General features: G+C 37.4%; 89 protein-coding genes, 1 tRNA gene and 1 riboswitch. Of the genes, 40 read left to right on the forward strand and 50 right to left on the reverse strand.

Annotated elements, in window-relative coordinates:
* The coding region (locus tag I2F23_RS04455) for a transposase (RefSeq protein WP_195771363.1) at positions 1 to 178 on the forward strand (178 nt) is incomplete at its 5' end.
* Between the two features lie 114 nt (positions 179 to 292).
* Positions 293 to 775, forward strand: a complete 483-nt coding sequence (locus tag I2F23_RS04460) for a phosphate-starvation-inducible protein PsiE (RefSeq protein WP_195771364.1) — start codon at positions 293 to 295, stop codon at positions 773 to 775.
* Between the two features lie 41 nt (positions 776 to 816).
* Here I2F23_RS04460 and I2F23_RS04465 read toward each other — a convergent pair whose 3' ends face one another.
* Both I2F23_RS04465 and znuD read right to left on the reverse strand, forming a co-directional pair.
* The gene (locus I2F23_RS04465; protein ID WP_195771365.1) at positions 817 to 2,280 is read right to left on the reverse strand and encodes a phospholipase D-like domain-containing protein; all 1,464 of its coding nucleotides are present in this window, start codon (positions 2,278 to 2,280) and stop codon (positions 817 to 819) included.
* A gap of 73 nt (positions 2,281 to 2,353) precedes the next feature.
* On the reverse strand, positions 2,354 to 4,408 hold the full coding sequence (gene znuD, locus I2F23_RS04470) for a zinc piracy TonB-dependent receptor ZnuD (RefSeq protein ID WP_195771366.1): 2,055 nt from the start codon (positions 4,406 to 4,408) through the stop codon (positions 2,354 to 2,356).
* A gap of 429 nt (positions 4,409 to 4,837) precedes the next feature.
* Between znuD and I2F23_RS04475 the strand changes: the two genes are divergently transcribed.
* The 4 genes from I2F23_RS04475 (at position 4,838) to I2F23_RS04490 (ending at position 8,384) form a co-directional block, all read left to right on the forward strand.
* Positions 4,838 to 5,074: a hypothetical protein gene (locus tag I2F23_RS04475; protein WP_195771367.1), complete on the forward strand. Its 237-nt coding sequence runs from the start codon at positions 4,838 to 4,840 to the stop codon at positions 5,072 to 5,074.
* Positions 5,075 to 5,318: 244 nt separating this feature from the next.
* Positions 5,319 to 7,097, forward strand: a complete 1,779-nt coding sequence (gene aspS / locus I2F23_RS04480; RefSeq protein WP_195771368.1) for an aspartate--tRNA ligase — start codon at positions 5,319 to 5,321, stop codon at positions 7,095 to 7,097.
* A gap of 101 nt (positions 7,098 to 7,198) precedes the next feature.
* A complete protein-coding gene (locus I2F23_RS04485; RefSeq protein WP_195771369.1) occupies positions 7,199 to 7,423 on the forward strand; it encodes a hypothetical protein in 225 nt (74 codons plus the stop codon).
* Positions 7,424 to 7,517: 94 nt separating this feature from the next.
* On the forward strand, positions 7,518 to 8,384 hold the full coding sequence (locus I2F23_RS04490; protein WP_195771370.1) for a lysophospholipid acyltransferase family protein: 867 nt from the start codon (positions 7,518 to 7,520) through the stop codon (positions 8,382 to 8,384).
* Between the two features lie 52 nt (positions 8,385 to 8,436).
* Here I2F23_RS04490 and I2F23_RS04495 read toward each other — a convergent pair whose 3' ends face one another.
* From I2F23_RS04495 to I2F23_RS04540, 10 genes are all read right to left on the reverse strand, one after another.
* Positions 8,437 to 9,672, reverse strand: a complete 1,236-nt coding sequence (locus I2F23_RS04495) for a glycosyltransferase family 4 protein (protein WP_195771371.1) — start codon at positions 9,670 to 9,672, stop codon at positions 8,437 to 8,439.
* A gap of 52 nt (positions 9,673 to 9,724) precedes the next feature.
* Positions 9,725 to 10,552 (reverse strand): glycosyltransferase family 32 protein, encoded by an 828-nt coding sequence (locus I2F23_RS04500; RefSeq protein ID WP_195771372.1) that lies wholly within the window; start codon positions 10,550 to 10,552, stop codon positions 9,725 to 9,727.
* 304 nt (positions 10,553 to 10,856) lie between these two features.
* Positions 10,857 to 11,666 carry a glycosyltransferase family 25 protein gene (locus I2F23_RS04505; protein ID WP_195771373.1) on the reverse strand — a complete coding sequence of 270 codons (810 nt, stop codon included), beginning with the start codon at positions 11,664 to 11,666 and terminating at the stop codon, positions 10,857 to 10,859.
* A 6-nt stretch (positions 11,667 to 11,672) separates the two neighbouring features.
* The gene (locus I2F23_RS04510) at positions 11,673 to 13,301 is read right to left on the reverse strand and encodes a glycosyltransferase family 2 protein (RefSeq protein WP_228284753.1); all 1,629 of its coding nucleotides are present in this window, start codon (positions 13,299 to 13,301) and stop codon (positions 11,673 to 11,675) included.
* Complete coding sequence (locus tag I2F23_RS04515; protein WP_195771374.1) at positions 13,301 to 14,059, reverse strand: glycosyltransferase; 759 nt, start codon at positions 14,057 to 14,059, stop codon at positions 13,301 to 13,303. Before I2F23_RS04515 ends, I2F23_RS04510 begins: the two co-directional genes overlap by 1 nt.
* Positions 14,060 to 14,181: 122 nt before the next feature.
* Entirely contained in the window at positions 14,182 to 15,108 is a 927-nt protein-coding gene (locus tag I2F23_RS04520) for a branched-chain amino acid transaminase (RefSeq protein WP_195771375.1), read from the reverse strand.
* A 26-nt stretch (positions 15,109 to 15,134) separates the two neighbouring features.
* Positions 15,135 to 17,888, reverse strand: coding sequence for a bifunctional [glutamate--ammonia ligase]-adenylyl-L-tyrosine phosphorylase/[glutamate--ammonia-ligase] adenylyltransferase (gene glnE / locus I2F23_RS04525; RefSeq protein ID WP_195771376.1), 2,754 nt, complete (start codon positions 17,886 to 17,888; stop codon positions 15,135 to 15,137).
* Positions 17,889 to 17,968: 80 nt separating this feature from the next.
* Positions 17,969 to 19,231: a sensor histidine kinase gene (locus tag I2F23_RS04530; RefSeq protein ID WP_195771377.1), complete on the reverse strand. Its 1,263-nt coding sequence runs from the start codon at positions 19,229 to 19,231 to the stop codon at positions 17,969 to 17,971.
* Between the two features lie 444 nt (positions 19,232 to 19,675).
* Entirely contained in the window at positions 19,676 to 20,734 is a 1,059-nt protein-coding gene (locus tag I2F23_RS04535) for a phenylacetaldoxime dehydratase family protein (RefSeq protein ID WP_195771378.1), read from the reverse strand.
* 3 nt (positions 20,735 to 20,737) lie between these two features.
* On the reverse strand, positions 20,738 to 21,742 hold the full coding sequence (locus tag I2F23_RS04540; RefSeq protein WP_195771379.1) for a carbon-nitrogen hydrolase family protein: 1,005 nt from the start codon (positions 21,740 to 21,742) through the stop codon (positions 20,738 to 20,740).
* A 176-nt stretch (positions 21,743 to 21,918) separates the two neighbouring features.
* Here I2F23_RS04540 and I2F23_RS04545 point away from each other — a divergent pair, with 176 nt between their 5' ends.
* On the forward strand, positions 21,919 to 22,875 hold the full coding sequence (locus I2F23_RS04545; RefSeq protein WP_195771380.1) for an AraC family transcriptional regulator: 957 nt from the start codon (positions 21,919 to 21,921) through the stop codon (positions 22,873 to 22,875).
* Between the two features lie 11 nt (positions 22,876 to 22,886).
* Here I2F23_RS04545 and I2F23_RS04550 read toward each other — a convergent pair whose 3' ends face one another.
* Positions 22,887 to 23,399, reverse strand: a complete 513-nt coding sequence (locus I2F23_RS04550) for a GNAT family N-acetyltransferase (protein WP_195771381.1) — start codon at positions 23,397 to 23,399, stop codon at positions 22,887 to 22,889.
* A 127-nt stretch (positions 23,400 to 23,526) separates the two neighbouring features.
* Positions 23,527 to 23,613: transfer RNA gene (locus tag I2F23_RS04555), tRNA-Leu, on the reverse strand.
* A gap of 159 nt (positions 23,614 to 23,772) precedes the next feature.
* Between I2F23_RS04555 and queA the strand changes: the two genes are divergently transcribed.
* The 5 genes from queA to secF all read left to right on the forward strand — a co-directional run bounded on the left by queA (position 23,773) and on the right by secF (position 29,546).
* Positions 23,773 to 24,810 (forward strand): tRNA preQ1(34) S-adenosylmethionine ribosyltransferase-isomerase QueA, encoded by a 1,038-nt coding sequence (queA, locus tag I2F23_RS04560; protein WP_195771382.1) that lies wholly within the window; start codon positions 23,773 to 23,775, stop codon positions 24,808 to 24,810.
* Positions 24,811 to 25,060: 250 nt separating this feature from the next.
* On the forward strand, positions 25,061 to 26,188 hold the full coding sequence (gene tgt, locus I2F23_RS04565; RefSeq protein ID WP_195771383.1) for a tRNA guanosine(34) transglycosylase Tgt: 1,128 nt from the start codon (positions 25,061 to 25,063) through the stop codon (positions 26,186 to 26,188).
* Between the two features lie 89 nt (positions 26,189 to 26,277).
* On the forward strand, positions 26,278 to 26,607 hold the full coding sequence (gene yajC / locus I2F23_RS04570; RefSeq protein ID WP_195771384.1) for a preprotein translocase subunit YajC: 330 nt from the start codon (positions 26,278 to 26,280) through the stop codon (positions 26,605 to 26,607).
* 55 nt (positions 26,608 to 26,662) lie between these two features.
* The gene (gene secD / locus I2F23_RS04575; protein WP_195771385.1) at positions 26,663 to 28,564 is read left to right on the forward strand and encodes a protein translocase subunit SecD; all 1,902 of its coding nucleotides are present in this window, start codon (positions 26,663 to 26,665) and stop codon (positions 28,562 to 28,564) included.
* A 10-nt stretch (positions 28,565 to 28,574) separates the two neighbouring features.
* Positions 28,575 to 29,546 carry a protein translocase subunit SecF gene (gene secF / locus I2F23_RS04580; RefSeq protein ID WP_195771386.1) on the forward strand — a complete coding sequence of 324 codons (972 nt, stop codon included), beginning with the start codon at positions 28,575 to 28,577 and terminating at the stop codon, positions 29,544 to 29,546.
* Between the two features lie 39 nt (positions 29,547 to 29,585).
* Here the strand turns inward: secF and I2F23_RS04585 are convergent, their stop codons facing one another.
* From I2F23_RS04585 to I2F23_RS04655, 15 genes are all read right to left on the reverse strand, one after another.
* Positions 29,586 to 30,206, reverse strand: a complete 621-nt coding sequence (locus I2F23_RS04585; RefSeq protein WP_195771387.1) for a 4'-phosphopantetheinyl transferase family protein — start codon at positions 30,204 to 30,206, stop codon at positions 29,586 to 29,588.
* A 64-nt stretch (positions 30,207 to 30,270) separates the two neighbouring features.
* On the reverse strand, positions 30,271 to 31,680 hold the full coding sequence (der, locus tag I2F23_RS04590) for a ribosome biogenesis GTPase Der (protein WP_195771388.1): 1,410 nt from the start codon (positions 31,678 to 31,680) through the stop codon (positions 30,271 to 30,273).
* Between the two features lie 3 nt (positions 31,681 to 31,683).
* The gene (gene bamB, locus I2F23_RS04595; protein WP_195771389.1) at positions 31,684 to 32,838 is read right to left on the reverse strand and encodes an outer membrane protein assembly factor BamB; all 1,155 of its coding nucleotides are present in this window, start codon (positions 32,836 to 32,838) and stop codon (positions 31,684 to 31,686) included.
* The gene (locus I2F23_RS04600) at positions 32,839 to 33,546 is read right to left on the reverse strand and encodes a YfgM family protein (protein ID WP_195771390.1); all 708 of its coding nucleotides are present in this window, start codon (positions 33,544 to 33,546) and stop codon (positions 32,839 to 32,841) included.
* 34 nt (positions 33,547 to 33,580) lie between these two features.
* On the reverse strand, positions 33,581 to 34,870 hold the full coding sequence (gene hisS, locus I2F23_RS04605) for a histidine--tRNA ligase (RefSeq protein ID WP_195771391.1): 1,290 nt from the start codon (positions 34,868 to 34,870) through the stop codon (positions 33,581 to 33,583).
* On the reverse strand, positions 34,867 to 35,985 hold the full coding sequence (gene ispG, locus I2F23_RS04610) for a flavodoxin-dependent (E)-4-hydroxy-3-methylbut-2-enyl-diphosphate synthase (RefSeq protein ID WP_195771392.1): 1,119 nt from the start codon (positions 35,983 to 35,985) through the stop codon (positions 34,867 to 34,869). Before ispG ends, hisS begins: the two co-directional genes overlap by 4 nt.
* 22 nt (positions 35,986 to 36,007) lie before the next feature.
* Entirely contained in the window at positions 36,008 to 36,793 is a 786-nt protein-coding gene (locus I2F23_RS04615) for a helix-turn-helix domain-containing protein (protein ID WP_195771393.1), read from the reverse strand.
* Entirely contained in the window at positions 36,784 to 37,572 is a 789-nt protein-coding gene (pilW, locus tag I2F23_RS04620; protein WP_407647996.1) for a type IV pilus biogenesis/stability protein PilW, read from the reverse strand. Before pilW ends, I2F23_RS04615 begins: the two co-directional genes overlap by 10 nt.
* A gap of 29 nt (positions 37,573 to 37,601) precedes the next feature.
* Positions 37,602 to 38,831: a 23S rRNA (adenine(2503)-C(2))-methyltransferase RlmN gene (rlmN, locus tag I2F23_RS04625; RefSeq protein ID WP_195771395.1), complete on the reverse strand. Its 1,230-nt coding sequence runs from the start codon at positions 38,829 to 38,831 to the stop codon at positions 37,602 to 37,604.
* A gap of 119 nt (positions 38,832 to 38,950) precedes the next feature.
* Complete coding sequence (ndk, locus tag I2F23_RS04630) at positions 38,951 to 39,382, reverse strand: nucleoside-diphosphate kinase (RefSeq protein ID WP_195771396.1); 432 nt, start codon at positions 39,380 to 39,382, stop codon at positions 38,951 to 38,953.
* A 105-nt stretch (positions 39,383 to 39,487) separates the two neighbouring features.
* Positions 39,488 to 39,688: a Fe-S cluster assembly protein IscX gene (gene iscX, locus I2F23_RS04635; RefSeq protein WP_195771397.1), complete on the reverse strand. Its 201-nt coding sequence runs from the start codon at positions 39,686 to 39,688 to the stop codon at positions 39,488 to 39,490.
* A gap of 80 nt (positions 39,689 to 39,768) precedes the next feature.
* Positions 39,769 to 40,320 (reverse strand): phosphatase PAP2 family protein, encoded by a 552-nt coding sequence (locus tag I2F23_RS04640; protein ID WP_195771398.1) that lies wholly within the window; start codon positions 40,318 to 40,320, stop codon positions 39,769 to 39,771.
* A 149-nt stretch (positions 40,321 to 40,469) separates the two neighbouring features.
* A complete protein-coding gene (gene ilvC / locus I2F23_RS04645) occupies positions 40,470 to 41,486 on the reverse strand; it encodes a ketol-acid reductoisomerase (protein ID WP_195771399.1) in 1,017 nt (338 codons plus the stop codon).
* A gap of 34 nt (positions 41,487 to 41,520) precedes the next feature.
* Positions 41,521 to 42,012 carry an acetolactate synthase small subunit gene (ilvN, locus tag I2F23_RS04650; RefSeq protein WP_195771400.1) on the reverse strand — a complete coding sequence of 164 codons (492 nt, stop codon included), beginning with the start codon at positions 42,010 to 42,012 and terminating at the stop codon, positions 41,521 to 41,523.
* Positions 42,009 to 43,736 (reverse strand): acetolactate synthase 3 large subunit, encoded by a 1,728-nt coding sequence (locus I2F23_RS04655; RefSeq protein WP_195771401.1) that lies wholly within the window; start codon positions 43,734 to 43,736, stop codon positions 42,009 to 42,011. Before I2F23_RS04655 ends, ilvN begins: the two co-directional genes overlap by 4 nt.
* 489 nt (positions 43,737 to 44,225) lie before the next feature.
* On the opposite strand from I2F23_RS04655, the gene I2F23_RS04660 reads away from it, so the two are divergent.
* The 7 genes from I2F23_RS04660 (at position 44,226) to I2F23_RS04690 (ending at position 53,699) form a co-directional block, all read left to right on the forward strand.
* Complete coding sequence (locus I2F23_RS04660; RefSeq protein WP_195771402.1) at positions 44,226 to 44,558, forward strand: DUF4124 domain-containing protein; 333 nt, start codon at positions 44,226 to 44,228, stop codon at positions 44,556 to 44,558.
* Positions 44,559 to 44,691: 133 nt separating this feature from the next.
* Positions 44,692 to 47,319 carry a leucine--tRNA ligase gene (gene leuS / locus I2F23_RS04665; RefSeq protein ID WP_195771403.1) on the forward strand — a complete coding sequence of 876 codons (2,628 nt, stop codon included), beginning with the start codon at positions 44,692 to 44,694 and terminating at the stop codon, positions 47,317 to 47,319.
* 16 nt (positions 47,320 to 47,335) lie between these two features.
* Positions 47,336 to 47,860 (forward strand): LPS-assembly lipoprotein LptE, encoded by a 525-nt coding sequence (locus tag I2F23_RS04670; protein WP_195771404.1) that lies wholly within the window; start codon positions 47,336 to 47,338, stop codon positions 47,858 to 47,860.
* 13 nt (positions 47,861 to 47,873) lie between these two features.
* Positions 47,874 to 48,860, forward strand: a complete 987-nt coding sequence (gene holA / locus I2F23_RS04675) for a DNA polymerase III subunit delta (protein ID WP_195771405.1) — start codon at positions 47,874 to 47,876, stop codon at positions 48,858 to 48,860.
* A gap of 126 nt (positions 48,861 to 48,986) precedes the next feature.
* A complete protein-coding gene (locus I2F23_RS04680; RefSeq protein ID WP_195771406.1) occupies positions 48,987 to 50,285 on the forward strand; it encodes an efflux RND transporter periplasmic adaptor subunit in 1,299 nt (432 codons plus the stop codon).
* Positions 50,286 to 50,287: 2 nt separating this feature from the next.
* A complete protein-coding gene (locus I2F23_RS04685) occupies positions 50,288 to 52,291 on the forward strand; it encodes a MacB family efflux pump subunit (RefSeq protein ID WP_195771407.1) in 2,004 nt (667 codons plus the stop codon).
* Between the two features lie 10 nt (positions 52,292 to 52,301).
* Entirely contained in the window at positions 52,302 to 53,699 is a 1,398-nt protein-coding gene (locus tag I2F23_RS04690) for an efflux transporter outer membrane subunit (RefSeq protein ID WP_211140181.1), read from the forward strand.
* Positions 53,700 to 53,747: 48 nt separating this feature from the next.
* Here I2F23_RS04690 and I2F23_RS04695 read toward each other — a convergent pair whose 3' ends face one another.
* From I2F23_RS04695 to orn, 3 genes are all read right to left on the reverse strand, one after another.
* A complete protein-coding gene (locus tag I2F23_RS04695; protein WP_195771409.1) occupies positions 53,748 to 54,551 on the reverse strand; it encodes an enoyl-ACP reductase FabI in 804 nt (267 codons plus the stop codon).
* A 162-nt stretch (positions 54,552 to 54,713) separates the two neighbouring features.
* Positions 54,714 to 55,445 carry a Bax inhibitor-1/YccA family protein gene (locus tag I2F23_RS04700; RefSeq protein WP_195771410.1) on the reverse strand — a complete coding sequence of 244 codons (732 nt, stop codon included), beginning with the start codon at positions 55,443 to 55,445 and terminating at the stop codon, positions 54,714 to 54,716.
* A gap of 177 nt (positions 55,446 to 55,622) precedes the next feature.
* Entirely contained in the window at positions 55,623 to 56,183 is a 561-nt protein-coding gene (orn, locus tag I2F23_RS04705; protein WP_195771411.1) for an oligoribonuclease, read from the reverse strand.
* Between the two features lie 116 nt (positions 56,184 to 56,299).
* On the opposite strand from orn, the gene rsgA reads away from it, so the two are divergent.
* The 7 genes from rsgA to I2F23_RS04740 all read left to right on the forward strand — a co-directional run bounded on the left by rsgA (position 56,300) and on the right by I2F23_RS04740 (position 61,951).
* Positions 56,300 to 57,358: a ribosome small subunit-dependent GTPase A gene (gene rsgA / locus I2F23_RS04710; RefSeq protein WP_195771412.1), complete on the forward strand. Its 1,059-nt coding sequence runs from the start codon at positions 56,300 to 56,302 to the stop codon at positions 57,356 to 57,358.
* Positions 57,359 to 57,450: 92 nt separating this feature from the next.
* The gene (locus I2F23_RS04715) at positions 57,451 to 57,858 is read left to right on the forward strand and encodes a rhodanese-like domain-containing protein (RefSeq protein WP_195771413.1); all 408 of its coding nucleotides are present in this window, start codon (positions 57,451 to 57,453) and stop codon (positions 57,856 to 57,858) included.
* Positions 57,859 to 57,873: 15 nt separating this feature from the next.
* Positions 57,874 to 58,131 carry a glutaredoxin 3 gene (grxC, locus tag I2F23_RS04720; RefSeq protein WP_195771449.1) on the forward strand — a complete coding sequence of 86 codons (258 nt, stop codon included), beginning with the start codon at positions 57,874 to 57,876 and terminating at the stop codon, positions 58,129 to 58,131.
* Between the two features lie 29 nt (positions 58,132 to 58,160).
* Complete coding sequence (gene secB, locus I2F23_RS04725) at positions 58,161 to 58,619, forward strand: protein-export chaperone SecB (RefSeq protein ID WP_195771414.1); 459 nt, start codon at positions 58,161 to 58,163, stop codon at positions 58,617 to 58,619.
* A 182-nt stretch (positions 58,620 to 58,801) separates the two neighbouring features.
* The gene (locus tag I2F23_RS04730) at positions 58,802 to 60,163 is read left to right on the forward strand and encodes a sensor domain-containing diguanylate cyclase (RefSeq protein WP_195771415.1); all 1,362 of its coding nucleotides are present in this window, start codon (positions 58,802 to 58,804) and stop codon (positions 60,161 to 60,163) included.
* 87 nt (positions 60,164 to 60,250) lie between these two features.
* Positions 60,251 to 61,555 carry an ABC1 kinase family protein gene (locus tag I2F23_RS04735; RefSeq protein WP_195771416.1) on the forward strand — a complete coding sequence of 435 codons (1,305 nt, stop codon included), beginning with the start codon at positions 60,251 to 60,253 and terminating at the stop codon, positions 61,553 to 61,555.
* A gap of 60 nt (positions 61,556 to 61,615) precedes the next feature.
* Positions 61,616 to 61,951, forward strand: coding sequence for a HopJ type III effector protein (locus I2F23_RS04740; RefSeq protein ID WP_195771417.1), 336 nt, complete (start codon positions 61,616 to 61,618; stop codon positions 61,949 to 61,951).
* A gap of 48 nt (positions 61,952 to 61,999) precedes the next feature.
* Here I2F23_RS04740 and crcB read toward each other — a convergent pair whose 3' ends face one another.
* The 3 genes from crcB to I2F23_RS04755 all read right to left on the reverse strand — a co-directional run bounded on the left by crcB (position 62,000) and on the right by I2F23_RS04755 (position 64,371).
* Positions 62,000 to 62,380 carry a fluoride efflux transporter CrcB gene (gene crcB / locus I2F23_RS04745; RefSeq protein WP_195771418.1) on the reverse strand — a complete coding sequence of 127 codons (381 nt, stop codon included), beginning with the start codon at positions 62,378 to 62,380 and terminating at the stop codon, positions 62,000 to 62,002.
* A 72-nt stretch (positions 62,381 to 62,452) separates the two neighbouring features.
* Positions 62,453 to 62,519, reverse strand: a riboswitch (Fluoride riboswitch).
* A gap of 32 nt (positions 62,520 to 62,551) precedes the next feature.
* On the reverse strand, positions 62,552 to 63,745 hold the full coding sequence (locus I2F23_RS04750) for a TIGR03862 family flavoprotein (RefSeq protein ID WP_195771419.1): 1,194 nt from the start codon (positions 63,743 to 63,745) through the stop codon (positions 62,552 to 62,554).
* Positions 63,742 to 64,371, reverse strand: coding sequence for a class I SAM-dependent methyltransferase (locus I2F23_RS04755; protein WP_195771420.1), 630 nt, complete (start codon positions 64,369 to 64,371; stop codon positions 63,742 to 63,744). Before I2F23_RS04755 ends, I2F23_RS04750 begins: the two co-directional genes overlap by 4 nt.
* A gap of 87 nt (positions 64,372 to 64,458) precedes the next feature.
* Between I2F23_RS04755 and I2F23_RS04760 the strand changes: the two genes are divergently transcribed.
* Entirely contained in the window at positions 64,459 to 64,638 is a 180-nt protein-coding gene (locus I2F23_RS04760) for a DNA gyrase inhibitor YacG (RefSeq protein WP_195771421.1), read from the forward strand.
* A gap of 1 nt (position 64,639) precedes the next feature.
* On the opposite strand, the gene I2F23_RS04765 is transcribed toward I2F23_RS04760, so the two are convergent.
* From I2F23_RS04765 to I2F23_RS04785, 5 genes are all read right to left on the reverse strand, one after another.
* Positions 64,640 to 65,284 carry an MBL fold metallo-hydrolase gene (locus I2F23_RS04765; RefSeq protein WP_195771422.1) on the reverse strand — a complete coding sequence of 215 codons (645 nt, stop codon included), beginning with the start codon at positions 65,282 to 65,284 and terminating at the stop codon, positions 64,640 to 64,642.
* A gap of 16 nt (positions 65,285 to 65,300) precedes the next feature.
* A complete protein-coding gene (hemH, locus tag I2F23_RS04770) occupies positions 65,301 to 66,317 on the reverse strand; it encodes a ferrochelatase (protein ID WP_195771423.1) in 1,017 nt (338 codons plus the stop codon).
* A gap of 126 nt (positions 66,318 to 66,443) precedes the next feature.
* The gene (locus I2F23_RS04775; RefSeq protein ID WP_196337716.1) at positions 66,444 to 67,424 is read right to left on the reverse strand and encodes a DUF4062 domain-containing protein; all 981 of its coding nucleotides are present in this window, start codon (positions 67,422 to 67,424) and stop codon (positions 66,444 to 66,446) included.
* A gap of 46 nt (positions 67,425 to 67,470) precedes the next feature.
* Positions 67,471 to 68,337: a glutamate racemase gene (murI, locus tag I2F23_RS04780; protein WP_195771425.1), complete on the reverse strand. Its 867-nt coding sequence runs from the start codon at positions 68,335 to 68,337 to the stop codon at positions 67,471 to 67,473.
* Positions 68,338 to 68,382: 45 nt separating this feature from the next.
* Entirely contained in the window at positions 68,383 to 68,994 is a 612-nt protein-coding gene (locus I2F23_RS04785) for a DUF1285 domain-containing protein (protein ID WP_195771426.1), read from the reverse strand.
* Positions 68,995 to 69,180: 186 nt separating this feature from the next.
* Between I2F23_RS04785 and I2F23_RS04790 the strand changes: the two genes are divergently transcribed.
* Positions 69,181 to 70,890: an electron transfer flavoprotein-ubiquinone oxidoreductase gene (locus tag I2F23_RS04790; RefSeq protein ID WP_195771427.1), complete on the forward strand. Its 1,710-nt coding sequence runs from the start codon at positions 69,181 to 69,183 to the stop codon at positions 70,888 to 70,890.
* 37 nt (positions 70,891 to 70,927) lie between these two features.
* Here I2F23_RS04790 and tusA read toward each other — a convergent pair whose 3' ends face one another.
* A complete protein-coding gene (gene tusA, locus I2F23_RS04795; protein WP_195771428.1) occupies positions 70,928 to 71,185 on the reverse strand; it encodes a sulfurtransferase TusA in 258 nt (85 codons plus the stop codon).
* A 178-nt stretch (positions 71,186 to 71,363) separates the two neighbouring features.
* On the opposite strand from tusA, the gene I2F23_RS04800 reads away from it, so the two are divergent.
* The 5 genes from I2F23_RS04800 (at position 71,364) to hslO (ending at position 78,937) form a co-directional block, all read left to right on the forward strand.
* The gene (locus tag I2F23_RS04800; RefSeq protein WP_211140182.1) at positions 71,364 to 72,203 is read left to right on the forward strand and encodes a transporter associated domain-containing protein; all 840 of its coding nucleotides are present in this window, start codon (positions 71,364 to 71,366) and stop codon (positions 72,201 to 72,203) included.
* A complete protein-coding gene (gene lnt, locus I2F23_RS04805; protein WP_195771429.1) occupies positions 72,200 to 73,747 on the forward strand; it encodes an apolipoprotein N-acyltransferase in 1,548 nt (515 codons plus the stop codon). Before I2F23_RS04800 ends, lnt begins: the two co-directional genes overlap by 4 nt.
* A 98-nt stretch (positions 73,748 to 73,845) precedes the next feature.
* Positions 73,846 to 76,068: a primosomal protein N' gene (locus I2F23_RS04810; RefSeq protein ID WP_195771451.1), complete on the forward strand. Its 2,223-nt coding sequence runs from the start codon at positions 73,846 to 73,848 to the stop codon at positions 76,066 to 76,068.
* A 104-nt stretch (positions 76,069 to 76,172) separates the two neighbouring features.
* The gene (locus I2F23_RS04815; protein ID WP_195771430.1) at positions 76,173 to 78,014 is read left to right on the forward strand and encodes a monovalent cation:proton antiporter-2 (CPA2) family protein; all 1,842 of its coding nucleotides are present in this window, start codon (positions 76,173 to 76,175) and stop codon (positions 78,012 to 78,014) included.
* Between the two features lie 50 nt (positions 78,015 to 78,064).
* Entirely contained in the window at positions 78,065 to 78,937 is an 873-nt protein-coding gene (gene hslO, locus I2F23_RS04820) for an Hsp33 family molecular chaperone HslO (protein ID WP_195771431.1), read from the forward strand.
* Positions 78,938 to 78,981: 44 nt separating this feature from the next.
* Here the strand turns inward: hslO and I2F23_RS04825 are convergent, their stop codons facing one another.
* Positions 78,982 to 80,385, reverse strand: coding sequence for a DUF3472 domain-containing protein (locus tag I2F23_RS04825; RefSeq protein WP_195771432.1), 1,404 nt, complete (start codon positions 80,383 to 80,385; stop codon positions 78,982 to 78,984).
* Positions 80,386 to 80,930: 545 nt separating this feature from the next.
* Positions 80,931 to 81,278 (reverse strand): hypothetical protein, encoded by a 348-nt coding sequence (locus tag I2F23_RS04830; protein ID WP_195771433.1) that lies wholly within the window; start codon positions 81,276 to 81,278, stop codon positions 80,931 to 80,933.
* A 397-nt stretch (positions 81,279 to 81,675) separates the two neighbouring features.
* Here I2F23_RS04830 and I2F23_RS04835 point away from each other — a divergent pair, with 397 nt between their 5' ends.
* The 4 genes from I2F23_RS04835 to I2F23_RS04850 all read left to right on the forward strand — a co-directional run bounded on the left by I2F23_RS04835 (position 81,676) and on the right by I2F23_RS04850 (position 85,883).
* Positions 81,676 to 82,428, forward strand: coding sequence for a MipA/OmpV family protein (locus I2F23_RS04835; RefSeq protein ID WP_195771434.1), 753 nt, complete (start codon positions 81,676 to 81,678; stop codon positions 82,426 to 82,428).
* A gap of 105 nt (positions 82,429 to 82,533) precedes the next feature.
* Positions 82,534 to 83,913 carry an aspartate aminotransferase family protein gene (locus I2F23_RS04840; RefSeq protein ID WP_195771435.1) on the forward strand — a complete coding sequence of 460 codons (1,380 nt, stop codon included), beginning with the start codon at positions 82,534 to 82,536 and terminating at the stop codon, positions 83,911 to 83,913.
* Positions 83,914 to 83,922: 9 nt separating this feature from the next.
* Entirely contained in the window at positions 83,923 to 84,996 is a 1,074-nt protein-coding gene (locus tag I2F23_RS04845; RefSeq protein WP_195771436.1) for a GNAT family N-acetyltransferase, read from the forward strand.
* Positions 84,993 to 85,883: a hypothetical protein gene (locus I2F23_RS04850; protein WP_195771437.1), complete on the forward strand. Its 891-nt coding sequence runs from the start codon at positions 84,993 to 84,995 to the stop codon at positions 85,881 to 85,883. The genes I2F23_RS04845 and I2F23_RS04850 overlap by 4 nt, the downstream gene beginning before the upstream one ends.
* A 6-nt stretch (positions 85,884 to 85,889) precedes the next feature.
* Here I2F23_RS04850 and I2F23_RS04855 read toward each other — a convergent pair whose 3' ends face one another.
* The 4 genes from I2F23_RS04855 to I2F23_RS04870 are packed head-to-tail and all read right to left on the reverse strand — an operon-like array spanning position 85,890 to position 88,200.
* Positions 85,890 to 86,294, reverse strand: a complete 405-nt coding sequence (locus I2F23_RS04855) for a DMT family transporter (protein WP_195771438.1) — start codon at positions 86,292 to 86,294, stop codon at positions 85,890 to 85,892.
* Positions 86,291 to 86,650 carry an EamA family transporter gene (locus I2F23_RS04860; RefSeq protein WP_195771439.1) on the reverse strand — a complete coding sequence of 120 codons (360 nt, stop codon included), beginning with the start codon at positions 86,648 to 86,650 and terminating at the stop codon, positions 86,291 to 86,293. The genes I2F23_RS04855 and I2F23_RS04860 overlap by 4 nt, the downstream gene beginning before the upstream one ends.
* A gap of 9 nt (positions 86,651 to 86,659) precedes the next feature.
* The gene (locus I2F23_RS04865) at positions 86,660 to 87,496 is read right to left on the reverse strand and encodes an alpha/beta hydrolase (protein ID WP_195771440.1); all 837 of its coding nucleotides are present in this window, start codon (positions 87,494 to 87,496) and stop codon (positions 86,660 to 86,662) included.
* Positions 87,493 to 88,200 (reverse strand): MtnX-like HAD-IB family phosphatase, encoded by a 708-nt coding sequence (locus I2F23_RS04870; RefSeq protein ID WP_195771441.1) that lies wholly within the window; start codon positions 88,198 to 88,200, stop codon positions 87,493 to 87,495. Before I2F23_RS04870 ends, I2F23_RS04865 begins: the two co-directional genes overlap by 4 nt.
* A gap of 342 nt (positions 88,201 to 88,542) precedes the next feature.
* Between I2F23_RS04870 and I2F23_RS04875 the strand changes: the two genes are divergently transcribed.
* Both I2F23_RS04875 and I2F23_RS04880 read left to right on the forward strand, forming a co-directional pair.
* The gene (locus tag I2F23_RS04875; RefSeq protein ID WP_195771442.1) at positions 88,543 to 89,451 is read left to right on the forward strand and encodes a DnaJ C-terminal domain-containing protein; all 909 of its coding nucleotides are present in this window, start codon (positions 88,543 to 88,545) and stop codon (positions 89,449 to 89,451) included.
* Between the two features lie 11 nt (positions 89,452 to 89,462).
* Positions 89,463 to 89,786, forward strand: a complete 324-nt coding sequence (locus I2F23_RS04880; protein WP_195771443.1) for a chaperone modulator CbpM — start codon at positions 89,463 to 89,465, stop codon at positions 89,784 to 89,786.
* 10 nt (positions 89,787 to 89,796) lie between these two features.
* Here the strand turns inward: I2F23_RS04880 and I2F23_RS04885 are convergent, their stop codons facing one another.
* Positions 89,797 to 90,648, reverse strand: coding sequence for a Cof-type HAD-IIB family hydrolase (locus I2F23_RS04885; RefSeq protein WP_195771444.1), 852 nt, complete (start codon positions 90,646 to 90,648; stop codon positions 89,797 to 89,799).
* A gap of 237 nt (positions 90,649 to 90,885) precedes the next feature.
* Between I2F23_RS04885 and I2F23_RS04890 the strand changes: the two genes are divergently transcribed.
* A complete protein-coding gene (locus I2F23_RS04890) occupies positions 90,886 to 93,075 on the forward strand; it encodes a TonB-dependent siderophore receptor (protein ID WP_195771445.1) in 2,190 nt (729 codons plus the stop codon).
* A 51-nt stretch (positions 93,076 to 93,126) separates the two neighbouring features.
* On the opposite strand, the gene I2F23_RS04895 is transcribed toward I2F23_RS04890, so the two are convergent.
* The gene (locus I2F23_RS04895) at positions 93,127 to 94,350 is read right to left on the reverse strand and encodes a magnesium transporter CorA family protein (protein WP_195771446.1); all 1,224 of its coding nucleotides are present in this window, start codon (positions 94,348 to 94,350) and stop codon (positions 93,127 to 93,129) included.
* Between the two features lie 80 nt (positions 94,351 to 94,430).
* Positions 94,431 to 96,483: polyribonucleotide nucleotidyltransferase (gene pnp, locus I2F23_RS04900; RefSeq protein ID WP_195771447.1), on the reverse strand; the 2,053-nt coding region annotated here is incomplete at its 5' end.

Below are 96,483 nucleotides of genomic sequence, written 5' to 3' on the forward strand. Positions count from 1 at the left end.
CACACAGGAGTTACTAGAACATCATGGGCATCAGATTTTATGGTTACCGCCTTATAGCCCTGATTTGAATTCTATTGAAAAGACTTGGGCATGGATTAAGAAAAAGAGAAAAGAATGGCAAGAGGATTGTATTGATCGACTCTTTCAGATGTTTTTTCATTTTTGTATGAGTAATTAGATTGTTTGACTATATTTTATAAGAATAAATGAAATGAAGCTTTTAAATATTATGCAACTGATAAAAATTTACTTATGCTATAAAAAGTTATATTGATGATACGAGCTTTCATCCATGAATGAGCAAAAAACGAAACTTCATAAAATTAATGCCAAACTAGATAGAATAGGAAACTTTGCAGTTGAGGCATTTCATTACCTCGCATTATTTATTATTGGATGTTTAATTGCATGGTCAGCAGTACATACGACCATTAATATCTTTACAGAAAAGTCATTTGCATCTATTGATGATATTCTTCTCCTGTTCATTTACTTAGAACTTGGCGCGATGGTCGGTATTTACTTTAAAACCAACCATATGCCTGTACGATTTTTAATTTACATTGCAATTACTGCACTCACCAGATTACTTATTTCTGTAATTCAGCACGACCATAAAGCGGATGTTGGTTTGCTCATTGTTTCTGGCGCGATTCTTATTCTTGCACTTGCCATATTTATTGTACGTTATGCTTCTTGGCATTATCCATCTATTGTCAAAGATAAAAACTCTATACCTCGCCATCTAAAACCTGAAGATGACGAGCTTGCATAATGCAATATAGAAAAAGCGGTAAATACCGCTTTTTCTACCCATTAAAATGTAGAAATACCTGACCACTCCAAGAAGCGATATAACCAATATCTCATTTTCGATGAATCTTCATACTTTTCGTAATTTACACTCATTTGCTGACCATTCAAATTTGACCACGATGTATTAAAATAACTTTCAGCATCTTTAAATACTTTCAACTGGTTTGAACCAATTACTCGTAAGTCAGTTTCTAAATTATAATTTTTTAAATTACGTGCTGTTAAATTTGCAGAACCTAGCAACATTTCACTCTCTGCATTGCCACGCTTAATTACCAGTTTACTATGGCATTGTTCACCATGAGTATCACACCAACGTACAGGAACACCTGCCTGATGAAGTTCCATTGCCACCTGACGATTTGGCATTCCAACTTTCTGATGACCAAAAGCATCTTTATTCGGATCTAATAGAATATTTAAGTGAACACCACGTTCCTGTGCTGCTTTTAATGCTTCAATAATTTGACGCTCAGATAAATAAAACATTGCCATTTGAAGGGTTTCACCACGCTGAGTGCCTTGAATAAGTTTCAAAACAGCACGATAAATTGCCTCTTCGGTTAACACCTGTACCTGAGGTAATTGATGATTAGCTTCTTCACCCCCCATAAGTACTGCAGGTAAAGTACCACCAGACATTTGAGCGACTGGCTGTTCAGTATTTAATACATCTACAGCCGCTGCACCAGTAACGACCAAAGCAGCATTGTCATGTCTAGAACTACCCGCATGAATATTTTGCGATGTTACTAAAGCCTGCCATCCACGGGGCGTATCTACGACCAGAGTCTTGCGATGGTTCGCTTTAAAATTTAACAAGTTTAAATAACTGCGTATTGTAACTTTTTCGTCGCCAAAAGGATTTGCTAACCAACCTCTTTGATTATTATTGCCTAAATTCTGACAGCACAAGTACCACAAACCAGACCATGCTGGATTAGATGCTCTTAAAGGCGTTAAGTTTGTTTCAATGAGATCCACACCAACACGGCGTAATTTCACATATTGCTCAGGTGCAAAGCCACCATACATAGAGTTAATAGGATCAGTAAGTACAGTAATTGAAATATTCGGTTGCAAAGCACGCTTGCGAATTAAAGCTTCAGCAAGCTCTTTCGTTAAAGCACGTTGTTTCTGCTTAGACTCCCCAACCTCATCATTAAGTAAGAACATATCCAACACAATGGTCGTTTTGGCTTCATTAATCATTTTTAGCATTTCATCAAAGATTTGATGATGCTGTTCTTGTTGCCCTTGAGCATTTAAATAAGTCTGATCAGACAAAAATTGTGCATCTGTATAGTGCAACGGACCTGCATAGTCTAGCCCTACTGGTATAGGTTTTACTGTATGATAAATTGCAGATGAAGCATAGCCCACCAATAAAACGCCAGCAATCAAACACGTATACTGTTTTTTTGACCAATTTAATTTATGATGAATTCTTTGAAAAATACGCATATTAAAAAACCTAACCCTATGTTTTTAGGCTAGGTTTTCTAAACAACTTTTTCAAGCTTATTTTAGTGAAATTTTAGAAATTAAAATCCACACCTACTGTGAAGTTTCGCCCAATTTGTGGCACATTCGCAATGAATGACTCATGTTGATAAACTTTACTATCTAATAAATTATTCGCTTTGGTATATATACGATATCCCATATTTTTTGGGAGTACGCCACTGTAGGCAAAGCCTAAATTTAACATATTATAACTCTGTCCATCTGTTTCATAACTTGCAATATCATCTTGTTTAAATACATGATAATACTCTGCTGAACCTGTATATCCATTGCCAAAGTCTGCATTTACTCGTGCACCCAAGCGACCACCTGGTATACGTGGTGCATTACCTGCATCTTCTAATTTGCCACGTACATAGTCTCCAAATAAGCCAACCGTATAACGTGGTGAAAGCATATAAGAAATATCTCCATCTACACCATAAAGACGTGCCTCAGACTGTGTATATTGAATTAAACGGAAATCTTGATAGCGATCTAAAGTATTGGCATAAATAAAGTTATCAAACCAATTGTGGAATACACTCACATTATATTTCAAACGATCATTGTCAAAGTGAAAGCCCAATTCAAGATTATTTGATTTTTCTGTATCTAAATGGTCATCGCCTAGCTCATAAGTATTTGTTGCCATGTGCTTACCATTTGAGTATAACTCTTGTGCCATAGGCAAACGTTCTTGATGTGAAGCTGTTAAAGACAGCTTATAGTTTGGAACAAACTCCCAATCCGTAGAACCGGCAATAGAATAAGCAGTACCTTCAAAATTTTTCGCATCAGGATTAATATTTGCACGTTTTACATCAATCTTTTGGTGATCGATACGTGAAGACACTTGAAAATGAAGTTGATTCCACTGTTTTTGTTGTAAAGCAAATAAACTATATTTTTGGGTGGTTGTCGGATCCATTAACGCCTCATCGCCCCCAATGGTCAGCTTTTGTTGCGTATATTGTGTACCAAACTGACCTTTCCAGCCTGCCCATGCCTCATTATCTAATGTAATACGCGCATCGGTACCACGACTTTTAAAGGTCGTATCTGGTGTATCACCATCCATTTCTTGATGCTGATAGTCTGTATAGTTGACTTGTCCGGCTAGTTTTGAAAAACCTGTAAAAGGATCGTTCAACTCTGACTTTATCGCATAACGTTTTTCTTTTAAATTAATCCATGATAATGCGCCATCATCTTCCTCTTGAGCATGTCCACAAGAGTCTGCGGTAAATCCTGTTTTAGTATTATTAATTTCACATGCACCATAGGCTGCATTATCACCAGGAATACCATAGCGATCATGCCTTTCGCTATAGGATATGCCTGTAAAACCACGGTCATAAATCCAAGAAAGCCCCACGTTATAATCATGCGATTTTGCAAATGTACTGTCTTGACGACGATCCAATGTTTGCAAATCTTGAGGAAGAATATAATTGTTGGCATCACGATTTAGACCGCCTATACGCAATGCAACCTGATCACCTAACCCAATCGTTGCATTGCCCGAATATAGCATCTCATCACTTGCTGTGTTATAGCGTGCACCTATGCGCCCTTCATAACCTTTTTCAGGCATTTGTGTAGGAATCTTATTATCGACCACATTAATTAAACCACCTACAGACCCCGCACCATACAATAATGCCTCAGGGCCTTTCAAAATTTGAATCTCTTGTGCAGAGTTTGGATCTACAGTGACAGCATGATCTGGAGACACAGAAGAAACATCTAGCGCATCTCCACCATTTTCAGTGATTTTGACACGTGCCCCATCTAAACCACGAATAACAGGTCTACTTACACCTCCAGTATATTGAGCAGCATATACCCCTGACTGACCATTGAGCGCATTCCCAATGGTGGTTGCACCTTCGATCAACTGCTTTTGTTGTAAAACATGATCACCTGCTGTTGTATCCAACAGAGAACTTGGCGTTTTATCTGCTTTTAATTCGATTGGAGATAAACGATCTACCACTGATGAATCTGCCACTTGTTCAGCAAAAGCACTCTGCATGGCAACAGAAAGTAAAGACAATACAAATAAATGCTGTTTAATATACATAATTCAGGCCCAATTTTAATTATAGTTATGTTATAACATATTTATTAATTTACAAGATTTTTCTAAAGTTATTGTTTTTTATACGTTTTATAAAAAAATAATCTATTTTAAAGCCAATAACTTATGACCATTAAGTCGAAGATCCTCATTTGTATAAATTATTGTTCAAATTAAAATAGATGGCATATAATTTTTAAAAAAGAGAAACAAAAAAACGTAAATTAAGTTTCAATACCAATATAAAATGCTATATAAATCACATAAAAAATCTTTTTTATTTAAAAAATCAATGAAATTTTAAATTTCACCACAAAAAACGTTCAGTAACTTCTTGTGTTGAACTACTATTTAATTGTAAAAATATGAATATAAGAAACGCTAAGATGTCTAAAACAAACGATAGAAATAGATCAAGGACACGGTGATGATATGAAAACAACTGCAATTACCTTAAGTACAAACCCCACATTTGTGACTGAAGACGTCGCCTATATACAAGCTATTGGCGGAGAGTTTTTATTTGTATTTTCTGAAAAAAAACCCACCAATTTGAATCCGAAAGAAGCACATCTCGACACTAAAGTATATGTAGATGGTAAGTTAGGTAAACTATGGGCATGGAAAAAATACTCGTGGAAAACAAAACTTATTGTCTCTAGTTCATAATCTTATAACATCAAAAAATGAACGGAGAGCAAAAATTATAATATAGCATCTGTTTTCACACTCTAAATCGTTGTTTAAAGCCTGAAATATCTATACTCCACACAAGGTTTCATGAGGTTTTTTCCCTACCCCCTTGAGCCTAAGCCATGAAGTGGGCATAATTGAGTGTTTCTAAGTAGTAAGTAAACACTTACTTAAATAATTTTCACAAGTTTTAAATAATAGAAGTTGGACTAAGTACGCCATGATGCGAACTCATTACTGCGGCTCACTCACAGAAGCCCAAATTGATCAAACAGTTACATTATGCGGTTGGGTACACCGTCGCCGCGATCATGGCGGTGTCATCTTTCTTGATATGCGAGACCGCGATGGTCTTGTACAAGTGGTTATCGACCCTGACACGCCTGAAGCATTTGCTACTGCAGATAAAGCACGTTCAGAATTTGTATTAAAAATTACAGGTCGTGTCCGCCGTCGCTATGAAGGCACAGAAAATGCCAATATGGTAAGTGGCCAAATTGAAGTGCTCGGTAAAGACATTGAAGTATTATCTGCTTCTGAAACACCACCATTCCCACTTAATGACGAAAACATCACTGTTTCTGAAGATGTTCGCTTAAAATATCGTTTCTTAGATATTCGTCGTCCTGAGATGCTTGAGCGTTTACGTTTCCGTTCTAAAGTAACAAACCTTATTCGTAACTATTTAGACGGTCACGGTTTCTTAGATGTTGAAACTCCAATTTTAACCAAAGCAACACCTGAAGGTGCACGTGACTATCTTGTACCAAGTCGTGTATCTAACGGTAGCTTCTATGCTTTACCACAGTCACCGCAACTCTTTAAGCAATTACTTATGGTTGGTGGTATAGACCGCTACTATCAAATTGCTAAATGTTTCCGTGATGAAGACTTACGTGCAGACCGCCAACCAGAGTTTACTCAAATCGATGTTGAAACATCATTTTTAAATGATGATGAAATTATGGATTTGATGGAAGGCATGACTGTAAAAATGTTTAAAGATTTACTTAATGTCGAATTTGGTAAATTCCAACGTATGCCATACAGCGAAGCAATGCGCGACTATGCATCAGATAAACCAGACTTACGTATTCCATTAAAACTGGTTGATGTTGCAGACTTAATGCAAGAAGTCGAGTTCAAGGTATTTGCTGGACCTGCAAAAGATCCAAAAGGTCGTATTGCAGCTTTACGCGTACCAAATGCAAGCTCACTTACACGCAGCCAAATCGACGAATATACAAAATTCGTTGGAATTTATGGTGCTAAAGGCCTTGCGTACATTAAAGTCAATGAAATTGAAAAAGGCATTGAAGGGCTTCAATCACCAATTGTGAAGTTTATCGAACCTATTGTTATGCAACTTTTAGAACGCGTTGGCGCGGAAAATGGAGACATTGTCTTCTTTGGTGCAGACAAAGCGAAAGTTGTAAATGATGCAATGGGTGCTTTACGTGTTAAAATTGGTCATGATTTAAACCTTAAAACATGTGAATGGGCACCGCTTTGGGTTGTTGACTTCCCAATGTTTGAAGAAACAGATAATGGTAAATGGACATCTGTACACCACCCATTTACATTGCCAAAAAGTAGCGTAGAAGATGTGAAAAACAATCCAGGTGAAGCTCTATCTGTTGCTTACGATATGGTTTTAAATGGTACAGAGATTGGTGGTGGTTCTTTACGTATTCACACTCTCGAAATGCAAAAAGCAATTTTTGAAGCGCTTGGTATTTCGGATGAAGAAGCAGAAGATAAATTTAGCTTCTTACTGAATGCATTAAAGTTCGGTGCACCTCCGCATGGTGGTTTAGCATTTGGCTTAGACCGTCTTGTGATGTTAATGACAGATGCAAGTTCTATTCGTGATGTTATTGCATTCCCTAAAACGAAGACTGCAGAGTGTCCTCTGACAGAAGCACCGGCTCCTGTAGAAGCAACACAGCTTCGTGATTTAGGTATTCGCCTGCGTGAACAACCTAAAAAAGATGCTTAAATAATGAAATAAAAGACCCTGCTTCGCAGGGTTTTTTATTAATTGTGCTTCATGTTTCACAATGGCATAATATAGACATATATTAATAGGGAGTTCATTCTATGGCTATGCGCCCAGAAGTACGTCGTCGTGCATTGGTCATCATTGTGTTTTCTATAGTACAGTGGTGCATTATGAACTACATCATTCATAATGAACTATTTAATATGACTACTTATCAACGCATTTTATACTTCTGTGTTAGTAGTTTATCTGCTGCTTTGCTTATCTTTGTATCATTAATTTATATGGTACTAAAAGGAAATGCAGAGAATCATCAGAACTAATCGCTCTTCATATATTAAAAACAAATTTTTTAAAGCAACTATACAAATTATTTTAATTTGAATAGCTTGCTTTTTTGTTGATAGACTATTTTCGATGCAACCATTAAAAATTTTTCGCTACATCCCGCTAAAAGCACTTCAAAATATTGCTCAAGCATGTGCTTGGTGGCTAAATAGATCACCTGAAAAAGGTATGCTTCGCAAAGTCCTTATTAACTTAAAATTGGTATATCCACATTTACAAGAAAAAGAAAGAGAAAAAATTGCCAAGCAAAGTGTTATTAAACAATGTATGTCTTATGCAGAGTTTATGAAGTGTTGGGCAATGCCACCTCAGTGGAGTATAAATCAAGTGACTACGGTTCATCAGCTTGATGTACTGACTCAAGCACTTGCTGACCCAAGAGGCGCTCTCATTATTACACCTCACTTAGGCACATGGGAAATTATGAATGCATGGGTACATCAGTATGGAAAGCCCACCATTATGTATAAACCCATTAAAGAAAAAATCATGAATGACTTTGTACTTCATTCTAGAGAAGGACTACAGTCTAAACTCGTGCCAACAGATGCGACGGGCGTAAAGTTACTCTTTAAAAACTTAAAAGAAGGTGGCTTTAGTGTCATTTTACCCGATCATGTACCTCATCCTTCGGGAGGTGTCATTGTTCCTTTTTTTAGTATTCATACACTTACAAGTACATTGGCCAGTAAAATGGCTCAAAAAACGGGTTGTCGCCTTGTTGGACTCAGTTGTTTTCGTAAACCAGATGGCCAAGGCTTCGAAGTGTATTGCGATGCATTAGATAACCCTAACCTGTATAACAAAGATATTCATATTGCGACAACAGCTATGAATGAAGCGATTGAAGAAATGATTAAGCGTTCACCAAGCGATTATATGTGGGGCTACAAACGTTTCAGACATGTGCCAGATATTCCTGATGTCTACAAATAATTGTCAATTGGCAGTTAATTTATACTAACCACCAAAGACCTTTTATCATTTATCAAGATTCATTTTTTCTACAAGAGAGTAATTCAGAACTCAGAATCTCCTTTGAACAACTTTCCCAAGAAGCTGGTTGATATTCATTAGAGATTTTTCTTTCTTTTTCAGTAATATAATCTGGATGATTTATTAAAAATTTAAATCGTTCAATCCACTGTTCTAGATGATGTGGGTCTGCATAATCTATATATGATCCACCGACTTCAAGCAAAGAGCCTGTATTTGAAGATAAACAAAATTTACCTAAAGATAGACTTTCAGCGACAGGTAAGCCATAACCTTCTATAAAAGATGGATACAAAGTAAACCAACAATGTTGATATAACTGTATAAGATCAGAATCGGAGACATTATCTAAAATAAAAATTTTATCTTTAATTCGAGAATCATGATCTAAATTGTGTAGTAATTTTTCTACTTTCCAGCCCCTACGCCCAACAAAATAAACTCTCGGTAGATTCTCTACACCTTGTTCTAAGAGCTTTAAATACATTTGATAAATTAAATCATGATTTTTTCGAGTTTCAATAGTAGATACAAATAAGACATAAGGTTGATTAACCATATCTTTTAATTGCTCGCTACTCTCATTCATAACTTGCTTTATATGTAAGTCACAGCCTAAAGTCACTACTGACATTGGTGTCTTTTTATTATCTACTTTTGCTTGATACTCGGCTAATTCATTTTTAGTAAATTCAGAGTTGCAATAAAAATGATCAACTACTTTAAAGGTTTGATGTATATATTTTGAGAACAGTCGTGTATTTTGACTTAAAAAAAACTCTGGATAATTAATTGGAATCAAGTCGTGACATAAAAGCCTTAAATGAATATCTACTTTTCTTTTAATTTTTTCAAAAGCAATCATTTCACTCGAAGTTAAATTTTGTCCTACGGAAATAATTATGTCGCCATCGCAAAACTTATTACACACCATTCCCAAGTGAACTTTGAATGTATTCCAACGTTTTGCAGTGCTTCTTTTTAATTTTGGTAAAAATTTAATCTTTTTCTTTTTCATTACACAATCATGTTTCAAATTATGTAAAACCTCAGATAACTGTTGGCTCTCAATCTCAATAAAACCCAAACAATCATCAAACGTACAAAATCTAATTTCATATTTCTGCTGATATAATTGATACGCATACGAACATAACTCATACTCTGTACGCGCAATGCCACTAAATTTATCAACTTTTAAAATATTCGAAATATTTACCCAAAGCATTACTTTACACCTATAATCATCTACAATTTTATATTTCTCGGACTAGAGTCATCTAGTTCTTCATTTTCCCCATCGCTTTTAACGTATTTTTAACTAAGCGAACACCAAAAATATAGAAAAAAGAAATAAAATTAATTGTAGTTCCCTGATCAATTACAGGTCTTTTATAGTTTGCATAATGACTTGTTAATACTTTGGTATGCGATTTATTTTTTAATGCATTATATACAAAGCCAAGATCTTTATCATAACGTTCAAATCGAATAGCATGCTGATTTTTGATTTCATAAATTGCTTTCGTATAAGCCACAGGGCCCGTTACGAATAAGACACCCCTTTTTCCATAGCAATGAAATCGATAATTCCAAGCACGATAACTCAAAATATTGTCTACCACTGTATCTACAACATGCTTCATTATAGGAGAATTTTTTTCAGCGATAATAAACCACTGCTGATACTCTCCATGAGCTATGTTTAGATTTTCTCTTAAGCAACGAAATAATCCTGCACCTTCATCTTTCTGGCCAGGTTCATTCTGCCATTGAGTAACAATAAATTGGTCATCTGATTGAATGACATCACTTAATGGATAAATACAGGTACTTTTAATATCTAAATACACACCACCTTCTTTATACAGCACTAAGTATCTAAATAAATCTGCTTTAGCAGCACCATAAATCGGATTAATTTTTAGATATGCAGTTAAGACTTTCTCATCAAAGTTTTTTCGAATATATTCTAAAATATCTTCATCTGTATAAAATCGATATTCCCAATCTGGATTTAAGCTTTTAAGACCTTCCACAATTTCAAGAATTTCTGGTGGAAGTGCTTCACTTCTATACGTTTGGTGAATGATTTTAGGAATAACCATCGATTACTTTCTTCCGTACAAGCTATCATCAAAATGAATAATATCATCTTCAAAAATAGTAATATATCTTAGACACTCTATGACTGGCATTTGCTATAGGGTTTAAAGATGAATAAGGCATGCTGAATCGCCAATAACACGAAGCAACTCAGGTCAACTCAAGATACGCCGTTTCAGTTGTTTAACATTCAACAGCTGAAACAGTCATTTTTCTTTGAAAACTTAACTATTGTATATTCATTACATCCGTTCCCAATCTGCAAAATCATTACCATGCTACCTAAAATCATTTAAACCCCATGAATCAATCTAAGTTAAATCGACGATTGTCGAGTTGAATTTCTCGACGTGTAAATTTAAAAATCCCTTTAATTTGATGGACACCTAAAGACAATTGCTGTACGACTCTATTTTTTTTATACTTTATTTTTGCAATAGATGAAGTAAGCGCATTATTTTCATGATTGTTCTTTATAAAACCAATCACTGAACTGTGCATTGCAGGCACTTTTACCTGATACATCTCTGCTTTATCACTTTGTAATGCTGCAGCAGGCTCTATCTGATACCCAATTAAACTATAACAATTCCATATAAACTCATCTGCTAGTTTAGGATAAGTATGCTCTAAACGTTTAAGTAACTTATTCGCACCAGATGGAAATAAAATATAAGCTGCCGCTCCACTACGGTCTTGGTACAACTCAAATAAATGATAATTTTGTGCTACCGTTGCAACACACTGTTTGGAAATCATTTTTTTTCGTCCATGTACCTCTAAATTTACAACATCAATATTTTTAAGTGTTGCGACATCATGAAGAATATTTTTTAAATCTCTGACTAAAACAGCATCATCTTCTAGAATTAAACAAGGTGCATTTGCTTCAATAACAGCCGTCCATGCCTTCTTATGACTGAGAAAGCAAGCTAGTTCTGACTGTTTCATTGGACGTTGGCCATTAAAAGCCAAACGCTCATAGTCCTTTGTTGATATTTCCTCAATAGAAACAGCAGGTAGTCTTTCAAATGTTAATCCAAGCTTTTTGAACTGTGTTTCTTGTTGCTTCAAACGATCAGTACATTGCTCTAAATTAATAATGAAAACATTCAATGAAACTTACTCCGAGATATCTCTATCATTTTGTTCGTGCCATAACATTAGATATTTATCTAATGTATACCCCATTGTCGCAATCGCAAAAATAAGCCCATAACCTTTGGTACGCCATGCTGAACGCAGAACATACTCTCGGATAAATGAAACAAATGCTCTTAAAAATGCACTTATCAACCATATAGATTTCTTTTTAAGTGCATTTTGCTGTGCCCATTGATGACTATACTGAATATTCTTGTATAAAAAATGAAAAAGGCTATCATTTGTATGATGATAGAGCACACCTTGGAGTATTTCTCTCCGTATTGCTTTGCGGTCTAAGGACTCATGTACTTCTGCATCACTAAAATCAAACGATTGTCTTGCATATAAACGATCATAAGCATCAAAATAACCTTGACGAACAACCCTGCCACAAAAATAGTCGCGTCGATTGAATGCATATACGACATCGGTTTTTACAGGTTGTTGAAGAATATTTAAAATTGATGCTCTTAATGTATGATCTAAACGCTCATCTGCATCTAGTACCAAAATATAATCAGACGTCGCATAGGATTGCGCTATTTGACGTTGCTTACCAAAGCCTTGCCAATGGGTATTTATGTACCATTTTGCACCATAACGTATTGCAATCTCTCTCGTTAAATCTGTACTTCCAGAATCAAGTAAAACAATCTCATCGACTAAATCTTTCACTGTATCTAGGCAAGCAGCAAGATGCCGTGCCTCATTCTTTACAATCATGACTAAAGATACAGTAGATCGTTTATTTTCTGGCACTAAAACCGTTTGTTTTTCAGTTTCTAAAAGCGATTTTTTAAAGGTTTGTTCTGCTTTATTTTCGGCAAGATCATATAAAATCGCGTATTTATTAAATGTATATTGAGCAAATAAAGCTGCATAAAACAGGCCATACTTACCCATTAAGAAGCGACCATCGACAATATACTGTTTAAAAAAAGCCCAAAAAGAACGCAAAAAGATCGATGAAACAGATACTCTTTTTCCTTTTGGAAAACGATCCTCTGCCCATGCTTTTGCATAAGAAAGTCTTTTATCTAACCAAAATAACGGTGTATCGGCAGTATGATGTAATAAAAAACCGTCTAATTTTTTACATGTTGCATGATTTAAATCGACAGATTCATGCACAAGATTATCGTTATACTGATAATTTTTAGGGTACAAACGCCAATGTGCTTTTACTGGCCAGTACGGATTATCTATCTTATGCCCAAAAATACAATCTATGCGTTTAATACCATACACCACCTGTTCAGGCGGATTTTTAATGACTTCTAGAATACTATCTCGCAGATGAGGAGTAATTTCTTCATCAGCATCTAATGCGAGAATCCAATCTCCAGTTGCATATTGCTGTGCTATCTGACGTTGCTTACCAAAACCTGGCCAATTGGTATTGCGATACCATTGTCCACCTGCTTGTTGAACCAAGGTTTGCCCATGATCCGTACTGCCAGAGTCAAGCACAATCAACTCATCAATCCAACCATGCAGTGCAGGTAAACTTTTTTCTAAATTTTTAGCCTCATTCTTCACAATCATAACCACACTTAAACGGTATGGTCTAGGTTGCTGATTAATTGCAGTTCCTGAAGTCATCATTACTGCCACGCGTCTTTAATCCAATCTGATGGCAAGACATAGCGGTACCATTTTCCACCTGTCCCATTAATCGCATCCGGTGGATTAATTTCACCATGGAAAATAATCACTTTTACACCAGCGGGTTTAATAGGTGGCTTAAAATAAGCAAAGGGAATTTTATGTAAGCAATGATATTTATAACTTTTACACCAACTGTCTGGCCAATACGTTAATGTGCCATGTTGGTCAATAAACCATGAGAGATAAGCTTGCTCATTACGAAACTTTTGTCTAATGTCGTCAAAGTTTTTTCTAAAATAAGGAAGTACTTCTGGAAATGCTCCAATTTTAAAGCGATATACCGAACTATTTCCTGTAATACGCCAAGGTCTTTTCCAGTCATGAATAATTAAAAAATCACCTTCTTGTTGGAAAAAACAATCGATATTATCAACAATGACTACATCTAGATCTAGAAATAAGGCATTTCCTTGTAAACCATATAAATCGGGTTCAAATGTAGACAGTTTATTCCAACCACGTTCAGGGCTACCTTCAGGTAAATCTAAAGGTGGAATTGGATAACACTCTACTTCTGGCGTAATTCCTTCAGAAATATCCGTGAGACAAACCATCTTAAATGGCAACGTTAAATGGCGTTTGACCATGTTATATAAACGATTCACATATTCAGCACCATATTTTGTGCCCCATTTCATACACAAAATAATATTTTCTTGCACATCCTGTGCTTCTGACTTTTGAGAATCTAACATGTTACGCTACCTACTATTCATAGCCACTGACCTGACAACGGGGCAATTTTAGCATAAAGCCCATAAGGCAGATATAAAAAAAGGCGAACTTCATCGTTCACCTTTTTTATCAAAGATTCAAACTAGTTTACATATGTTAACCAATGTTCATACTTTGGATTTTTACCTTGCACAGCATCAAAGAATGCTGCTTGCAGTTCTGTTGTGATTGGGCCACGTTTGCCTTCACCAATTTGACGATCATCATACTCACGAATTGGTGTTACTTCTGCCGCAGTACCTGTGAAGAAGGCTTCATCTGCAATATAAAATTCGTCACGTGTAATACGGCGCTCTACAACCTCATACCCGAGATCTTTAGCAATGGTAATAATCGTCTGACGTGTAATTCCTTCGAGTGCACCACCCGCTAAATCAGGTGTATGTAGTACACCATCTTTAATGAGGAATACATTTTCGCCAGAACCTTGGCACACGAAACCTTGTGGATCCATAAGCATTGCTTCGTCGTAACCTGCATGAGCAACTTCTTGGTGTGCCAAAATAGACACTGTATAGTTACCACAAGCTTTTGCTTTACACATTGTCACGTTAGGATGATGGTGTGTAAATGAAGATGTTTTCACACGAATACCCTGTGCCATCGCCTCTTCACCCAAATACGCACCCCAACCCCATGCAGCAACTGCAGCATGAATTGAGTTATCTGTTGAAGCAATACCTAGCTTTTCAGAACCAATCCAAATAAATGGACGTAAGTAACACGAATTTAATTTATTTTCACGTACTACATCAATTTGAGCTTGTTCCAACGTCGCTTGGTCATAAGTTACTTTCATCTGATAAATCTTTGCAGAGTTCAGTAAGCGCTTAGTATGATCTTTTAAACGAAAAATTGCAGGGCCTTTTGCCGTTTCATAAGCACGTACACCTTCAAAGACACCCATACTGTAGTGTAACGTATGTGTTAAGACGTGGATTTTTGCATCACGCCAATCAATTAATTTTCCATCTTGCCAAATAAAACCATCACGATCAGCCAAATTCATGGCGCATACTCCAAATTTCTACATTATTATTGACTGTCCAAGACATTTTCTGCCGTTGGATCAATTAGTTTTTGCCACAATTTGCAAACGATCTCGCGGGTGTCTTGCCAATCCGTTGCTTGGACTTGCATGTTATGATTTGCAAGGGCTAAACGGTGGCTTTCGGCTCGTTCACTCAGGTAAGCTTGAATCAAAGCCTGCGCTTCGGCATTGGATAAAGTGCCAAGTCTTGCAGCATCTTCTAAGATTCGAACATTGTCAGAGTAGCGGGCGAGATCAGGTTTCGTCCCACTCCATGCCAACACCATATACTGTGCCATAAATTCAATATCAACGATACCACCTGCATCCTGTTTTAAATGAAAAATACCTGATTTTTTTTCTGTCTCATTTGAACCTAAATGATCTTTCATCTTCTGACGCATTTTCAGTACTTCATGTTGAACACTCTGAATATCACGTATTTGTGTGAGTACATTTATACGAATTTGCTCAAACTGCTCCCTTAAACAGTCATCGCCTGCTATTGAGCGTGCTCGCACCAATGCTTGATGCTCCCACAGCCATGCACTTTTTTCTTGATACAAACCATATGCACGTAAACTGGTCACCAACACGCCAGACTCCCCAGAAGGACGAAGGCGCGTATCAATTTCATAGGCACGACCATCTAAAGTTTGTGTGGTCATCAGTGACATAAACTTTTGCGCAACTTTTAAAGCAAATTCGAAACTGGTAATTTGCTTTAAACCATCCGTATCGGCTTGCTCATCTAAATCATGAATAAACACCAAATCTAAATCAGACCCATAACCTAACTCTATACCACCGAGCTTGCCATAACCAATAACAATGAAACCCTTAGTATCTAAGGTACATCGCTGACCACTTTTAAGAACAGGAAAGCCAAATCGGTCAGCAACTGCTCGATATGCCAAATGTAAAGTAGTTTCTACACTCACCTCTGCAATATCTGTCAGTGCATCTGAAACTTTCATTAAAGGACTTTCAGCCAAAACATCACTAGCAGCCACAGTTAATACATGACTTTTTTTAAACAAGCGTAGTACGCGCATCTGATCTTCAATTTGATCTGCTTCAACACGCAAAAGTTGATGACGCATAGCATCTTGTAAATCTAGACGAGTAGGTAATTCAAAATCCATAGATAAAAAATCATCTAGTAATACAGGATACTGTGTTAATTCCTGACAAATCCAAGGGCTAACAACAGCCATCTTAATCAGCCTTTGTAGAGCACCTTTGTTCTCAATGAGCATGACCAGATAGACTGTACGCCTCAATACAGACTCAACAAGTGGCATTAAACGTAAAAGTGCAGTTTGAGGTGATTCGGATTCTAAGATCAGTTCAACAAATGGTGGCCAAAATGCTTTTAATCGCTCAAGTGCTTGTGCGGGTAGCTTTTTTACAGCATTACTTGACCAAAACTCTTCTACCAATTGTTGTCCACGCTCATCTAAATAGACAATTAGACGTTGCTGTAAATCTTCGTTATTTTTTTCTACAACTTGTCCATCAATATTTTCTTGAATGAGTAATTTAAACTGTGCTTTAACGACTTCACGCTTTTTATCCAAATCAGATAAAAATAAGCACCAATTGCTATAGCCGAGCCCTACCAATAAACGCGCTTTTAAATCTTCATCAGTCGGCAAAGACTGTGTTTGTTGATCATTTAATGCTTGAATAGCATGTTCAACCCGTCTTAAAAAAATGTATGCATCTTTAAGCTCTCTTACAACAGAAGGTGCAAGCAAGTCTACCTCTGCAAGATGCTCAAGATTAACTAAACACTGCCTGTCTTGCAGCTCAAGTTTAGCTCCGCCATAAATAAGCTGAAAGACCTGTACAATAAACTCAATTTCCCGAATACCACCTGCCCCAAGCTTAATATCGTCTTGTAAATTTCGCCGTACCACTTCCTTCTCTATCATGCTCTTCATGTCACGCATTGCAGAAAAAGCTGTGTAATCGACATAACGACGGAAAACAAAAGGACGTGTCATCGCAAGAAGTTCTTGTCCTTTTTCCATACCTGTAATAATTCTTGCTTTAATCCAAGCGTAGCGCTCCCACTCTCGACCATGTTGAATTAAATATTTTTCTAATCCAGCATAACTCATTGCCAAAGGTGAGCCATCTCCCCAAGGTCGTAAGCGCATATCTACTCTAAAAACAAATCCATCTGCTGTAATATGATCTAAAAGATAGATCAGTTTTTGCCCCCATAAAATGCAAAACTGTTGAACATCTATCGTTTTTCTGCCATTGGTTTCCCCTTGCTCATCAAATGCAAAAATAAGATCTATATCACTCGATAGATTTAACTCTTGTGCACCTAATTTACCCATACCAATCACAATAAGGTCTTGCACTAACCCATCACAACCAATGGGTTCTCCATATTTTTCTAATAAAGGTTTTTTCGAGAAATCTTTGGCTTCATTAATACAAACATCTGCAAAATCAGACAATTCTTTAGTGAGTTGAATAACATTTGTTAATTGATTTACATCTTGCCAGATCCATCGGAACATTAATCTTGCACGTAGAACCCGTAAAATCTTCATCCACTGTTGTTCATTTTCACAATTTTGTAGAGTCTTTTGCGTCAGTTGCACAATTTCACGTTGTGAAAGTAAGCTTAAGTATTTATCTAATTTATAATCTTCTTCAATTTGCTCACGGTAAATAGAAAACACTTGAGTGGCATACACACTTGCGTTTAATGTTTTTTCTAGTTGTTCTCTATTCATGATTTAACCTGTACCACGTCCAATATATACAAGTTAAACATAAAATAATTTACATGCTTTGTCTTTATAACTTTTCGAATTTATACAGCAACTTTCTCTACCCGATGTTTAATATTATGGTCTTGTTGTATATTCGGTAATAAAATCTCAAAAGTTGTTCCTAAGCCTTTTTGAGAAGTTACCTTAATTTCACCATGATTTAAATCTACAAATCGCTTACAGAGAACTAGTCCTAGGCCTGTACCTTTCTCACCAGCAGTCCCTGTTAAAGAGGTTTTAATTTTTGGCTGAAAAATCTCAATTTGTTGCTTTTCATCCATACCTAATCCGGTGTCGGTAATTGAAATACGAACATGATCTTGATCATTTTCAGCAGAAATGATTACTTTCCCCATACCATCTGTTGGGGTAAATTTAAGTGCGTTTGAGACAAGGTTCTGCAAAATAGACGTAACCATATTAATGTCTGCATACACCTCAAGCTCATCTGGTATCTGGTCAATTAACTGAATCTTTTTATTCATTGCTAGACTGTTTAAAACACCTGTAACAATTTGGCTTGATCGATGCAAACAAAAAGCCTTAGGGTGATAGACAAAATGTCCACCTTCAGCCATTGCCCAGTTCAGTAAATTTTCAAGTAAATGATAGGTTGATTGCGCTGTGTCATTTAAATAATTGGCGATACGTTGCAAACTATCTGGATCTAATGTTCTAATTTCATCTGCGAGCACTTCTGAAAAACCTAACAACCCATGAAATGGTGCACGTAAATCATGTGCAATAATTTGGAAAAACTTTGTTTGGCTATAGGTTAAAGCAGAAAAGTTATCATTTATCTCTTTTAACTCTGCATGCGACTGTTTTAAAAGAATATATTCATTTAAGTCTTCACATACTTCTTCAGCTTCTTCAGTAGCTAAATATACTTCATTTTCATCTTTCTCATTACACAGCAGTATAAAACCTATGGTTTCTTTTCCTTGACCTATTGGAAAAGCTGCAACGTGTTTTACAGGGAAAAAATGAGATTCTATAAGTTGTTTAATTTCAAGATATTGAATATGGCTTGAATTTATACATCGCTGATTTTGAATATAATCGGTTAACGTTGTCGTAAGTGTAGACGGTATAGCATGTGTTTCTAAACCATTCTGGACGTGTGTAATATATTTCCATGCATAGGGTTCATCTTTAAAAATACAAATACTATGCTCAAAATTTGTTGTTTTTACTCGACGTAGACACCGCATTAATTTATTATTTTTTGCGGAAGAATCAAGCAAAAGTGCACGATGACATGCGCTTAATTGCTCAATGTGATCGATATATGATACTGCCATGTGTCCCTCTCATATCATTGTTTTCTAGTTTTCACTACGGAGAAACCTTACGTAGATAGTGTTAACGGTTTTTACAAAAAAATCAAATAATGAATAGAACTTTTACACTTAATTAATTTATTTTTAATCTACTATCGTTAAAAAGTATAAGTGTCACATTTAAATTTTTTTCTGCAAAACAAAACACATTTATAAAAAAATGAATTAAATTAAGTAACTTATGTGTTTTTGATAATAAGCAATACAAATGAAAGGTTTACATTATAAATTGATGATTCAATATTCCAATGATAACAATTCAAAATAACAATCATGTATCGAATTAACGGCAAATAAATAAAGCATTTGACTCAACGGTTCAAAATCATAACCTGAATTGTAAATAAAACCTAAGAATTAATTAAAATTTCACATAAAAATAGGCTCGTATTGAGCCTATCAGATCTATTGAATAAACGACCTCTCATCTTGCAGCATTCCTGTCTTAGAATGGCACGCAATATATTCATAATATTGAGACTTTGCAGGCAATACCATGACTTCATGAAAGAGTTTTAAAGAGATATTAAACTGCATTTCCCTAACATACGACATAAACTCTGCAAAAATTGCAGTATGTGTTTCATGAGACTTCGCCCAGTTCTCTAAATGTTTTAAATCCTTAAAATGTGCCAGCCCAAACGTCTTGTCAATTTCGTCGCCTGTATCTTTATCTAACACACGCATATATCGACAACTCAGACATCCCTCTTTCTTTCCATCATGGGCTAAAAAATTCATACCATGACGCAGAATCGGCTCTACATGCTTTAAATAAATATTTCTTTCATTACCAACCGTATGACTCCAGTCCTGCCCAGAGCGAATTAAACTTAAGTTTTCCTTACCTTTAATCTGTATTCTTTTCTTACTCACCTGAATTCTACTTTCTGTAGTAATACTTTCTGCTTGCAATAAATGAGTTTGCGCTATAGGTAATCGATCTCTCATACTTCCATAATATCCATGCTCTTGAATCTCACCACTCATTCCCTTTGCAAGATGTGCCAACCCTTCTGGTGTCTTAGGATCTGAGAAAATCATTTCGAACTCGGAAATTTTGGGATAATAAACCTCAAGAAAGTAACCACAACACTCCGCTTCACGCTCTTTATCTTTCCACCATACTTCAAAGCCAGAAGATCTAAACCATGCTTCAAATACTTGAGTGGATGACCAGTACATTGTCACAACCAGATGATAAAACCCAAGATGATCTCTATAAGTGGATGGAACCCAATATTCAGGCAGATGATTTTTCTGAAAATATTGGGTCACTTTTCGATGCTCATCAAAATGAATGCTTTGCAAAGACTGAATTGCAAAGTAGACCACCACAAATTGTTCTGCATTATTTTCAAAGCGAGATGTCCATGCAGGAAATGGAGGCAGATACTCTTTATCTGCCTTATGATGTGGACATGTACGCTTCTCCTGTAAGTCTCTAGGAATAGCCGATTCCACAAATTAACTCTCCATCGCCTCTAATTCATCAATAATCATGTCTGACTCAAGTGCATAGTTTTGTTTTTTAATCACTCGCTTCGTTGCTGTTTTATTAAAAACAAGTTGGAATACGTCTGGTCTAGAGTAATGCCCTACAGGATCTGCAGCCGTTTTTGCAAGGGTAATCAGATTCAAATCTAATGTTGCATATAGAAGCCCCTCTTCATCTTCAGCCAGAGGTTCAACTAAATCTTTCCCATCTGGTCCAAAAATACGTGCATGACCGCCGCCGAGTTTAAGTAACTCTCTTTTTTCATCAGTATCGCACATCAAATCTTGCATCTCTTTAGACACAATTGCACATGGCGAGATTACAAAACATTGACCTTCAGCCGCATAAAGTCGAGATGCAGCAATGTTTACTTCAGGACCAATAGACCCCATATGTGGCTGATACAAAGAGAAACTTGGCCAAGCAGCAATATGAATCTGCTCATGCTGTGAATACATGGCATAGCGTGCTAAAGGTTGTAAATGTTCCCAACAACACAATGCACCTATTCTTCCCAAAGAGGTTTCATCTACACGAATTGAACTTCCATCACTTTCTCCAAATAAAGTGCGTTCAACATGCGTTGCTTTCAATTTACGGCGTGTAGAAACAGTTTCTCCTCTATTATCAATAATCCATTGAGAAATATATAAGCTTCCATGGTCTTTCTCACTGAAACCAAGTACGACAAAAATATTATTTTGCTTTGCAGCTTCTCGAATTAAGAATGCCTTTTCAGAATCTAACTCTAATGAGTTTTGATGATACTGATATACCAGAGGCATATTTTTCATAGGTGTATCTAGCCATAAGAACCATGGATATCCAGGAATCCATGTTTCAGGAAATGCAATAAGCGTTGCACCATTTTGGGCTGCTTGCTCAATCAGCTGAACTGTTTTATCTACAGTCGCGTCCAAATTCATAAATACGGGTGCAGCTTGTACACATGCAACTTTAATTTGTTGAGTCATTTGAGTTTCCTATGGGTCTGCTAAGTGCCTATTTATTTTTATAATTTAAATTTTTATGTGTGAGGTATTCTGAGAAAGAACGATAACTTGACTGACAGCGAACACCGCATGTTTTTTTAAAATTTAGGTATGAAATTTGCTTATTTTTTAATGCTTAATATTCGGATGTATATACGATGAAAACGATATGCTTAGATAATATTAAAACAAGTTATTTTGATACACGAGATATTGTTCTCAAACAACGTAATGACTATTGGCAAGATGCCATTAGTCAAGTTTTTGTTCCTTTAGACTCTCAAACAGAATCTTCAGAATCATTTTGGGGAAGGCTTGAATCACGTACATGTTCGGACTTAACCATTGTACGAGTACAAGGTGCATCACAACACGTCAAACGTTGCAGACAAAAAATACGTAAAACACCTAAAGATCTCGTGTTAATGAGCTTTATGTTAAAAGGAAAAATGGGACTAGATTATTACCAAAAACAAATTACCCTCAAAGAAAAGCAATTTGTCTTTTATGATACAGATCAAGAATATAACCTTAATTTAGACACTACCTTTGACCAAATTGTGGTTGCGATTCCAAAAGCACGTTTTGAAGCGAACTTTGGCATATCTAAAGACTTATATGGTTATAGTTTTGGAAAAAATCATCCTTTACAGCAGTTTTATGAACACTGTTTACAAGATATTTTTACTACAAACCAGCTATTTACTGAACCACAACAATACATGATTGAAGAACACCTATTTCACCTTATGACCCATATGGTCGCAGATCAATATCCAGTAAAGACCTCTTACTTATTCAACGATATCAAACAATATATGACTGCAAATCATGTCGATCCTCAGCTAAACATTCATGAAGTTGCTCAAGCATTTAGAATCAGTACCCGATATATCAGTAAACTTTTTCAAAAGGAAGATATGACCTTTGGTCAATTTTTATTGGCTGAACGACTTAGACATGCTAAACAACTTTTGCAAATTACACCTAAAGACATGTATGCAGTTAAACAAGTGGCATATGACACAGGATTTAACGATTTGTCTTATTTTTCCAGAGAATTTAAAAAATTATATGGACTTACTCCATCAGAAGTTCGTCCACTAAATACTTAGGTTTCGAGTGGCTAAGGATTTGATAAAATAAGTTGATAAAATGCTAAATCTAACCAACGATCAAATTTGAATCCGACTTCTGGCAAAGTACCAACCAGACGAAACCCTAATTTTTCATGCAAGCGAATACTGCCTTCATTTTGCGCATCTATACCACCAATCATAACGTGGATATTGTTTTTCTTCGCTTCTTGAATAATTTCTTCCATGAGCTTACGACCTAACCCACAGCCCCTAAACTCTTTATGAATATAAACCGAATGTTCTACAGTATGTACATACGCAGGAAAATTTCTAAAAGCGCCATAAGTAACAAAACCCATTAAGATCCCATGTTCATTTTCAAGACCAATCACAGGAAACTGCATACTTCGCTTAAGCTCGAACCACTTTTCTACATCTTGTAAGGTGCGTTCTTTGTATTCATACAAAGCTGTCGAATTTAAAATTGCATCATTAAATATTTCTAATATACGTTTACCGTGCTGTTCGAATGTACAACGTATCACTTGAAAACTGGTCATAAAAAATGACTCACTACTGCCATGAAGGTAGAAGTAGTTTAAGCAAAATATAAATTTTTAGAAGTAGCCAGATGAAATAATTATGAGGGTATTAATATAATTTAGAGTAGCTTACGAATGTAAGACTTGGTCCCGAGGGTCGGACTCGAACCGACACATCATCTCTGATAGTGGATTTTGAATCCACCGCGTCTACCAATTTCACCACCTCGGGAAGAGTATGGGGTTGTTATGTGTATATTACGCACTTTCTTTACATTGTCAATCTATTTACGTTCAGAGTGGTGGTTTTTAAACCACATACAGTTTAAAGCCTTTGTATGCTTAAAAGAGAAAATGTTTATAATACATAAAAACCGCTTTAATGATGACTATGCAACTCTCAGATTTTAACTTTGACCTTCCAGATGAGCTTATTGCCCGTTACCCACTTGAACAACGTAGTGCCTCACGTCTATTACATGTAGATGCTTCAGGTAATTATCACGATCATCAATTTACAGATATTGTAAATTTACTCAACGAAGGTGACTTACTTGTATTAAACGATACTAAAGTTATGAAAGCACGCCTTAAAGGTAAACGTGAAAGTGGTGGTGCTGTCGAAGTACTGGTAGAACGTATGCAAGATGAATTTGTTGCACACTGTCATATTAAAGCAAGCAACTCTCCAAAGCCTGAAACGACCTTATTTATCGGAGCAGGTGCCGTACCTGTTACTGTTAAAGGTCGTCATGAAAACCTTTACATCGTAGAATTTTCACAGCCTATTTTAACGGTACTCGATTTATATGGACAGCTACCAATTCCTCCTTACTTCAATAGAGAAGCCGAAGAGATTGATACGGAACGCTATCAAACCGTATTTAACGACCCGACAAAACTAGCAAGTGTTGCAGCGCCTACCGCAAGCTTGCACTTTGACGATGCATTACTTGAAATGTTAGAGAAAAAAGGGATTCAAAAAGCTTTTGTTACCTTGCATGTTGGTGCAGGCACATTTCTACCTGTACGTACCACTGATATTGAAAATCATATTATGCATAGTGAATGGTGCCAAGTTTCTTCAGAAACTGTTGCACTTATTCAAGCAACCAAAGCACGTGGCAATAAAGTTATTTCTGTAGGTACAACAGCAACTCGTGCAGTGGAAAGTGCTGCACAGGCACATGGCGGAGAACTCAATGCTTGGACAGGTGATACTCAAATATTCATTTATCCGGGCTATACATTTTGTGTTGTGGATCGTTTAATTACCAACTTCCATTTACCAGAATCCACCTTATTAATGCTTGTTTCGGCTCTATCTTGTCGTGAGAATATTCTTAAAGCGTATCAGCATGCTGTTCTCGCAAAATACCGTTTCTTTAGTTATGGCGATGCTATGCTTATTGATCAAGCAACAACCTAAATATACAGGGTTATATCACGTGAGATATAACCCTATTTTGATCGTATTATTCATGATCATGATCCACAAACCCCTTCTTTAAACCAAATCACTCAGAATAAATCTTTGAAAAAAACATAGACTTCCTTACAAAACACCTGAATAAAAGGTGGCATCTACAGGCATAATTTAGGAAAATAGATCACTTTTAAAGAAGTGCTTAGGCACTCAGTATCAGCGAACTGTTTTTTCGCCTCGATTCGGATGACATATGAAGTTTGAAAAGTTAGGTCAGTCAGGTCGTGCCCGTCGTGGCCGCTTAACACTTGAACATGGTGTAGTTGAGACACCTGTATTTATGCCAGTAGGTACTTATGGCACAGTCAAAGGGATGCTTCCTCGCGATATTGAAGAAATTAGTGCCCAAATTATTTTAGGAAATACCTTCCATCTTTATCTACGCCCTGGTCTAGAGGTCATTAAAGAACATGGTGGACTACATGAATTTATGAAATGGAATAAACCCATTTTAACTGATTCAGGCGGTTTCCAAGTATTTAGCTTAGGCGCAATGCGTAAAATTAAAGAAGAAGGTGTTACTTTCAGATCTCCGATTGATGGTTCTAAAGTCTTCTTATCGCCTGAAATTTCAATGGAAATTCAGCAAACACTTAATTCAGATATTGTGATGATTTTTGATGAGTGTACACCTTACCCAGCGACCCATGAACAAGCACAACAATCTTTACAGTTAAGTCTGCGTTGGGCGAAACGTTGTAAAACGGCACACACGAACAATGGCAACCCGAATGCACTCTTTGGAATTATCCAAGGCGGTATGTATGAAGACTTACGTGATGAATCTTTAAAAGGTTTGCTCGACATTGGTTTCGATGGCTATGCCATTGGTGGCCTCTCTGTTGGTGAACCTAAAGATGAAATGATTAAAGTCTTAGATTACTTACCAAGTAAAATGCCTGAAGATAAACCACGTTATTTAATGGGTGTTGGAAAACCAGAAGATATCGTCGAGGCAGTTCGTCGTGGTGTAGATATGTTTGACTGTGTGATGCCAACACGAAATGCACGTAATGGACACTACTTTGTAACAGATGGTTTAGTACGTATTCGTAATAGCCGATACCGTCACGACCAAGGGCCTCTAGACCCTCATTGTGATTGCTATACATGCAAAAACTTTACACGTGCATATTTATACCATTTAGAGAAGTGTGGTGAAATGTTGGCTTCTATGTTGGGCACAATACATAACTTACGTTATTACTTACGCTTAACGGAAACCATGCGCCACGCACTTGATGAAGGAACATTTGATGCCTTTGTAGAAGACTTTTATACACGCCGTGGTTTAGAAGTTCCTCCTTGTCCTGCTGAGTAATCTTTATACATTTGCGCTCAATGCCAAGACAAGGTACATTGCTCAAGTAATCAAGTATCTTTTTTGATTTTATTATTTAGGAAATTTAAATGAGCCTGTTTATTTCTACTGCTCACGCCGCTGAAGGCGCTGCACAGCAACCAAGTATGATTGCCAATATTGGTATGATTGTTGTCTTTGTTGCAATTTTTTACTTTTTAATTTGGCGTCCACAATCTAAACGTGCCAAAGAGCATCGTGCCCTCATTGAAAGTTTAGGTGAAGGCAGTGAAGTGGTTTTTGCAGGCGGTCTGATGGGTCGTATTACAAAAATTGACGGTGACTATGCTGTGGTTGAACTTAGCCGTGGTGTAAACATTAAAATTCAACGCTCAAGCGTGATTTCAGTTTTACCAGAAGGTACTTTAAATAGTCTTTAATTTTTTATTTCAAGTCGTGCAAATGCACGACTTTCTCATATTAAGAAGATAGCAAATGCGTTACCCTGCATGGAAATATTTACTAATCATCTTTGTTCTAGTGATTAGTACATTATACGCACTGCCAAGTTTGTACCCAGATGAACCTGCTGTTCAGATCTCGGGAGCGAAGGCTGGTACAACAATTGACCAGTCTATCTTACAAAAAGCAGAGCAAATTTTACAAAGTGAACAAATCGCAAGCCACGATAACAGCTTTACCAATAATGCTGCTTTATTACGTGTAAGCAACTCAAGTGCTCAATTAAAAGCACAAGATGCTTTACGTCGTGGTCTTGGTGAAAACTACGTTGTCGCACTTAACCTTGCACCAACAACACCATTGTGGTTACAAAAAATTGGTGCTAAGCCAATGAAGCTCGGTCTCGATCTTCGTGGCGGTGTTCATTTTCTACTTGAAGTAGATATGGACAAAGCGATTGCACAACGTATGGAAACATCTACGACTGATTTACGTCGTCAATTCCGTGATAATAATATTAAATTTAACAATTTAAGCTTAAATAATAATGTTATTACTGTGCAATTTACAGACAATACAGATCGCGATAATGCGATGGGGTTCTTACGCCGTAATGGCAATGAATTTTCTCAGCAAGCACTTGCAACAGATGCAGGTCCAACATTACGCCTAACGTATACAGATACACGTCGTCAAGAAATTCAATCCTATGCGGTTAATCAAAACTTAACAACGTTACGTAACCGTATTAATGAACTTGGTGTTGCCGAAGCTGTAGTACAAACTGAAGGTAGCAACCGTATTGTGGTTGAATTACCAGGTGTACAAGATACTGCAGAAGCAAAACGTGTACTTGGACGCACAGCAAACTTAGAATTCCGTCTTGTTGCAAATCAGAATGATCAATTTATTGATGCCTATACGGGCAAATATAATGGTCAGCCACTTCCAGCAGGTACAGAACTTTTTGCTTATCAATCGTTAAATAGCGGTCGCCAAATTTTATTACAGCGTAATCGTATTTTAACAGGTGAACGTGTTCAAAATGCATCTTCTGGCTTAAGTCAAGATTCTGGCGGTGCTGAAGTAAACATCACGCTCGATAGTGCTGGTGGTAAGCTCATGTCAGATGCGACCCGTAGTGCTGTTGGCAAACGTATGGCTGTATTGTTCATTGAGAATAAACAACGTATTACCTATGTAGCTGACCCAACAACAGGCGCTCAAACAGAAGTACGTACGCCATATACTGAAGCAGTTGTAATTAATGCAGCAACCATTCAACAAGTATTGGGTTCACAATTCCGTATTACGGGCTTAAGTTCACCACAAGAAGCAGCTGAGCTTTCATTAATGCTTCGTTCAGGCGCGCTCGCTGCACCGATGTACTTTGTTGAAGAACGTGTGGTTGGTCCAAGTCTTGGACAAGAAAATATCGATAAAGGCATTTTGTCTACTGAGGTTGGCTTTATTCTCGTAGCATTGTGGATGATCGTTTTCTTCCGTTTATTTGGTTTAATTGCAAACTTTGCATTGGTTTTTAACCTAGCCATGATTCTTACTATTATGTCTTGGATTGGCGCTTCCCTTACCCTTCCTGGTATTGCTGGTATTGTCATTACCATTGGTATGGCGGTCGATGCAAACGTTCTTATTTGTGAACGTATTCGAGAGGAAATGAAATGGGGCGCTTCACCGAAGCAAGCGATTGTTGCGGGTTATGATCGTGCCTATAACACCATTTTCGACTCGAATTTAACAACATTTATTGTTGCTTTTATTCTGTTCGCAATTGGTTCAGGTCCAATTAAAGGATTTGCCGTTACACTTATGATTGGTATCGTTTGCTCAATGTTTACAGCAATTACTGTAACACGTGCAATTGTCCAACTCATTTATGGCAAACGTCGTAACTTACAGAAGTTGAGTATATAAGGAGACACCTATGACCCAAGTAACTCAACAATCTGAAAAGCAATACGGCAGACCAGACAACGAGCGTATTATTCCATTTATGAAGATTGCTAAACCAGCAGCAATCATTTCTATTTTAATTACGCTTGCAAGTATCTTCTTCATTTGTACAAAAGGATTAAATCTTGGTTTAGATTTCACAGGTGGTATTGCAGCCGAAGTGACTTATCAAAAAGCAGTTGATCAAGATCAGGTTGTGAAATCGCTAGAATCTTCTGGATTCAAGCATACCGTTGTACAAACATTAGGAAGTAGTAGCGACTTACTCATTCGCATGCCTGTACAAGATGTCAAAGTTGAAGACCTTAATGCTGCTCTGACTAAAGCGATACAAGTACCGAATAATGTAGCAACGTTGCATAAAGTAGATTCTGTAGGTGGTCAAGTCGGTAATGAGCTTTATGTACGCTCTGCGGGTGCTGTTGCACTTGCACTTGCACTAATGCTTATTTACGTAACAATACGCTTCGAGTTTAAAATCGCTATGGGTGCTATTTTGTCGTTATTTCACGATATTATCGCTATTCTTGGCTTCTTTGCACTCATGCAATGGCCTTTCGATTTAACTGTACTTGCTGCTGTACTTGCTGTAATCGGGTTCTCACTCAACGATAACATTGTTGTATCTGACCGTATCCGTGAGAACTTCAGAAAAATTCGTGGTGCTTCACCACGTGAAATTATAGATATTGCACTCACAGAAACATTACGTCGTACTGTACATACATCAATGACATTAACTTTAGTGGTTGTGTCTATGATGATTCTCGGTGGTGATGGCCTACATTGGTTCTCTGTTGCAATGTTCGTTGGTATCTTCGTTGGTACTTACTCATCTATTTATATTGGTACAGCATTTGCACTTTGGAGAGGCTTAAATCGCCAAGACTTCATTGTACAAGTTAAACCAGAATTTGATGAAGAACATCACAACATTCCATAATCTCAATTATTATAAAAACAGCACCTTATGGTGCTGTTTTTATTTAAATATAATCTTAGCGTTCGCACCAATATCTTTATATGCAATAGTTAATATAGAGGAATCCATTTGGAAGCAATGGTAACGAAAAGTACCAAGCTGTTCATGATGAATCAGACTAAAATCTCTTTTATCATCTATATTTGTATTAATTGTTTTTAGGCTTAAACGTATACCTAAACCATGTGCTTTAAGTACAGCCTCTTTTGTCGTCCAGACCTTAAGCCAAAACATTTTATCTTTCCCAGATGCTTCCCATTTTTTTATTTCTTCAGCATGAAAGTATCTTTTTGCTAAAGCATCCATATTAATCTTTCTTGAGAAATCTTCGATATCTATTCCAATAGACGTCGCTGTATTCGTATATGCTAGGGCGTAATAGGCTTGACTGTGTGATTGATTAAAACTTAAATTTGGATGGTCTACAGCATAAGGCTTACCATATTCATCTTCCGTAATATTAAGTGGTAAGTCAGATTTTAGGAAATAACTTAAATATAAGTTACGTTGTTGTTGAATTAATTGCTTTTCTACTTTAGTTAAAGCCTTTATCGCTGTTGTACTATTTATAGATAATAGCTCATCAAGTTTAAAATAATGAATAAATATCTGTGTCTGCATATTTTCAGTCTACCAATTAAATGAAAAAGCCAAGCATATGCTTGGCTTTTAAAATATAAGAAAATTAACGCTTATATTTTTTCTCAGCTTTCTTGAATTTTTGCACATAACGACGACGACGTGCAGCAGTTCGCTCATCTAATTGTGACTTACGGCCTTCAAATGGGTTTTCTGAAGTCTTAAATTCAATTTTAACTGGCGTTCCTTCAAGTTTATAAACCTTACGGAAAATATTCTCTAGATAACGACGATAATCTGCAGGCGTTTTATCTACTTTGTTCCCATGAATGACGATCGTTGGTGGATTTTGTCCACCCATATGCGCATAACGCATTTTAATACGACGACCTTGAATCTGTGGTGGCTGATGTTGATCTGTGGCATCATTTAAGATCTGAGTCAGTTTTGATGGTGAAACTTTTAAATTCGCAGATTCATAAGCACGATGGATTGATGGATAAAGATCCCCTACTCCCGTGCCATGTAAAGCAGAAATAAGGTGGATTTTTGCCCAAGGGATAAAGTCGAAACGTCTTTCTACATCTAATTTTACTTGCTTACGATCATATTCGGACATATTGTCCCATTTATTAATCGCAATTACTAAAGCTCGGCCTGCTTGTAAAGCATAGCCAATAAGATGTAAATCTTGCTCAACGATACCTTCTCGTGCATCAATTACAGCAACAATCACATGTGCATCTTTAATCGCTTGTAAGGTTTTCACAATTGAGAATTTCTCAATCGTTTCGTCTACCTTACCCTTACGTCGTACACCAGCGGTATCAATCAGTGTATATTTACGCTCATTGCGCTCATAAGGAATATAAACGGAATCACGTGTTGTTCCCGGCATATCATATACAACAACACGGTCTTCACCTAAAAGACGATTTACGAGCGTCGATTTACCAACGTTTGGACGACCAATAACAGCTAAACGTAAACCTGTGTGTTTGTCTAAGACTTCTGAGCTTTCGTCTTCAGGTACATCTACTAAAATGTCTTCTAGCATTTGCGCAACACCACGACCGTGGCTAGCTGCAACATGGATAGGTTCGCCTAAACCAAGCTTATAAAACTCAACGACAGCCGCTTCTGCATGTACACCATCAACTTTATTGGCAACTAAGAAAACTTTTTTGCCAAGTGTACGCAAATCTCTTGCAATTTGCTCATCAGAAGCCAATAAACCCGCACGCGCATCTACGACAAAAACAATCATATCTGCTTCATGAATAGCAGTTTTGGACTGCTCAGCCATGTAGCTATCTATGCCTTGTTCACTTTCACCAATACCACCTGTGTCTACCACAATAAATGATTTATTTTGATATACAGCATCGCCATATTTGCGGTCACGAGTTAGACCAGCAAAGTCAGCCACAAGAGCATCACGGCTTTTAGTGATTTGGTTAAATAATGTCGATTTTCCGACATTTGGACGCCCAATCAGCGCAATTACGGGTTTCATAAATTAACGATTCTGCCAAACGCTTAAAGCGCCTTTTTGAGTTGAAACATAGAGTTGGTTATCAATAACACGTAATGACGTCACATCACCTTTTGTCATTGAGCGACCAATAATTTTCCCTGTACTTGGATCAATTAAGCTTAATGCACCATCAAAATCTCCAACCACAAGGTCAGAGCCAAATAATACAGGGTTACTTAAATTACGATGTAGAAGCTGATCATTTTCCCACAACTTCTCACCTGTCAACAAGCCATAAGCAATAATTTTACCATCCATTGTAGTGACATATACAGCATCTTGAGTCACTTGTGGACGTTTATTACTGCTGACATTATCACTCCAAACAACCTGTTGTTGCTGCAAGTCTGTGACAGTTACTTGTCCTTGATAGCTTGTCGTCACCATAAACTGACCCATCATAACAGGATCGCCATCGATATCGTTCAAGCGTTGTACATCTGTTGAACCTTCAGCAACGGAAACACGACGTTGCAGACGAGGAATACCACTTACAACATCTATGCCATATACATAGGCATTTGCTGTTCCAATCAGTACCGTATTTGGATCCAATTGTGTTGGTGCAGCTTGTCCACGTAAGCTTAAAGTGACTGTTGGTAAACGATAAGTCCAAAGCTGTTGACCAGAAGAAATGTCATGTGCATACACATTTCCATCATTAGTTACTGTAATCACACGGCCTTGTTGAATATGCGATGGTGTAATAATCGGGCCAGATAATTGGCTGGTCCACTTTACTGTTCCTGTTGCTTGGTCCAAAGCAAAAAGTTGACCTTTTTGATTACCCACAATAACCATACCACTATCTGCTACGGCACCAGCACTTAGAGTCTCATGCTTAGCAATACGTGTTGCCCAAAGACGTTTATTGCCTTGAAAAGCTTCAACTGTATCTTTGTTCGGATCAATCAAAAATAAAGTTCCATTATCTACAGCAATTTGTAAACGTAGAGGATCATATTTATTGGTTGCAGAAACATGTTCAGAAAAAACCTGATGTAATGTTTTTGCTTGAACAAGCTTAGGAAGAGGATTAGGTTTAATTTTTTCTACTTTTGGTTTATTGCTTGAGCAACCCACAAGAGCGGCAGCAACAAGAGTCAGCACAAAAGGTATTTTAAATCTTTTATTCATTTAAGAGTCATCCGCTTGTGTTTTCAAAATTGGACTTTCGATATCTGGATCATCTACCAAAATGCCAACACTTTCCAGTTTAGTGCGTAAAATTTGAGGTTGCTGTTTATGTTCAACAGCTTCTTTCCATGCGCTTTGATAAGCAGTACGTGCGTTATTTATATCATTTTTATAAACAAAAACATCGCCACGTGCTTCATCTACCGTCGACTTAAATGATGGCAACTTGATTAAATCAAGAGTTTTTACTGCTTCATCATATTTGTTTTGGGCAATTTGTGCGTATGCAAGATGTAAATTGACCAACGCAATCAATCCTTCATCTGAAACCTTAGCGCTTTGTACTTTTTTCAATGCACGTTCAGCAGATGCATAATCACTACGGTCAGTATAAGCCTTAGCAATCACCAATTCTGCTTGTAATGCTTGTGCAGTATCTGGTCCATTATTCACAATTGCATCTGCAGAGGTAACAAGACCTATCATTGCATTTTTATCTGTCAATGAAGCAGATTGTGCTTGATCCATCAGTTGTTGTACGCGAGCTGTTTCATTTTGCCCTGTTACAAGTTGCTTTTTCTGCCAATAGTTCCAGCCAAAAAACGCAATTAATGCAATGAGTACTCCACTAACAACTGCTGAACCATATTTTTTTGTCAGTGATTTTAAATTGTCGAGTTGCTCTTCTTCTGTTAGTGCACTACTCATCTGACGGTTCCTTCACTAAATTAGATAAGATAAATTAAGAAAACTGTTTCAGAATAAACGAAGTAATTTCTGAAATTTCAATCTCTGTTTGTTCAGCATTTGCAAGTGTTTTAAAAGCTACATTTCCAGCTTCATATTCACGCTCTCCTAGAATCATTGCAAATGTCGCACCAGATTGATCTGCTTTTTTCATTTGGCTTTTCATACTACCTTGAGAGCCTACTTTTAAGCGAATAGTTGAACCTACAGCCTCTAACTCATTTCTTAGTTTTTCTGCCAAAACAAGTGCCTTACCTTGATATTTTGGATCAGCCACTAAGAAGACTTCACAATCACGAACAGCTTTCACTTCTTCTACTTGCTCTAACAATAATAGAAGACGCTCCATACCCATTGCAAAACCAACAGCTGGTACAGATTGATTTGCCTTACCTTTAAGTTGTCCAACAAGGCCATCGTAACGACCACCTGCACATACTGTTCCTTGCGAACCTAGTGCTGTGGTTGTCCATTCAAAAACAGTCTTATTATAGTAGTCTAATCCACGTACAAGCTTTTGATTCACAACAAAAGAAATTCCTGCATCCGAGAGGTATTCTTTTAGTTGATTAAAATGCACCATACTTTCTTCTTGCATAAAGTCATGCAATTTTGGTGCATTTTCTAAAATTTTCTGAGTTTTTTCATCTTTCGAATCTAAAATACGTAGAGGATTTGTGCTTAAACGACGTTTAGAGTCTTCATCAAGATCAGCTTGATGCTCTGTAAGAAACTCAACTAATGCATTACGATAAGCTGTACGCTCATCCATTTCACCCAAAGTATTCAACTCAAGTTGTACTTTATCTAGCACACCCATTTGTTTCCACAAACGCGCTGTCATGAGTATTAATTCTGCTTCAATGTCAGGTGTTGCAACACCAAATGTTTCCACACCAAACTGGTGAAATTGACGATAACGACCTTTTTGAGGCTTTTCATAACGAAACATTGGGCCGACATACCATACGCGAGGTGTCGCACCACGAAGTAAGTTATGCTCAAGCATGGCACGAACACAGCCTGCTGTACCTTCAGGGCGTAGAGTCAACGATTCTGGTGGATTACCTTTGTCTAAAAAGGTATACATTTCCTTTTCAACAATATCTGTTGCATCACCAATTGCACGCTTAAATAACCCTGTTTGCTCGACAATTGGCAAACGAATTTGTTGGTAACCGTATGCATCCATTAATGATGCTAAATGATGCTCCAAACGTCGCCATGCAGGCGTTTGTGTTGGAAGAATATCGTTAAAACCTTTAATTGCAACAATTGAACTCATGATGATGAACTACGAATAATTTCTTTTGATTTTGCTTTTTCAAGCTCTTTAACACGTTGGCGAACCATCGTTTCGATTTCATCGACCAAATGGTTGGTATCGATGAGATGGCTTTTATCACCGTTACGATAAACAAGTGAACGCGGGCTTGCACCAACTACCCCAATATCTGCCTCTTTTGCTTCGCCTGGACCGTTTACTTTACAACCAATGACCGACACATCCATAGGCGTACGAATATCTTCTAAACGTTCCTCAAGAGATTGCATGACCTTAATGACATTAAACTCCTGACGTGAACAACTTGGACACGCAATAAAGTTAATACCATTTGAACGTAAGCTGAGCGATTTTAAAATATCAAACCCGATTTTTATTTCTTCTTCTGGCTCTGCTGCCAAAGAAATACGCATTGTGTCGCCAATACCATCAAGTAGCAATCCGCCTAGCGCAATGGCTGATTTGACAGTACCTGTACGGTAAATACCTGCTTCAGTCACACCTAAGTGCAGAGGATTATCAATCTGTTGTGAGAGAAGTCGATAGGCATCAAGGGTTAAAAATACATTTGATGCTTTTACGCTTACTTTAAACTCATGAAAGTTTAGACGATCTAAAATATCTATATGACGTAAAGCAGATTCAAGTAAGGCTTCGCCTGTCGGTTCACCATATTTTTTTTGTAAGTCTTTTTCAAGTGAACCCGCATTTACACCTATACGCATAGAAATGCCATGATGTTTCGCAGCAGCAACAACTTCTCTAATTTTTTGTTCAGAACCAATATTTCCTGGATTAATTCTTAAACAATCCACCCCGTAATCAGCAACCGCTAACGCAATCTTATAGTCAAAATGAATATCTGCAACCAGTGGTACATTCACTTGTTTTCGAATTTCACCAAAAGCACGAGCAGCTTCCATAGAAGGCACAGACACACGCATGATATCTGCACCAGCTTGTGCGCAACGCTGAATCTGTGCGACAGTTGCATCTACATCACATGTTTCAGTATTGGTCATACTTTGAACACTAATCGGTGCATCACCACCAACATAGACGGAACCAACACGTATTTTTCGGGTTGGGCGACGCTTAATCGGGTTTACTATCATTATTACTGCTCAACTTTGTCTTTTAACGTGATAAACGGAAATCTGCTTTACCATTTACCGTATATGGAGACAATGAAATAGGTTCACCATTTAATTTTAATGACACTGCATCAGCATCGTTCAAACGAATTTGAAATGGTGTCTGTCCTGTCAAATTTAAACTTTCAGCTTGACGACCAGTCGCCAATACTTTTCCTGTCGAATCGACAATATTTAAAGATGTTGGACGAGAAATATGAAGTTCTAAACGATCGCCAGATATAGCTCCGCCTTGATCGACTGAAATCACTTGTACGTTAGATTGTGCATTTGCAGGTTGCGCTTGTTTCTTCTTTGCCATCCAATTTTGAATACCAGCAATAATTAACCATGCCACCAATAACACAACAACAAGTATGACAACACGCTTTAACCATTTACGACTTCTTTCTTTATTAGAACCAGAAAGTTTCCCCATAATTTTTATTGGAGAGTCTTTTAACCCATGGTGTGCTTGCAGCCCCGTATCATTTTGATAAATTTCATCAAATCTTTGAATAATTGTCGAAGCATCTACATCTAAATGTTTGGCATAACTACGATAATATCCTTTAATAAAGGCAGGCTCAGGCAATGATTTATAATCATCTTTCTCTAAAGCTTCAATCGTACGCAATGGAATATTAAGCGCTTGCGCAATAGAAGATAAGTCATACTTTTTATTTAGGCGAACATGGCGTAAGTATTCACCAGGACGTTGGACATTACCTAATGTATTCGGAGTCGACTGCTTACCTGCCGATTGTTGTGAATTTGGATTTACTTCCATACCGCCTCAGTACTGTACTGTAATTTCAAATAACGCTGATATTCTTGGCTATCAGGATATAATGCGCGCAACTGATTCACCAAGATCTGCATACTCATATTATCACCATTCGCACGCGCAATGCGAATTCCAACCCAAAGTGCTTGAGCACTTTGATTTTTGCTACCAACAATGCGTACATAGCCCTCATAAAAATCTGAAGCCGTATTATATTGTTGGCGCTGATACATAATTTCTGCCAATTCTACCAAAGCAACAGGCGAACTCTGATCAGCTCTTAGTGCACTCATGAAAGCCTGCTCAGCAGCAGTTGTATTCCCCAAACGCAAATAGGTTTGTCCAAGATTTTCTAAGGCCATGGCTCTTTGATCATAACCTAATGTAGAGCCCGCAATTTGTAATTGCTTCTCTGCCTCATTATAGCGACCCAATTGGTAAAGATAACGACCATAGTTATTACGAATTTGCGCATCTGTTGAATTTAAAGAAATTGCTCTTTTAAAGTAACGATCTGCTTTTTCAAGGTTACTTGGACTACCTTCTTGTTGTAATAACACACCCATCATCATATTTGCAGTTGCATCACGGTCATCTTTTTGTAATGCCTCATCTAAAGACCGTTTTGCTGCATCCAAATCGCCAGAACGAATATACTCTGCTGCAATTTGTGTTCTTACTTCAGCAGATTTTTTAGGATCTTGCTTCAAATTGCTTTGGGTGGTCTGGCACCCCTGTAAGGTTAAACTTAAAATTAGCCCCACAACTGCATATGATGATATTTTTTTCACGCACTTGCCTCTACATTATTTTATCCTTGAGATCGAATAATTTCGCCTTGCTGTGCAATTTTCTTTTTCCATTGCTCTGCACGACGCGTTCGATCCGCGACCTGTCCAACGAGTTGCCCACATGCTGCGTCAATATCATCACCACGCGTTTGACGAATTGTACATACAAAACCAGCATCAGATAAAGCCTTTTGAAAAGCAATAATTCTATTTCTGCTAGAACGCCCATAAGGTGCATGAGGGAACGGGTTAAACGGAATTAAATTTATTTTACTTGGTAAATCTTTCAATAATTGTATAAGTTGTTGTGCATGTTCAGCGTGATCGTTTACACCATCTAGCATGACATACTCGATTGTGACGTGTTTACGTGCACTTTCGTTACCATCTTTGCGAATATAACGCTGTGCAGCGCCAATAAGTTGCGCTAAAGGATACTTTTTATTAATAGGCACAAGCTCGTTACGCAAAGCATCGTTAGGTGCATGCAACGAAATAGCCAATGCAACATCAAGTTCCTCTGACAGTTTATCCATCATGGGTACAACACCCGAGGTAGACAAAGTTACACGGCGTTTAGACATCCCATAAGCAAAATCATCCAACATAAGAGACATTGCTTTAACCACAGGTTTGAAATTTAATAATGGCTCACCCATACCCATCATCACAACATTCGTTACAGAACGTGTACGATCAGCAAGTGCTACATCTTCCATATAAGACTGATTTGCAACCCAAAGTTGTCCAATAATTTCATCTGGTGTTAAATCGCGCTGGAAACCTTGCTTCCCTGTAGAACAAAAAGAACAGTCAAGGGCGCAACCCACTTGTGAAGAAATACATAATGTTTTTCTTGCCCCAGTTTTATCATCGGCTGGAATAAGCACAGTTTCTACCAGTGAACCCGCCCCGTCTCCCACGCGGAAAACCCATTTACGGGTACCATCTTTAGAATAGTTTCTGTGTACAACCTCAGGGGCTTTAATTTCACTAATACGTTCTAATTTTTCACGCAGTTTCCCAGAAATATTTGTCATTTCTGCAAAATCAGTTACAAAATACTGGTGAATCCATTTCATGACCTGCCCAGCACGAAACTTTTTCTCGCCTAGACTTTCAAAAAACGTCTCTAATTCTGCCCTCGACATACCCATGAGATTAACTTTTGGGGTTGTATTCTCAGGCTGAGATGTGGCGTTATGGTGTTCACCCGTAACAGACGATGAACTAACTGCTTCATGAGCCATGTATATTACCTAAATAATGTCGAAAGAGAAAAAAAGAGAATGCTTTTCAAGCAAAAATGTAAAGCATAAAAAACCAGATAAGCATTATAACACTTATCTGGTTTGAAGTGGCCGACGAATTAACGTGTACGTGGGCACACTTCTGTTTGTGCGAAGAAGTAAGAAACTTCACGCGCAGCAGATTCTACAGAGTCAGAACCGTGAGCAGCATTTTCATCGATGCTTACAGCAAAATCTGCACGAATTGTACCTTCAGCAGCTTCTTTAGGGTTTGTTGCACCTAAGATATCACGGTGAGCTAATACAGCATTTTCACCTTCAAGAACAGATACTACAACAGGACCAGAAGTCATAAATGCAACTAGATCGCCAAAGAAACCGCGCTCTTTGTGCTCAGCATAGAAACCTTCAGCTTCAGCTTTAGACAAATGCTTCATTTTTGTTGCAACAACTTTAAGACCAGCTTTTTCAAAACGTGCAAAAATATCACCGATGTGGTTTTTTGCAACTGCGTCAGGTTTTACGATTGATAACGTACGTTCAATTGCCATGATTGGCTCCTTAAACAAGAGGTGAAAAAAATTTTCCGCATTATAGCGGTGTCAGCCGAAATAATCAGCTTTGAATCTATAAAAGTCTAGTTTTTTATGTGTTTTTTAGTCTGCTTCATCAATCCAAGCCATTTGAATCGCTTCAAGTAAGCCCTCTGTAGATTTATTGGGATCATCACCAAACTCAGGCAAAGCACAAATCCATGCATGTAAATCTGTAAATCTTACCCACTGCGGGTCTACCTCTGGATGTGCTTCTGAAAGCTCAATTGCAATATCAATAGTATCTGTCCAACGTAAAGCCATAACTACTTCCTAGATTCAAAAATTTAAACTTAAGCTACTTTAACAAAAAAATCAGACGGAATTCATGATCACTTATTTTTCTATAACAAAATATTTAAATGAAACGACAAGTGAATAACTGCTATAGCTAAGACTGTACCTAAAATTGCACCTACCAAAACATCACTCGGATAATGTAACCCCAACACCATGCGCGATAATGCAACACACAAAGTAAATGGCATCATAAAGAATAACAAAATAGGCTGAATATACCCCAAGACAATGGTCGATAAAACTGCATGTAAGGTATGACCCGATGGAAAACTAAAATGGTCTAAGGGCCGTTCTCCCAATACAATGACCTGATGCACTTGGTAAGGTCTAGGCCGTGTCGTTTTGTGCTTAAGTAGTTTATATAAAAGCGTTGCGCAACTACTTGCTACCATTAAATAAAGTATTTGGAATAAATAACTGGTTGATTGCATATACCAAACAAGAAACATCATGGCATACCAAAAACCTCCATCTCCCAAGCGGCTTATCACTTTAAAAAATTTTGCCACAGCCTTGACCTGAGAAAATTGATTTAAATAAATACAACCTTTTAAATCAAGCGCGAGCATTCTTATTTTTAGATCTTGTAACATCACGATTGCCCCCAAACCATTTTTCTAATTTCAAGCGATCAATATTATTAATTATTTTCACCACTCAACTTATCGTTAAAGCATGACACCATTATGAATACCATAAAAAAAGCCCCACGGTAAAGTAAGGCTTTTTTTATTCAAAAGATAAATTAGTTTTTATCTTTATCAATAATTTTATTTGCTTTAATCCATGGCATCATTGCACGTAGTTTTCCACCAGTTACTTCAATACCATGTGCTGCATTTTGACGACGACGTGCAGTCATAGATGGGTAGTTTAAAGCACCTTCTTGAATAAACATTTTCGCATATTCGCCAGACTGAATACGTTTAAGTGCATTACGCATTGCTTCACGTGATTGATCATTAATCACTTCAGGGCCTGTTACATATTCACCATACTCAGCATTATTTGATACTGAGTAGTTCATATCTGCAATACCACCCTCGAACATTAAGTCTACAATTAATTTCAACTCATGTAAGCATTCAAAGTATGCCATTTCTGGTGAATAGCCTGCTTCAACTAATGTTTCAAAGCCTGCTTTTACAAGTTCAACTGCACCGCCACAAAGTACAGCTTGCTCACCGAAAAGATCAGTTTCTGTTTCTTCACGGAATGAAGTTTCAATAATACCTGTACGACCACCACCTACGCCTGAAGCATAAGAAAGTGCAACGTTACGTGCATTACCAGAAGCATCTTGATGAATTGCAATAAGATCTGGAACACCAGAACCACGCTGGAATTCTGAACGTACAGTATGACCAGGTGCTTTTGGCGCAATCATAATTACGTCTAGGTCTTTACGTGGTACAACTTGGTTATATAACACAGCAAAACCATGTGCAAATGCAAGTGTTGCACCTTCTTTGATATTCGGTTCAATCACATCACGGTAAAGCTGAGACTGGAACTCATCTGGTGTTAAGATCATTACAAGATCTGCACCTTTTACAGCTTCTGGTACTTCAGCTACTTTTAAGCCAGCACCTTCTGCTTTTTTCCATGATGCAGAATTCGCACGTAAACCTACAGTAACTTCTACGCCAGAGTCTTTAAGGTTTAAAGCATGCGCATGACCTTGTGAACCATATCCAATAATTGCTACTTTTTTGCCTTGAATGATTGACAAGTCACAGTCTTTATCATAAAAAATTTGCATTTGTTATCTCCAGTAAAAATCTTTCTTAATTTAATTAAATACTTAAAACTTTTTCGCCACGTGCAATTCCAGATACACCAGAACGCACTACTTCTAAAATTGTATTTTCGGCCAAAGCATCCATGAAACCATCAAGTTTTTCGGCTGTACCTACAATTTGTACGGTGTAGGTTGTTGGAGTCACGTCAATAATACTGGCACGGAAAATATCTGCTGTTCGCTTGATTTCATCACGTGCAATACCCGATGCCTTTACCTTAATGAGCATAAGTTCACGTTCAATATGTGCACTTTCACTTAATGCCACAACTTTGACCACTTCAATCAGTTTATTCAACTGCTTTGTAATCTGCTCAATTTTATGATCATCGCCATAAGTGGTCAGCGTAAGACGTGATAATGTTTCATCTTCAGTCGGTGCAACGTTTAACGTTTCAATGTTATATCCACGTTGACTAAATAAACCAACCAAACGAGAAAGTGCGCCCGACTCATTTTCAATTAAAACAGAAATAATATGTCTCATGACGTACGCTCTCCCTTAGCCAGCCACATATCTTTCATTGCTTGACCTGGAATTTGCATTGGATATACATGCTCAGAGTGTTCTACCATGACATTAATAAACACACACTTATCATTAATAGCCATTGCTTCTGCTAGTTTTTCTTCAAGCTCATCTGCATGATTAATCGTAATTGCAACATGACCATATGCTTCCATGAGTTTAGGAAAATCTGGTAACGATTCAACATATGATTGCGAATGACGACCTTCGTAATTCATGTCTTGCCACTGACGAACCATACCCAATGAGCCGTTATTCAAGCATAAGATTTTTACATTTAAGCCATATTGCTTACATGTAGATAGCTCTTGAATACACATTTGAATTGAGCCATCACCTGTTACACAAACCACTTGCTGATCTGGATGCGCAAGTTTAGCACCCATTGCATAAGGTAAACCTACACCCATAGTCCCCAAACCGCCAGAGTTTACCCATTGACGTGGACGCTTGTATTTGTAATACATCGCACTAAACATTTGATGTTGCCCAACATCAGAAGTAATGATGGCATCGCCATGAGTGACTTTATATAAAGCTTCAATCGCTTGCTGTGGCTTAATCAAATTATTGACAGCAGGTGTATATTTTAAACCATGGTGGTCACGCCACTCATTAATTTGCTTCCACCAATCAGAAATAACATCTGCATTTGGCTTCGATACATCTAACTGCTTTAACTGCGCAAGCATTTCTTGTAATACAGGCTCAACAGCGCCAACAATAGGAACATGTGCCAAAATTGTTTTTGAAATCGATGCAGGATCAATATCAATATGAATAATTTTTGCATTTGGACAGAATCTTGCAGGGCTATTCGTTACACGGTCATCGAAGCGTGCGCCTATTGCAAAAATAACATCTGCATTATGCATTGCCATATTGGCTTCATATGTTCCATGCATTCCTAGCATTCCTAGGAATTGATCGTCTGTACCATCAAAACCACCCAACCCCATTAATGTACTGGTTACAGGATAGTTTAAAAGGTGTGCAATTTCGGTCAATAATTCAGAGCCATTGCCTTGTACCAAACCACCACCTGTATAAATTACAGGGCGTTTGGCACTAATTAACTCATCTACAGCCTTACGAATTTGTCCAGCATGACCACGACTCGGTGGCTGATAAGAGCGCATTTTCACCTTGTCAGGATATTCATAGGCAAACTTATCTACTGGATTCGTTGCGTCTTTTGGAATATCAATAACAACAGGGCCCGGGCGTCCACTTGAGGCAATGTAAAATGCTTTTTTAATAATTTCAGGAATTTCACTTGCATGACGCACTTGAAAACTATGTTTTACAATTGGTCTAGACACACCCACCATATCTGTCTCTTGGAAAGCATCTTCACCAATAAGATGTGACGCCACTTGTCCAGATAGGACCACCATTGGAATAGAATCCATATATGCAGTTGCAATTGGTGTAACTGTATTTGTTGCACCAGGTCCAGACGTAACAAGCACTACACCTGTTTTTCCTGTAACACGAGCATAGGCATCTGCCATATGGCCTGCTGCTTGCTCATGACGGACCAAGTAATGCTGAATTTTATCTTGTCTAAAAAGTGCATCATAGATATGCAGTACGGCACCGCCTGGGTAACCAAAAACCTGCTCAACACCCTCGTCCGCAAGCGCGCGAACGAGCATTTCACCACCAGAAAGAAGTTCCAACGTGATTCACCCTATTGTTTTTCGTACCATATGGGAGACATATAGCACTTTTAATTTTTACACTCACTGTGCTTCTTTATAACACAGCTTTAACGATTAATCTTGCAATAGGAGAAAAGAAGATTCAATGTGGTTTTTTACACACGAAACCTGACAAAACATGCTGGGATAAACATCGTTTTTTTCTAAACATAACAACTCGGCTAGAGCGCATGCCCATTGCTACTACTTTATTTGAAGGGTGGTCAAATGAAGTAGATATATTGAGCATTCTTGTTTTTTCAGCATGAAATGTCAAGACTTCTGCTATTTTTTCGTAATTCTTATCTCAGAATCTGCAATATCAAGAAAATCTCTACCATCTTGGATAGCTTTCAAACACATTTCGATACTTTTTATTTCAAAAAGAAATTTAAAAGAAATTTTTTCCCATTGTCACATAATCCATTTATATTAATATGAGCATTACATCACACAAAAGGCGAAAAAATGATTTTGAGTTTTAAAAAAATGATACATCTCGCGTCTATAGCGACTGTATGTATCGCTCCAATAGCTTCTCATGCACAAAATTTTTATAAATGGACAGATGCCAGTGGTTCTACGCATTACACAACCACACCACCGCCGAAGCAAAAAGGTATTGCAAGTCAGGGTGTTGTTAAAACTTACAACAGTCCATACACCCAAAGCAGTGACTCCAATGCGAGTAACAATAACAATGCGTATGTGCCGAATGACCCTCATGCTCCTGCACCTATGCCGATGACACAACCTATTCCTGAAAATAATGGAGATGAGTCCGAGTTACCACCAAGGTAACTATAATTCATTGGTGAATATGGATAGATTAAAAATAGCTGATAGAATTTATCTCGCAAAATTCACTTTTATGGGCATTTTGCGATATGCTGTACTAACTTTTTAACTCTAATTCGTCATCGATTAAATTTTTATGACTACATCACATATTGACCCTGAATACCAAGCAAATGCGATTGAGCCTAAAGTTCAACAAGATTGGGCTGATCGCAAAGTTTTTAAAGTTGCCGACACTGTTGAAGGTAAACATCGTTACATTCTATCTATGTTTCCATATCCTAGCGGCAAACTACATATGGGGCATGTACGTAACTATGCAATAGGTGATGTCCTGAGTCGCTTCCATCAGCTCAAAGGTGAAACTGTTCTACAACCAATGGGTTGGGATGCTTTTGGTCTACCTGCAGAAAATGCAGCAATTGCGCATAAAGTTGCACCTGCGAAATGGACATTTGAAAATATTGATTACATGCGTAACGAGTTAAAACGACTGGGTTTAGCCGTTGATTGGGATCGTGAAATTGCGACATGTACACCAGAATATTACCGCTGGGAACAATGGTTATTTGTCCAACTTTATAAAAAAGGTTTAATTTATCGTAAACTCTCGACAGTAAACTGGGATCCTGTAGATCAAACAGTCCTTGCAAATGAGCAAGTTGAAAATGGTAGAGGCTGGCGTTCAGGTGCATTGGTTGAAAAACGTGATATTCCAATGTATTACTTCCGCATTACAGATTATGCTCAAGAATTACTTGATGATTTAGATCAGCTAAAAGAAGGTTGGCCACAGCAAGTACTTACAATGCAACGCAACTGGATTGGCCGCTCTGAAGGCATGGATATTACTTTCCCATCTGCCAATACAGAAATCTACGCAGATGGATTGACGGTCTATACCACTCGACCAGATACGCTAATGGGTGTGACTTATATCGCAATTGCCGCAGAACACCCAATGGCTAAAAAAGCAGCCGAGTTACGCCCTGAACTCAATGCATTTATCGAAGAATGTCGTCATGGTTCAGTTTCAGAAGCAGACTTAGCAACAGCTGAAAAGAAAGGTATTTCAACTGGACTTTACGTTAAGCATCCGATTACTGGTGAAGATGTAGAAGTTTGGATTGCGAACTATGTTCTTATGAGCTACGGCTCTGGTGCTGTTATGGCCGTACCAGCACATGATGAACGCGACTTTGAATTTGCGAACAAATTTGGTTTACCTATTAAACAAGTCATAGATGCTCAAGGCGAAAATGATCAACCTTACAATCCAACTGAATGGCAAGATTGGTATGGCAGTAAAGAAGGTAAACTTGTTCATTCTGGGCAGTTTGATGGATTAACATTCCAAGCTGCTTTTGATGCATTTATTGAATTGTTAGCACCAAAAGAACTTGCAAGCAAAAAAGTTCAATTCCGTTTACGCGATTGGGGTGTATCTCGTCAGCGTTATTGGGGTTGTCCAATTCCAATGATTAACTGCGAATCTTGTGGTCAAGTACCTGTTCCTGAAGATCAGCTTCCTGTTGTTTTACCTACAGATGTTGTTCCAGATGGTTCGGGAAATCCACTTGCAAAAATGCCTGAATTCTACGAAACCACGTGTCCAAACTGTGGTAGTGCAGCAAGACGTGAAACAGACACGTTAGATACATTTGTAGAGTCTTCTTGGTACTATGCACGTTATGCATCTCCTGACTTTACAGGTGGCATGGTTAAGCCTGAAGCAGCGCAAACATGGTTGCCTATCAATCAATATATTGGTGGTGTAGAACATGCGATTTTACATTTACTTTACGCACGCTTTTTCCATAAACTAATGCGTGATGAAGGTGTAGTTCAAGGAAATGAACCTTTTACGAATCTTCTTACTCAAGGTATGGTACTTGCAGATACATTCTACCGTGAAGAAACAAGTGGTAAAAAAACTTGGTTCAATCCAAATGAAATTGAATTGATTCGTGATGAAAAAGGCCGTATTACATCTGCTATTTTAAAAGCAGATGGACAGCCTGTTGTTATTGGTGGACAAGAAAAAATGTCTAAATCCAAAAACAACGGTATCGATCCTCAAGCAATTATGAATCAATACGGCGCAGATACAGCACGTGTCTTCATGATGTTTGCTGCTCCACCTGATCAATCACTCGAATGGTCTGATGCTGGTGTAGAGGGTTCAAATCGTTTCTTAAAACGAGTATGGCGTTTAACTGCAAGCTTTTTAGAAAAAACTGCTAATAAATCACTTCAATTAGACAAAGCAACTGTGTCTAAAGATGCACAAGATTTACGACGTAAAACGCACGAAACGATTGCTAAAGTGGGTGATGACATTGAACGTCGTCATGCATTCAATACAGCAATTGCGGCACAAATGGAGCTATTAAACTCAATTACCAAGTTTAATGCAGTGTCTGATAATGATCTTGCTGTTGAGCAAGAATCTATTATTGCTTTACTTACGATGCTTGCTCCATTTGCACCACACTTAAGTCAAACGCTTTTAGCTGAGTTTAAAATTGATTTAACTCAAACAACATTCCCTGTGGTTGATGAATCGGCACTTACACGCAATACACAAACCATCGTTGTTCAAGTTAATGGTAAACTTCGTGGTAAACTTGAAGTTGCAACAGATCTTTCTAAAGAAGATATTCTTGCCCAAGCGAAAGCATTACCAGAAGTACAACAATTTTTAACAGGACCAACAAAAAAAGAGATTGTTGTTCCAAATAAACTCGTAAACCTCGTGGTTTAACAGAAAAGGAAAAAGCATGCACTTAGTCCAACGTCTCTCAGCAGTTATTTTAACTTTAGGCCTAAGTGCAAGCTTAGTGGGCTGTGGCTTTCATCTTGTTGGCCATGGTCCTAGTGCGACACCTCTGGTATATCAACACTTAAAGCTCGATTTACCTTCAAATACAGCAAACTTAGGTGAAAAACTTAAAGTATATTTAACAGGTAATGGAGCTAAATTTGATGACAGTTCAAATGCGTATACCCTCCATGTATTGGACTATCAATATCGTCGTCAAAAACTTAGCGGTCGTGTTGCCGAAGTCATTTTACATTTAGATGTTACATTCCAAATTGAAGACCGCAACGGCACACCAATTACAGAGCCACGCACGATTTCTAGCGTTAAAAGCTACCAATATAATGTGGCTACGGTAAACGTCGATGATAACGAAGAATCTTATCTGAATGACATGCTAGTAGATGACGTAGCACAACAAATGTCACGTCAGATTTCAACCAATCGATTACCTACGATAACAACTGTACAAGATACAAAATAATTGATCATTTGTTATGAAAATTGATTATATGCAAGCACTCAAGCGTACAAATAACGCTTTAGGTGCTTGGCTTATTCATGGTCAGGAACCTTTATTAGAGCAAAACCTACTAGATGAGTTTCGTAAAGAGTGGCGATCTAAAGACATTGAACGCCAACGTTATGATATTCAAAGCGTTCACGACTGGAAAAATGTATTTAATGCTTTAAATAGTTTGTCCCTTTTTTCACAACAACTTGCGATAGAAGTACATGGGAATATTAAGCCTGATGCCAATGGCTTAAAATTACTGAAAGCATTTATTCAGCACAATGAGCAAAATTTACTTGTCATTGTCATGCCCAAACAAGATACACAGAGCTTAAAAAGTAGCTTTATACAAACTGTTGAAGCAAATGGTACATTGGTTTCTCTTCAAGCGAATTACCCTAAAGATCGACAACATATTCTTGAAATAGAAGCAAAAAAACTTTCCCTTCATTTAGAAAATGATGCTTGGCCATGGCTTCTTGAACACCATGAACATAATTTACTTGCAGCAAAAAATAGTCTCATTCGTGTAAGCGATACATTTCCAGAATTGGCCAATGTTGGTATAAAAGAGCTTCATAGCTGTCTACAAGACCAATCGCGTTACTCTGCATATGATCTTAGTGATAGCCTAATTGCAGGTCACTTCGAGCAATCTATAAAAATTTATCAATATCTCATCGCAACAGGCGAACCAAGCACCTTTATTTTATGGGTTATTAGTAAAGAGATGCGATTACTCATGCAGTTGTTTGAACAACCCCATCAAGGTATACAACTGGGCATTTGGAAAACCAAAGTTCATCTTTATCAGAAAGCTTTACAGCGCCTTGATGCACAAGAATTCTTAAATTGGCCAAGCTTACTATTAAATATCGATCTTTCTATTAAAGGTCTCTCAAATCAAAAGCCAGAACTGCTGATATTGCAAGCAATTGGGCAATTATGTGGTAAAGTACTTTTTAGATAAGACTCCCCACTTGCTATGGAATAGTCAGGGGACACTTTTAGAGCAAGAAAATATGATAATACAGCAGTGTCATATTATTTTATTTCTTTTACAACGCCCATTCAGATACAGCTACGTAGCTTTCATATGTTAAAAAAAATTAAATCCGTCAAATTTCTCGTTGTACTTTTTATTCTTCTGATGATTGGCTTTTTAATTTGGCAGTCTTCTAAGCCAAAAGCTGAACAGCCACAGTACATTACAGAAGCTGTCACCACAGGAGATCTAGAAAGTACTGTACTTGCGACAGGAACGTTAAGCGCAAGTAAAATGCTCAGTGTAGGTGCTCAAGTTTCAGGCCAAGTCAAACACATGTATGTGCACCTAGGTGATCAGGTAAAAACGGGCCAAGTCATTGCCAAAATTGACTCTGAAACTCAGGAAAATACGCTACAAAATACAGCAGCCAATATTCGTAGTTTGCAGGCTCAGCGTCTACAACAAGATGCAAAACTGCATGAAGCAACATTAGAATATAATCGTCAAAAAGCAATGCTTGCACAAAATGCAACACCTCGTTCAAGTTTTGAGGCAGCAGAAGCAAACTATAAAACAGCATCTGCACAAATTAAAGTACTCGATGCCCAAATTGAACAAGCACGCCTGTCAGAATCTACAGCAAGAACAAACGTGGGCTATACACGTATTGTTGCACCCATTGATGGCACTGTAGTCGCAATTGTGACGGATGAAGGTCAGACTGTAAACTCAAACCAAACTACACCGACCATTGTAAAACTCGCACAATTGGGTGAAATGACTGTAAAAGCACAAGTTAGTGAAGCCGATGTCATGAAAATTGAGAAAGGCCAAAAAGTATATTTTACAACACTTGGAGATGACCAAAAGCGCTATGCTACATTACGCCAAATAGAGCCTGCTCCAGACTCAATTGCAAGTGACTCAAGCTCTACAAATACTGCTGTTTATTATAATGCATTATTTGATGTACCTAACTCAGATGGCAAGCTTAGAATTAATATGACTGCCCAAGTTTATATTGTACTTAATGCTGCAAAAGATGCCATATTGGTTCCCTCTTCTGCACTAAGTAGCTCTAAAGTTGTTCTCTCTGCAAATGGCATGGCATCTGCAAACTTACAAACGACTTCCCCTCAAACGCGCAAATTAGATTTAAATGAAGCTCAAAAAACACTACTCAAAGAAGGTAAAGCAAGCCTTAATACAGTACGTGTATACAATGGTGGCGATGTTTACTCTCAGCAAGTTCTATTTGGTATTAATAATAGAGTAAACGCCCAAGTGCTTGCAGGTCTTACAGAAGGTCAACAAGTTGTTATTGCAGACAGCAATGATGCTTCTGCTGCAACTGCAAAATCGAATAATAGCCGTAAACGTAGTGGCCCACCACCTATGGGAATGTAATCATGACGAAGCAAGTATTGCTTGAGGTCAACAACCTTGTTCGTGAATTTCCTGCAGGTGAGTCGACCATTCAAGTTTTAAAAAATATAAATTTAAAAATTCATGCGGGAGAGTTTATTGCCATTGTTGGTCAATCTGGCTCTGGAAAATCGACCCTCATGAATATTCTAGGCTGTCTAGATAAGCCTACATATGGTACTTATAAAGTTAAAGGTCAGGAAACTGGTCAGCTCTTGCCAGATGATTTAGCAAAGCTTAGAAGAGAATACTTTGGATTTATTTTCCAAAGATATCAACTGCTCAACGACTTATCTGCAAAAGAAAATGTCGAAGTACCAGCAATATATGCAGGTGTAGATACAACTCAAAGGCAACAACGTGCTAAAGATTTACTCAGTGAATTGGGCTTAAGAGAAAAATTAGATAATCGTCCTAACCAACTTTCAGGTGGTCAACAGCAACGTGTTTCTATTGCAAGAGCGCTGATGAATGGTGGGGATGTTATTCTTGCCGATGAACCAACGGGTGCACTAGATTCTGCCAGTGGCTTAGAAGTGATGCGCATCTTACGTGAATTAAATGCCTCAGGCCATACTGTCATTTTAGTCACACACGATATGGAAGTTGCTCAAAATGCAACGCGTATTATCGAAATCAAAGATGGGGAAATTATTGCAGATCAAACCAATACACCCTCTTCAATAAATACGTCTACTGAACAAGTCACCCAACATCCAAACGAAACAACTGCATTAACCCATAATGAAGATAAAGGGAAAAAGTCATCTTCTTTCTTTTCACTGTTAGATCGTTTGACTGAAGCATTCCATATGGCACTTCTTGCTATGAATGCTCATCGTATGCGTACCTTTTTAACCATGCTTGGTATTATCATTGGGATTGCATCGGTAGTCACGGTAGTCGCTTTAGGTAAAGGCTCACAAGAACAGATCTTAAAAGATATTAGTAGTTTAGGTACAAATACCATTACAGTATTTCAGGGGAAAAACTTTGGAGATAACTCTAAACTTGCCAACGTTAAGACACTTATTCCAAGCGATGCCGATGCACTTGCAACACAGCCCTATGTCAATGCAGTAAGCCCAGTTGTAGGTACATCCAAAATTATACGTTTTGAAGAAACTGAAGCAACGGGTACTATTAATGGTGTTAATCAAGATTTCTTTGTCGTTAAAGGGCTTAAATTTAAAGAAGGACAAAGCTTTGACAACACCAGTGTTCATTCTCGCTCGCAAGATGTAGTCATCGACACCAATACTCAGCAACAGTTTTTTAGTCGCGTACAAAGCCCTATTGGACAAGTGATCCTTCTAGGAAGCGTACCTGCACGTATTATTGGTGTCGTTGAATCTCAAAATACAGCTATGTCTTCTAGCGATACACTCAATGTGTATATGCCTTATACCACTGTCATGAGTCGTATGCTTGGACAATCTAATGTAAGAAATATTGTTGTACTAATAAATAGTCAATATTCAACAAGTGCCGCAGATAATGCGATTGTTAACCTTCTTTCCTTACGTCATGGTGCGCAAGATATCTATACCATGAACAGTGATAGTATTCGCCAGACTATTGAGAAAACAACAAATACCATGACACTATTGGTATCAGCGATTGCTGTCATTTCTCTCATCGTTGGTGGAATTGGTGTAATGAATATCATGCTTGTTTCTGTGACTGAACGTACACAAGAAATTGGCGTAAGAATGGCTGTTGGTGCTCGTCAAAGCGATATTTTACAACAGTTTCTTATAGAGGCTGTTCTGGTCTGCCTACTTGGTGGAATATTAGGTATATTCCTTTCAATGGGGATCGGGCAAGTTATTAGCCAATTCGCAAGTGGTGTATTCACACTCTCCTACTCTACCATTTCTATTGTTGCAGCATTTATTTGTTCAACCCTCATTGGCATTGTCTTTGGTTTTTTACCTGCTAAGAATGCTGCAAAACTTGACCCTGTTGCTGCGTTGGCAAGAGAGTAAGGAGAAAAAGATGAAAAAAAATATTCTCGCTTTTGGTCTAGCTACATTCATTTTAAGTGGATGTAGTGCTTTGGTTAAAACCCCTTATCAGGCACCTGCTGTCAATATTCCTCAAAATTTTCAACACAGCAAACCAAATGCCAAACAAATTTCAATAGATAGTCATGCAGATTGTTGGTGGACACTTTTTGGTGATACCAATTTAAATGGGCTTGTAGAGCAGGTACTTCAGCGAAACAATAATCTAGCAATTGCTGGGCTTACACTGAAACAAGCACGATTAAAAGCAGGACTGGCGGAAAATCAACAAGGCTTACGTGCTTCTGCTTCAAGTGCTGCAGGACATACGTTAAACCTACATACAGGCAATGATCAGTCTCAGGGCTTTTCTTTAAATGGTAATGTAAGTTATGAAGTTGACTTATTTGGGCAATTAGCAAGACAAACTGAAAGTGCACAATGGGAAGCTTTAGCCACAGAACAAGACTTACAAGCCACTGCCCAGTCCTTGGTTTCAACAACTGCTAAACTGTATTGGCAATTGGCTTACTTGCATGAAAGTAAAACTACCGCCGAAGAAAGCCTCAATAACTCTCAAAAACTCTACAAGTTGGTTCATATTCAGTACAAAGCAGGTGCTGTCTCAGACGTAGACTTAACCCAAGCCGCACAGGCTGTACAAAGTCAACAAGCAAACCTAAGCCGAATTGCACAAAGTCTGGTTGAAACACGCACAGCAATTGCTGTATTGCTTCATATTCCAGTACAACAACTCGATATTACAGAACCTAAGCGCCTCCCTCAGATTCACCTTCCTCAAATTTCATCAGGCTTACCTGCAGAAATTTTGTCACGGCGTCCAGATTTAAAAGCTGCAGAATTAAGACTACGTAAAGCACTTGCGACAAAAGATGCAACAACAGCAAGTTTTTATCCCTCTATTAATTTAACTGGGGGATTAGGTTCAAGTAGTACTTCTCTAACACAGCTCCTTAAGAATCCTATACTTACTTTAGGCGCAAACCTCAGCTTACCCTTCATACAATATAATGATATGAAAAAAAATATTGCTATTAGTCAGCTCGATTATGAAAAAGCAATATTGCAATATCGACAAACACTCTACCAAGCATTTGCAGATGTAGAAAATGCTCTTTCTAATCGTACCGAATTAGATTATCAAGTCACAGCTCAAGCCAAAAACCTTGCTCTTTCTCAAAAAGCAGAACGCCTCGTGTTGGTTCAATATAAATACGGTGCAGTTGCGCTAAAAAATGTTTTAGATCAGCAAGAGAATTCTCGTGCCGCACAACTAAGCTTAGTCAATACCAAGCAGAGTCAATACAATGCTTATGTCACGCTTATGCAAGCACTCGGTGGCAGTCCAGTGACACAGCTTCCAAAATAAACAAAAGGGAGACTTGAAAAGTCGCCCTTTTTAATTTCCTATGAATGTTTATTCATCATCCATAATCGCTGGACTCATGCCTACTGTATTAAAGCCAGCATCGACATACATAATTTCACCTGTAATACCAGATGCCCATGGAGAACATAGGAACAATGCAGCGTTCCCAACTTCTTCAATGGTAACATTACGCTTAAGTGGGGAAATTTTTTCGTTTGCATCTAACATTTTACGGAATGATTTAATGCCTGAAGCTGCAAGTGTACGAATAGGACCTGCTGAAATTGCATTTACACGAATACCATCTTGACCTAAGCTTGATGCTAAATAACGCACACCTGCTTCTAAAGATGCTTTTGCCATACCCATAACATTATAGTTTGGCATAACACGTTCAGAACCCTGATACGTCAGTGTTAACAAGCAACCCTGACGAGCTTGTAATAAAGGTTTAGCTGCACGTGCCATCGCAACAAAGCTATACGCACTAATGTCATGTGCTACTTTAAAGCCATCACGATCAGTGACATCTGTAAAGTCACCATCTAACGTATGCGCAGGTGCAAACCCAATTGAATGTACGACACCATCTAAACCATCCCAATGTTTCGCAAGCTCTGTAAATGCTGTTTCAATCTCTGCATCTACAGCAACATCACAAGGGAAAACAAGTTTAGAGCCAAATTTTTCTGCAAACTCATCAACACGCTTCTTTAATTTTTCATTTGGATACGTAAATGCGAGCTCTGCCCCTTCACGATGCAACGCTTGTGCAATACCATAAGCAATAGATAACTTACTTGCTACACCAGCGATTAAAAAGCGCTTGCCTGTTAATAGTCCTTGTGCCATTTATATATTCTCTCATTAAAAACTATGCGTGAAATAATGCCTATTTTGGACATTTTTAGAAATTGCATAAAGCATCTTTTTTCATTTTTTTGATGTTTACACATAAAAAAGTCGCCTTTACAACGATAAAGACGACTTTTGATATTCATTTATACCATGTGATCAATCATCAGATAAAAGACCAATTAAACGTAGAAAAGACGTATACATCCAAACTAGGGTTGCAAGTAAAGAAATTGCACAAACCCATTCAAAGGATTCTGGAGCACGTTGTGCTGCAGCATTTTCAATTAAATCGAAGTCTAGAATTAAATTTAAAGATGCAATAACTGCAACGAATGCTGCAAACCCTATTCCTAACCAGTTACTTTGAAAAACATATGGAATAGATGAACTAAAAATTAATCCCATTACCATCTGTACAACAAAAACAAGTGCGATAGCTAGCGTTGCAGACATGACAACAGCTTTAAACTTTTCAGTTGCACGAATAATTTGAAACTTATACAGGCCAAACAAAGCCAGTGTCGTTACAAATGTTGCAAGAAGAGCCTGTAATGGTGCACCAGGATATTTCATTTGAAAAACAAATGATACACCACCTAAAAAAGCACCTTCGAATAATGCATAAGGAACTGCGAGCATGCGTGATGTATTCGGTTTAAATACAGTAACCAGTGCAATCAATAAACCACCGATCGCACCGACTAAGCTTGCAGCACCTGCCAAAGCGACATTCATTGAAAGTGCACAATAAAAGAAAATTGCAAGACCAACTGCTGCTGCAATTCCCGTAAGTAATACTGACTTCCCAATTGTCCCTTGAATGGTCATTGGTTTTTGATAATCGGCGTAAGTTTCAACGCGTGTTAAAATTGGATTATTACTTTGCATTGTTCCGCTCTAATTTCTAAAGATTAGTGAAATATGTATACCATTTTAAAGCTTTTCAAGTCGCCATCCTATACAGCAACATATGTTTTTGTAACTTCATTTTATTTTTTTATAAATTAAATCGACATGTTTTACAAAATAAAAAGCCCTTATCAAAGATAAAGGCTTTTATATTACTTATTCGTCATTATTCGTAATAAAGAAATATTCTCTATAATATTTTAATTCACGAATTGAATCGCGAATATCATCTAATGCTAAATGAGAAGCTTCTTTTTTAAGACCACTCATAATTTCTGGACGCCAGCGCTTTGCAAGTTCCTTCACAGAGGAAACGTCTAAATTACGATAATGAAAAAACTGCTCAAGTTCAGGCATAAGACGATGCATAAAACGACGGTCTTGGCAAATAGAGTTTCCGCACATCGGTGAAGATTTTGGAGAAACCCATTTTTTTAAGAACGCAATCGTTTGCTCTTCTGCATCACGTGCCGTTAACTGGCTACGACGAACGCGCTCAATTAAACCAGATTGTCCGTGTTGGCGAGTATTCCACTCATCCATGGCATTTAAAATTTGATCTGATTGATGAATAGCAAGTACAGGCCCTTCAGCAAGCACGTTTAAATGATCATCTGTGATAATGGTTGCAATCTCAATGATTTTATCATTATCAGTATCTAGACCTGTCATTTCGAGGTCAATCCAAATTAACCGTGTATCTACTGTGCTGCTCATGAAATCAGTTCTTATCAACTTAAAACATGAATAGTAGCAAATTTATTGCTTCTTGGCTGTAATTGAACCGTGCTTCATGCTATTTTTGCCATCTCTCAACTGGTTTTTATATGTGAATGGCTCTTATCCGTAAACGTCGTTTGACAGAGCAACAAAAGCGTCGAATTCAGAAACAACATCAATCACGTCAAGATGAAATCGATACATCCAACGACCTCGAAGGTCTGGTTGTACAGCACTATGGTAGACAACTTGAAGTTCAAGCACTCTCTACTCCGCTTAATCATCCCGAAAAACCAAAGGTAAAGGACAATGAACCAGAACCATTTTGGAAACCGATTGAAATAGGCAGTGTTTGGCGTTGTCATACTCGTACTAACTTAGAACTTCTCGTTACAGGCGACAGAGTGAAATGGCAAGCAGATCCCAATACGGGATTGGGCATTATTACAGCAATTCATGAGCGTAAGTCCTTACTTACTCGTCCTGACCGTTACCACAAGGTTAAGCCTGTTGCAGCCAATATTAGTTTGATCGTTATTGTATTTGCACCACTACCTGAACCTGCACCAATGCTCATTGATCGCTATTTAGTGGCTTGCCAAGAAGCAGATATTCCAACCCTATTGGTATTGAATAAAGTTGATTTAATTCAAAATGATCATGAAATCTATACACTTGTCGAGGAATATCGACGTTTAGGTTATGAAATCATGCTTACCCAATCTGATGGTGATTTAACTCCTCTCAGAACACGATTAGATGGTGAAACAGTTGCCTTTGTTGGGCAATCTGGTGTGGGAAAAAGCTCGTTAATTAATACCATTGTTCCAGATGCTTCCCAGAAGACCAATATCATTTCAGAAAACTCTGCACTTGGACAGCATACAACTACATCAACGCGCCTTATTAGCTTTGGAGAAAATGGTGCACTGATTGACTCTCCTGGAATTCGAGAGTTCGGGCTATGGCATTTGACAGAAGATGCAGTACTTCATGGTTTTCCTGAAATTTTCCCTCTTATTGGATCATGCCAATTTAGAAATTGTACGCATAAAAATGCAAAAAACTGCGCACTTGAAAAAGCGGCAAACACGGGAGAAATTCTTCCTAGACGTTTAGAAAGTTTTTTACGTTTGTGCGATGAAATTCAAGTCGCAAACCAAAAAACTTAATTTTCTTGGCAATTACCCTTGAACCACGCTTTTTGATCACTATTAATATAAGCTATACTCTAGCTCAATTTTTGATGGTAATAAGGTGAATTGTGGAACGTTGGTTCGAATTCATGGGGAATCACCCCTTTTTATTTGGTCTGCTTGCGGTTCTTATCGTACTGTTTTTCGTAATTGAAGGAAAACGCAATGGCCGCAAAATTTCTCCACAGTCCCTTGGTATTTTGGTGAAAGCACAAAATGCAATGCTGATTGATTTAAGAGATACCAAAGACTATCGCGAAGGTCATATTAGCGGTAGTCGCAATATTCCATACAGTAGCTTAAGCAACCACATCGAAGAGTTACAAACTGAGGGAAGACCGTTAGTTTTCATTTGTAACTTAGGTCAAGTTGCAGGTAGCGCAATCGCGCAAGTTAGCTATGCAGATAGTTACCGTCTGGATGGTGGAATCTCAAATTGGAAAGCTCAAGGCTTACCATTAATTAAAGCAAAATAACGTTTAGCGAGAAGCATTATGGCAAATGTCGTCATCTACTCTACAACAGTATGTCCTTACTGCGTACGTGCAAAACAACTTTTAGAACGCAAAGGTATTGCATATAAAGAAATTAACCTTTCAAACGAAGCGCCTGAAGTACGTGTAGAGCTTATGCAGCGTACCAATCATCGTACAGTTCCACAAATTTTTATTAACGATCAGTTCATTGGTGGATTTGATCAGCTTTATGCATTAGATCGCGAAAGCAAACTTGATGAGCTGGTTAACTAACCAGCTCGATATTAAATAAGGATTTAATAATGACTGAAGAAAAGCAACCACAATTGGCTTTGGAACGTCTATATACAAAAGACGTTTCTTTTGAAGTTCCTGGGGCACATGTTTTTACTAAAGAGTGGCAACCTGAGTTAAACATTAACTTATCTTCAAATGCAGATAAAGTTGATGCAACACACTTTGAAGTTGCACTAAAAGTAATTGTAGAAGCGAAAAATGCGGGTGAAACTGCGTTTATCGTTGATGTAACACAAGCAGGTGTTTTCCTTGTAGATGGTATTGAAGAAGACCGCCTACCTTATATATTAGGTGCATACTGTCCAAATATTTTATTCCCTTTCCTACGTGAAGCTGTAAATGATTTAGTCACAAAAGGAAGCTTCCCTCAGTTATTGCTCACTCCAATTAACTTTGATGCAGAATTTGAAGCGAATATGCAACGTGCTCAAATGGAAGCAGCTGAAGCTGAAGGCAAAGCATAATTATTTTCTAAAGTGAGATAATATCCATTATCTCACTTTTTTATAAAAGCAGATCACTTGGCATATATTGCTGTATTTCTATCTATTATCATTATATTTACATAACAACTAAAATGTAATTCACATATATAATAATTTTTAAGCATAAAATAAAATAATTCTCACAAGAACATGATAATAAAATGAATAAAAATATAAATGCATCACATTTTAAAATGTCAAATGCAAACTTATTCACAATATCAGAAAGTATACATAAAAATATCTCACCACAAGAAATCATTACTCTTTGCAAAAATACTCTACTTTGTGAGGATATCGTCTTTTTAGAATCCATCAACGGTTCTGAATATTCTTATTATTATGATAGTGCTTATGCACTTTCTAAGATAAATGCCATTCAATATATTAAAAACATCCATTTCTTTAAAAAAAATATGCCCTTTTCTTTTTATGTTAAAAATAAAGATCGGCCTTTGAATATAGATAATAATTATCTCATTTTAGAAATAGATAATACCCATATATCTCAAAAAATATTTATCTTTATAAAAGGTAATTTTATAAAGAGGCATATTGTTTACAATAAGAATTTCTCTGTTTTTATGGGATTATTAAAATTATATTTTGCAAACCGTGCTTATTCTCAAAAAAATATTATTGATAATATTAAAGCTGATCCACTTTATAAACAGTTGGCTCAACAGGCACCTGTATTAATTAATATTATTAGTCCAGATTTAAAATTTACTTTATGGAATCAAGAGTGCGAACGACTTTTAGGTTGGAAACATAGCGAATTACAACAAGCAGATAATCAGTTATTAAGTTTGTTCACTAACTTAACAGACTACAATAAAGTAAAAAATTACTTTTTAAGTAGACCTGAGAAATCCACACTGACGGAACTTACTCCCATTTGTAAAGATGGCTCTATGCTTACCACATTGTGGACCAGTATTCAGCTTCCAGATTATTCCTATATTAACATTGGTATCAATGTTACAGAGCAACGTAAATCAGAACAGATACTACAAAAACGTGCAAACACAGATAATCTTACACAATGTCTCAATAGAGTCGCTATTTTTGACCAATTAGAAACGTCTTTAAAAACATGTAAAAACTCTCAAATAGGTTTTTGTGTATTTCTTCTAGATATAGACCATTTTAAAATCGTGAATGACACATGGGGGCATATGATTGGAGATAAAGCACTCCAACACTTCTGCCATATTTTACAACTCAATAAAAAACAAAAAGTACATATAGGACGATTCGGTGGAGAAGAGTTTCTTCTCATTTTGGAAACAAGTTATGAAAATGAAGCAATCGCTTTTGATGAGCAAATTCGGGCTTCTCTTGCAAGTCACCCATTGTATGAAGGCAAAAATAAAATAGAACTAAACTATAGTGGTGGTTTCGTAATGGTGAAGGATGGTCAATGCTCCAAAAATCTACTTCTATCAGATGTAGATCACGCTTTATATCATGCAAAAGAACAAGGTCGTGGTCGAACACTTCAGGCACACACCTCATACTAAAAACTTAACAATTCTCTGGCATAATGAGTGACTAAAGGTCGTTATTATCAAAATATTATTTAAGTATTATTAGAGGCGAAATAGCACATGGCAAAGTCAGTTAATTCTCCAAGTAAGCGCTTCTTAAAACTTGCAAGTATGACAGCCAGTATCGCAACAAAAACTGTATCGAACTCTATTCGTAGCTTTACTGCCGATGAGCAGCATAAAGACCAAGCTAGACATAAACTTTTTCAAGATATCGGAATTCAAATTGCAGATACACTTGGAGAAATGAAAGGTGCTGTCATGAAAGTTGGACAGATTGCCTCTCAATATAAAGATATTTTTCCTCCAGAAATATCTAAAGCAATTGAAAAACTACAGCGCCAAGCACCACCTATGCCCTTTAATGACATTAAAGTGCAAGTCGAAAAAGAACTAAAGCAATCACTCCATGAAGCCTTTTTAGCTTTTGAGGAAACACCTTTTGCTGCCGCTTCCATTGGACAAGTTCATAAAGCACAACTCAAAACGGGTGAACATGTTGTTGTAAAAATTCAGTATCCTGGTGTAGATGAAGCATGTGAAAGTGACCTAAAGCAAATTCGCTTGGCATTAAAAATGATGGGATTACTGAAAATTGATAAAAAACTCCAAGATCAAATTTTTAATGAAATTCAGGAAAGTTTAGCCAATGAACTGAACTATGAAATTGAAGCACAAAATTTAGAAATTGCACGTTCATTTCATGAAAAGTTAGATCCACAAATTATTATCCCAAAAGTCTTTAAAGACTACTCTACTCGTCATTTATTAACACTGAGTCTTGAGGTCGGGCATGATATTTCAACAGCAAGCACATGGAGTCAAGACATTCGAAATACCTTAGGTAGACGCCTTGTAAAAGCAATGGGACAGGAAATCTTTTATCTGAAGCGTTTTCATTGTGACCCTCACCCAGGTAACTTTGCATTTCGAGAAAATGGCGATGTTCTTGTATATGATTATGGTGGTGTGAAAGTCATTTCTTCTTATGTCATTCAGCAATTTAAAGACCTAATTCAAGCTTCTCGTGATGGCAATATTCCTCAATTAGAAACGGCTTTATTTGATTTACAAGCACTCACTGAAAAAGGGAAATTTCCTTCAAACTTATATCATGAATGGCTTGAAGTCTTGCTAAGACCACTTACCCAAAAATATGACTTTAAAGAAAATTCAGCTCACCATGACAGTGTGAAACTGGCTAAACAGTCTTTAAAATATTGGGATTTATTTAAACCATCACCCGATACACTTATGATTAATCGAACGATTTCAGGTCACTACTGGAATATGATTCATTTACAAGTTAATGACAATTTAAGTGATCTATTTGAAGAAATTATTCCTAATCAACATACGAGCTAGTTATTTGTATATGACATCATTTGTTGTAGGATAAGATTTTTAAATTAAATAGGGCAGAAAATGGCACAGCATCTATTAGCACAATTAAATGCAAATACAATCAAATTTATAGATGTGATTTCTTACATTGACCGTCACTATACACATACACCAACAGCTTTCGTGAATGGCGCTCAAAAAAATCAAGCAACAGAAAACCAAGGCAGTGCAAAAGTTCTATCATTTGCAAAACTGCATAAGTTAAATGAGCAAGATACGCTTCAACTATTCGCAGAGCACTACGCAAAAGTTCAAGCAACCCCCAATGAAGAAGACCACCAAAATATCCGTCAATTTATAAAAACAGGATGGAAAGGTGTTTCTTTTGATGGAGACGTACTTCAACCTCGCGTATAAAATATCGGTTTTCGATATGCTTAAAAGCATATCGAAAACAATAATTGATTAAGCACCATGCAACCATTGAAATACTGCCATACCTGCCATCGTACACAACAATGCACCAATCACATGAATCGAAATAACCAACATAGCAGTAGAGATTCTTCCTTGTTCTAGCAAAGTCACAACCTCTAAGGAAAATGTTGAAAACGTGGTTAGACCACCACAAAATCCCGTAATTACAAATAGTTTATAATTTTGACTGAGCTGGCTTTGTGCAAAAAATGCGATTGCAAATCCAATAATGAACCCACCTATCAAATTTACGGCAACTGTTCCCATAGGAATAGATGGATGTAGATTGTTCAGTTTCAAACCAACCCACCATCTAGACCATCCCCCTAAAATTGAGCCTAAAGCAATCGCAACTAATGAATAGTACATATACTCTTCCTATTTTTTATCTTCTATTTAAGCAGAGTACGCATATACCTACGCCCCTGCTATCATCATCAAGGTTACGTAGGCATCATTAGCCATTATTGGCGGTTTTTAAAAGGAAGATACCATTTCCTCTATCTCAAATGACTATATAAAGGTAATTGAAGGAAAATTTCAATTATTTTTGCATAAAAATAAATGAGCACCTTCTCCTGCGATCCTTCCAGTCGCAAAACATGCTGTAAGTAAGTAACCACCTGTTGGCGCATCCCAATCAAGCATCTCACCACAACAAAAAATACCTGATTGTGAGTTTAACTCTAGCATTGGTGACAATACATTTTCTTTCACCCCACCTGCACAGCTAATGGCTTCTTCTATCGGTCGGAACCCTTCAATAGAGATACATAAATTTTTTATTTGAGATGCCATTTTTTCAGGTTGTTGCCATAACTCTTTTTCAACAATCTCACGCAAGAGTGCAATTTTCACTTGGTCTAAACCAGCTTTTCGCCAAATATTTGATAAAGATTGTTTTTTTGTGTGGTTCAGTTTACGAACAAGTTCATCTTCTGAAAGATGAGGCAGTAAATCTAAAAACAATACTTTAGAAGTACGTAATGTACGATTAAGACGATAAATCACACCACTTTCAAAGCCGTAATGTGTAATCACAATATCACCATCGACTTTATGCTGAGATGATGTCCACGCCTGAATACGTTTTAATGGCTGACCAAAAATAGGTTTCATATACTTCGACCAAGAAAACTCAACCCCGACGTTACTGGCAACAAAGGGTTGAAGCTCATGTTGCTGTAACCATGTTTGCCACTGTCCATCACTACCAAGTTTTGGCCAAGATACAGCACCACATGCCAAAACAACTGCATCAAATAATTTCTCAGACTCAATAGGTTGGTTTAGCGATGTATCAATATAAGTAAGTTTTTTTTGTTCGATACCTGTACATTTATGCCGATAATGAAACTGAACACCTGTATTACTTAATCTTTTCAACCATGCACGCAATAACGGCGCAGCCTTCATTTCTAATGGGAAAATACGCCCTGAACTTCCCACATAAGAGGTTACACCTAAATCATCCATCCATGCACGTATCCACTGTGCATCAAACTGAGTAATCCATGGTTTCAACCACTCGACTTGATCATAACGGTGAATAAATTGTGAAAGTTCTTCTGCATGAGAAATATTTAAACCCGTCTTACCTGCCATTAAAAATTTTCTTGCAGCCGAAGGCATTTGCTCAAATACATGAATGTCGTAGTTATATTGACTTAAAACTTCTGCTGCCATTAAACCAGCAGGCCCTGCACCTACAATTGCAACAGACTTTTTACTCATACATGATCCCGACCATTTAAAGGCTCAAACTCATCAAACCGCGTTTTATAACCTTGTGGCTTACGAATAATGAGTTGCTGACACAGTTCACCACGTTGTAAGTATTTCACTTCGAAATGTGTTCTTGCAGAATCACTTGGAATAATTTGCTTTTCATATGGCAGTTGCCATAACTCTTTTAACTGTTGCTCTGCTTCTTCAATATAACTTTCAATATTACTTGCAAGTGTAACTGTGCCTTCATCTGCTAAACGAGAGAGTAAAAGCTCAAAAAATGGCATGTTTAACCAACGCTGTGCAGAATTATGAGGCTCTGGGTTTGGGTAAAGTAAGAAAAACTGCGTCACTTGCTTAGGATAAAGCGCATGTGTAATCCATGGTAATGCATCTGCATGAATATCAATTAGGTTGTTTTTTGGCTGTAACTGTGCCTGTTTATGCATTGCATCGAATTTTTCACGAGTACGTTCAATGGCATAAAGGATCTGTGTTGGATGCAACGTACAAAATTGTAACGCATGCTTCCCCTTTCCCGCTCCAATTTCTACCACAATCGGTTTATTTTCAATAGGTTGGAAATCACGAGGGGCAACCATCCGCTGTGCCTGAAATTGACGAATTTGCATAATCAGATCAAACTAGTAAAAATTGACATAAGTCTAACAAGCGGAAGACTTATTGCCTACTTTTACTCTCATATTTGGATATTTTTTATGACACGCTATATTCCATGTCCACGTTGTGGTGAGCCTGCAAAATGGCAAGAGAATGCATTTCGTCCATTTTGCTCAGAACGTTGCAAAATGATTGATTTGGGTGCATGGGCAAATGAAAGTTATCGTTTACCCACACAGGATGCACCACAGTCAGAATTGTCAAGAGAAGATGACTAACTTAGCCTGCTCTACTCGATACAAAGGGATTAAATTTTTTCTCATGACCAATGGTACTCATCTCACCATGCCCTGGAATAAACTGTGTTTCATCAGGTAATGTAAAACATGTGCTATGAATAGAATCTATTAATTGCTGATGGTTTCCTCTTGGGAAATCTGTACGACCAATAGACTCTTTAAATAGCAAATCACCTGCCCATAACAACCGATGTTCTGCATTGTAAAAAATGACATGCCCAGGTGTATGACCTGGTGCAAATCGCACTTCAAACGCGTGCTTTCCAAGTGTAAGTACTTCATTGCCCTCAAGCCAAGTCGATACATGAACAGGCTCTGGAATAGGAAAACCATATTGTGCTGAAACTTCTTGAAGCATATCTAACCAAAATTGATCTTCTTTATGAGGTCCAATAACAGGGATACTCCATATACGTGCAAGTTCACCCACTGCACCAGCATGGTCAAGATGCCCATGTGTCAGCCACAATTGCTTAACCTGAATTCCAAGAGCTTGAACCTCTTGTTGAATTCTTTGTGCATCACCACCTGCATCAATAATAATGGCTTCTTTACTCTCACTGTCCCAAACAATTGAACAGTTTTGAGCAAATGGTGTCACAGGTACAATCTTAACTTGTAGCATGGGCATCCCTTCTGATTTATTCGTATGGTGCCAATGTTACCTTGATCGCATCCAAATGTGCGGTCAATAATGTTTTGAAAAGTATTAAATGCATTTCATCTGTATTCAATGCAGGAATATAAGCATAAGACTCTCCACCTGCTTTTTTGAAGTTTTCCGCATTTTCAACGGCCAATTCTTCTAAAGTTTCCAAACAGTCTGCGGAAAAAGCAGGACTCATAATCTGAACAGACTTAACACCACTCTTGCCCCATTCATCTAACAGTTCATCTGTATAAGGGCGTACCCACTCTTGGGCACCAAAACGCGACTGAAAGCTAATTGCCCATTCGCTGTCTTGTAAGCCCAACTCTTGGGCAACCAATTTAGCAGTTTTACGACAGCGCTCTGGGTATGGATCGCCTTTGTCTGCAAACGGCTGAGGAATACCATGAAAAGACATTAAAAGTTTGTCGGCTGTACCATGCTCGGCACGGAAACGTTTTACACTTTCTGCAAGTGCACGAATGTATAACGGGTGTTGGTAGTAATCACGAATAATACTTATACCCGGCAAATTACGCTGTTTTAATGCCCACTTTGAGAGTAAATCATATTGTGGAGCCGTAGATGTGGCAGAGTACTGAGGATACAGCGGAAACAATAAAATATGATCTGTTTTACTACCATCTAAATCTTTTAGCAGTGCTTTCATTCCCGGATTACCATAAGTCATGAGCGGGACAATATTTAAGTCAAACTCAGGATACTTTTCAGGCAATGCTTTTTTTAAATAGTCGGCTTGATCAAATAAAATTTCACGCATTGGCGAATCTTTCCACCAGATTGAAGCATATGCTTCTGCCACACGTTTAGGACGGCGCGGTAAAACAAAAAGGCGTAAAATAATTTGCCAAACAATTTTAGGGATTTCAACAACACGTTGATCTGACAAGAACTCTTTTAAATAACGGCTGACAGCAGGTGCTGTTGGCTCATCTGGCGTGCCAAGATTAGCGAGAATTACTGTGATTTTTGGTTTATCTTGTTTCATCTTCACTCATTCGCTGGAAATATTTTTATCTACTTTAACGGTTTTGAATTTTAATTAAAATAATATAATTACTCGTTTTTTTGTTAAAACTTATCGTTATTCACAATCATTTTACAAATCATGATTCTATATCATTTTTTTTAAAATATTTTGTATATTTATGCTCACTTTCCACAATAACCTTTGTCTATGGTCGCGACCAATAGGTACAATCCATGCATTGTCTTTTATATGAATTTTAATGTTATTTAAAATATAGTCATCAATATCGACATGTGTAATATGACTCAATAAAGGATTTTCTTTACTTAAGGTTTGCCATGTTATTTGCATTAAATACTGATTTAAGCGCTTTAAAAATACATCTTCTATAGCAGGTTCAGTTAGCCCTTTTGCGATAATTTGAAGAATTTCCAACCAAGTAAGGTGTATAGAGCGCGTAATTCGCTCAAACGAATCATTTTCATGTGCACAAACCTGATAACTGAGTGTAAAAAGGTCTGAAAGTTGCACTAAAACAGATTGATTCGCTGTCAGTTTTATATTTTTTTCAGCCTGTAATTCAAATTGCGCCACCTTATGCTTAAGACGCTGAATCTCGTCTTGCAACAGTCTTGTATTATAAGCACGTACCCACCCTTGGGTCGGATATGTCTGTACAATTTTGGGCATATGATATTTTACTTGCGTGATCAAATCATCGACATGATCATATTCAAAAATTTCCTTCACTTCTTGCTGGATCAATTGCCTGAAATGATAAAATTTTTGTTGTGCTTCATCTAAGGTGGAGACATTACTCGGTAAGTCATACTTTTGCATGAACACAACAATCGACTTCTGTCGAGCCAATGCATAAATATACTCTAACTGCATATAACTCACACCAGAAACAGATAACTGTCCATAGTCGCTACCTAAAAGTAGCGTTATATAGTCACTTTCATCAATTTTACGGCGCGCCAGTGTAGCAGTAGTTGTACATCTATTTTCTACACCCCATGCAAAATAACCTAACCCAATCAAAGTTTGACACAGTATTCGATATTCTTTAGACATTCCCTCCCCTGAAGTTGAGATGAATATCTGATAACGCTTATCGACCATGTGTAAACTCAATAAATAAAGGAATTTTAAAGCCAAGTAAAATCATTTAGATGGAATATTCTCCCATAGTCCAACGAATTTCTTTAGCAATTAGACGTTGTACCACTATTTCAGTCTGAGGTGTATAGCCACCTGTGAAATAGCAGGTCATCTGTAACGTTTTTGTTACATTTGGGTTGATTAATCCATGATGGGTAAGTACATGTGCAAGCTGACGTGCAACTGCTTGACCTGAGTCGACCAATTGGAATTGATTTGGAAAAACAGTTTCAATACTATTTTTTAAAAAAGGATAATGCGTACAGCCCAATACCAGATGGTCAGCTTTACGCTCAAGTGCTGGCTTTAAAGTACGCTCTAGAAGCGAATACATATAATCGCTGTCTTGCTTACCTGCTTCTATTAGCGGCACCAGTTCTAAAGAAGTTATAGGCAAAACCTCTACATCTAGAGGTTCTGCAAAACGACATACAACTTCCTTAATTAGCTTCCCACGAAATGTTGCAGGTGTTGCTAACACAGCAACAACTTTGCTTTTAGTATTTAAAACTGCAGGCTTAAGTGCAGGAACCAAACCAATAATTGGAAAATCACTTCCATAATGTTCACGAAGGTAGTCTAAACTAAATGCAGATGCTGTATTACATGCCACCACCACTGCTTTACATCCCTTTTGATATAACCAATCTACGGCTTGCGCTGTAAGGTGACGAATTTCGTTATCATCTCTCGCTCCATAGGGAACATGTGCTGTATCTGCTAAATAATGAATATGCTCATGAGGCAAATATTTTAAAATATCATTGACAACAGATAACCCTCCAACACCTGAGTCGAACACACCAATAGGCGCATCTTTAGATGCTTTAATACTGTGAATTCGTCTATATCTTAGGGAATGAAAGTCACTCATGGGATCATTTATTTGGAAATTAATTTAGCTGACAAATCTTAAACCTCAGGCAGTCAAATGCAAGCAAAAATCACCACTTTGAAGCACAAGTTCTGTCTGTAATTGATCATTTTCAATCAGTTCACCCATTTCTATTAAATGAAAAAATACCGACCTTGGAATAAGTGCATACAAGCCATAACGAATATAGACGTATGGACGCATTTTACCTTTATAGGCACGCATAATCATCCTATTCTTTTCACCTAAAACAACCACATCACCGTCGGTAGTATGAAAGTGAATCCATGTTTGTTCAGCTTGAGAAATTTTTTCGACACCGCGAATACAAAGTGGTGCATCTTCGACTTCAATTTCAATTTTTTCTACAGGTGTTTTTAAATAGTATTTTGATTCTTCTTTGCATAAAATATGCGAAAATAGTTGGATAAGTGCATCTCTTTGAATTTGTGTACCCTCATGCCACCACGTATGATTGGCATGTATACATAAATCCATTTTTCCACATCTTTGAGGTTGCCACTGATCCAGTGGTGGGATTTGAGTTTTATGTATGTCCCCAGCTAAATTTATACTTTCTAAAACAGAATCTAAAGTTTTATCAGATAAATTTGAGTGTTTTTTATACATACTCTGAGAAATATCATCTTTTCCCATCGCTTTTATCCCCTATTTGACAGAAAATACACACTTATCAGCCAATAGGCTATTCTATACATCTTAAGTGATGATATCTCGGACACGTTTTAGCATGTGTCTGAGATTTGTGTCTATAGAAAACACTCATGGCAGCACCATAATGTACCGTTTGGTTGCCACCTTTTTCAATATGAGGAGTCCTACATGGAACACATCGAACGCGAATCGATGGAGTTTGACGTTGTTATTGTGGGTGCAGGACCTGCTGGTCTTTCTGCAGCAATAAAAATTCGTCAGTTAGCAATTGAACATGACTTATCTGATTTAACCGTTTGTGTCGTAGAAAAGGGCTCCGAAGTCGGTGCACATATTCTGTCTGGTGCTGTACTTGAACCTCGCGCTTTAAATGAGCTTTTTCCAAATTGGAAAGAAGAAGATGCGCCACTTAACGTTCCGGTTAAAGAAGACAAGACTTATTTCTTAATGTCTGAAACAAAACATCAAGAAGCCCCTCATTGGATGGTTCCAAAAACCATGCACAACGACGGAAACTATGTCGTTTCACTAGGTAATGTTGTTCGTTGGTTAGGTGAAAAGGCAGAAGAGTTAGAAGTTGCTGTTTTTCCAGGATTTTCTGCATCTGAAATTCTATATCATGAAGATGGTACAGTTAAAGGTATTCAAACAGGCGATATGGGTGTAGGTAAAGATGGTGAACCAACACCTCATTTCACACCGGGCTATGAATTACATGCAAAATACACTCTATTTGCAGAAGGTTGCCGTGGCCATCTTGGAAAACGTCTCATTGAAAACTTTAAATTGGACAAAGATGTAGACCCCCAACACTACGGGATTGGGATTAAAGAGCTTTGGGAAATCGATCCTGAGAAACATCAAGAAGGTTTAGTCATGCATGGCGCAGGTTGGCCATTGTCTGAAACTGCATCTTCAGGTGGTTGGTGGTTATACCATGCAGAAAATAATCAGGTGACTTTAGGCATGATTATTGACCTTTCTTATACCAATCCAAATATGTATCCATTTATGGAAATGCAACGTTGGAAAACACACCCTCTTATTAAACAATATTTAGAAGGTGGTAAACGTATTTCCTACGGCGCACGTGCTGTGGTTAAAGGTGGTTTTAATGCCTTGCCAAAACTTACTTTCCCAGGTGGTTGCCTGATTGGTGATGATGCAGGTTTTCTGAACTTCGCCAAAATTAAAGGCTCACACACTGCTATGAAGTCTGGCATGCTCTGTGCAGAAGCAATTTTTGAAGCGATTTCTCAAGGTGTAGACAAAGGTGGTGACCTTGCTATTGCACGTCTTACTGAAGATGAAGATCACTTTATTAAAGAAGTGACAGCATATACAGAGAAATACAATCAGAGCTGGTTAAAAGAAGAGCTTTACAACTCTCGTAACTTTGGCCCTGCAATGCATAAATTTGGCCAATGGTTCGGTGGTGCATTTAACTTTGTTGACCAAAACATCTTTAAAGTTCCATTTACACTGCACGATACCATTCCTGACTTCTCTGCATTAAAAACAGTTGATGCAGAGCACTTTAAGCCAAACTACCCGAAGCCAGATGGTACGCTTACTTTCGATCGCTTATCTTCAGTATTTATTTCAAATACAGTACATGAAGAAAATCAGCCATCTCATTTAAAACTGACAGACGCAACGATTCCTGTAAATGTGAATTTACCAAAATGGGATGAACCTGCTCAACGCTACTGTCCAGCAGGGGTGTATGAAATTATTGAGGAAGACAATACCAAACGCTTCCAAATTAATGCAGCAAACTGCGTACATTGCAAAACATGTGATATTAAAGATCCATCACAGAATATTACATGGGTAACACCTGAAGGTGGTGGTGGTCCAAACTATCCAAATATGTAATAAAACCTATAAGCCTCTCATTTGTAGAGGCTTATTTTTATCCCTTTTGAATGAGGTAACGATATTCTTTATGCCCTTTATCGTCTAGATATTCTTCTTTTAGTAACAGCTCATGATTCATGTGCACACAAAAACGCGGAATATCCCAAGAGGTCGATGTGTCAGTTGCAATGACTTCAACTACCTCGCCCGACTGTATTTTACGTATTGCCTGACGTAACATCATAATTGGGTCTGGGCAATATAGTCCTCGCGTATTAAGCTGAACTTTAGGGTCAGCCGATACATCTGTCATAGCAAATACATCACTTCAAAAATAAAATTGATTTTATCATAATGTCTTAAATGGTGTTGCGACAAAAAAATTCATTCTTTTCAAATTTTTCATACAGTTTTTCTAATGCATGAACCTTTTTTCTTCGGTATGATGAAGCCTCTACTTTGATAACAAATACACCGATTTAGGAAGGATCATGCAAGAGGAATCAGGCTCATCGTGGGGTATGCGCGGCTTAAGAAAATGGTTAGGCACCGCACCAGAAACCAGAGATGAGTTACTCAAACTTGTACAAGACTCTCGTCGCTTTTTAGAACCAGATACAGTTGCAATGCTTGAGGGCGTACTCGACCTCCCTGCAACGAAAATACGTGAAGTCATGACACCACGTACTGCTATGGTAAGCCTACAAGAAGATGATCAGTTGTTAGACATTCTACATGTACTCACTGACTCTGCACATTCTCGTTTTCCAGTATTCTCTTCAGATCAACCTGATACTGTTGTCGGTGTACTTTTGGCAAAAGATTTATTGCCTTTTCTGTCTGAACCGACAGCAAAAGTAGATATTTGCGCGCTGATGCGCCAACCACTTTTCATTCCAGAAAGTGCTCGCTCAGACCAAGTATTGCGTATGCTTAAAAATACACAAACCCATATTGCCATGGTCATTGATGAGTATGGTGCAACCTCTGGTTTAGTCACACTAGAAGATATTCTAGAAGAAATTGTTGGCGAAATTGAAGATGAACATGATACAGCTGATGAAGAAGGACAATTTATTCTTCCAGATGCAAAGCATGACACTGCCAATGCTTGGATCGTACAGGCATTAACACCAATCGAATACTTTAATGATCTGTTAGATGCAGATTTTTCTGACGATGAGGTCGAAACCGTAGGCGGTTTACTTCTTCAAGAAATTGGCCTTGTAAATGATTTAAAGGGTCAAACCATAGAAATTAAAGACTGGAAGTTTACAATCATTGAAGCAGATACACGAACGATTCAACTCATTCGGGCTGTTCGTCAATGAACCTCGTAACATCGCTTACGTCTAAAAATGTTCAACTTCCCACCTTCGTTTTATGCCTCATCGCATTAATTTCAGGTGGGACTTTTAGCCTCTCTTTAGCACCATACCACTACTGGTGGATTGCCCTACTTTCTCCTGCATTGCTTTATGCATGTTTACTTGGACGTAGACCCAAACAAGCCTTTCTGATCGGTTGGAGTTTTGGGTTTGGCTTATGGTTCACGGGCGCGTTTTGGCTATTTGCTTCAATTCATAACTACGGCAATATCAGTACACCTATTGGTATACTCCTCATTGCACTCTTAGCAAGTGTCATGGGATTATTTAATGCTTTTCAGACATGGGCTTACAAGCGTTTTTTTCCTGAAACGCCCCTTACGTTTGCACCACTATGGATTTTATTTGAATGGCTAAAAACATGGTTATTCACTGGTTTTCCATGGCTTTTTGTCGGTTATGCATTTACAAATGTCTTTCTCGATGATTATGCACCTTTATTTGGTGTATTAAGTGTTTCTTTCGTTGCCGTACTTATTGCTACTGCGTGTGTGGAAGTCATAAGAAAACGTGTGTTTTGGGTTCTCCCTATTCTTACCTTACTTTTAGGGGCTTGGGGTGCATCTTCCTTGCAGTTTGTTCAACCAAAAAATGAACGTGCTTTAAGTGTCTCTCTTGTTCAAGGAAATATTCCACAAGATTTAAAATGGCTAACAACCTACCAAGACCGTACTTTAGAGATCTATCAAACACTAAGTTCAAGCGAATGGGGACGCGATCTTATCGTATGGCCTGAGTCTGCAATTCCAATGACTCAAATTAGTGTGGCACCATTTATACAAGAGATGACTCAACTCGCTAAACAGAAGAACTCTGCTTGGATAAGTGGTATTCCCTATTATGATGAACAAGCTTCTATTCAAGCAGGTCGAAGTGTGTTTTATAACAGTCTAATGGCATCAGGTGCACAAACATCTGGGTTATATGAAAAACAACGTCTAGTCCCTTTTGGTGAATATGTACCATTGGCGGGGCTTTTGAAATGGGTCTTGCCTGCACTACAAAATGATATTACAGAAGGTAGTATGTCGGCAGGGCCATCTGGGCAAAAAGCATTAAATATAAAACAGCATGCATTAGGTACAGCTATTTGCTATGAAGTTGCCTACCCCAATCTCACTCGCACTAATGCAAAAAATAGTGACTTTATGGTAACTGTTTCTAACGATGCTTGGTTTTCTGGTACAGCTGGGCCTTGGCAACATTTACAAATGGTACAAATGAGAGCCAAGGAGAATGGTCGCTGGTTTATTCGTGCAACCAATACAGGAATCACAGCATTTATTAATGAAAAAGGTCAAATTGTTGCGCAAGCACCAATCGATCAAGCCTTTGTATTAAGACATGATCTGCCTGCATTCTCAGGACAAACCTTATATACGCGTTTAGGTGATTTGCCTATCTTAATTTTCTCAATCATTTTACTTTGCTTAGGTATGTATTATCGTCCAAAGCAAGTAGATGTATCGTTTAAATCACGACGTTAAATGAAATAACCTCCTTATGGAGGTTATTTTTATTCATATACAATATAAAAAAATTGCATGCTAAAATGCGTTTTAAACAGAAAACCCATTTAAAAATTATGGTATTGAACGCAGAAATATCTAGTCATCCTCTTCGTATTCGTGTTGCTGTACCTCTTCCTATTTATGACTCCTTTGACTATTTAGTGACTGCTGAGCAATATCGCTCTTTAAACTTAGGTTCGAGAGTAAAAGTATCTTTTGGTCGCCAACAATGTATTGCTGTAGTTATCGAAAAAATTCCACCCAATACACCACAAGAAACTACATTTAAACTCAAAAATATTTTAGAGGTGATCGATACAACTTCTCTTATTCATCAATCTATGATGTCATTATTGAAGTGGTCGGCACAGTACTACATATTTCCCTTAGGTGAAGTCATACAAAGTGCATTCCCTACACGTTTACGACAAGGCCATACTTATGAATGTCATGCGCCTGCTTGGGAAATTATAGATTTTCATGCAGAAGAAAAGCTTAAACGTTCTGAGAAACAGCGTCTAGCCTATACACACTTATGCAAAAAAGTAGAACCTTGTTTTGAAACAGATCTTGTAAATGAAGGAATCCATTTAACGACATTACGTGCTCTAGAAAAAAAACAAATTATCCAAGAAATAGAAAAAAACATCGACTTTTCAGCAAAACCTATAGAATTAGCACAAATCCCTTTAACTGCAAATGAAGACCAAACACAGGCAATTCACACTATCTTAGAGAAAAAAGAGGGTTATTGTGCTTTTTTACTTGATGGTATTACAGGCAGTGGCAAAACTGAAGTCTACTTACAAGTCATGTATGAAGTCTTAAAGCAAGGCAAACAAGTTCTGGTACTTGTTCCAGAAATTGGTTTAACCGCTCAGACCATTGCACGTTTTAAAGCCAGATTTAATTGCCATATCACCTTACTCCACTCGGGATTAACAGATGTTCAGCGTCTACATGCATGGCAGCAGGCACAGACTGGACAAGCTTCAATTATACTCGGTACACGCTCTGCCATTTATACACCCTTGCCACATCTTGGACTCATCATTTTAGATGAAGAGCATGACCTCTCTTTCAAACAACAAGAAGGTTTTAGATATCATGCCAGAGATGTTGCACTCTATCGGGCGCATTTAGAAAAATGTCCTATTATTTTAGGATCGGCAACCCCTAGTATTGATAGCTTTGCCTTGGTACAACAAAAGAAGATTCAGCATTTAACCTTAAATACACGCACAGGAAGTGCCGTATTGCCCCAAATGCATCTTATCGATTTGAAAGTGAGTCCAAAAGTGCATGGACTAAGCCAATACTTAATTGGTCACATTAAACAGCGTTTACAAGAACAAGAACAAGTACTTATTTTTTTAAATAGGCGTGGTTATGCTCCTGTACTTATGTGTGAACACTGTGGTTGGCAAGCCAACTGTCCGAATTGCGATGCTCACTTTACACTGCATACGCAGCCATATCAGCACTTACATTGCCATCACTGTGGGCTTATTCAAGTTTTACCTCCAAGCTGTCCAGAATGTAAACAAGAAACGCTTAAACCCATTGGCTTAGGCACAGTAAAAGTCGAAGAAGGTCTTAAAGAACTATTTCCCGAAACAGAAATTATTCGAGTAGATCGCGATAGTACGAGTCGTGTTGGTAGTCTCGAAAAAATCTACGACAAAATACATCAAAATAAACCACTTATTTTATTAGGCACACAAATGCTCGCCAAAGGGCATCATTTCCCCTATGTAACTTTAGTGGCTATTTTAGATATCGATGCAGGATTATTAAGCGTTGACTTTCGCGCGCCTGAGCGAACAGCACAAATGATTGTCCAAGTATCTGGACGTGCAGGTCGTGGCGAGAAAAAAGGAGACGTCTTCTTACAGACATTACGACCTGACCATCCCACATTAAATACACTTATTTCCAAAGACTATCGAACATTTGCACAACATACACTAAAAGAGCGCCAAATTGCCCTCCTACCACCCTATCGATATACGGTTTTAGTACGGAGTGAATCTAAAGATGAACAGAAAAACCTGCAGTTTTTGACAGAGATTTCCCAAAATTTACAGGAAATATCAACACAACACTTAGACATCTGGGGGCCTATTCCTGCCCCAATGCAACGTAAAGCAGGAAAGTATCAAGCACATTTGGTTATTTTAGGCAAAGATCGAGCGCATCTACATTATTATATTAGACACTGGTGGTTATTTATTACCTCTCAATGCCCAGCATATATTCGCCTTTCAATTGATATTGATCCGCAAGAATTGAACTGAGTAATAATTTGATATGCTTTTAAATGACTATGATCTTCACATGGCATAATTACTTTTAATGAACTCAAAATGACGATTAAACGTCTATGACGTAGGACAATTGCATGTCACTTTTGCTACAGATGACTATTTTTCTTGGTGCATGTCTCATTATTGTACCTTTGGGCAAACGTTTAGGTATTGCCACCGTTCTTGGCTATTTATTTACAGGCATTATTTTAGGACCTAGCGTACTTAATGTCGCAAATGATCCTCATGCCATTATGAATTTAGCAGAATTTGGTGTTATTTTGCTGATGTTCCTTATTGGCTTAGAACTTAGACCACAAAGATTATGGCAAATGAGGCAAGCTATTTTCGCAATGGGTAGTTTACAAGTCACTGTAACGGGACTCATTTTCATGGCAATCTTATGGTTTATTTTTAAACAAAGTATTCCTACAAGTTTTGCGATTGGTTTTGCGCTTGCATTGTCATCTACTGCATTTGTACTTCAGCTCTTAAATGAAAAACAAGAACTTAACACGACCTATGGTCAAAAATCTTTCTCAATTCTTCTTTTTCAAGATATTGCTGCAATTCCCTTACTTGCAGTCATTCCTTTACTTGCAGGTACGTCTTCTGCACACCATGGCATTGCATACTTTGCAGCAATTATTGCAGCATTTAGTGGTTTATTCTTATTTAGTCGTTTTGTCATGCGCCCATTTTTTAGATTTGTCGCGAAAAGTGGTGCCAGTGAACTTATTACGGCAGTTGCACTCTTTATTGTGCTTGGGGTCGTTCTACTTATGGAAACACTCGGCATAAGTACAACTTTAGGCGCATTTTTAACGGGTGTTTTACTTGCAGATTCTGAGTTTCGCCATGAGTTAGAAGCAAGTATTGCGCCATTTAAGGGGCTTCTGCTTGGTTTATTCTTTATGACTGTTGGAATGACCACTCAACTTTCTACGCTATTTGAGCATCCATTGCTTATTGTAGGTGGTGCACTGGCGCTCTTACTCATTAAGCTTATTTCTATTACACTCATTGGTAAATATTATAAAAATACGTGGAAAAATAGCCTGATGCTCGGTACGTGTCTTGCACAAGGCGGAGAATTTGCATTTGTAGTATTTAATGTTGCACACAGTGAACAGCTATTAGCGCAAAGTTTACTTGAGCCTGTAACTTTAATTGTCACACTCTCTATGGTATTAACACCTATTTTGTACTGGTTCATGACACGCTTTGTCATTCCAAGACTAGAACAAAATGATGAGCAGGTTTTCGATGATATTCCAAATCATGAAAGCCCAATGATGATTGCAGGTTTTGGCCGTTTTGGTCAAATTATTGCCCGCATTGCGCGCTTACAACACATTCCCTTTATTGCGATAGATTCTAGCTTAAAACAGATTGATTTCGTACGGCGTTATGGTGGAAAAATTTACTATGGTGACGTCACTCAGCCTGATCTTCTGAGGTCGGCAGGTATTGAACATATTAAAGTTTTTGTGTTGGCCATTGATGATGTTGAAGATTCACTCAATACTGCACGACACATTACACTGAATTATCCCCATGTTAAACTGCTTGTCCGTGCACGTGACCGTCATCATGTACATCTATTGCGTGATATTGGCGTGAGTCATATTTGGCGGGAGACTTACTTATCCTCTTTAGGTCTTGCCTATCGTGCCCTCAGAGAGTTAGGTATAGAAGACCAAGAAGCCTATGCAAAAATAGAGCTTTTTCGTGACTATGATGAAAAGTTACTTGTAGAACAACAAAGTATTTATAACGATGAACAAAAAGTGTTTGAAACACATCGTAATGCCTTAGCAGAGCTAGAACATCTCTTTGAAAGCGACACCAAAGTAGAGCCCAAAGAAAGCGAAGTGAACTTACGCCGTGGGCTTGAACAACAACGCATCAATGTCTCTCGAAATGAGGATGAATAACTTGTGTTTTATGATGATGCCACCATTAAATAAAGGGATTGGAGAAATATATGTCTAACTTACGTCAACGTTTTTATATTGAAAACTGCCCTGTTCGTGGTGAAGTTGTTCATCTAGATGAAGCACTGCAAACTATTTTGTCTCAGCGTTCGTATCCAGAAGCAATAAAAATTCTTATTGGAGAGATGCTCAGTGCAACGGCATTACTTGCAAGCACATTAAAAATTAAGGGTCAAATTAGCTTACAGATTCAAGCAAAAGGCACACTCAAGTGGGCTATGGCTGAATGTAACCACCTAGGCGAGGTTCGTGCTCTAGCTGATTTTGCAGAAGACCCTCGCTTTGCAGAGGCACATGACAGCAGTACAGTTCTTTCGACTTTAGAACAACCTGTATTGTTTATTAATATCGAACCTGAAGTCGGTGAACGCTATCAAGGTATTGTTCCTTTAGATAAACCGACACTAGCACAATGTCTTATGCAATATTACGATCTTTCTGCACAGATCCCAACACATATTGTACTTGCGAGCACAAAAGAAACGTCAGGTGGTTTGCTTATTCAGTTACTGCCCCGCCGTGAAGATGAATATGAAACCATAGATGAAGATTTATGGCCTCGTCTTATTATGCTTACAGACACGCTAAAATCAGAAGAAATTACATCACTCGACCCACAAGAGATCTTATTCCGCTTATATCATGAAGAAGATGTAAGACTTCCAGAACAAGAATCTCTACGATTTGCATGTACATGTTCTCAAAAAAAATGCGTCAATGCACTGATTCAAATTGGTGAAAATGCAGTAAAAGAGACTTTAGAAGTACAAAACCCGATTGAAATGAATTGTCAATTTTGTAATGCACGTTATACCTTTAATGCAGAAGAAGCCCTCTCATTATTTGGTAAACACTTAAGTTAAATCATTCGATTGGGAGGAAAGTTACTTCCTCCCAACATTCAAAATTAATGCACAGTGCCAATAAGATCCCACCATGTATTACTGGTTGCACCATTTACCGGAAAATACCAGTATTGCGAAGTCGTTTTTAAACGAAATAAAAGATTGCCTGATCTAAAAACCTCACCAACTTGACCATATCGGTTATTTGCTCCCCAAGTCGAATATATCTGTGTTTTTAAAGACTCTCCTTTTATAAAATGCCTACCTACATATTCCCAATCTTCATTACTCATTTTATTTATTGGAAAGTAACTTGCAGGTTTTCTTTTAATTTTAAAATATTCAACATCTGAGGTATATGGATTACTATAAACAAAATAATCTCCTATATTCACCTCACTACTATTTCTCTGTTCCCAATTAAATAATGGTCGATTCGTTAAATATAAATCATTAATAATTGGATAACCTAATCCAATAAAACGCCAATCAGCATTTGACTGATTGGTCGATGGAATATCACCTAAACTTCCAGTTCGTTTTGCTTGCCATAATATTGGATATTTTGCATCGAGATTTTTAGAGTAAAAAATACCTTGTCTTGCATAATGCTCATTTGCATTCCATGCTTGTACGCCTCGATATTGATTCCCTAATCCTTTCACAGAAGAATCACTTTCTAAATAAGCATTAGAACCCATTGTTTCTTTCGATGAATGAGGTAGAAGTAGATTATCTGCACACTCATGCGCATCCCCATATGCAGATGCATTTGCAGAGGCTAATTTAGTCGATTTTCCCCAATTACCTTGTATTGGATAATATGTTGTATTGGCATGTCGAAGCGTATCACAACGATAAGGTCCCCAAAAATACTCTAGGAATAGAGAGTTAGATTTTTTAAGATTACCAAAACTCGACGGTGTTTCTAACTGACCCAATACATCTGTACGATTCACTGTCAGATCAGTTAATGTAATTTGCCACCACTGACCACCTGTAGCTTTTAAAGTGGGACTTTTTTCAAACCTAAAACGATACTGATGCCCGACCTTCCAAGCATATGGCCCTTGAATAGATGAACAACCACCAAACTCATTACAGTTGGCCAATTTAGGAATTGCACCACTTACTGCATTAAAGTATTTTGCCTCTTCGGGTTTATCTCCTGTCCAAATAGAAACCAAAGCACGCTTTTGGCCACCACTTCGTTGGAGACCTAAATAACCACCATTTGCATTTTGAAAGGTCACGTATTGTGAGAAATAAACAGAAGATGGAGATGTTTTTTCTGAAGAAATATTATTATATGCTTCCCCAGGATCAACATTAATACGAAAGAAATAATCTTTTACATCAGGTGTTTCATCGACCAGAGTCCATGAACCTGAAGGGGTTAAACTATATGCTGAAATAGGATAAACCACGCTAAATAACAACAGAAATAAATGTTTCTTTATATGCATAACAGACCTGTAAATTGAATATTCATTATTTTAATCAATTGATATTATTCAGCCTTAAATCTCTTTAATAGATCGAAGTCCTTACTTTAAAAATTTCAGTACTAGATTGTATAAATGTAATATTATATCTTAAACATATTCAAATTATGGATAATAAATCAGTTAAAATCTCTAAACTCCAGATTTAATCTTAGTACATCGTTAAAGAATAAAAATCGCATAAATACAATTAATATACTCTTGATCTAAAACAACTTACTCTGAAATTTATTCATATTTAATAATGGATGTATTGGTTGGATGCTTACCATTTTTTAGTATTCACTAAATCAAATACAATATCACAAGCACGGTTTATTCATATACTGTAATTGAAGTTCATAAAACTCTTACATAGAATATTTTCCTCGAGAGAACTTCTCTTTAAAGGCTTTATATCTTGATATAACAAACCTTTAATAATATTTAATACTTAATTTTTAGCTTTGCTTAATGCAAAATTTGGATTAAATTAGCCAATATCGTTGCTTTATAAAACCTACAAGCTATCTCCTAATATCAGATGAATTATTTACTTCATTAGTTATATACTGAATAGCATGAATATCATTATTCTTTAAATAATATTTAATTTTCTCATCTTTACCCATATTAGCGGTATTTGAAAATTTTTCTTGATTTTTAATAAAATCTTCATATTTTTGTCTCTTAAATAAAGCTTCTTGATTTTTCCTATCAGCAAAAAAATCTATATTTGATTTTTTTGCTTGTATAAGATCATTTTCTTTATGAATAAATATAAGGGATTTTTCTGATGAATTTAATTCAGCAAAAACGTGTAAGGATATAGATTGAATGCCAATTAATAAAACACTAAAGTACTTTTTATTCATAAATTTAAAATCCTCTTATAATTAAAATTAAGCTAAAATTATAGTATATTTCGATAAAACCTAATCAGTAATTCGACTTATCCAACGACTGAATAAATCTTTTCATTAAAGAAAAAAATCCTTAATTCAATACTAGTCTATCTTCTTTTATTCATAAAAACTGATTCATTTTTAATTATATTTTATATAACTCACTACACATCTTTTTATTACTCTCTCATCGAAAGCTCAAATTTACCCAATTTTACTACTTATCATGCAAATAATTTAAAAAAATATGAATATATTTATTTTTATTGTTAAATTTTAACATCACAACAATAATTAGGCTTGAGATGCCTTCTGTTTTTCAGGCATATTCGCTTAGAATGTACGCTCTGAATTTTGGATAATATGCATGAAGATGAATCGAACTGCCATGAAATTAACAATAACCACTTTACTCATGGCAAATAGTTTATGTTTTTTGCATGCTGCAGACACTTCCAAGCTACAAATTGGACTCACAGATACCTACGATTTCCAAGCTTATAAAAATCAAAACAACCCAAATACTGTACTTCCTGCGATCTTCTATGATTCTCGCTATTTTTATATAGATGGCGATGAGCTTGGTTTTTATGGTCTCAATCAAGACCATCATAAACTTAAATTTAATTTATATTACGATTCTAGTGAATTTAAACCCTCTGATGAGTTGAAAACACTCAATAAAAGAAAACCATCTGTGATGGCTGGCGGTAGCTATACATATATTACTCAATATGGTGGTTTCCAAGTTCAAGCCGAACAGGACATTCTTTCAAGGAGCCATGGCGCTTTTGCAACTTTTGCCTACTTAGCTGAAGTTAATTATGGACAGTGGACATTTGCACCTGAACTTGGCATTCAATGGAACAGTAAAAAGTATAACAACTATTACTATGGTGTAAGTGCAACAGAAGCACAAACCAGTGGTCTAAAAGAATACCATCCTAAACAAAGCTTACAACCGTACCTCAGCTTAGACACAGGATATCAACTCAATTCACGTTGGACACTGTACGGTGGCCTACAATTCACAGGATTATCAAATCAGCAGTACCATAGTCCAATGGTGGAAAAACACATGGATATTTCAACGTCACTCGGATTTTTATACCGGTTTTAATTATAAATTGAGTGATTTCTCACATTCTTTAATGTTTTGTTAAAAATAATATGTTATTTAACTGCAAAACCTTCTAGACTAAATCAGCACAATAAGGACTGACTTATGGCAATTAACGAAAAGCAACTGTTGCTTGATGAAGCAAAATACTGTTCACATGGTGACACTGTACACTATGTAGAACCACCAAAAATCTTTACAAACTGTGAAGGCAGTTACCTCTACGATGATCAAGATACACCTTACCTAGATCTTCAAATGTGGTATTCAGCAGTTAACTTTGGCTATAAGAATCCTCGTTTAGATAAAGCGCTGATTGATCAAATTCATACACTTCCACAAGTTGCGAGCCAATACTTACACCCAACAAAAATTCAGTTAAGTAAAGTCATCGCAGAAGACATCTTCAAAAAAACAGGTGAAGCAGGTCGTATTCACTATAATGTTGGTGGTTCACAAGCCATTGAAGATTCTCTTAAGGTTGTACGTAACTTTACTGGTGGTAAAAGTCGTATGCTTGCCTTTGAAGGCGGTTACCATGGTCGTACTTTAGGTGCGTCGTCAATCACTTCAAGCTACCGCTACCGTCGTCGCTATGGTCACTTTGGCGATCGTGCACACTTCATTCCATTTCCATACCCATTCCGTCGTCCAAAAGGTATGACTGCTGAAGAGTATGGCGACAAACTCATTGCAGAATTTGCACGTTTATTCGAAACTGAATACCACGGTGTTTGGGATCCAAAAGTAGGCGAAAGTGAATTTGCTGCTTTTTATATGGAAACCATTCAAGGTACAGGTGGTTACGTTATCCCACCGAAAAACTTCTTCACAGGCTTGAAAAAAGTACTTGATGACCATGGTATTTTATTGGTAGTTGATGAAGTTCAAATGGGCTTCTACCGTACCGGTAAACTGTGGTCGTGGGAACATTTCGGTATTACACCAGACATTACTGTATTTGGTAAAGCACTTACCAATGGTCTAAACCCATTGGCAGGTATCTGGGCAAAAGAAGCTCTAATTAACCCTGAAGTATTCCCAGTCGGTTCTACACACTCAACATTTGCATCTAACCCACTCGGTACTGCTGTTGGTTTAGAATTGATGACCATGCTTGCTGAAAAAGACTATGAAAAGCAAATTATGGAAAGTGGTGCATACTTCCTAGAATGCTTAAAAGATCTTCAAACTCGTCATGTAGAAATTGGTGATGTCGATGGTCTTGGTTTAGCATTACGTGCAGAAATTTGTGAAGCTGATGGCTTTACACCAAACAAAGCATTGCTTGATAAGATGGTAGATATTGGCCTATCAGGTACTCTAGAGTACAACGGTCAAAAATGTGGTCTTGTTCTTGATGTGGGCGGTTATTACAAAAACGTAATTACTTTTGCACCATCACTCGAAATTTCACGCGCTGAAATTGATCAAGCACTTGTACTACTTGAGCAATTGCTTAACCGTGCGAAAAAGGAAATCTAAACATTTCTTATGGACAATGGTTTAAATCATGTAGAACCAAATCGTCTTGTGGATGCTTTTTTAAAGCATCCACCTCAAGATTTTCAGGCCTCTACTTTAGATAACTCTCTTTATTACTTTGTTACCAACTTCAATTTACTCACAACACTTGATGCACCTGTGCGTCAAAAAATTGAGTCTTTGGTTGGCTATCATTATTGGAAAAAAATTGTTCATTTTCCAACACGCTTTATTGGCACAACAGTCACAGAATATACACCAATACCTCAAGACACGTCATCAGAGACACTAATAGACACCATAAAGAAGAACAGTCACGAACATAGTCTTACGATTATTAAAGATCTTCCACTATCTTCACCACTGCTTACACAAGAAGAAAACCAAGCAAGTGCGGCACTTATAGGATCGGCTAAAGAAGCAGGATTTTTGGCTGTTGAAGGACAAGCTTTAGCATATGTCGAAATAGACTTTAATGATCGAGAAGATTATCTCTCTAGATTGTCAAAAAGCAGACGTAAAAATTTAAAACGTAAACTCCGTAGCTTAGATGAATTAAATGTTGAAATTCACCAAACAGGTGACCATTACTTTAATCATACTGAGCGCTTAGAACAACTGTATAGACTTTATCTTGCAGTATACGAGCAAAGTGAAATTCATTTTGACTTGCTTAGCAAAGCATTTTTTCAAGAAATTTTACAAGATAGCCAAAGCGGCGGTCGAGTTTTCATGTATTGGAAAGGCGAAACACTCATTGGCTATAATATCTGCTATGTTTATGAAGACAAACTTGTAGACAAATATATTGGTCTGAACTACCCACTTGCACTTGATTACAATCTCTATTTTATTAGTTGGTTTGTTAATCTTGATTATGCGAAAAACCAACATTTAAAATATTATGTGGCAGGATGGACAGATCCAGAAGTTAAAGCACAACTTGGTGCAAAATTTACATTTACTCAGCACCTTGTATGGGTCAAATCGCCATTACTTCGTTTTATTTTAAAAAGATTTAGACATCTATTTGAAGCAGATGCTCATTGGCATCAACAACAAGAAGAGAAAACTGCTAAATGAGTACCTCTCCACGCCATCCAGTCGTTTTAAACTTTGATGATTCAGCAATGGCATCAAACCAAATATGGACAAATATTCCTCTCCAAAGTGAGCAAGAAACTATTCGCTTTGGTTGTAAATGGCAAGCGTTTGAAGCATTAGGACAAAAACTTTCAAATGAGCTTCCATCAACAGAAGCAATGGGTTGTGTCCTGTTAGGTAGTGGCGATTACCATCACCTCAGTTATTTGTTATTGTCTCGGCTTAATAAAGAACAACCAATACACCTAATTATTTGTGATAACCATCCAGATAATATGCGCTACCCTTTTGGTATTCATTGTGGCTCATGGGTCTACTGGGCCAGCCAATTGCCAAATGTGGCACGTATAGATGTATTAGGTATTGGCTCAAGTGATATTGGCTTGGCACATGCTTGGGAAAACCACTGGTCACCACTACGTCAAGGCAAACTGCATTATTGGAGTATTCAACAAAATGCGAGTTGGTTACATAAGGTTGGTGCAAAATCTGCTTGGCATGCATTCGATGAACCAGATTCACTCATGAAAACATTTTTAGTTGAAATGGAAAAAGTAGACCTACCTGTCTACTTATCTATAGACAAAGATGTACTTTCTAAAGATGTCGTACAAACCAATTGGGATCAAGGTTATTTTGCAGAAGAACACTTAAACTCATTGATTGATGCATGCGACCAAAAACTTATGGGTGCTGATATCACTGGAGATATTTCACTTTACCAATACAAGCAATGGTTTAAGCGATTACTCAGCTCGTTAGATGATCAAGAAGTACCAAGTGAACATCAGTTAACGACATGGCAAGAAGAACAACAAGCACTCAATGTGAGGCTCATCGAGCGTATGCAAGACAAATGGAAATAGCCTGATTTAAGGCGTTTCCTTTGTCATTTGCTCTGCTTTAAATTCTTCTGCTTCGCCTTTGGCTAAGCATAAAACACCTAAGAAAATTAAGGCCATTCCACATACTTTAACCAGTGTTAATGGCTCATTAAACAGCCACACAGACAATAGCGTTACACTAATCAGCTCGATATGAGAAGCGGCGACAGCAGGGCCAATCGGGGCACGCTCCAGTAGAGTCATCCATGTAAAAAATGAAGCGATATAGCCCAATAATGCACCGTAAATCCAGATATTACTAAAAATACGAAATAGCCAAGGCAAATCAAATGTCAGAGGCATTGCATGGTTCGAGGCCATTTTAAAACTTACCTGAGCAAGTGTATCAAACAGCATTAATACCGAGAATCCAACCAAGTAAAATAGTTTCATATACTCATCCCAATCACTGCAACGCCTGCTGTAATAAGCAATACGCCCATTAAGCGATATTTTGTTATTTTCTCTTTAAAGAATAAGCGACCTGCAATCATAATGACCACAATATTAATACACCCGAGCATGACCCCATCAGAGAGTGGTACTAAAGATAGAAATGCCAACCAAACAATAAACTCAACAACATAACAACCTATGCCTAACCACATCATTGGCATTTTAGCAAGTGCAACCCAACGCTCCATCCCTTCATAGTTTGCACCTCTCAAAGCAATGGCTTTAAAAGCCAGTTGCCCAACAGTATCTACGGCAATGGTAACTAGCCATACGATAAAAACAATGGGTTCCATAAAGATACCTTAAGAAGCAGAAGACGCTTGAGACAACACACTATATGTATGAATGAAATTTAATGATTCATCAATCACTTGCTGACGATCATTATCAATAGTAATCATATGATAACTTTTCTTTAACCATACAAGTTTTTTAGGGCCTTGCACACGATCATAAATAAGCTGACTGTTTTTACGGTGTGCAATATCATCTTCATAAGCATGTAGACATAAAGTCGCTGATTTAATTTTATGCAGATTCTTTCGAACATGTACCGATAACCGTTGCATATGGTATAGCGAATGCCAAGGGTTACCAGGTAATCCTGCTTCACTACTGTCACCATGATTCATAGAATTAACGATACGTTTTCTTAATGCTTCATTATAGATACCGTATGGTTCTGCTTCATGAAGAATATTCGAACGTAGAATATTTAAATGAAAAACTAGAGGCAATATCCATGGTGCTGAAAGTCTACCCCATAAAGGTACACTCCAACCATCATATTTAAATGTTGGGCTATAACACAGCACACCTTTAACTTCTGGGTGCTCAATGGCATAGTTAAGTGCCAACAAAGAACCCATAGACAACCCACCAATAAATATTTCATCAGTATATTGTTTAAGTTTCTCTGCACCTGCACATACACTTGCATACCAATCTTTCCAGTTGGTTTCTACAAGGTCTTCAACTGTACCGCAATGCCCTGCCAGTTGAACTGAATAAACGGTATACCCTTGTTGATTGAATTTACGTGCCAATCCACGCATTTCATTAGGCGTACCCGTCAGTCCATGAATAAGTAAAATACCAGTACGATTGCCTTCTAATAAAAATGAGTGATCTTTGATCATACATGAACCTTAGCATCTAATTGCGGTAAGCCAACAAACTGATCTAGTGTTTTGGTAAGTTCTGTAAATGTAGAAAATGGTACATGTTTAATATTATTATCTTGGCAATGCTTTAATAAGGATTTTTTCGCATATACATAATCTGCTTCTTCAGATAAACAAAAATCTGAACGACCATCACCTATGAGAATCGTTTTGTATTGCTTATGCTGTGTTTGAGATACCTTACATTTACATGTACCAGACTGCGATTTACATGTTTTCGTTGCATTCGGGAAATGTAACTGCCAACGATGCTCACTAACTTGCTCTAACTGGTTGGCAATAACAGGAACATGGCGTAAGTTATATTTTGCGAGAATATGACGAATAACTATATCTAAGCCATCGCTCACAATCGTCAGTGGAATACCCAATTTTTTTGCAGCTTTAACAAAATCAATAAAGCTTTCGTCAATTTCTATCTGATGTACAAGCGCTTCTAACTTTTCTTTGGTGACATTCAACAATGCTATTTGACGTTGCATACACTCTTTAGAGCCAATTTCACCCTGCTCCCACAACTGTTCAATCTCTTCCCATCCTTGATCTGCAAAATTTTCCAACAAGACATCCGTTGTATCTTGCAAACTAATCGTACCATCAAAATCACAAAGAATTTTCCAGCTATTTTCTTGGTACTGTTCAACATTCATGAGAAGCATAGGTTTTCTCTCAGCATATTTCTTAAAATTCTCTGTTTACATTTGAGTAACAGAAACCGCCTAGTATAACCATTTTTTGATTAAACATCGCTTATATGTTAAAAAAATAATGTAACCTAAATTCAAAAAAAATGAAAATACATAAATATATCAATTACTTAAAATTATTAAACTGCTGTTTTTTAATCGTTTCAAGCTATCAATTTAAAGAAATATTTAAAGATAAACTGCGTACTTTTATTCGAAACAATAATAAAACATTCGTACACTATTGATTTATTTTTATACACAACATAATAAAATTCAGGATAAAAATTTAATAACAATTCATGTTGAATGACTATGGCTAAAAACTATTATGAAATTTTAGGCGTTGATAGAGATGCAACTCCTGATGAAATAAAAAAATCATTTCGTAAACTTGCAAAGAAGTATCATCCAGATATTAGTAAAGAAACAGATGCTGAAGCGCGTATGCAAGAAATAAATACCGCATACGACATTTTAAGCCAAGAAGAGCGTAAAGCAGAATATGACTACGCATTAGATCATCCAGAAGGTGCTTTCCAAGGGGGGCATGGTTTTTCTAATCAGCAAGGATTTCAGCAAAGTCATGATTTTCACGGGTTCGAAGATCTTTTTGGTCGTTTTGGTTCTGGTTTTGGTGGAGGCTTTCAAGATCGAGGATTTAAGGGTGAAGACCAACATGCATCCATTGAAGTTCCTATAGATGTTGCTTACCACGGTACAACACAGCAAATTACTTTACAAGTTCCTACTTATAGTCCACAAGGTAGACCAGAAGTTCAGAGAAAAACTTTAGAAATCAGAATCCCTCAAGGTATGAAATCTGGTCAACAAATTCGTCTCTCAAAACAAGGCCAAGCTGGCATAAATGGAGGTGAAAATGGAGATCTTTATATAGAAATTACCTACCAAAAATCTACAAACCTTTATGTGGAAGGTACAGATGTATATTTAGAAACACCCATCACTCCATGGGAAGCTGCACTCGGCGAAAAAATTCAAGTCCAATTACCTTCTGGCAGTACGATTGAAGTCAATATTCCTAAAAACACGCAGAATGGGCAAAAGCTACGTATTAAAGACAAAGGGATTCCAAGTTCACCCCCAGGCCATTTGTATCTGATACTTACAGTTAAAGCACCTGAGGTAATAACCCACGAACAGCAAGAAGCCTACAAGAAACTTGCGGCTGTTTTTCCTCAGTTTAAACCACGAAAAAATTAAGAGATGAAACTATGAAAAGTCGTATACATTACTATGAAGTGACCAGTCATACTCATCATGATGTAGAAGTTCTACATCAGGAGTTTTCTTTAGAAAGATTTGCAGAAATTTGTGGGCAACACCCTAATTGGATTATTCAGCTCATCGAATATGACATTTTACCTGAAAGGGCAAAAAAGCATGCTTCGCCCACTTTTTTGCAAGAAGATATTCAAAGAGCCAGAAAAGCATATCGGTTGCAACGAGACTTTGAAGCCTCGCTCCCTGCAGTTTCAGTCATGTTAGATTTAATTGATGAAGTAAACATACTCCGTCAGAAGACAAAGCATGTTTAAACTTGTTCGTCTATGCGCTTTCTGCTTCGCATAGACGAGTCAGCTCTTCTTCATCTTTTGCTTTTAAAACAATATCAATAACATCTAAAACGGCTTCTTGCTCATTATGCTTTGCCATATATTTTGCAACTTTTTTTAACTCAGGAATCGCATTTTCTACAGCAAATCCATAGCCTGCTTTAGAAACCATTTCAATATCATTGTTATTGTCACCAATGGCTAAGATTTCGTGGTCTGAAATATTCCATTTCTGTTGTAAAAAATCTAATCCATAGGCTTTGTGTTTTTTAGGCACAATCAAATCGATAAAACCAAAACCACTAGAAACCAGTTTTACATCGCCAGATTGAATGTATGACTTTCCATTTAGATCATTGGTCAACTCATCAAAGTCATAATAGGTTGTATTAATTGTTACCTTACAAATGAGATCGTCGACCTTCTCTAAATCTTCAACTTGTTTTAATCGCTTAAAGTATTTATTAAGCTTGGGCATGGCCTCAGATTTTACTGCTGGCCCAATATAAGCCCCTTGTTTCCCACACAGAATAATTCCATCGGCGTAATGCTGAGAGAGATCATGAATCATGGTATCTACAGCATCTTGGCTAAAATGAGAAAAACTTACCTCTTCGACACCATCGACCACATACGCACCGTTTTCAGCAACGTATGCTATCTCATCTTGAATATCTGAAAAGTAGTTTTTGAGTGTCCAAAGTTGATTTCCACTTGCTGCAACAAAGTGGATGTTACGTGCTTGTAACTGAAGAAATTGTGCAAGAAAACGCTGTTTATTGTACTTTTTTTCTCCATTTAGAAATGTACCATCCATATCTACAGCGATTAATTTAATTGACATTTGCACCTCGTAGGCTAAGACAAACTATTCACATCATTTCTTTTTAATTTCAATTTACTTTCAAATTATCTTAGCAAGAGATGACGTGCTTATGAATAATCTCACCTTAAATATTACAAAATTCTAATATTTTTATATTTCTAATATCCGCATCACAGTTATTAATTAATAACAATATTGATAATTATTATCATTTATATAAAATAACACTATATTTTTGTAATTATTTATATTTTTATGTCTACTTTCCGTCAGCAAAAATTTTTACGCCATCCATTGAGTTTAAGTATTCTCATGGTACTTGCCCTTTCACCATCTTTTTCATACGCAGAAGATGCAACAACAACTCAACTTGAAACGATTAACGTTAAATCTGAAACTTCATCTGCCTTAGAAACAGCGACAGGCCTAAAGCTGAAACCTAAAGAAACACCTCAATCTATTAGTGTAATTACGCAAGAACAGATAAAAGATCAGGGGATTTCGAGTTTAAGCAAAGCATTAAAGCAAACAACAGGTATAAATGTAATTCGTGATTCTGGAAGATATCGCTTTCAATCTCGTGGATTTTATATCGATCAAATTGAAGAAGATGGTCTAAGTAGTACCGTTCCTGGTTCAGCAAGCAATGCCAACCGAACAGCATCGAGTTCAGCAGATTTAGATATTTATGAACATATTGAAGTCATTAGAGGTGCAACAGGGTTAACCCAAGCCAATAGTGAACCAGGTGGAACAATTAATGCAGTTAGAAAACATCCCACACAAAATTTTCAAATGCATGGTTATGTACAGGCTGGGCAATGGAATAATGTTCACTCTATGATAGATACATCTGGTGCTTTGAATAGTAATAAAACTATTCGAGGACGTCTTGTTGCAATTGGGGGAACTCAAGACTCATTTAAAAATAGTGCTCACAGTGATACACGAACTTTATATGGTGTATTAGATTTTGATCTTACACCTACGACCCTGCTACGCCTTGGTGCAATGTACCAAAAAACACATGATATGCCAGATTACTTTGGTATACCTATGGCTACAGGAGGAATAGATTCAGGTTTGCCAAACCATACGTATCTGAGCTCAAGTTGGAGTACCTTAAACTCAGAGAAATACAATGTTTTTGCAGATTTGGAACATCAGTTTAATGACGACTGGAAAATATCAGCTAAATTAAATAGCAACTGGAATCAGTCCTTACAAAAGATTGGCGGTTTAGCTCAACTCACAACGAGTTATAGTGGTATAAATACAAATAATCCAAATTTAAAAACCAATAATTATCAGAACTATAAAAACTCCAGTGACGAAGTAACTGCCAAAATTGCTTTAAATGGTAAATACTCTTTATTCAATGCGACACATGACGTATTTGCAACGCTTGACTATAGTAGCTTATATGAATTATCTAATTGGAAATCCATTGTTAATAATACAGCATATAATGTCTGGACATTCTCTCCCTCTCAAATTCAAGAACCTGATTGGAATAAAAACCTAAGCTACCATATTTTTTATAAAAACTATGTTGTCCAACAAGCCGCATCATTAGGTACACGTTTTAATTTTCCTGAAAACTTTCACTTTATTCTTGGTGGTCGTTATACACAAGCTATTAGCAATGGTTCAACCTATTACGAAATCTATAACAGTAAACCAGATGGTGAGTATGCCAAGAACCGCGAAGTTAAAAAGAAGAAATTTAATCCCTATTTTGGTTTAACTTACGATATTACACCTGATACAAGTGTATACCTCAGTCATACCGAAATATTTAAGCCACAATCTGTCCGTCAAATCACAGGTGAAATTTTAGAACCTGTCGTGGGCATAAACCAAGAAGTGGGTATTAAGTCTGAACTATTTGACCACCGTTTAAATGCATCACTTGCATTATTTAATATTGAACAACAAAATCGCCCCCTCACCGATTCTAGAAACACTAATTTTTCAATTCCTGAAGGTAAAGTACGTAGTCGCGGTGTAGACATTGAAATATCTGGAAAAGTGAATGATGATTTAGCAATTTTTGCAGGTTATACATTTAATAAAAGTAAATATCTACAAACTGAGAGTTCACGATATATCGCAGGAAGTAATTTTAGTAAACATACTCCTGAGCATATGTTTCGTCTATATACTCAATACCAACTTCCAGGCGTATTTGATCAATGGTCAGCAGGTCTAGGCGTAAGTACACAAACAGAAACCAGTAGTCTATATGATATTCGTCAGGGCGGTTATACATTGTGGAATGCAAATGTACGTTATAGCTATTCTGAAAATCTATCGTTTAATTTAATTGGTGAGAATCTTACGAATAAGCGTTATTACGAAAATAATAGAGTACGTATGAACGGCGGAAACAATTTTATAGGTGATCCAAGAAGCTTACTCTTTCGTGTAGATTGGAAATACTAATAGTTTAAAAATTTCAGGTGTAGTTCATTGTCTACACCTGAAAAATGAGACTTACTTTCTCTTGGCAAACTGCTCTACTTCTTTAATCTTCTGTTTAATTGGGTCCATATCTAACAATGAAAGAAAATTCGTACCTTTTTGTTCATGAGATTGTGATAATAAGTCCAGAACACTTTTTTCACTGCGTCCAACCAAATGACGGCGATAAAAATAATAAATAAGTAATATTGTACATAAAAGCATTGCCACAAGCATCATCCAAAATCCTTGAGGTGATTTTAATCCTGGAATAAATTCAAAATTCATTCCATAAATCCCAGTAAGCAATGTTAAAGGTGCAAAAACAGCGGTAATAATTGCAAGAATACGCATATTTTCATTGGTCTGGTTCGATATCGCGGAAAAATGTAAATCTATTGCAGCCTGAATCGAACTTCTTAAACGCGCAGTATGTTTTTGAATACGCTCAATATGACTGGCTAAGTCATTAATACGTACAAGAACCAAATCTAAAGACTCAAAATGACTATCTTGCGAGAGATGGTGATAATTTTCTACAGTTTCATCTCTAAGCTCTTGCAAAGTTTCTATCTGCTCTTCACATAAATTTTCGACCTGTTGAAAAGCCATATTTTCTTCAAGTAGTTGCTGCCATTGATGAAAATAATGCTTTCCTTGCAATAACTCTTTTTGCCAATATTCGACACGACGTGTCAAAGGTGCTCTTAATCCTAAATAATCATCAATCATACTATTGAGTATTCTTAAGGTTAAATTAATAGAGGTTACAGGTAACTTTCTTTGTTTATTCTGTTCATTTGGTTTTTTACCAATTAATCCAACCAGTCGCTCAATGTAATTTTGAATTGCTTTATTCCCATCCTCTCTTACTGTCACTAATGCTTTAGGTGCAATAATAAAGTTTACAGGTGTTGTAATTAGACCAAACTCACTCTGATGCTGTTCTGATCCCATATCATTTGAACCGATATGGTCGTGTGGTGTAACCAGTTTACGAAAAATGAGAAAGTCATACTCTTCCATTACATCAAAACCACATGGATGCTCGATATTTAAAATATCTGAAGTATGCAGTTCATTAATGGTAATATGGGTGTGTTCAAAAACGTCTTTTTGCCAATGCTCAATTCGCCCCACAACTTCAGTTCTTAAACTGTCAATCCACATGAAATTTAGAACACAATTTTCATGCTTCTGTTGAGAAACAAAAATCGTATTATCATCTGGATGATGGTAAAAATAGTAAATTTGCATAAATAATTATAAATTTTTCATCGTGCTATACATGATGCCATAAAAAAAGCCCGCATCAAGCGGGCTTTTCATAAACATATTTAAGCTTGTTCGATATCTTTCATCGTAAGTTTAATACGACCACGGTTATCAACATCTTGTACTTGTACTTTCAGCTCTTGGCCTTCAGTTAATACGTCCGTTACATTCGCAATACGTTCGTTAGAAATTTGAGAAATATGTAATAAACCATCAGTACCTGGCATGATGTTTACAAATGCACCAAACTCAACAATACGGATAACTTTACCTTGGTAAATCTTACCTGGCTCAATTTCAGCTGTTAATGCTTGGATTTTTGCAATCGCAGCTTTCGCTGCCGCTTTTGTTTCACCAAATACGCGAACTGTACCATTGTCTTCAATATCAATCGCAGCTTTCGTTTCTTCAGTAATTTGGCGGATAGTTGCACCACCTTTACCAATTACGTCACGAATCTTGTCTGGATTAATGCTAATGACTTCAAATGTTGGTGCGTGAGCCGAAATTTCAGGACGAGCACGAGAAATTACTTTATTCATTTCATTCAAGATATGCATACGACCTGCATACGCTTGATTTAAAGCGACTTCCATAATTTCTTCAGTGATACCTTCAATTTTGATATCCATCTGAAGTGCAGTAATACCGTTTTCAGAACCTGCTACTTTAAAGTCCATATCACCAAGATGATCTTCATCACCTAAGATGTCAGAAAGTACAGCAAAACGCTCACCTTCTTTTACTAGACCCATTGCAATACCTGCAACTGGTGCTTTTAATGGTACACCTGCATCCATAAGTGATAATGAAGCACCACATACAGAAGCCATTGATGACGAACCATTTGATTCAGTGATATCAGATACGATACGAATCACGTATGGGAAACGATCGATTGGTGGAAGTACAGCTTGTACACCACGACGTGCTAAACGGCCATGACCAATTTCACGACGTTTCGGGCCAGTTTCACGACCAGTTTCACCTACAGAGTATGCAGGGAAGTTATAGTGCAACATGAAGTTATCTGTTTTTGTACCAGATAATGTATCTACCATAAGTGCATCACGTGTATTACCAAGCGTAGTTGTCACAATTGCTTGAGTTTCACCACGTGTAAATAGCGCAGAACCATGTGCACGATCAAGAACACCTGCTTGTACATCTAATGCACGTACAGTTTTCGTATCACGACCATCAATACGTGGCTTACCTGACAAGATATTGTCACGTACTGTACGGTATTTTAAATCTTCGAATAAGAAGTTAACTTCATCAGCAATTTTGCCGCCTTCATCTTCCTCTGGTACGAACTGAGCAACTGCTTCTTCATACAATGCACCAAGTGCTGCATAACGATCTTGTTTTATGGCAATCGTATATGCTTCTGAAATTTTCGCTTCAAACGCTTCTTTCAGTTTTGTACGTAGTTCTTCATCGTTAGTTGGCGCAGTCCATTCAGACTTTGTTGTACCTACAGCCGCAGCAAATTCATTAATCGCTTGGATCGCAATTTGCATTTCATCGTGGCCGTAAAGTACCGCACCAAGCATTTGGTCTTCTGAAAGCTCTTTCGCTTCAGATTCAACCATTAATACCGCAGATTCAGTACCAGCAACAACAAGGTCTAAATCCGACTGAGCCATTTGCTCAAAGTTAGGGTTTAGAATGTATTCGCCGTTTACTAAACCAACACGTGCACCAGCAATTGGGCCACGGAATGGTGTATCTGCAATTGCAAGCGCTGCAGATGTACCAATCATAGCTGCAATATCAGCTTCCATTGTCTTGTCAGAAGATACAACCGTTGCAGTTACTTGTACTTCGTTGTAGTAACCTTCTGGGAATAATGGACGAATTGGACGGTCAATTAAACGAGATGTTAGTGTTTCTGCTTCTGAAGCACGGCCTTCACGTTTACCATAACCACCTGGAATACGTCCCGCTGCATATTGCTTTTCTTGATAATTTACAGTGAGAGGAAAAAAGTCTGTACCTGCTTTTGCAGTCGGTTGAGCAACGACAGCAACCAATACAGATACACCACCCATTGTCACAAAAACAGAATTTGCTTGACGCGCAATACGACCCGTTTCTAAAACAACTTGGTAT

This window comes from Acinetobacter pollinis (genome assembly GCF_015627175.1).
GTDB classification, from domain to species: Bacteria; Pseudomonadota; Gammaproteobacteria; order Pseudomonadales; family Moraxellaceae; genus Acinetobacter; species Acinetobacter pollinis.

Coding starts and splice junctions, on each gene's coding strand:
- leuS (WP_195771403.1), top strand. CDS start 44,692: ATGACTACATCACATATTGACCCTGAATACCAAGCAAATGCGATTGAG.
- I2F23_RS04855 (WP_195771438.1), bottom strand. CDS start 86,294: ATGAAACTATTTTACTTGGTTGGATTCTCGGTATTAATGCTGTTTGAT.
- I2F23_RS04615 (WP_195771393.1), bottom strand. CDS start 36,793: ATGGAAGTAAATCCAAATTCACAACAATCGGCAGGTAAGCAGTCGACT.
- I2F23_RS04490 (WP_195771370.1), top strand. CDS start 7,518: ATGCAACCATTAAAAATTTTTCGCTACATCCCGCTAAAAGCACTTCAA.
- murI (WP_195771425.1), bottom strand. CDS start 68,337: ATGAGTGACTTTCATTCCCTAAGATATAGACGAATTCACAGTATTAAA.
- ispG (WP_195771392.1), bottom strand. CDS start 35,985: ATGATAGTAAACCCGATTAAGCGTCGCCCAACCCGAAAAATACGTGTT.
- iscX (WP_195771397.1), bottom strand. CDS start 39,688: ATGGCTTTACGTTGGACAGATACTATTGATATTGCAATTGAGCTTTCA.
- I2F23_RS04750 (WP_195771419.1), bottom strand. CDS start 63,745: ATGAGTAAAAAGTCTGTTGCAATTGTAGGTGCAGGGCCTGCTGGTTTA.
- I2F23_RS04875 (WP_195771442.1), top strand. CDS start 88,543: ATGGCTAAAAACTATTATGAAATTTTAGGCGTTGATAGAGATGCAACT.
- I2F23_RS04830 (WP_195771433.1), bottom strand. CDS start 81,278: ATGAATAAAAAGTACTTTAGTGTTTTATTAATTGGCATTCAATCTATA.
- I2F23_RS04660 (WP_195771402.1), top strand. CDS start 44,226: ATGATTTTGAGTTTTAAAAAAATGATACATCTCGCGTCTATAGCGACT.
- I2F23_RS04860 (WP_195771439.1), bottom strand. CDS start 86,650: ATGGAACCCATTGTTTTTATCGTATGGCTAGTTACCATTGCCGTAGAT.
- I2F23_RS04740 (WP_195771417.1), top strand. CDS start 61,616: ATGGCACAGCATCTATTAGCACAATTAAATGCAAATACAATCAAATTT.
- I2F23_RS04765 (WP_195771422.1), bottom strand. CDS start 65,284: ATGCTACAAGTTAAGATTGTACCTGTGACACCATTTGCTCAAAACTGT.
- I2F23_RS04700 (WP_195771410.1), bottom strand. CDS start 55,445: ATGCAAAGTAATAATCCAATTTTAACACGCGTTGAAACTTACGCCGAT.
- I2F23_RS04500 (WP_195771372.1), bottom strand. CDS start 10,552: ATGGTTATTCCTAAAATCATTCACCAAACGTATAGAAGTGAAGCACTT.
- I2F23_RS04840 (WP_195771435.1), top strand. CDS start 82,534: ATGGCAATTAACGAAAAGCAACTGTTGCTTGATGAAGCAAAATACTGT.
- rlmN (WP_195771395.1), bottom strand. CDS start 38,831: ATGGCTCATGAAGCAGTTAGTTCATCGTCTGTTACGGGTGAACACCAT.
- orn (WP_195771411.1), bottom strand. CDS start 56,183: ATGAGCAGCACAGTAGATACACGGTTAATTTGGATTGACCTCGAAATG.
- I2F23_RS04845 (WP_195771436.1), top strand. CDS start 83,923: ATGGACAATGGTTTAAATCATGTAGAACCAAATCGTCTTGTGGATGCT.
- I2F23_RS04835 (WP_195771434.1), top strand. CDS start 81,676: ATGAAGATGAATCGAACTGCCATGAAATTAACAATAACCACTTTACTC.
- I2F23_RS04695 (WP_195771409.1), bottom strand. CDS start 54,551: ATGGCACAAGGACTATTAACAGGCAAGCGCTTTTTAATCGCTGGTGTA.
- hisS (WP_195771391.1), bottom strand. CDS start 34,870: ATGAGTTCAATTGTTGCAATTAAAGGTTTTAACGATATTCTTCCAACA.
- hemH (WP_195771423.1), bottom strand. CDS start 66,317: ATGAAACAAGATAAACCAAAAATCACAGTAATTCTCGCTAATCTTGGC.
- I2F23_RS04880 (WP_195771443.1), top strand. CDS start 89,463: ATGAAAAGTCGTATACATTACTATGAAGTGACCAGTCATACTCATCAT.
- bamB (WP_195771389.1), bottom strand. CDS start 32,838: ATGAATAAAAGATTTAAAATACCTTTTGTGCTGACTCTTGTTGCTGCC.
- ilvN (WP_195771400.1), bottom strand. CDS start 42,012: ATGAGACATATTATTTCTGTTTTAATTGAAAATGAGTCGGGCGCACTT.
- I2F23_RS04540 (WP_195771379.1), bottom strand. CDS start 21,742: ATGACTCAACAAATTAAAGTTGCATGTGTACAAGCTGCACCCGTATTT.
- I2F23_RS04755 (WP_195771420.1), bottom strand. CDS start 64,371: ATGCAAATTCGTCAATTTCAGGCACAGCGGATGGTTGCCCCTCGTGAT.
- I2F23_RS04885 (WP_195771444.1), bottom strand. CDS start 90,648: ATGTCAATTAAATTAATCGCTGTAGATATGGATGGTACATTTCTAAAT.
- I2F23_RS04735 (WP_195771416.1), top strand. CDS start 60,251: ATGGCAAAGTCAGTTAATTCTCCAAGTAAGCGCTTCTTAAAACTTGCA.
- I2F23_RS04810 (WP_195771451.1), top strand. CDS start 73,846: ATGGTATTGAACGCAGAAATATCTAGTCATCCTCTTCGTATTCGTGTT.
- glnE (WP_195771376.1), bottom strand. CDS start 17,888: ATGAATAGAGAACAACTAGAAAAAACATTAAACGCAAGTGTGTATGCC.
- hslO (WP_195771431.1), top strand. CDS start 78,065: ATGTCTAACTTACGTCAACGTTTTTATATTGAAAACTGCCCTGTTCGT.
- tusA (WP_195771428.1), bottom strand. CDS start 71,185: ATGACAGATGTATCGGCTGACCCTAAAGTTCAGCTTAATACGCGAGGA.
- secB (WP_195771414.1), top strand. CDS start 58,161: ATGACTGAAGAAAAGCAACCACAATTGGCTTTGGAACGTCTATATACA.
- I2F23_RS04685 (WP_195771407.1), top strand. CDS start 50,288: ATGACGAAGCAAGTATTGCTTGAGGTCAACAACCTTGTTCGTGAATTT.
- I2F23_RS04460 (WP_195771364.1), top strand. CDS start 293: ATGAATGAGCAAAAAACGAAACTTCATAAAATTAATGCCAAACTAGAT.
- I2F23_RS04865 (WP_195771440.1), bottom strand. CDS start 87,496: ATGATCAAAGATCACTCATTTTTATTAGAAGGCAATCGTACTGGTATT.
- I2F23_RS04760 (WP_195771421.1), top strand. CDS start 64,459: ATGACACGCTATATTCCATGTCCACGTTGTGGTGAGCCTGCAAAATGG.
- ilvC (WP_195771399.1), bottom strand. CDS start 41,486: ATGCAAATTTTTTATGATAAAGACTGTGACTTGTCAATCATTCAAGGC.
- crcB (WP_195771418.1), bottom strand. CDS start 62,380: ATGTACTATTCATTAGTTGCGATTGCTTTAGGCTCAATTTTAGGGGGA.
- I2F23_RS04485 (WP_195771369.1), top strand. CDS start 7,199: ATGGCTATGCGCCCAGAAGTACGTCGTCGTGCATTGGTCATCATTGTG.
- I2F23_RS04800 (WP_211140182.1), top strand. CDS start 71,364: ATGCAAGAGGAATCAGGCTCATCGTGGGGTATGCGCGGCTTAAGAAAA.
- lnt (WP_195771429.1), top strand. CDS start 72,200: ATGAACCTCGTAACATCGCTTACGTCTAAAAATGTTCAACTTCCCACC.
- secD (WP_195771385.1), top strand. CDS start 26,663: ATGCGTTACCCTGCATGGAAATATTTACTAATCATCTTTGTTCTAGTG.
- I2F23_RS04785 (WP_195771426.1), bottom strand. CDS start 68,994: ATGGGAAAAGATGATATTTCTCAGAGTATGTATAAAAAACACTCAAAT.
- I2F23_RS04495 (WP_195771371.1), bottom strand. CDS start 9,672: ATGCTTTGGGTAAATATTTCGAATATTTTAAAAGTTGATAAATTTAGT.
- I2F23_RS04790 (WP_195771427.1), top strand. CDS start 69,181: ATGGAACACATCGAACGCGAATCGATGGAGTTTGACGTTGTTATTGTG.
- I2F23_RS04680 (WP_195771406.1), top strand. CDS start 48,987: ATGTTAAAAAAAATTAAATCCGTCAAATTTCTCGTTGTACTTTTTATT.
- yajC (WP_195771384.1), top strand. CDS start 26,278: ATGAGCCTGTTTATTTCTACTGCTCACGCCGCTGAAGGCGCTGCACAG.
- I2F23_RS04510 (WP_228284753.1), bottom strand. CDS start 13,301: ATGATGACTTCAGGAACTGCAATTAATCAGCAACCTAGACCATACCGT.
- holA (WP_195771405.1), top strand. CDS start 47,874: ATGAAAATTGATTATATGCAAGCACTCAAGCGTACAAATAACGCTTTA.
- I2F23_RS04870 (WP_195771441.1), bottom strand. CDS start 88,200: ATGCTTCTCATGAATGTTGAACAGTACCAAGAAAATAGCTGGAAAATT.
- I2F23_RS04670 (WP_195771404.1), top strand. CDS start 47,336: ATGCACTTAGTCCAACGTCTCTCAGCAGTTATTTTAACTTTAGGCCTA.
- secF (WP_195771386.1), top strand. CDS start 28,575: ATGACCCAAGTAACTCAACAATCTGAAAAGCAATACGGCAGACCAGAC.
- tgt (WP_195771383.1), top strand. CDS start 25,061: ATGAAGTTTGAAAAGTTAGGTCAGTCAGGTCGTGCCCGTCGTGGCCGC.
- I2F23_RS04465 (WP_195771365.1), bottom strand. CDS start 2,280: ATGCGTATTTTTCAAAGAATTCATCATAAATTAAATTGGTCAAAAAAA.
- ndk (WP_195771396.1), bottom strand. CDS start 39,382: ATGGCAATTGAACGTACGTTATCAATCGTAAAACCTGACGCAGTTGCA.
- I2F23_RS04550 (WP_195771381.1), bottom strand. CDS start 23,399: ATGACCAGTTTTCAAGTGATACGTTGTACATTCGAACAGCACGGTAAA.
- I2F23_RS04815 (WP_195771430.1), top strand. CDS start 76,173: ATGTCACTTTTGCTACAGATGACTATTTTTCTTGGTGCATGTCTCATT.
- I2F23_RS04600 (WP_195771390.1), bottom strand. CDS start 33,546: ATGAGTAGTGCACTAACAGAAGAAGAGCAACTCGACAATTTAAAATCA.
- I2F23_RS04895 (WP_195771446.1), bottom strand. CDS start 94,350: ATGCAAATTTACTATTTTTACCATCATCCAGATGATAATACGATTTTT.
- I2F23_RS04730 (WP_195771415.1), top strand. CDS start 58,802: ATGAATAAAAATATAAATGCATCACATTTTAAAATGTCAAATGCAAAC.
- I2F23_RS04890 (WP_195771445.1), top strand. CDS start 90,886: ATGTCTACTTTCCGTCAGCAAAAATTTTTACGCCATCCATTGAGTTTA.
- I2F23_RS04825 (WP_195771432.1), bottom strand. CDS start 80,385: ATGCATATAAAGAAACATTTATTTCTGTTGTTATTTAGCGTGGTTTAT.
- I2F23_RS04850 (WP_195771437.1), top strand. CDS start 84,993: ATGAGTACCTCTCCACGCCATCCAGTCGTTTTAAACTTTGATGATTCA.
- aspS (WP_195771368.1), top strand. CDS start 5,319: ATGATGCGAACTCATTACTGCGGCTCACTCACAGAAGCCCAAATTGAT.
- I2F23_RS04775 (WP_196337716.1), bottom strand. CDS start 67,424: ATGGTCGATAAGCGTTATCAGATATTCATCTCAACTTCAGGGGAGGGA.
- I2F23_RS04515 (WP_195771374.1), bottom strand. CDS start 14,059: ATGTTAGATTCTCAAAAGTCAGAAGCACAGGATGTGCAAGAAAATATT.
- rsgA (WP_195771412.1), top strand. CDS start 56,300: ATGGCTCTTATCCGTAAACGTCGTTTGACAGAGCAACAAAAGCGTCGA.
- I2F23_RS04545 (WP_195771380.1), top strand. CDS start 21,919: ATGAAAACGATATGCTTAGATAATATTAAAACAAGTTATTTTGATACA.
- I2F23_RS04585 (WP_195771387.1), bottom strand. CDS start 30,206: ATGCAGACACAGATATTTATTCATTATTTTAAACTTGATGAGCTATTA.
- I2F23_RS04475 (WP_195771367.1), top strand. CDS start 4,838: ATGAAAACAACTGCAATTACCTTAAGTACAAACCCCACATTTGTGACT.
- queA (WP_195771382.1), top strand. CDS start 23,773: ATGCAACTCTCAGATTTTAACTTTGACCTTCCAGATGAGCTTATTGCC.
- I2F23_RS04530 (WP_195771377.1), bottom strand. CDS start 19,231: ATGGCAGTATCATATATCGATCACATTGAGCAATTAAGCGCATGTCAT.
- znuD (WP_195771366.1), bottom strand. CDS start 4,408: ATGTATATTAAACAGCATTTATTTGTATTGTCTTTACTTTCTGTTGCC.
- der (WP_195771388.1), bottom strand. CDS start 31,680: ATGAAACCCGTAATTGCGCTGATTGGGCGTCCAAATGTCGGAAAATCG.
- I2F23_RS04520 (WP_195771375.1), bottom strand. CDS start 15,108: ATGAATTTGGCTGATCGTGATGGTTTTATTTGGCAAGATGGAAAATTA.
- I2F23_RS04690 (WP_211140181.1), top strand. CDS start 52,302: ATGAAAAAAAATATTCTCGCTTTTGGTCTAGCTACATTCATTTTAAGT.